Origin of the sequence: Pseudorhodoplanes sp. (assembly GCF_050250235.1) — a bacterium.
Classification (GTDB): domain Bacteria; phylum Pseudomonadota; class Alphaproteobacteria; order Rhizobiales; family Xanthobacteraceae; genus Pseudorhodoplanes.
Genome location: NZ_JBFWPA010000007.1, coordinates 1 through 107411 on the forward strand (window position 1 = coordinate 1; position 107411 = coordinate 107411).

At 63.7% G+C, this 107411-nt stretch carries 127 protein-coding genes, 1 tRNA gene and 1 pseudogene (1 of these 129 running past the window's edge); 37 read left to right on the forward strand and 92 right to left on the reverse strand.

Translation table 11 applies throughout. The features are described from left to right. Window positions 1-1503 (forward strand): serine hydrolase (locus AB7F49_RS05025; protein ID WP_428520731.1); only part of this gene is annotated, 1503 nt, incomplete at its 5' end. A gap of 45 nt (window positions 1504-1548) precedes the next feature. Here the strand turns inward: AB7F49_RS05025 and AB7F49_RS05030 are convergent. From AB7F49_RS05030 to AB7F49_RS05040, 3 genes are all read right to left on the reverse strand, one after another. Next, a complete protein-coding gene (locus tag AB7F49_RS05030; RefSeq protein ID WP_428520732.1) occupies window positions 1549-2247 on the reverse strand; it encodes a DnaJ domain-containing protein in 699 nt (232 codons plus the stop codon). Between the two features lie 17 nt (window positions 2248-2264). Then, on the reverse strand, window positions 2265-2996 hold the full coding sequence (locus tag AB7F49_RS05035; RefSeq protein WP_428520733.1) for a VWA domain-containing protein: 732 nt from the start codon (window positions 2994-2996) through the stop codon (window positions 2265-2267). 129 nt (window positions 2997-3125) lie between these two features. Further along, on the reverse strand, window positions 3126-4037 hold the full coding sequence (locus AB7F49_RS05040) for a LysR family transcriptional regulator (RefSeq protein ID WP_428520734.1): 912 nt from the start codon (window positions 4035-4037) through the stop codon (window positions 3126-3128). 133 nt (window positions 4038-4170) lie between these two features. On the opposite strand from AB7F49_RS05040, the gene AB7F49_RS05045 reads away from it, so the two are divergent. Genes AB7F49_RS05045 through AB7F49_RS05055 form a run of 3 tightly spaced genes read left to right on the forward strand, consistent with a single transcriptional unit; the run spans window position 4171 to window position 6602 of the window. Further along, entirely contained in the window at window positions 4171-5157 is a 987-nt protein-coding gene (locus tag AB7F49_RS05045) for a Bug family tripartite tricarboxylate transporter substrate binding protein (RefSeq protein ID WP_428520735.1), read from the forward strand. A 6-nt stretch (window positions 5158-5163) separates the two neighbouring features. Next, the gene (locus tag AB7F49_RS05050; protein ID WP_428520736.1) at window positions 5164-5646 is read left to right on the forward strand and encodes an MOSC domain-containing protein; all 483 of its coding nucleotides are present in this window, start codon (window positions 5164-5166) and stop codon (window positions 5644-5646) included. An 11-nt stretch (window positions 5647-5657) separates the two neighbouring features. Continuing rightward, window positions 5658-6602 (forward strand): PDR/VanB family oxidoreductase, encoded by a 945-nt coding sequence (locus AB7F49_RS05055; RefSeq protein WP_428520737.1) that lies wholly within the window; start codon window positions 5658-5660, stop codon window positions 6600-6602. Between the two features lie 19 nt (window positions 6603-6621). On the opposite strand, the gene AB7F49_RS05060 is transcribed toward AB7F49_RS05055, so the two are convergent. Then, on the reverse strand, window positions 6622-7542 hold the full coding sequence (locus AB7F49_RS05060) for a division plane positioning ATPase MipZ (protein ID WP_428520738.1): 921 nt from the start codon (window positions 7540-7542) through the stop codon (window positions 6622-6624). 164 nt (window positions 7543-7706) lie between these two features. On the opposite strand from AB7F49_RS05060, the gene panC reads away from it, so the two are divergent. Further along, complete coding sequence (gene panC / locus AB7F49_RS05065; RefSeq protein WP_428520739.1) at window positions 7707-8567, forward strand: pantoate--beta-alanine ligase; 861 nt, start codon at window positions 7707-7709, stop codon at window positions 8565-8567. A 29-nt stretch (window positions 8568-8596) separates the two neighbouring features. Here panC and AB7F49_RS05070 read toward each other — a convergent pair whose 3' ends face one another. The 6 genes from AB7F49_RS05070 to AB7F49_RS05095 form a co-directional block, all read right to left on the reverse strand. Next, window positions 8597-9391 (reverse strand): FecR family protein, encoded by a 795-nt coding sequence (locus tag AB7F49_RS05070; RefSeq protein WP_428520740.1) that lies wholly within the window; start codon window positions 9389-9391, stop codon window positions 8597-8599. 203 nt (window positions 9392-9594) lie between these two features. Further along, window positions 9595-10533 carry a dioxygenase gene (locus AB7F49_RS05075; protein WP_428520741.1) on the reverse strand — a complete coding sequence of 313 codons (939 nt, stop codon included), beginning with the start codon at window positions 10531-10533 and terminating at the stop codon, window positions 9595-9597. 57 nt (window positions 10534-10590) lie between these two features. Continuing rightward, window positions 10591-11028 carry a DUF1489 family protein gene (locus tag AB7F49_RS05080; protein WP_428520742.1) on the reverse strand — a complete coding sequence of 146 codons (438 nt, stop codon included), beginning with the start codon at window positions 11026-11028 and terminating at the stop codon, window positions 10591-10593. Between the two features lie 61 nt (window positions 11029-11089). Further along, window positions 11090-13045 (reverse strand): acetyl/propionyl/methylcrotonyl-CoA carboxylase subunit alpha, encoded by a 1956-nt coding sequence (locus AB7F49_RS05085; RefSeq protein WP_428520743.1) that lies wholly within the window; start codon window positions 13043-13045, stop codon window positions 11090-11092. Window positions 13046-13114: 69 nt separating this feature from the next. Then, the gene (locus tag AB7F49_RS05090; RefSeq protein WP_428520744.1) at window positions 13115-14077 is read right to left on the reverse strand and encodes a hypothetical protein; all 963 of its coding nucleotides are present in this window, start codon (window positions 14075-14077) and stop codon (window positions 13115-13117) included. A gap of 106 nt (window positions 14078-14183) precedes the next feature. Next, complete coding sequence (locus AB7F49_RS05095; protein ID WP_428520745.1) at window positions 14184-14519, reverse strand: GYD domain-containing protein; 336 nt, start codon at window positions 14517-14519, stop codon at window positions 14184-14186. 85 nt (window positions 14520-14604) lie between these two features. Between AB7F49_RS05095 and AB7F49_RS05100 the strand changes: the two genes are divergently transcribed. Further along, on the forward strand, window positions 14605-14823 hold the full coding sequence (locus AB7F49_RS05100) for a hypothetical protein (RefSeq protein WP_428520746.1): 219 nt from the start codon (window positions 14605-14607) through the stop codon (window positions 14821-14823). Window positions 14824-14831: 8 nt separating this feature from the next. Here AB7F49_RS05100 and AB7F49_RS05105 read toward each other — a convergent pair whose 3' ends face one another. Together AB7F49_RS05105 and AB7F49_RS05110 are read right to left on the reverse strand one after the other, a co-directional pair. Then, window positions 14832-15011 carry a hypothetical protein gene (locus AB7F49_RS05105; RefSeq protein WP_428520855.1) on the reverse strand — a complete coding sequence of 60 codons (180 nt, stop codon included), beginning with the start codon at window positions 15009-15011 and terminating at the stop codon, window positions 14832-14834. Window positions 15012-15305: 294 nt separating this feature from the next. After that, window positions 15306-15623 carry a YMGG-like glycine zipper-containing protein gene (locus tag AB7F49_RS05110; protein WP_428520747.1) on the reverse strand — a complete coding sequence of 106 codons (318 nt, stop codon included), beginning with the start codon at window positions 15621-15623 and terminating at the stop codon, window positions 15306-15308. Between the two features lie 114 nt (window positions 15624-15737). Here AB7F49_RS05110 and AB7F49_RS05115 point away from each other — a divergent pair, with 114 nt between their 5' ends. Together AB7F49_RS05115 and AB7F49_RS05120 are read left to right on the forward strand one after the other, a co-directional pair. Beyond that, entirely contained in the window at window positions 15738-16787 is a 1050-nt protein-coding gene (locus AB7F49_RS05115) for a YeeE/YedE thiosulfate transporter family protein (RefSeq protein ID WP_428520748.1), read from the forward strand. Window positions 16788-16794: 7 nt separating this feature from the next. Further along, complete coding sequence (locus AB7F49_RS05120; protein ID WP_428520749.1) at window positions 16795-17532, forward strand: MBL fold metallo-hydrolase; 738 nt, start codon at window positions 16795-16797, stop codon at window positions 17530-17532. Between the two features lie 4 nt (window positions 17533-17536). Here the strand turns inward: AB7F49_RS05120 and AB7F49_RS05125 are convergent, their stop codons facing one another. The 3 genes from AB7F49_RS05125 to AB7F49_RS05135 form a co-directional block, all read right to left on the reverse strand. Next, window positions 17537-18238: an SDR family NAD(P)-dependent oxidoreductase gene (locus AB7F49_RS05125; RefSeq protein ID WP_428520750.1), complete on the reverse strand. Its 702-nt coding sequence runs from the start codon at window positions 18236-18238 to the stop codon at window positions 17537-17539. A 106-nt stretch (window positions 18239-18344) separates the two neighbouring features. Next, a complete protein-coding gene (locus AB7F49_RS05130; protein WP_428520751.1) occupies window positions 18345-18581 on the reverse strand; it encodes a hypothetical protein in 237 nt (78 codons plus the stop codon). Window positions 18582-18642: 61 nt separating this feature from the next. Continuing rightward, the gene (locus AB7F49_RS05135; RefSeq protein ID WP_428520752.1) at window positions 18643-20250 is read right to left on the reverse strand and encodes a carboxyl transferase domain-containing protein; all 1608 of its coding nucleotides are present in this window, start codon (window positions 20248-20250) and stop codon (window positions 18643-18645) included. 238 nt (window positions 20251-20488) lie between these two features. Here AB7F49_RS05135 and AB7F49_RS05140 point away from each other — a divergent pair, with 238 nt between their 5' ends. Further along, window positions 20489-21175: a DUF1236 domain-containing protein gene (locus AB7F49_RS05140; protein WP_428520753.1), complete on the forward strand. Its 687-nt coding sequence runs from the start codon at window positions 20489-20491 to the stop codon at window positions 21173-21175. 209 nt (window positions 21176-21384) lie between these two features. Here AB7F49_RS05140 and AB7F49_RS05145 read toward each other — a convergent pair whose 3' ends face one another. The 4 genes from AB7F49_RS05145 to AB7F49_RS05160 form a co-directional block, all read right to left on the reverse strand. Further along, on the reverse strand, window positions 21385-22140 hold the full coding sequence (locus tag AB7F49_RS05145; RefSeq protein ID WP_428520754.1) for an endonuclease/exonuclease/phosphatase family protein: 756 nt from the start codon (window positions 22138-22140) through the stop codon (window positions 21385-21387). Further along, window positions 22137-24254: a VTT domain-containing protein gene (locus tag AB7F49_RS05150; protein ID WP_428520755.1), complete on the reverse strand. Its 2118-nt coding sequence runs from the start codon at window positions 24252-24254 to the stop codon at window positions 22137-22139. Before AB7F49_RS05150 ends, AB7F49_RS05145 begins: the two co-directional genes overlap by 4 nt. A gap of 64 nt (window positions 24255-24318) precedes the next feature. Then, window positions 24319-24972, reverse strand: a complete 654-nt coding sequence (locus AB7F49_RS05155; RefSeq protein WP_428520756.1) for a glutathione S-transferase family protein — start codon at window positions 24970-24972, stop codon at window positions 24319-24321. Between the two features lie 99 nt (window positions 24973-25071). Further along, a complete protein-coding gene (locus tag AB7F49_RS05160) occupies window positions 25072-25479 on the reverse strand; it encodes a rhodanese-like domain-containing protein (protein WP_428520757.1) in 408 nt (135 codons plus the stop codon). 394 nt (window positions 25480-25873) lie between these two features. On the opposite strand from AB7F49_RS05160, the gene AB7F49_RS05165 reads away from it, so the two are divergent. Next, window positions 25874-26557, forward strand: a complete 684-nt coding sequence (locus AB7F49_RS05165; RefSeq protein ID WP_428520758.1) for a DUF599 domain-containing protein — start codon at window positions 25874-25876, stop codon at window positions 26555-26557. Here AB7F49_RS05165 and AB7F49_RS05170 read toward each other — a convergent pair whose 3' ends face one another. From AB7F49_RS05170 to AB7F49_RS05215, 10 genes are all read right to left on the reverse strand, one after another. Further along, entirely contained in the window at window positions 26558-26737 is a 180-nt protein-coding gene (locus AB7F49_RS05170; RefSeq protein ID WP_428520759.1) for a hypothetical protein, read from the reverse strand. A gap of 100 nt (window positions 26738-26837) precedes the next feature. Next, the gene (locus AB7F49_RS05175; RefSeq protein ID WP_428520760.1) at window positions 26838-27641 is read right to left on the reverse strand and encodes a YdcF family protein; all 804 of its coding nucleotides are present in this window, start codon (window positions 27639-27641) and stop codon (window positions 26838-26840) included. 36 nt (window positions 27642-27677) lie between these two features. After that, window positions 27678-28370, reverse strand: coding sequence for a ribonuclease activity regulator RraA (locus tag AB7F49_RS05180; protein WP_428520761.1), 693 nt, complete (start codon window positions 28368-28370; stop codon window positions 27678-27680). A gap of 20 nt (window positions 28371-28390) precedes the next feature. Further along, window positions 28391-28954, reverse strand: a complete 564-nt coding sequence (locus AB7F49_RS05185) for a VUT family protein (protein ID WP_428520762.1) — start codon at window positions 28952-28954, stop codon at window positions 28391-28393. Then, entirely contained in the window at window positions 28951-29667 is a 717-nt protein-coding gene (gene queC / locus AB7F49_RS05190; protein ID WP_428520763.1) for a 7-cyano-7-deazaguanine synthase QueC, read from the reverse strand. Before queC ends, AB7F49_RS05185 begins: the two co-directional genes overlap by 4 nt. Beyond that, on the reverse strand, window positions 29658-30476 hold the full coding sequence (locus AB7F49_RS05195; protein ID WP_428520764.1) for an aldo/keto reductase: 819 nt from the start codon (window positions 30474-30476) through the stop codon (window positions 29658-29660). The genes queC and AB7F49_RS05195 overlap by 10 nt, the downstream gene beginning before the upstream one ends. Before the next feature lie 6 nt (window positions 30477-30482). Then, complete coding sequence (locus AB7F49_RS05200) at window positions 30483-31307, reverse strand: aldo/keto reductase (protein ID WP_428520765.1); 825 nt, start codon at window positions 31305-31307, stop codon at window positions 30483-30485. Window positions 31308-31483: 176 nt separating this feature from the next. Further along, window positions 31484-31831: a helix-turn-helix domain-containing protein gene (locus AB7F49_RS05205; RefSeq protein WP_428520766.1), complete on the reverse strand. Its 348-nt coding sequence runs from the start codon at window positions 31829-31831 to the stop codon at window positions 31484-31486. Between the two features lie 290 nt (window positions 31832-32121). After that, the gene (locus AB7F49_RS05210) at window positions 32122-33294 is read right to left on the reverse strand and encodes an isovaleryl-CoA dehydrogenase (protein ID WP_428520767.1); all 1173 of its coding nucleotides are present in this window, start codon (window positions 33292-33294) and stop codon (window positions 32122-32124) included. A 23-nt stretch (window positions 33295-33317) separates the two neighbouring features. Next, on the reverse strand, window positions 33318-33785 hold the full coding sequence (locus AB7F49_RS05215; RefSeq protein WP_428520768.1) for a PaaI family thioesterase: 468 nt from the start codon (window positions 33783-33785) through the stop codon (window positions 33318-33320). A 72-nt stretch (window positions 33786-33857) separates the two neighbouring features. On the opposite strand from AB7F49_RS05215, the gene AB7F49_RS05220 reads away from it, so the two are divergent. Next, window positions 33858-34445: a TetR/AcrR family transcriptional regulator gene (locus AB7F49_RS05220; RefSeq protein WP_428520769.1), complete on the forward strand. Its 588-nt coding sequence runs from the start codon at window positions 33858-33860 to the stop codon at window positions 34443-34445. Here the strand turns inward: AB7F49_RS05220 and mgtE are convergent, their stop codons facing one another. Beyond that, window positions 34446-35873 carry a magnesium transporter gene (gene mgtE / locus AB7F49_RS05225; protein WP_428520770.1) on the reverse strand — a complete coding sequence of 476 codons (1428 nt, stop codon included), beginning with the start codon at window positions 35871-35873 and terminating at the stop codon, window positions 34446-34448. Between the two features lie 207 nt (window positions 35874-36080). Between mgtE and AB7F49_RS05230 the strand changes: the two genes are divergently transcribed. After that, a complete protein-coding gene (locus tag AB7F49_RS05230; RefSeq protein ID WP_428520771.1) occupies window positions 36081-37169 on the forward strand; it encodes a hypothetical protein in 1089 nt (362 codons plus the stop codon). Window positions 37170-37336: 167 nt separating this feature from the next. Here the strand turns inward: AB7F49_RS05230 and AB7F49_RS05235 are convergent. Then, a tRNA-Leu gene (locus AB7F49_RS05235) sits at window positions 37337-37421 on the reverse strand. A gap of 136 nt (window positions 37422-37557) precedes the next feature. Next, entirely contained in the window at window positions 37558-37800 is a 243-nt protein-coding gene (locus AB7F49_RS05240) for a FliM/FliN family flagellar motor switch protein (protein WP_428520772.1), read from the reverse strand. 72 nt (window positions 37801-37872) lie between these two features. Between AB7F49_RS05240 and lipB the strand changes: the two genes are divergently transcribed. After that, window positions 37873-38622 (forward strand): lipoyl(octanoyl) transferase LipB, encoded by a 750-nt coding sequence (gene lipB, locus AB7F49_RS05245; RefSeq protein ID WP_428520773.1) that lies wholly within the window; start codon window positions 37873-37875, stop codon window positions 38620-38622. Here lipB and AB7F49_RS05250 read toward each other — a convergent pair. The 6 genes from AB7F49_RS05250 to AB7F49_RS05275 form a co-directional block, all read right to left on the reverse strand. Continuing rightward, window positions 38566-38868 (reverse strand): acylphosphatase, encoded by a 303-nt coding sequence (locus tag AB7F49_RS05250; RefSeq protein WP_428520774.1) that lies wholly within the window; start codon window positions 38866-38868, stop codon window positions 38566-38568. The genes lipB and AB7F49_RS05250 overlap by 57 nt on opposite strands. Further along, on the reverse strand, window positions 38865-39293 hold the full coding sequence (locus AB7F49_RS05255; RefSeq protein ID WP_428520775.1) for a gamma-glutamylcyclotransferase family protein: 429 nt from the start codon (window positions 39291-39293) through the stop codon (window positions 38865-38867). Before AB7F49_RS05255 ends, AB7F49_RS05250 begins: the two co-directional genes overlap by 4 nt. Before the next feature lie 2 nt (window positions 39294-39295). Further along, window positions 39296-39820, reverse strand: coding sequence for a hypothetical protein (locus tag AB7F49_RS05260; RefSeq protein WP_428520776.1), 525 nt, complete (start codon window positions 39818-39820; stop codon window positions 39296-39298). A gap of 61 nt (window positions 39821-39881) precedes the next feature. Further along, entirely contained in the window at window positions 39882-40142 is a 261-nt protein-coding gene (locus AB7F49_RS05265; protein ID WP_428520777.1) for a hypothetical protein, read from the reverse strand. Window positions 40143-40196: 54 nt separating this feature from the next. Further along, a complete protein-coding gene (locus AB7F49_RS05270; RefSeq protein ID WP_428520778.1) occupies window positions 40197-42203 on the reverse strand; it encodes an acetyl-CoA carboxylase biotin carboxylase subunit in 2007 nt (668 codons plus the stop codon). A gap of 50 nt (window positions 42204-42253) precedes the next feature. Continuing rightward, window positions 42254-43558 carry an MgtC/SapB family protein gene (locus AB7F49_RS05275; RefSeq protein WP_428520779.1) on the reverse strand — a complete coding sequence of 435 codons (1305 nt, stop codon included), beginning with the start codon at window positions 43556-43558 and terminating at the stop codon, window positions 42254-42256. A gap of 225 nt (window positions 43559-43783) precedes the next feature. Between AB7F49_RS05275 and AB7F49_RS05280 the strand changes: the two genes are divergently transcribed. Both AB7F49_RS05280 and AB7F49_RS05285 read left to right on the forward strand, forming a co-directional pair. Continuing rightward, a complete protein-coding gene (locus tag AB7F49_RS05280; RefSeq protein WP_428520780.1) occupies window positions 43784-44443 on the forward strand; it encodes a peroxiredoxin in 660 nt (219 codons plus the stop codon). 39 nt (window positions 44444-44482) lie between these two features. Further along, window positions 44483-45118, forward strand: a complete 636-nt coding sequence (locus tag AB7F49_RS05285) for an alpha/beta hydrolase (RefSeq protein ID WP_428520781.1) — start codon at window positions 44483-44485, stop codon at window positions 45116-45118. Here the strand turns inward: AB7F49_RS05285 and AB7F49_RS05290 are convergent. Next, a complete protein-coding gene (locus AB7F49_RS05290; RefSeq protein ID WP_428520782.1) occupies window positions 45109-45510 on the reverse strand; it encodes a DUF2177 family protein in 402 nt (133 codons plus the stop codon). The two genes, AB7F49_RS05285 and AB7F49_RS05290, sit on opposite strands and share 10 nt — an antisense overlap. Before the next feature lie 138 nt (window positions 45511-45648). On the opposite strand from AB7F49_RS05290, the gene AB7F49_RS05295 reads away from it, so the two are divergent. The 4 genes from AB7F49_RS05295 (at window position 45649) to AB7F49_RS05310 (ending at window position 48820) form a co-directional block, all read left to right on the forward strand. After that, the gene (locus AB7F49_RS05295) at window positions 45649-46050 is read left to right on the forward strand and encodes a PaaI family thioesterase (protein ID WP_428520783.1); all 402 of its coding nucleotides are present in this window, start codon (window positions 45649-45651) and stop codon (window positions 46048-46050) included. Window positions 46051-46062: 12 nt separating this feature from the next. Further along, window positions 46063-47517, forward strand: a complete 1455-nt coding sequence (locus tag AB7F49_RS05300) for a cryptochrome/photolyase family protein (protein ID WP_428520784.1) — start codon at window positions 46063-46065, stop codon at window positions 47515-47517. Between the two features lie 205 nt (window positions 47518-47722). Further along, window positions 47723-48115: a hypothetical protein gene (locus tag AB7F49_RS05305; protein ID WP_428520785.1), complete on the forward strand. Its 393-nt coding sequence runs from the start codon at window positions 47723-47725 to the stop codon at window positions 48113-48115. A gap of 81 nt (window positions 48116-48196) precedes the next feature. Further along, window positions 48197-48820 (forward strand): TetR family transcriptional regulator C-terminal domain-containing protein, encoded by a 624-nt coding sequence (locus AB7F49_RS05310; protein ID WP_428520786.1) that lies wholly within the window; start codon window positions 48197-48199, stop codon window positions 48818-48820. 171 nt (window positions 48821-48991) lie between these two features. On the opposite strand, the gene AB7F49_RS05315 is transcribed toward AB7F49_RS05310, so the two are convergent. Both AB7F49_RS05315 and AB7F49_RS05320 read right to left on the reverse strand, forming a co-directional pair. Next, entirely contained in the window at window positions 48992-49879 is an 888-nt protein-coding gene (locus tag AB7F49_RS05315) for a DMT family transporter (protein WP_428520787.1), read from the reverse strand. A gap of 166 nt (window positions 49880-50045) precedes the next feature. After that, on the reverse strand, window positions 50046-50249 hold the full coding sequence (locus tag AB7F49_RS05320; RefSeq protein ID WP_428520788.1) for a cold-shock protein: 204 nt from the start codon (window positions 50247-50249) through the stop codon (window positions 50046-50048). A 226-nt stretch (window positions 50250-50475) separates the two neighbouring features. Between AB7F49_RS05320 and AB7F49_RS05325 the strand changes: the two genes are divergently transcribed. Continuing rightward, on the forward strand, window positions 50476-51603 hold the full coding sequence (locus tag AB7F49_RS05325) for an S-(hydroxymethyl)glutathione dehydrogenase/class III alcohol dehydrogenase (RefSeq protein ID WP_428520856.1): 1128 nt from the start codon (window positions 50476-50478) through the stop codon (window positions 51601-51603). A 66-nt stretch (window positions 51604-51669) separates the two neighbouring features. Here the strand turns inward: AB7F49_RS05325 and AB7F49_RS05330 are convergent, their stop codons facing one another. Both AB7F49_RS05330 and AB7F49_RS05335 read right to left on the reverse strand, forming a co-directional pair. Further along, the gene (locus tag AB7F49_RS05330; RefSeq protein WP_428520789.1) at window positions 51670-53160 is read right to left on the reverse strand and encodes a methyl-accepting chemotaxis protein; all 1491 of its coding nucleotides are present in this window, start codon (window positions 53158-53160) and stop codon (window positions 51670-51672) included. Continuing rightward, the gene (locus AB7F49_RS05335; RefSeq protein WP_428520790.1) at window positions 53157-53501 is read right to left on the reverse strand and encodes a hypothetical protein; all 345 of its coding nucleotides are present in this window, start codon (window positions 53499-53501) and stop codon (window positions 53157-53159) included. Before AB7F49_RS05335 ends, AB7F49_RS05330 begins: the two co-directional genes overlap by 4 nt. A 199-nt stretch (window positions 53502-53700) precedes the next feature. On the opposite strand from AB7F49_RS05335, the gene AB7F49_RS05340 reads away from it, so the two are divergent. After that, window positions 53701-54390, forward strand: coding sequence for a CBS domain-containing protein (locus tag AB7F49_RS05340; protein WP_428520791.1), 690 nt, complete (start codon window positions 53701-53703; stop codon window positions 54388-54390). Between the two features lie 137 nt (window positions 54391-54527). Further along, complete coding sequence (locus AB7F49_RS05345; RefSeq protein ID WP_428520792.1) at window positions 54528-54971, forward strand: hypothetical protein; 444 nt, start codon at window positions 54528-54530, stop codon at window positions 54969-54971. Between the two features lie 62 nt (window positions 54972-55033). Here AB7F49_RS05345 and AB7F49_RS05350 read toward each other — a convergent pair whose 3' ends face one another. Beyond that, window positions 55034-55426 carry a carboxymuconolactone decarboxylase family protein gene (locus AB7F49_RS05350; RefSeq protein ID WP_428520793.1) on the reverse strand — a complete coding sequence of 131 codons (393 nt, stop codon included), beginning with the start codon at window positions 55424-55426 and terminating at the stop codon, window positions 55034-55036. A 290-nt stretch (window positions 55427-55716) separates the two neighbouring features. On the opposite strand from AB7F49_RS05350, the gene AB7F49_RS05355 reads away from it, so the two are divergent. Beyond that, on the forward strand, window positions 55717-56481 hold the full coding sequence (locus AB7F49_RS05355) for a cell wall hydrolase (protein WP_428520794.1): 765 nt from the start codon (window positions 55717-55719) through the stop codon (window positions 56479-56481). Between the two features lie 4 nt (window positions 56482-56485). On the opposite strand, the gene AB7F49_RS05360 is transcribed toward AB7F49_RS05355, so the two are convergent. The 4 genes from AB7F49_RS05360 to AB7F49_RS05375 all read right to left on the reverse strand — a co-directional run bounded on the left by AB7F49_RS05360 (window position 56486) and on the right by AB7F49_RS05375 (window position 60297). Beyond that, the gene (locus AB7F49_RS05360) at window positions 56486-57460 is read right to left on the reverse strand and encodes an MBL fold metallo-hydrolase (RefSeq protein WP_428520795.1); all 975 of its coding nucleotides are present in this window, start codon (window positions 57458-57460) and stop codon (window positions 56486-56488) included. Window positions 57461-57469: 9 nt separating this feature from the next. Next, window positions 57470-58456: a tripartite tricarboxylate transporter substrate binding protein gene (locus AB7F49_RS05365; protein ID WP_428520796.1), complete on the reverse strand. Its 987-nt coding sequence runs from the start codon at window positions 58454-58456 to the stop codon at window positions 57470-57472. A gap of 103 nt (window positions 58457-58559) precedes the next feature. Continuing rightward, the gene (locus AB7F49_RS05370; protein ID WP_428520797.1) at window positions 58560-59072 is read right to left on the reverse strand and encodes a GlcG/HbpS family heme-binding protein; all 513 of its coding nucleotides are present in this window, start codon (window positions 59070-59072) and stop codon (window positions 58560-58562) included. A gap of 181 nt (window positions 59073-59253) precedes the next feature. Beyond that, window positions 59254-60297: a cyclase family protein gene (locus AB7F49_RS05375; protein WP_428520798.1), complete on the reverse strand. Its 1044-nt coding sequence runs from the start codon at window positions 60295-60297 to the stop codon at window positions 59254-59256. A gap of 140 nt (window positions 60298-60437) precedes the next feature. On the opposite strand from AB7F49_RS05375, the gene AB7F49_RS05380 reads away from it, so the two are divergent. Next, the gene (locus tag AB7F49_RS05380) at window positions 60438-60830 is read left to right on the forward strand and encodes a hypothetical protein (protein WP_428520799.1); all 393 of its coding nucleotides are present in this window, start codon (window positions 60438-60440) and stop codon (window positions 60828-60830) included. Here AB7F49_RS05380 and AB7F49_RS05385 read toward each other — a convergent pair whose 3' ends face one another. Further along, entirely contained in the window at window positions 60831-61220 is a 390-nt protein-coding gene (locus AB7F49_RS05385; protein ID WP_428520800.1) for an FKBP-type peptidyl-prolyl cis-trans isomerase, read from the reverse strand. It abuts the gene before it with no gap. A gap of 403 nt (window positions 61221-61623) precedes the next feature. On the opposite strand from AB7F49_RS05385, the gene AB7F49_RS05390 reads away from it, so the two are divergent. The 4 genes from AB7F49_RS05390 to AB7F49_RS05405 all read left to right on the forward strand — a co-directional run bounded on the left by AB7F49_RS05390 (window position 61624) and on the right by AB7F49_RS05405 (window position 64176). Further along, window positions 61624-62643: a L,D-transpeptidase family protein gene (locus AB7F49_RS05390; RefSeq protein WP_428520801.1), complete on the forward strand. Its 1020-nt coding sequence runs from the start codon at window positions 61624-61626 to the stop codon at window positions 62641-62643. Between the two features lie 93 nt (window positions 62644-62736). Next, on the forward strand, window positions 62737-63465 hold the full coding sequence (locus AB7F49_RS05395; protein ID WP_428520802.1) for a methyltransferase: 729 nt from the start codon (window positions 62737-62739) through the stop codon (window positions 63463-63465). A gap of 73 nt (window positions 63466-63538) precedes the next feature. Further along, window positions 63539-63781 (forward strand): FitA-like ribbon-helix-helix domain-containing protein, encoded by a 243-nt coding sequence (locus AB7F49_RS05400; RefSeq protein ID WP_428520803.1) that lies wholly within the window; start codon window positions 63539-63541, stop codon window positions 63779-63781. Beyond that, the gene (locus AB7F49_RS05405; RefSeq protein ID WP_428520804.1) at window positions 63778-64176 is read left to right on the forward strand and encodes a type II toxin-antitoxin system VapC family toxin; all 399 of its coding nucleotides are present in this window, start codon (window positions 63778-63780) and stop codon (window positions 64174-64176) included. Before AB7F49_RS05400 ends, AB7F49_RS05405 begins: the two co-directional genes overlap by 4 nt. Before the next feature lie 33 nt (window positions 64177-64209). Here AB7F49_RS05405 and AB7F49_RS05410 read toward each other — a convergent pair whose 3' ends face one another. From AB7F49_RS05410 to AB7F49_RS05445, 8 genes are all read right to left on the reverse strand, one after another. Next, on the reverse strand, window positions 64210-64674 hold the full coding sequence (locus tag AB7F49_RS05410; protein WP_428520805.1) for an FKBP-type peptidyl-prolyl cis-trans isomerase: 465 nt from the start codon (window positions 64672-64674) through the stop codon (window positions 64210-64212). A 110-nt stretch (window positions 64675-64784) separates the two neighbouring features. Then, window positions 64785-65039, reverse strand: coding sequence for a hypothetical protein (locus tag AB7F49_RS05415; RefSeq protein WP_428520806.1), 255 nt, complete (start codon window positions 65037-65039; stop codon window positions 64785-64787). A gap of 113 nt (window positions 65040-65152) precedes the next feature. Beyond that, window positions 65153-65572 (reverse strand): hypothetical protein, encoded by a 420-nt coding sequence (locus AB7F49_RS05420; protein ID WP_428520807.1) that lies wholly within the window; start codon window positions 65570-65572, stop codon window positions 65153-65155. Between the two features lie 48 nt (window positions 65573-65620). Beyond that, a complete protein-coding gene (locus tag AB7F49_RS05425) occupies window positions 65621-66259 on the reverse strand; it encodes a DUF2442 domain-containing protein (protein WP_428520808.1) in 639 nt (212 codons plus the stop codon). After that, on the reverse strand, window positions 66234-66485 hold the full coding sequence (locus tag AB7F49_RS05430; protein WP_428520809.1) for a DUF4160 domain-containing protein: 252 nt from the start codon (window positions 66483-66485) through the stop codon (window positions 66234-66236). Before AB7F49_RS05430 ends, AB7F49_RS05425 begins: the two co-directional genes overlap by 26 nt. 10 nt (window positions 66486-66495) lie before the next feature. After that, the gene (locus tag AB7F49_RS05435; protein WP_428520810.1) at window positions 66496-68022 is read right to left on the reverse strand and encodes an acyl-CoA carboxylase subunit beta; all 1527 of its coding nucleotides are present in this window, start codon (window positions 68020-68022) and stop codon (window positions 66496-66498) included. A 200-nt stretch (window positions 68023-68222) separates the two neighbouring features. Next, window positions 68223-69239: a hypothetical protein gene (locus tag AB7F49_RS05440; RefSeq protein WP_428520811.1), complete on the reverse strand. Its 1017-nt coding sequence runs from the start codon at window positions 69237-69239 to the stop codon at window positions 68223-68225. Window positions 69240-69244: 5 nt separating this feature from the next. After that, on the reverse strand, window positions 69245-70720 hold the full coding sequence (locus AB7F49_RS05445; protein WP_428520812.1) for a caspase family protein: 1476 nt from the start codon (window positions 70718-70720) through the stop codon (window positions 69245-69247). Window positions 70721-70883: 163 nt separating this feature from the next. Between AB7F49_RS05445 and AB7F49_RS05450 the strand changes: the two genes are divergently transcribed. Both AB7F49_RS05450 and AB7F49_RS05455 read left to right on the forward strand, forming a co-directional pair. Continuing rightward, complete coding sequence (locus AB7F49_RS05450; protein WP_428520813.1) at window positions 70884-71402, forward strand: Dps family protein; 519 nt, start codon at window positions 70884-70886, stop codon at window positions 71400-71402. A 72-nt stretch (window positions 71403-71474) separates the two neighbouring features. Next, window positions 71475-72194 (forward strand): class I SAM-dependent methyltransferase, encoded by a 720-nt coding sequence (locus tag AB7F49_RS05455; RefSeq protein ID WP_428520814.1) that lies wholly within the window; start codon window positions 71475-71477, stop codon window positions 72192-72194. 9 nt (window positions 72195-72203) lie between these two features. Here AB7F49_RS05455 and AB7F49_RS05460 read toward each other — a convergent pair whose 3' ends face one another. Then, a complete protein-coding gene (locus tag AB7F49_RS05460) occupies window positions 72204-72977 on the reverse strand; it encodes an ATP12 family chaperone protein (RefSeq protein ID WP_428520815.1) in 774 nt (257 codons plus the stop codon). 18 nt (window positions 72978-72995) lie between these two features. Beyond that, window positions 72996-73673 (reverse strand): HAD-IA family hydrolase, encoded by a 678-nt coding sequence (locus tag AB7F49_RS05465; protein ID WP_428520857.1) that lies wholly within the window; start codon window positions 73671-73673, stop codon window positions 72996-72998. Window positions 73674-74102: 429 nt separating this feature from the next. Here AB7F49_RS05465 and AB7F49_RS05470 point away from each other — a divergent pair, with 429 nt between their 5' ends. Together AB7F49_RS05470 and AB7F49_RS05475 are read left to right on the forward strand one after the other, a co-directional pair. Then, entirely contained in the window at window positions 74103-75905 is a 1803-nt protein-coding gene (locus tag AB7F49_RS05470; protein WP_428520816.1) for an FAD-dependent oxidoreductase, read from the forward strand. Then, window positions 75878-77719 carry a 2-oxoacid:acceptor oxidoreductase subunit alpha gene (locus AB7F49_RS05475; RefSeq protein WP_428520817.1) on the forward strand — a complete coding sequence of 614 codons (1842 nt, stop codon included), beginning with the start codon at window positions 75878-75880 and terminating at the stop codon, window positions 77717-77719. Before AB7F49_RS05470 ends, AB7F49_RS05475 begins: the two co-directional genes overlap by 28 nt. Here the strand turns inward: AB7F49_RS05475 and AB7F49_RS05480 are convergent. Both AB7F49_RS05480 and AB7F49_RS05485 read right to left on the reverse strand, forming a co-directional pair. Next, window positions 77714-78010: a type II toxin-antitoxin system RelE/ParE family toxin gene (locus AB7F49_RS05480; RefSeq protein WP_428520818.1), complete on the reverse strand. Its 297-nt coding sequence runs from the start codon at window positions 78008-78010 to the stop codon at window positions 77714-77716. The two genes, AB7F49_RS05475 and AB7F49_RS05480, sit on opposite strands and share 6 nt — an antisense overlap. Next, window positions 78007-78231, reverse strand: a complete 225-nt coding sequence (locus tag AB7F49_RS05485; RefSeq protein ID WP_428520819.1) for a hypothetical protein — start codon at window positions 78229-78231, stop codon at window positions 78007-78009. Before AB7F49_RS05485 ends, AB7F49_RS05480 begins: the two co-directional genes overlap by 4 nt. Window positions 78232-78284: 53 nt before the next feature. Here AB7F49_RS05485 and AB7F49_RS05490 point away from each other — a divergent pair, with 53 nt between their 5' ends. Further along, window positions 78285-79340 (forward strand): 2-oxoacid:ferredoxin oxidoreductase subunit beta, encoded by a 1056-nt coding sequence (locus tag AB7F49_RS05490; RefSeq protein ID WP_428520820.1) that lies wholly within the window; start codon window positions 78285-78287, stop codon window positions 79338-79340. Window positions 79341-79436: 96 nt separating this feature from the next. Beyond that, window positions 79437-80402, forward strand: coding sequence for an aldo/keto reductase (locus AB7F49_RS05495; protein ID WP_428520821.1), 966 nt, complete (start codon window positions 79437-79439; stop codon window positions 80400-80402). Between the two features lie 25 nt (window positions 80403-80427). On the opposite strand, the gene AB7F49_RS05500 is transcribed toward AB7F49_RS05495, so the two are convergent. The 3 genes from AB7F49_RS05500 to AB7F49_RS05510 all read right to left on the reverse strand — a co-directional run bounded on the left by AB7F49_RS05500 (window position 80428) and on the right by AB7F49_RS05510 (window position 83852). After that, complete coding sequence (locus tag AB7F49_RS05500; protein ID WP_428520822.1) at window positions 80428-80640, reverse strand: hypothetical protein; 213 nt, start codon at window positions 80638-80640, stop codon at window positions 80428-80430. A 405-nt stretch (window positions 80641-81045) separates the two neighbouring features. After that, entirely contained in the window at window positions 81046-82251 is a 1206-nt protein-coding gene (locus AB7F49_RS05505; RefSeq protein ID WP_428520823.1) for an RluA family pseudouridine synthase, read from the reverse strand. A gap of 56 nt (window positions 82252-82307) precedes the next feature. Further along, window positions 82308-83852: a lipase/acyltransferase domain-containing protein gene (locus tag AB7F49_RS05510; protein WP_428520824.1), complete on the reverse strand. Its 1545-nt coding sequence runs from the start codon at window positions 83850-83852 to the stop codon at window positions 82308-82310. A gap of 243 nt (window positions 83853-84095) precedes the next feature. Here AB7F49_RS05510 and AB7F49_RS05515 point away from each other — a divergent pair, with 243 nt between their 5' ends. After that, the gene (locus AB7F49_RS05515; protein WP_428520825.1) at window positions 84096-84965 is read left to right on the forward strand and encodes an alpha/beta hydrolase; all 870 of its coding nucleotides are present in this window, start codon (window positions 84096-84098) and stop codon (window positions 84963-84965) included. A 6-nt stretch (window positions 84966-84971) separates the two neighbouring features. Here the strand turns inward: AB7F49_RS05515 and AB7F49_RS05520 are convergent, their stop codons facing one another. Further along, window positions 84972-85931: a helix-turn-helix domain-containing protein gene (locus AB7F49_RS05520; RefSeq protein ID WP_428520826.1), complete on the reverse strand. Its 960-nt coding sequence runs from the start codon at window positions 85929-85931 to the stop codon at window positions 84972-84974. Between the two features lie 71 nt (window positions 85932-86002). Between AB7F49_RS05520 and AB7F49_RS05525 the strand changes: the two genes are divergently transcribed. Further along, window positions 86003-87184, forward strand: coding sequence for a carbon-nitrogen hydrolase family protein (locus tag AB7F49_RS05525; RefSeq protein WP_428520827.1), 1182 nt, complete (start codon window positions 86003-86005; stop codon window positions 87182-87184). 9 nt (window positions 87185-87193) lie between these two features. Here AB7F49_RS05525 and AB7F49_RS05530 read toward each other — a convergent pair whose 3' ends face one another. The 5 genes from AB7F49_RS05530 to AB7F49_RS05550 form a co-directional block, all read right to left on the reverse strand. Continuing rightward, window positions 87194-88129 (reverse strand): SGNH/GDSL hydrolase family protein, encoded by a 936-nt coding sequence (locus AB7F49_RS05530; protein ID WP_428520828.1) that lies wholly within the window; start codon window positions 88127-88129, stop codon window positions 87194-87196. A 198-nt stretch (window positions 88130-88327) separates the two neighbouring features. Continuing rightward, window positions 88328-89854 carry a tyrosinase family protein gene (locus AB7F49_RS05535; protein ID WP_428520829.1) on the reverse strand — a complete coding sequence of 509 codons (1527 nt, stop codon included), beginning with the start codon at window positions 89852-89854 and terminating at the stop codon, window positions 88328-88330. A gap of 125 nt (window positions 89855-89979) precedes the next feature. Next, complete coding sequence (locus AB7F49_RS05540; RefSeq protein ID WP_428520830.1) at window positions 89980-90339, reverse strand: hypothetical protein; 360 nt, start codon at window positions 90337-90339, stop codon at window positions 89980-89982. Window positions 90340-90344: 5 nt separating this feature from the next. After that, window positions 90345-91679: a replication-associated recombination protein A gene (locus AB7F49_RS05545; RefSeq protein ID WP_428520831.1), complete on the reverse strand. Its 1335-nt coding sequence runs from the start codon at window positions 91677-91679 to the stop codon at window positions 90345-90347. 7 nt (window positions 91680-91686) lie between these two features. Then, on the reverse strand, window positions 91687-93096 hold the full coding sequence (locus tag AB7F49_RS05550; RefSeq protein ID WP_428520832.1) for a DegQ family serine endoprotease: 1410 nt from the start codon (window positions 93094-93096) through the stop codon (window positions 91687-91689). Between the two features lie 178 nt (window positions 93097-93274). On the opposite strand from AB7F49_RS05550, the gene AB7F49_RS05555 reads away from it, so the two are divergent. Next, window positions 93275-94852 carry a spermidine synthase gene (locus AB7F49_RS05555; RefSeq protein ID WP_428520833.1) on the forward strand — a complete coding sequence of 526 codons (1578 nt, stop codon included), beginning with the start codon at window positions 93275-93277 and terminating at the stop codon, window positions 94850-94852. Between the two features lie 100 nt (window positions 94853-94952). Here the strand turns inward: AB7F49_RS05555 and AB7F49_RS05560 are convergent, their stop codons facing one another. The 22 genes and pseudogenes from AB7F49_RS05560 to rpsC all read right to left on the reverse strand — a co-directional run. Further along, entirely contained in the window at window positions 94953-96152 is a 1200-nt protein-coding gene (locus AB7F49_RS05560) for a TMEM43 family protein (RefSeq protein ID WP_428520834.1), read from the reverse strand. A 40-nt stretch (window positions 96153-96192) separates the two neighbouring features. Beyond that, the gene (locus AB7F49_RS05565) at window positions 96193-96813 is read right to left on the reverse strand and encodes an ankyrin repeat domain-containing protein (RefSeq protein ID WP_428520858.1); all 621 of its coding nucleotides are present in this window, start codon (window positions 96811-96813) and stop codon (window positions 96193-96195) included. Between the two features lie 128 nt (window positions 96814-96941). Further along, window positions 96942-97367: a 50S ribosomal protein L17 gene (rplQ, locus tag AB7F49_RS05570; RefSeq protein ID WP_428520835.1), complete on the reverse strand. Its 426-nt coding sequence runs from the start codon at window positions 97365-97367 to the stop codon at window positions 96942-96944. A gap of 126 nt (window positions 97368-97493) precedes the next feature. Then, complete coding sequence (locus AB7F49_RS05575) at window positions 97494-98525, reverse strand: DNA-directed RNA polymerase subunit alpha (RefSeq protein WP_428520859.1); 1032 nt, start codon at window positions 98523-98525, stop codon at window positions 97494-97496. A gap of 119 nt (window positions 98526-98644) precedes the next feature. Continuing rightward, complete coding sequence (gene rpsK / locus AB7F49_RS05580; protein ID WP_325704718.1) at window positions 98645-99034, reverse strand: 30S ribosomal protein S11; 390 nt, start codon at window positions 99032-99034, stop codon at window positions 98645-98647. Window positions 99035-99105: 71 nt separating this feature from the next. Then, window positions 99106-99474 carry a 30S ribosomal protein S13 gene (rpsM, locus tag AB7F49_RS05585; protein WP_428520836.1) on the reverse strand — a complete coding sequence of 123 codons (369 nt, stop codon included), beginning with the start codon at window positions 99472-99474 and terminating at the stop codon, window positions 99106-99108. Between the two features lie 184 nt (window positions 99475-99658). Next, window positions 99659-100576: an adenylate kinase gene (locus tag AB7F49_RS05590; protein WP_428520837.1), complete on the reverse strand. Its 918-nt coding sequence runs from the start codon at window positions 100574-100576 to the stop codon at window positions 99659-99661. Continuing rightward, complete coding sequence (secY, locus tag AB7F49_RS05595; protein ID WP_428520838.1) at window positions 100573-101904, reverse strand: preprotein translocase subunit SecY; 1332 nt, start codon at window positions 101902-101904, stop codon at window positions 100573-100575. The genes AB7F49_RS05590 and secY overlap by 4 nt, the downstream gene beginning before the upstream one ends. A 215-nt stretch (window positions 101905-102119) precedes the next feature. Beyond that, window positions 102120-102599 (reverse strand): annotated as a pseudogene (rplO, locus tag AB7F49_RS05600) (50S ribosomal protein L15); the annotation flags it as partial. 3 nt (window positions 102600-102602) lie between these two features. Further along, entirely contained in the window at window positions 102603-102797 is a 195-nt protein-coding gene (gene rpmD / locus AB7F49_RS05605; protein WP_428520839.1) for a 50S ribosomal protein L30, read from the reverse strand. Between the two features lie 30 nt (window positions 102798-102827). Continuing rightward, entirely contained in the window at window positions 102828-103391 is a 564-nt protein-coding gene (rpsE, locus tag AB7F49_RS05610; RefSeq protein ID WP_428520840.1) for a 30S ribosomal protein S5, read from the reverse strand. A gap of 12 nt (window positions 103392-103403) precedes the next feature. After that, window positions 103404-103763, reverse strand: a complete 360-nt coding sequence (gene rplR / locus AB7F49_RS05615; RefSeq protein ID WP_428520841.1) for a 50S ribosomal protein L18 — start codon at window positions 103761-103763, stop codon at window positions 103404-103406. 19 nt (window positions 103764-103782) lie between these two features. Then, a complete protein-coding gene (gene rplF, locus AB7F49_RS05620; RefSeq protein ID WP_428520842.1) occupies window positions 103783-104316 on the reverse strand; it encodes a 50S ribosomal protein L6 in 534 nt (177 codons plus the stop codon). Beyond that, window positions 104316-104708 (reverse strand): 30S ribosomal protein S8, encoded by a 393-nt coding sequence (gene rpsH / locus AB7F49_RS05625; RefSeq protein WP_428520843.1) that lies wholly within the window; start codon window positions 104706-104708, stop codon window positions 104316-104318. The genes rplF and rpsH overlap by 1 nt, the downstream gene beginning before the upstream one ends. A 13-nt stretch (window positions 104709-104721) precedes the next feature. Further along, window positions 104722-105027: a 30S ribosomal protein S14 gene (gene rpsN, locus AB7F49_RS05630; protein WP_428520844.1), complete on the reverse strand. Its 306-nt coding sequence runs from the start codon at window positions 105025-105027 to the stop codon at window positions 104722-104724. A gap of 40 nt (window positions 105028-105067) precedes the next feature. After that, window positions 105068-105667: a 50S ribosomal protein L5 gene (rplE, locus tag AB7F49_RS05635; RefSeq protein WP_428520860.1), complete on the reverse strand. Its 600-nt coding sequence runs from the start codon at window positions 105665-105667 to the stop codon at window positions 105068-105070. Between the two features lie 7 nt (window positions 105668-105674). Then, complete coding sequence (gene rplX, locus AB7F49_RS05640; protein WP_428520845.1) at window positions 105675-105992, reverse strand: 50S ribosomal protein L24; 318 nt, start codon at window positions 105990-105992, stop codon at window positions 105675-105677. Continuing rightward, complete coding sequence (gene rplN / locus AB7F49_RS05645; protein ID WP_325611702.1) at window positions 105992-106360, reverse strand: 50S ribosomal protein L14; 369 nt, start codon at window positions 106358-106360, stop codon at window positions 105992-105994. The genes rplX and rplN overlap by 1 nt, the downstream gene beginning before the upstream one ends. A gap of 42 nt (window positions 106361-106402) precedes the next feature. Next, the gene (gene rpsQ / locus AB7F49_RS05650) at window positions 106403-106654 is read right to left on the reverse strand and encodes a 30S ribosomal protein S17 (protein WP_428520846.1); all 252 of its coding nucleotides are present in this window, start codon (window positions 106652-106654) and stop codon (window positions 106403-106405) included. 10 nt (window positions 106655-106664) lie between these two features. Continuing rightward, window positions 106665-106865, reverse strand: a complete 201-nt coding sequence (gene rpmC, locus AB7F49_RS05655; protein ID WP_428520847.1) for a 50S ribosomal protein L29 — start codon at window positions 106863-106865, stop codon at window positions 106665-106667. Next, window positions 106862-107275, reverse strand: coding sequence for a 50S ribosomal protein L16 (gene rplP / locus AB7F49_RS05660; protein WP_428520848.1), 414 nt, complete (start codon window positions 107273-107275; stop codon window positions 106862-106864). The genes rpmC and rplP overlap by 4 nt, the downstream gene beginning before the upstream one ends. A 12-nt stretch (window positions 107276-107287) precedes the next feature. Beyond that, window positions 107288-107411, reverse strand: partial view of a 30S ribosomal protein S3 gene (rpsC, locus tag AB7F49_RS05665; protein WP_428520849.1) — the 3' portion only. The gene runs 581 nt beyond the window's last position; only the last 124 of its 705 coding nucleotides appear in the window; its start codon lies beyond the right edge, outside the window; its stop codon occupies window positions 107288-107290.

Genomic DNA, 107411 nt, shown 5'->3' on the forward strand with positions numbered 1-107411 from the left:
GGCGACGTGCTGCATTCTACCCACGCCGATGCGATCCGCTACCCCGCGTCGCTGACCAAGATCATGACTCTCTATCTGTTGTTCGAGCGGCTCGAAGCCGGGCGTGTCAAGCTTGACACCCAGATGGAGGTCTCCTCCTTCGCCGCCAGCCAGGCTCCGACCAAGCTAGGGCTCAAACCCGGCCAGACGCTCATGGTCGAGGACGCGATCAAGGCGCTGGTGACCAAATCTGCCAATGATGCTGCGGTCGTGATCGCGGAACATCTCGCCGGTTCCCAGGAGGAATTCGCCAGGCAGATGACGCGCAAGGCGCGGGCGCTGCGGATGTCTCGAACGGTGTACAGGAATGCGAACGGCCTGCCCGATTCCGCGCAGGTCACCACCGCTCGCGACCAGGCCCTGCTCGGCCTTGCGATCCAGGACCGCTTCCCGCGCTACTATCGCTATTTCGCGACCAGAAGCTTCGCCTATCGCGGCGTCCGCATGTCGAACCACAACCGCCTGCTCGGGCGGGTCACGGGCGTGAACGGGATCAAGACCGGTTACACACGGGCCTCCGGCTTCAATCTTGTCAGCGCGGTTGAGCGCGGTGATCGAAGGATCGTTGCCGTCGTGCTGGGCGGCACCTCGGCCGGCGCCCGCGACGCGCGCATGCGCAACCTGATCGAGCAGAAATTCTCACTTGCCTCGGTCAAGCGTACCGCGCCGAAAATTGTCGAAATCGCCGAAGCGGCTCCGTTGCCGCTCCCGAAGCCGGACCGGCCCGCACGGATCGCTTCCGCGGCCCCGACCGCTGCGGTCAAGGCAGAGCCGGTTCAAAAGCCGGAAACCCGGGCGGCCGATGCAGCGCCCGTGCCGGTCGAGATCGAGCGACCGGTGCCGGGCTCGACCGACCCGATCAAGCCGCTGCTGGTCAAGACATTCACCGTCAAGGCCGGCCTCACCAAGACTGTCGCTGCGATGTCAATGCTGGCGCCCGAGCCGATCGCGAACCGCAACGCCCTTGCCACCACCGGATCGGCCCCGAAACCGGAGTCGAAACCGGAAACGCAGCGCCGCTCCACCGCCGAAAGCCTTCCACCTCCGCCGCCCGGCGCCCGTCCCGGCGTACTCGGCGTGCTGACCGCCAAGGATGTCGCGCAGCTACCCGCGCAACGAACGGTCACGGCGTCGATCGCACCGGTCGTGCCGCAGGCCCCCGCTCCAAAGCAGGTAAATCCGGTTCCCGCCGGGGAACGCATCGCCGAAAGCAAGCCGCGCAGCGGTTGGGTGATCCAGGTCGGCGCCTTCGAGGATCGCGGCGAAGCCCGCGAAAAGCTCACGGCAGTGAAAAGCAGGGCCGGCGATCTGTTGAAGGGCGCGCTGCCCTACACGGAAGTCTTTGAGAAAGGCGACAAGCGCTTCTTCCGCGCCCGCTTCACCGGGTTGAAGGAAAGCGCCGCCGAGCAGGCCTGCAAGGAATTGCAGCGGAACCGAATTGCATGTTTCGCGACCAGGAACTGATCGGCAGATCGGGACCGAAGCGTTGGTGTTGGTTGTGTGGGGTGACTAGCGATGGCGTTTGAGAAGAAGATCCTTGGCCTGATTGACCCGCGCCGCGAGATACGTCGAGCCCCCCTGATCGGGATGGAGTTTCTTCATCAGCGTCCGATGCGCACGCCCGATCTCGGCGGCGCTCGCTCCCGGCTCAACGCCAAGGATCTGATAAGCCTCCTCTTCCGTCATTTTTCCGCTGTTGACGTCACCCGCCCCCGCTGCCGTACCCGCATCCGCGTGTTCACGCCAGGCGGGCTCCCGGCGGTCAAGATACGCCATCAGTAAGGCGCGGCTTTCCTCGTCGATCTCGGGCAATAGCGACATCAGCGCCGGCACATCGAGCGCGTCGAGCGTCACGCCCTCCATGCGCCCTTTGAGAATGCGACCGCGCATTGCGCCGGTGTCGTGGTCGAGTTCCATCTCCACGAAATCCGAACGGACCTGCGAGGTCTGGCCGGTGCTCTTGCTCATGCGCTTGCCGATGCTTGCCATGCCGGGCACCCATCCGAGCAGCGACAACCCCGCAAAGCCGAGCGGCACCGCCAGTCCGATCTGGCCGCGGGCGGTCAGGAAGGCCGCACCGGCAAGCGCCGCGATGCCACCGCTCTTGCGCAGCACCTGCGCCGTCACTTTGGGGTCGATGCGGGCAAAGCCGTACATCGCCCATACCGCGACGAGCAGCACCACGACGCCGAGAAGAATGGGACCCATGATTCAGCTTGTCCGGATCAGCTCATCTGGCGCAACAACTTCTGCGCGCCGCCGCTTCGTTGCGCGGAAAGATTGGTAAGCGCCTTCATGCCGCCCGCGGCATAGGCCGCGGCCGCCCGCAACAATTCCGCCAGTTCCTGCGCCGCGCCGGGGGCAAACCGGGCATAGGCGCCGCGGCTGAGCCGTGCCATCTCGCGATAGGCATTTTCAGCCACCGGGTCGCCGCCCTCCTGAAACATGAAAGCGCGCACCCCGAGCAGCCCGAGCTCACCTGCCGCGGCGCACACGTCGTCGATCGGCTCTTCCATGGCATCGCCGACATACACCAGCGCCTGCACCGGCCGCTTTTCCGATTCCTTGCGCACGTGCCGCAGCACCTTGCCGATCTGGGTGTGACCACCGCGGCAATCGATCTTCTCCATCAGGGCGCCCAGCCTTTCCGGCTGTGCAACCCAGTCCGACGACCGACATTCCGCCAGCCCGCGGAAATAGACGAGTTGCACGTCAAGGCCGCCGACCGCGCCTGCTTCCTGAAACATCTGCGCCTGCAACTGACATGCGGCGTCCCAGGTCGGCTGCCGGCTCATGGTGGCGTCGAGTGCAAAAACCAGCCGCCCGCGCTGGCCGCTGGTGACGGCCGGGCCCATCTCGCGTACCCGGGCGAGAAAAACCTCAATTTCGGCGCGCGACGCAACCGGCTTCCCGGTATCCGTCTTCGCGACCTTGCTGTCGGGGCGATCCTTGCTCATCCGGCCTCTGATGGTCAGCGACGTCCGCGATTCCTTCGTTCCTTATATAGGGTGGATCGGCCGCGTTGCGCGCAACTTCGCCGCGTCACGCGGGCGCGCGCCCGCCCCTTGCTTAACGAAAATCGAGGCTCAGACCGCGATTTCCTGCCGTTCCAGCAGCGCGATTTCATCAGCCGCCACGCGGGCGAAGGCGTCGAGCGCGGGCGGCAGCGCCCGCTCCGCCCGGACATAGGCGCCGAGCTGGTTGCTGATGGCCGGCCTGAGCGGAACATGCCGCAGCGCGCCCTCGCCAACCTCTTTCTCGATCCCGAAGCGATTGAGGAACCCGATGCCGAGCCCACGCAGCGCCAGCCCCTTCATCAGGTCGAGCGAGCCGGTTTCCAGCACCACGGTGACATGCTTCTGGCGACCGGCGAGCGCCACCACGTCGGCATAGATTGACAATTCGCGGTTCGGCATCACCAGCGGAAAGCGCGCACATTCCGCGAAGGTAACCTGCGACCGGCCCGATAATGGGTGGGTCGCGGGCATGACGGCACCGAGCGGAAAGGCGCCGACCGCGTATTGCCTGATCGCCGGATTCTTCTGACGTAGGAAAGCCAGTGCGAGATCGGCGTCTCCGCTTGCGACCAGCCGCGCGCATTCGACCGAATCCGCAATCCGGACATTGACGCTCACCGCCGGATAAAGCTCGGTCATGCGCTGCAACACGTTTGGCAGGAAGGACGGCGTCAGCGCCGCGACCGAAGCGACGTCGAGCGTGCCGGTCCTCAGCCCCTTCAGAGCCGCAAGCTCGCCCTCGAGCCGCTGCACGTCCTGCAGCAGGGCCATGACGTGGCGCGCGAGGATTTCGCCTACCGGTGTAAGTCGCAGGCCCTGCGGCAGCCTCTCGAACAGCGGCATGCCTAGCTCCGCTTCCAGCTGCAAGAGCTGCCGGTTCAGCGCAGACGACGAAATATTCAGCCGCCGCGATGCCTCGCGGATCGAGCCGCAGCGTCGGATCATGTCGAAGCCGGTCAGGGCGCGCGCGTGAATGCGCATCGGTGCCTCGAGTCTCCCATTCTGCTGCAATTATTGCACAGGCCTGCGCAATAATTTGCGCTATTTCGGACACCTGAAAGCCGCCTAATCTGCCTGCGCCGGATCGAATTTGCGCCCCTTTCAGGAGTCCGCCATGCGCCTGACCCCACTCAGCATTTCGTTCCCGTTCGCGTTGTTCACGCTGATCTTTGCGACCGCCGCCCCGGCCCAGACCGGACCGAACGGCTATCCTTCCCGGCCGATCAAGATGGTGGTGCCCGCGGCGCAGGGCAGCCTCACCGACCCGGTCGCCCGCGTGGTCGCGGAAGCCATGAAGCGGCGCACCGGCCAGGCCTGGATCGTGGAAAACCGTCCGGGCGCCGGCGGCGTGATCGGCTCGGATGCGGTGGCGCGCAGCGAACCGGACGGCTATTCGCTGCTGTTCACCGCCAATAACTTCCTGATCTCGCCGGCCATGTACAAGAACGTACCCTACAAGGTGCGCGAGTCCTTTGTGCCGATCGCCATGATCGCGCGGGCCGACAATCTGCTGGTGACGAATGCCGGCGCGGGCTATCGCACGCTGGCCGACCTCGTGGCGGCGGCGAAGAAGTCATCTGGCGGGATCGACTACACCTCTCCGCTGATCGGCTCGGCCGCGCATCTGACCGTCGAATTGTTCAAGCGCGAAGCCAGCATCCCGCTCAATCACGTGCCCTACAAGGATTCCGCACAGGGCATGAACGACACGCTGGCCGGCCGCATCCCTGTCAACATCATGGGAAAGTCCACGGCGATGCAATATATCAACGAAAAGAAGCTTGTGCCGCTGGCCTATACCGGCTCCAAGCGCGCCCCCGAACTGCCCGACGTGCCGACCTTCGCGGAAGCGGGCTATCCCGGCGTTCATCTTGGGCTGTGGTTCGCCCTGTTCGGCCCGGCCAAAATGCCCCAGGCCGAGGTTGCGTATCTGAGCCAGCAGATTGCCGATGAGCTGAAGTCGCCGGAAGTGATCAAGGGCTTCACCGCGCTCGGCGTGGAACCGCTCGACGGCAGCGCGCAAACGCTCGCGATCGCGGTCGAGAAGGAGGAGCCGATCTACCGCAAGGTCGTGACCGACGCCGGTATCAGCGCGAACTGAACATAGATGAGCTGGCGCGGCGAGCTTCTGCACATTCATGTCGCTCCGGCGGCGTCGTACGAAATGGAGGAATGCGATTTCGCGACGCTGGTCGCCGGACGCGGTATCGAGGGCGACCGCTACTATCTCGGTACAGGCACCTATTCCGACCTGCCGGCGATGCGTGAAATCACGCTGATCGAGATGGAAGTGCTGGACGCGCTGGCGCGCAACGATCCACCCCTGCAGGAGGGCCCGATCCGCCTCGATCCGGCCGAGCACCGACGCAACCTCACGGTCCGTGGCGTGCCCCTTGGGCATCTTGTCGGCACCCGCTTCCGGATCGGCGAGGCCATTCTGCGTGGAGCGCGGATCAACTTCCCGTGCAAATACCTGGAGCAGTTGCTCGGCCAGCCGGTTTACCAGCCCCTCTACAATCGCGGTGGCCTGAACTGCGCCATCGAAACCGGCGGCGTGATCCGCACGGGCGACGCCATCGCACCGCTGTGAACGTGCGTTAGATGGGCGCGCGCATCATCATGAAAATGGTCGCAACCGAAGCGCTCGACCTCGCGGGCGACGTCCGGCGCCTCGTGCTGCGCCATCCCCGTCGTGCCGTCCTGCCTCGGCCCGAAGCCGGCGCGCATGTGGACATTCGACTGCCGGACGGGCGTGTCCGACATTACTCGCTCTGCGGCGACCCGGACGATTGTTCGCAATATGTCATAGCAGTGAAGCGCGAGAACGAAGGCCGTGGCGGTTCACGCTGGATCCACGAAAACATCGTGACAGGGTCCGACGTACATGTCTCCGCCCCGCGCAACCATTTCGCGCTGGCCAAAACCGCCCATCGTCACATTCTGATCGCCGGTGGGATCGGGATCACGCCCATGCTTGCCATGGCCCACCATTTGCAGCGCCGCCACACCCCCTTCATGCTGCATTATTGCGCAAAACGGGCTTACAGGGCACCGCTTCTCGCCGATGTGGTCGCCTTGTGTCGCACCGACATGCGCGGCTGGTTCTCCGGCGATCCCGGCGGCGTGCGCTTCGACGCAACCGCGGTGCTCGCGGATGTATCGCCGGAAACTCACATCTATTGCTGCGGTCCGACGCGCCTGGTCGACGCCGTCCGTGCCGCCGCGGCGCATCTGCCTCCTTCACGGCTCCATGTCGAAACCTTCGTACCAGCCGTGCAGGGTCCGACTCGGCCCTTCGACATCGTGATCGCCTCGACCGGCCAGACCTTTCATGTGCCGGCGGAGCATTCGGCGCTGTCGGTCTTGCACGACAATGGCTTCCGGATCGCGTCATCCTGCAAGCTCGGGGTCTGCGGATCCTGCGAATGCCGTTATCGGTCGGGCGTCGTGATCCATCGCGATGTGGTACTCGACCCGGATCGGAGAACCGACACGCTGCTGCTGTGTGTTTCGCGCGGCGAAGACCGGCTGGTACTGGATCTCTGACCCGCGGCGGGAGCGATGCTCAGTCGAACAGATCCTGCACTTCAAGCGGCTTGTGTGCGGAATTGAACCATTCCGCACGCGCGGCGGCGCGGCGACGGCCCTTCTCGTCGACCGGCAGCATCAGCGCCCGCAAGAGCCTCTGCACCTCCTCGCGGGCGGTCACGTGGGACATGTTCGGGCGCGTGCCGAGCGTGGTCTCGTCGATGTCGTCCAAGGCGGTCAGTCCGCGGGGGAAAAACTCGCGATACACGACGCGCTCGGAAAAGCCGTCGGTGGCACGGAACCCGAGCTGCAGGCCGAGCGCCTGAAGCCCCTCGGACAACAGGCGCTTGTTGCGTGAGCCGAGGGTCGACAGGCGGTTACGCACCACAATCCAGTCCGCCGCCTCCTGGTCGACCTTGCGGCGCTGCCTGCGTGCATCGCGCACCATCTCCGAGTAGTGGCTGGTGCCGGTCAGTGAATAGGTCTGCGGATCGACGGTGCCGAGCACGTCGAAATCCACAAAACTGTCGTTCAGCGGCGTGATAAGGGTATCCGCCATGGCATGCGCGAGCCGCATCAGGTAACAGTCAGAGCCGGGCGTATCGATCACGACGAAATCGTAGGTATGCTCGACCGAACCGATGGTCTCGGCAAACGCCGTGAACTCGATGTTCTCGTTCTCGTCGTTGCGCAGCCCCTCGGCGCGAGCGACGCAAAAATGCAACGGAACTTCCAGCGGCAACTTCTCGCGCCGCGCCCAAAGCTTCCGGTTCTGAACGTAATGCGTCAGGCTCTTCTGTCGCGAATCCAAATCAATGGTCGCAACCTTCTGCCCCGCCTTCAACAGCGCGATCGCAACGTGGATGGCGGTCGTAGACTTCCCCGACCCGCCCTTTTCGTTTCCGACGACGACGACGTGCGCTGACTTGCGAGGCCCAATATTCGCCTGGACCAACATGACGCAACTATCCCTGCCGCCGCTATCCTCTTTTTTGCATTGCTTCCGGTCAAGCGCTCGTTGCAGCTGGACGCGTTCATCATTAATCCGTGGCCGCCCGGCAACGGCGCTTTGCCGGACAGTTAACCGCTTGGATAATGTCGCTGCGGCAAACGGGAGGGTTCATGGTCCAAAAGCCTCAGATCGTCAGAACGCTTGCGCCGCTTCGCAAGGCAATCGCCAAGCTGCGCGAGAAGCACGAACGAATCGCACTCGTCCCCACCATGGGCGCACTGCATGACGGACATTTTTCGCTGGTCCGGCAGGCGAGGAAGGCCGCCGGCGCGGTGGTGGTCTCGATTTTCGTCAATCCAGCTCAATTCGCTCCGACCGAGGATTTCGCTTCCTATCCGCGCGATCTTCACCGCGACGTGACCGCCCTGTCCAAGCTTGGAGTCGATCTGATCTGGGCGCCGAACGACGCGGTGATGTATCCGGAAGGGTTCTCGACCGCGATTTCCCCCGGCGGCCCGGCCAAGGCCGGGCTCGAGGACGCCTTCCGCCCGCATTTTTTCGGCGGCGTGACCACCGTCGTCGCCAAGCTGTTCCTTCAGGTCGCACCGGATGCCGCGATGTTCGGGCAGAAGGACTATCAGCAGCTGAAGGTGGTGACGCGGATGGCGAGGGACCTCGATATCCCCGTCACGGTGACCGGCTGCCCGACCCTGCGGGAAAAGGACGGGCTCGCTCTCTCCTCGCGCAATGTCTACCTGTCACCCGCCGAGCGCCGGACTGCGCCGATACTGTACCGCGTGCTGAAGAACAGCGCCGCCCGGATCAAGGCGGGCGAAGATGTTGCAACCGTGATGGCCGACGGACGGGCTGCGGTCGAGGATGCAGGTTTCTCGGTCGATTATCTGGAAGCGCGACATGCCGACACGCTGGCGCCGGTCAAGGCTGCCGGCGACGGACCGATCCGCCTCCTGGTGGCAGCGCGCCTTGGCAAGACCCGGCTGATCGACAATCTCGGGATACAGAGGACGTAGCGAACGGCGGTGCTTCTTCGCCCCTCCGACTACCGCCGCGGGAAGCCCGGGATCTGCGGCAGGCCCGGAATTTGCGGAAGCTGCGGCGCGCCCGGCAGGCGCGGATCGAGATTGCGCGGATCCAGCAGACGGCGGTTGATGATATCGCGGCCGAGAGTCTTGAAGTTGAAGACATTGCGCACGACGTTGCGATCCCGCAGCAATTGCTGCGGCGAGATCGTCAGCGCGTTTGCCACCACGCGCTGCGCCACCACCTGGATGGCGTAGCCGGTTGCCGCCTGTGTGAGTTCCGCGAGCCGCTGGCCCTGGCGGTTGAAAATCTCGATACGGCCCACCGCGCCGTTCTCATCCTCGTACAGCTTGACGTTGGTGACGCCGCCCGGTCCCACCTCCACCACGCCAGTGGTTCCGCGTACACCGACGATCGCGGTCGGCGTCGTAATCCGCATCTCACCGGTCTTTGCGACCTGCTCGGCAACAAACCCGACGGTTCCGCGCGCGACGGTGACTACAGCATTGCCGCGCACGCCCTTGCGGTAGACAAACTCGTCAACCGTGATCGACGCATTGGCCGCGAGGCTGAACGTTGTCTCGTCGTCGAAGGTGACGCCGAGGGCACCGTTCGCGTTGGTCGAAAGCCGGTCGCCCTTGCGGACGTCATCGCCCTTTCTCAGCCCCGCGGCGGTCGCTCCGCCACGGGCGACATTGGCTGCCGGCGTTACCGTCGCGACGCTGCCGACAATGCCGCCTGCCGGCTTCGGCGGCGGCTTGCCGATCGGCGTTGGAAACGGATTGCCGGCACCGGTCTGAGCAAGCGCGGGCACCGGCGCCGCGACAAGCGCGGTGCAAAGCCCAAATGTTGCGATGGATCGAGTTCGGATCACGATAGCGAGGGATTGCGCGCGAGGGCGCCGGATGGGCGCGCTTGCTACCGAAGCCAGGGAAAGGCGGCAACCGCCAAACCTCACGCTCAACCATTTGTGACAGCAATGGCCGTGGAAGCGGTATCCCCCGGCCGCCGGCAGTGTCACTTCGCCATCGCAGGCGACAGCGTCTCCTTCACCGCCTTGCCCGAGATCGGCGGCCGCGGAAGCCTGGCCTCTCCCGGCTCCATCGCAAACGTATAGTCGAGCGAATACCACGGCCCCTTTACATCCGGCGCCGGCGGCACTTCATGCTCGTGGCGCACGTAATTGCCGATCAACGCCCTGGTCACCCCGAACTGCACGTCGGTATCAAGCAGCGGATCGTCATTGACGTAAATCTGCGAGATCAGCGTCTTGAAGCCCGGCTTGTAGATCAGGAAATGGATATGCGCAGGGCGGTAATTATGCGGTCGCTTGACCGCCCGGATGAAGTCGCCGACCGGTCCGTCCACGGGGATCGGGTAGCCTGCCGGAAGGATGCTGCGGAACCAGAACTTGCCATTCGAATCGGTGCGGAACTGACCGCGCAGATTCATGTCCGCCTGGTTCGGATCCTGGTTCTCGTAAAGCCCTTCGGTCGAGGACTGCCACACATCGACAACCGCGTCGGCGATTGGCGCGCCATGGACGTCAACCGCGGTGCCTTCGACGAAACAGGCGGGCCCTGGCGTCGGCGAACGTACGATCGAACCGCCATTTTCGGTCTTCGGCGAATCCAGACGCCAGAATGGTCCGAGCATCGACGCCGAGGTTTCGGTCTGCCCCTTGTTGCCGTTATTGAGCAGGCAGACCAGCGCGGATACGCCGAGCGAGCCGGCCATCAGCACCACCTCGTTATGTGACGGATCGGACTTCTGTCCAAGCCGCACGATGAAGTTGCAGGCCTGATGGAACTCCTCCTCGCTCAGCCTCGCTTCACGGATGAAGCCGTGGAGATGCTTGATCATCAGGGTGACGAGTTCGCGCAGCCGCGGGTCCGGCGTCTTTTCCATCGCCTTGAGCACAGCAACTGTGACTTCATTCTGGTCGCCGATGATCATGGCGGTCGTCCTCCACGCGAATTTCGCAAGGATTATACCAGTTCCGCGTCGGAAACCTCAAAGCAATCCGAGTTCGCTCAGTTCGCGTCGCAGAGGTTCCGGCATGGCCGCCGCCCCGCGGGCAGCCCGGTCGAGATCACCCGGCGCATCGGCCTCGGGCAGATAGCGCCAGCCCTGAAATGCCCGGTATGGGCGCGGGGTGACCAGCCGGATCTTGCCATCGAGCACAATCCGGCAGCGTCCGATCCCGTCCTTGTCCACGAATGGGCGCAGATCGACGATCCGTTCGCGGCACATGACCTGCCCCTTGATCACCCAGTAGAGCGAGCCGCCATCGCGCAGTTCGTCGCCGCGCTTGGGTACCATCCGGGTGGTGTGGATGTGCTCCGGCTTCTGCCCACGCCGCTTCTTTTCCTTGAGTCGGGCCCCCACCCACGATTTCAGATCGTCGACGCTATCACAGCCCACGCACAATTTGATCAGATGAAGTGGCATGCCCTTCCATAGGGGTTGCGGACGGCAACCGTCAAAGGCACAAGCCTGCGCCCTCCACAGGTCAGTCCTGCGCTGGCGAAATCGTCAAGAGAAAGATGCCCTCGGCAACCTGCGCACCCGGTTCGGCAGCGATTTCGGTCACGATTCCGCCGCGCGGGGCCACCAGCGCGTGCTCCATCTTCATTGCCTCGATGATGGCCAGCCGTTGGCCTTTTGCGACCACATCGCCGTTGGCGACCAGGACTGCCAGCAATTTGCCATGCATCGGCGCGCGCATCCTCCCGTCATCCGCGGCATGAGCGGCGTCCTCGGTTTCAAAATCAGCGAGTGCAACACGTGTCTGGCGCCCGCCCCGCAACACATAGACCGAATCCGCCGCCTCAATCAGCAGGCAGGTTGAATCCGGCGCCGCGCCCCGCACGGTCACAAGCCCTGTGCCGCTTGAGAAATCGATCCACGCCTCCTGTGGCTCACCGTCGACGACGATTGGCCGCGCCGTGGTCCGCACCCCGGAAAGCTGGAAGCCGTCAGCGACATCCCATGGCGAGGCAGGCGTCTGCGGATCGGCAACAGCCGGCAGGGGCCGCGATTTCCAGATCAGATGCGCGGCACCGCGCGCGGCCGCCGGCGCATCAATACCGGTGACATCCAGCCCGAGTTCCTCCTTGTGTCGCGCGATATAGCCGGTGTCGAATTCGCCCTTGCGAAAGTCCAAAGAACGAGCGAGCGCTGCGAGGAAGGCGAGATTGGTGCGCGGCCCCGCCACCACGGTGCGCTCGAGCGCATCGGCGAGCCGGTCGAGGGCGGCCTCGCGGCTGTCGGCATGTGCGATCACCTTGGCGATCATCGGATCGTAAAAAGGCGATATCTCGCCGCCCTGTTCCACCCCGCTGTCGACACGGATCCCCTCGCCTTCCGCAAACGACAAGGCGACGAGCCTGCCGGTCGAGGGCAGGAATCCACGCGCAGGGTCTTCGGCATAGAGCCGCGCTTCCACCGCATGGCCGCGCAGCGGAATTTCCGCCTGGCTCGTTACCGGCAGACGTTCTCCCGCAGCGACGCGCAATTGCCACTCGACGAGATCGAACCCGGTCACGGCCTCGGTCACCGGGTGTTCGACCTGGAGCCGCGTATTCATTTCCATGAACCAGAAGCCGTCGCGCTTCAGGCCGTTGGTCGTATCGACAATGAATTCGACCGTGCCGGCGCCTACATAGCCGACCGCTTTCGCCGCGGCGATCGCTGCGGCACCCATCCGGCCGCGCAGATCGTCGGTCATCCCGGGCGCCGGCGCCTCCTCGATCACCTTCTGATGGCGCCGCTGCAGCGAACAATCGCGCTCGTGAAGCTGCACCGCATTGCCGCGCTTGTCGGCAAAGACCTGAATTTCGATGTGCCGCGGCGCAGTGATGTATTTCTCGATCAGCACGCGTTCGTCGCCAAAGGAGGACGCGGCCTCGCGCCGCGCCGCTTCGATCGCGGCATCGAAATCGGCGTGGCGTTCAACCAGCCGCATCCCCTTTCCGCCGCCGCCTGCTACCGCCTTGATCAGCACCGGATAGCCGATCTCGTAGGCCTTGCGCTTGAGGAAGGTCGGATCCTGCTGGTCGCCGTGATAGCCCGGCACGATCGGGACACCGGCCTCCTGCATCAGTGCCTTGGCGCGATCCTTCAATCCCATGGCACGGATCGCGGAAGGTGGTGGCCCGACGAACACCACACCGGCCTGCGCACAGGCTTCCGCGAAATCGGCGTTCTCGGACAGGAAGCCATAGCCGGGATGGAGGCAGGCGGCGCCGCTCTCCTTGGCGACCGCGAGCAGCTTGTCGATCGACAGATAGCTGTCGCGTGCGGGCGACGGACCGATCAGATGGGCCTCGTCGCAGAGCCGCACATGCGGCGCATCCACATCCGCCTCCGAATAGACGGCGATCGTACGCAATCCGATCCGCCGCGCGGTGCGTGCGATCCGGCAGGCAATCTCGCCGCGATTGGCGATCAGCACCGATGCAAACATGAATCACCCGCGCGCGTCATGGCGCGGAGGATGCCTGCGCCGGCGCAGCAAAGGAAGGCCCGCCCGCGATTATTGGGGCTGCGTGCCGGTGGACTGCGCGGACCCAACCGGCTGCGGGAACGGATCGGCGGTTGCCTCAGCCTGCGGCGGCGGTTCGCGCCGGGGCGCCTGCGCTTTCTGGGCCGGGCGCCGCGGGGGCGGTGGCGGCGAAGCCTGCTGCGGCCGGACCTCAGGACGTGTGGGCGCGTCGACGCCATTCTGGCCCGGACGGCCCGGTTCGTTCGACATGATGCTGATCGGCGGAATCGACGCCGACGAGGGGAAGGTGATGTTTACCGGGGATTGCGTCGGCGCCACCGGCGATGGATTTGCCGATGCATGTGACGCAAGAGCGGGTGCACTCGGGGCCGAGGGTTTTTCGCTCCACGCTGCGGCGAAACGGGCGACGCGCGCGTCATAGGCGCCTTCGTTCATGTTGGCAGCGATCCGGTCATGACGTTGCAGCAGACGAAAGGAATCGCATGCCGAGGCCGTGCAGCCATCGCGGGCAACCAGCACCTGCGCGGCAAGCCCGAAAGCATCCGCCTCGATACTGCGAACGATTGGCATGCGGAGGCTGTCATAGGAGGGATCGCCACGCTCCGCGAGCGCAGCAATCTCGCGCAGCAGATCAAGCCGAGCACCGACGTAATTGAGCGCCGCTGCGACCTGTTCAGGGCCCGCGAACAACGCCCGCTCGCAAGCTTCATGAACGACGCTGCCGCCGGCGGCGTCGAGGCAGGCAAGGTTCGAATTTGGCGCAAGCGCTTGCGCCGCGAGCGCCGACAGACGCGCTTCAATGGCGCGGCGCTGTTCGGCTTTTGCGTGGAAGTCGAGCCACTCGACGACCAGCAAGCCGATCCCGGCCACCCCCGCAACGGCAGCCACCAAGACCAGCATCTGCCGGGAGCCCGTGCGCAATGCCGCGATGATCGCGAACAGGGTGAGGAGTGCGGCCGCGGCCGCAGTGGCCCATAGCGGAAAAGAGTTCATTTCAGGTCATGCTGTTGAGGTTCGGCATGTCCGCCGCATCTGTCTTTAAATTGGACGCCCTAAAATCGGCCAAAGCAAGACACTTTGAGGCCCGGAAGTTCCTGCCTCATGCACCACCTGGAGAGCGATAGGACGGCGTCAGGTCGCTCGCCGCAGCGAAAGCGCCCTTGGCCTCTACCGAGGTCATTGCCAGTGTTGTCTTGAGCCCGGTAATGCCTCCGCCGCTCGCCGTAGCCAGCAGCACCGCGGCCATTTGCGTTTCGCCGGGCGCGTCGGCGATCACCAGAAAATCGTACTCACCGAAGGTCAGATAATATCCGATCAACTTGCCGCCAACCTTCGCAAGCAATCGCGCGACCGCATCCGCACGGTCCTCGGGGCTGACGACCATGCCTTTGACAGCCTCACGCGTGTACCGGCCCTGCGTTATGAAAATCGGCATTTCGGACTCCAATTGCCGCGCTCAAGCCGGGAACCTTTTTCCGTCAGGCACGTTCTTTACGGCATCTCGCCCATGGAGAATCCGTATGCGACTGATCATCGGAATGGTGCTCGGCGCGCTGCTGCTCATCGCCGGCGCTTATTATCACGACAGCATGCACACTTCGACGGTCGCCTCTGGACCCGACGCCACTCAGAATCGCCCCATGGTGAACTGGGAAGTCGTTGAATCCAATTGGAATAGCTTCAAAATTCGAATCCAGGAGGGCTGGGCCGACCTGCGCGCGCGGATCGGGCGCGCCTGACCGAACGCTCAGCGATGACGATCGAGCTGGCTTTCCCTGGCGACGCGCTCGAAAGCTTCCTCGGTATTCTTGATGCGGTATTGGTGTTCGTCGCCTTCGGGCGGCAACAGCTTCACGATCTTGAACGTTCCGTCAGCGGAAGCACGATTCAGCGGCCCGGCAATATAGCGAACCGTTTGACCGATCATGTACTTGTGGGACTTCAGCACGCTCGAACTCCATCTGCGCGACAGGTTCGCCCTACCTGCGCCAGGGCCGGCTCCGCAGCCCTGAATTTTCATTGACCAGAGCATTATATCACCCTCTCCGCCAGCAGGGAGAAAATTCGGCAATTCCGGGGCGCCGCTTTTTACCTTTTCTGTCATATAGTTAGCGCGGATCGCCAGTGGGCGCCTCAAGATAGTTTGCCGCAATGCGCACAAAATCAAGGCCCCGGTTCAGGGGCCCTGACATTCCTCGTCAATCCCTCCCAACGTCCGCGACTATCGACGGATTTCCTCGCATATGGTGGTACCGGCCGCGTTGGTCGTACAGTTTCGCTGACGAACCATCGGCCCGCGCTCCTCGACGATCACGCGGTCTTCGACGCGCGAACGATTGGTGTCGCCCGCGCCTGCACCGACGGTGCCGCCGACACCGGCACCAATCGCTGCACCGACGGGGCCCCCAACCACCGCACCGACTCCTGCGCCAATGGCCGCACCGGTCGCTGCACCCGCAGCAGCATCCTGGGCGTGGCCGTTGGCCGGCACTGCAAACAGCGCCGCGCTCGCGGCGGCTGCAAACAACATTCTGCGCATCTTCCTTCTCCTTTCAGATTCTTCCGGGCCCAACGCAGACCATGAGCCGCCCGTTCCTCCCTCTTCGCGGCGCTGCGTTTCGCAGCTAAGTTCAGCCTTCCGCTCGGAGCTTCCATGATCGCGCTTATCGTGTCCTGCATCCTCGCCGCCATCCTCGGCTTTGCCGCTCACCGCGCAAGCATATGCACCGTGCGTGCGGTGGCCGAACTGACGCATTCAGGCACCGGCTACATGATCGTGAGTATCGTGAAGTCCGCGCTCTGGGTTTTTGCCATCACAATTCCGGTCTTTCTCCTGGTTCCGCACACGACCGCGAGCATCAACGGTTGGCAGCTCACGACAACCGCGCTGTTCGGCGGGCTGCTGTTCGGTATCGGAGCCGGCGTAAACGGCGCCTGCGCCTATGCGACGATGGCGCGGATGGTTGACGGCGAAGTCGGCATGCTGCTGACGGTTGCCGGCTTCGCGCTCGGCGTGATCCTGTTCGTTGTGCTGCTTGGAGCGGGCATCGCATCCCGTCCGGTACCCGCGCCGAGTCTGGTTCCGGATACCATGCAGGTCGCTCCCTATGTCGGCGCATTGCTGCTGCTGCTGGTGCTGATCGAGATGACACGGCTCTGGCGCTCCCACCCGCCCGGTACGACCATACGCGAGCTCATATTCGCCCCGGCCTATCGCCTCTCGACCGCGGCGTTGCTGATGGGGCTTGCGGCCGGCACGATCTTCCTGCTGTTCGGATCGCCGGGATACACCACGACGTTTCAGCAAGTGGTCGAAGGGCATATCGGAACCCGGCCGATGCCGACCTACGGTCGCTGGGTGGTCCTCGGCTCGGTGCTGGTCGGCATGTTTGCTTCCACCTGGCAGCGCAAGAGTTTCAGAATCGACTGGAAGCCCCGGCTCTCATGGTTCCGCAACATTTTCGGCGGCATTCTCATGGGAATCGGCACGGCTCTCCTGCCGGGCGGCAACGATGCGCTGATCCTGTATGGCATACCGGGTTTGTCGCCGCACGCACTGCCAGCCTACGCGGCGCTGCTTCTGGGCATTTTCGTCGCGCTTCTCACCATGCGCGCGCTATTCAGCGTGGAGATGCGCGTCGCATGCCGTAACGACATGTATATCGCCGATGCCAGCGCCGACCTGATATGGCGCGAGAAGTAACGAGGCCGTGACCGTGCAGGTACAATTCGCCGGGTGCGGTGACGCATTCGGGTCCGGGGGACGCTTCAACACCTGCATCCATGTCAGGTCCGGAGAACGGCGCTTCCTGCTCGATTGCGGCGCAAGTTCGCTGGTGGCGCTGAAGAAGCCCGAAATCGACTGCGGCGCGATCGATGCGATCTTGCTCACCCATTTCCACGCCGACCATTTCGGCGGAATCCCATTCTTCATTCTGGATCAGCAGCTCAACATCAAGCGCACGCGCCCCCTCCTCATCGCTGGACCGCCGGGCTTGCACGACTGGTATGTGCGCGCCATGGCGCTGGCGTTTCCGGGAGAACGGACGCTGCCGTTCGCGCTTGAATTGCGGGAGGTCGAGATCGGCGCAGTTCAGGAATTGGCCGGCATGCAGGTCACGCCTTTCCACGTGAAGCACGACGACCGCGCTGGCCCCTGCCTCGCCTACCGGATCACATCCGGCGGCAAGACCTTGTGCTATTCCGGCGACACTGAATGGACCGATGCGCTGATCGACGCGGCGCGCGGCGCCGATCTCTTCATCTGCGAATGCTATATGTACGAGAAGCTCCGCAAGTCGCACATGACGCTAACGGTGTTGCGGCAGCACCTGCCGGCCATCGGCGCGAAGCGCGTGATCCTCACGCATTTGGGCGAGGATATGCTGGCGCATCTTTCCGAGGTCGAACTGGAATCCGCGATGGACGGCATGGTGGTGGAGGTGTAGCGGCTCAGAAATTCTCCACCCAGGGCCGCAATTCCACCTCGGTCGACCAAGCGCTGCGCGGCTGGCGCAACACGTCGAGATAGCTCTGTGCAATCGCGTCCGGATCGAGCAGCGAGTCCGGCCTGTCGGCCGGGACCGGCCGCCGGTCGGAGCGGATGCCGCCATCGATCACGAAATGCGCGACATGAATGCCCTGCGGCTGCAATTCACGCGCGAGACTCTGCGACAGGCCGCGCAGCGCGAACTTCGCCATCGCGAAAGGCGCGGACTTCGCGTAGCCCTTCACGCTCGCGGATGCGCCAGTAAAGAAGATGGCGCCATGCCGGTTCGGAAGCATGCGCTTCGCCGCCTGTTGAGCCACCAGGAATGCGCCGAATGCCGTGACAGCAACCGCTTTCTCGACATCCCCCGGCGCGAGTTCGATGAACGGCCCGCGGGTGCGGAAGCTTGCATTGTAGATGGCAACATCCGGCGCGCCGACGGCGGCCTCGACCTCGGCGAACAGTCTTTCGACCTGATCCGGCTGCGACGCATCGCAGGCGAAGGGTTTCGCGCCGGTTTCGGCGACGAGAGCAGCAAGATCGTCGGTCGAGCGCGATGCGAGCGCAACTTTGAGGCCGGCTTTCGACAGTTGACGCGCCAACGAGGCGCTTAGCCCCGATCCGGCGCCGACGATCAGGGCAGTCTTGTAAGCCGGCGCGGACATGGTCTTCTCCCGCAGGGTCAGATCGGACCGCGCAGAATGATGGTTGAACGGCTTGCCCGCAAGTCGTCAGCCACCGTGCGGATGCTCGTTGGCCGGATCGGCCCCTTCAGGCTCCGTGGCTCTGCTCGCTGCCGCGGTGATGCAGCGCCTTGGCGAGCGCGGAGCGGTCGAGATGGGTGCCGTCGTCCCCTTCAACCAGCAAGGCAACCCGGCCGGTGGCCTTCAGGTGCTGCGCGAAGCTCATGGCTTCGTCCATGCTGCCGCATTCCTTGAAAAGATGGCGGCCCTTGTCGAGCGGGCTGAGCGTTTCGGAACCGGCGGGACCGGAATAGACACGATACATGAGGGCGTTCCTTCCTGTTGTCGCCGAACTTGGACAATGACAAGGAGCCCGAACAGTTCCCTCACATCCTGAACACTCCAAACCGCGTCTCCTCCACCGGCGCATTCAACGCCGCTGAAAGCGCAAGCGAGAGCACCCGCCGGGTCTCGCCAGGCAAAATGATGCCATCGTCCCAGAGTCGCGCCGTGGCGTAATACGGGCTCCCTTCCCGCTCATATTGCTCGCGGACCGGTTGCTTGAATTCCTCCTCCTCAACCTCGCTCCACTGGCCGCCGCCCGCCTCGATATTCTCGCGCCGCACGGTCGCCAGCACCGAAGCGGCCTGCTCGCCGCCCATCACCGAGATGCGCGCATTCGGCCAGGTGAACAGAAAGCGCGGGCTGTAAGCGCGGCCGCACATCCCGTAATTGCCGGCACCGAACGAGCCGCCGACGATCAGCGTAATCTTGGGCACCCGCGCACAGGCAACTGCGGTCACCATCTTGGCGCCTTCCTTTGCGATCCCGCCGGCCTCGTAGTCACGGCCCACCATGAAGCCGACGATGTTCTGCAGGAACAGCAGCGGAATGCGGCGCTGGCAGCATAGCTCGATGAAATGCGCGGCCTTCAGCGCGCTCTCCGAATAGAGAATGCCGTTGTTGCCGATGATCCCGACCGGCATCCCCGACAGATGCGCGAAGCCGGTGACCAGCGTCGTCCCGTAGAGCTTCTTGAATTCGTCGAATTCCGATCCGTCGACGAGGCGAGCGATGATCTCGCGGACGTCATATTGCTTCTTCAGGTCGGTCGGAACCAGCCCTTCAAGTTCGGCCGCGTCATGCAGCGGTTCGCGCGAGGCGATCAGCGGAATGTCGACACGCTTCGCCGTATTGAGATTGGCGGCGATCCGGCGCGCCAGCGCCAGCGCATGTTCGTCGTTGGCGGCCAGATGATCGGCGACACCGGATTTGCGGGTATGAACATCGGCGCCGCCCAGGTCCTCCGCCGACACCACCTCCCCGGTGGCGGCCTTCACCAGCGGCGGGCCGCCCAGGAAAATCGTCCCCTGGTTCTTGACGATCACCGACTCGTCCGACATCGCCGGAACATAGGCGCCGCCCGCGGTGCAGGAGCCCATCACCACTGCAATCTGTGGAATGCCGGCGGCCGACATGGTGGCCTGGTTGAAGAAAATCCGGCCGAAATGATCGCGGTCCGGGAACACATCGGTCTGGTTCGGCAGATTGGCGCCGCCGGAATCGACCAGATAGATGCAGGGCAGCCGGTTCTCGCGCGCGATGTCCTGCGCGCGGATATGTTTCTTCACGGTGAGGGGGTAATAGGTGCCGCCCTTGATGGTGGCGTCGTTGCAAACGATCATGCATTCGCGCCCCGACACGCGGCCGATGCCGGTGATGAGGCCGGCGGCGTGGATGTCGCCGTCGTACATTCCGTAGGCTGCAAGCGGCGACAATTCCAAGAACGGCGAGCCCTGATCGATCAGGCGCATGACTCGCTCGCGCGGGAGAAGCTTCCCACGCGCAACATGTCGGTCACGCGACTTCTGATTTCCGCCGAGCGCCGCGGCAGAGCGGGCAGCCTTCAACTCATCGGCCAGAATCTGCCACTGCGCGGCATTGGCGCGGAACTCGCGCGAACGGGCGTCGATCAACGATTCAATGCGCGCCACATCGCCCTCCCCGATTCGCGAAGCCATGGAACTATGCCGTGACGCGCCTCGATTGGCCATAAGCATCCGCGATGAAACAAAGCGTTTGCAGACTTGATGACGCGTCATGCCGGCGATCGCTACGGAACCGGAACGTCGCCGCACGCGATGCGTTCACGGCAGGACGACCGAGCAGGGATGAATCTCCTGGCCGGAGCACGGGGCTTCACGAAAGAGAAACACAGAGAGGAGTCTACCCATGAAGTCTCGATTGTTGATCGGCATTTCCGCGGCCGCATTGATTGCGGGCGTCGGTCTTGCGTCCGCGCAGGACAAGGGCGGTCCTTCGAGCGGACCTGCTGCCGCACCGCAAACAACGTCGCCGGCTCAGCAATCCGCCCCGCCATCGTCGCAGCCTGGCGGCAGCGGCATGAAGGGCGGCAGCGAAATGCAACAGCGTCAGGAAGCGCCGCCAGTCCGGGCGCAGCAGGATAAGAAGGGCGGTGAACAGAAGAACCAGCGCGCGCAGGAACGCGGCGAGCAGAAGGAGCAGCGTGCTCAGGAGCGGCGTGAGCAGCGTCAGGATCGCGCGCAGGACAAATCCTCGCCGAAGGACGATCCCAACGCCGCCGACACCAAGTCGGACCGCAAGGGCGCCACCACCGGACAGGGCGCCGCGGGTTCCGGCTCGGCCTCGCTGAATACCGAGCAGCGCACCAAGATCAAGAACACCATCACGAAGACCAATGTGAAGCGCGAGACCAACGTGAACTTCAACATCTCGGTCGGTACCGTGGTCCCGCGTACGGTGACCCTGCATGCCCTGCCGCCGACGGTGATCGAAGTCTATCCGCAGTGGCGCGGCTATCGCTTCGTGCTGGTCGAGGACGAGATCATCATCATCGAGCCGGGCAGCTACCGCATCGTGGCGGTGATCGACGCCTAGACCGGCTTGTTGGGATCCAGGACGCCGGGGCGGAGGCTTCCGCCCCGGCGGCGGATCGATTGCGACTCCCCAAATGCGCGCGAGCTGAAGTCACAATTCGTTAATACTTGCTTGCGATAGTCGCTAAAGTTTCGATGCGCAGCGGGACGGATGTACTCCCGGCGTCGCGCGTTGGATGGGAAGCCCGGCCAGCGGCCGGGTTTTCTGTTTCAGGGTACGGCAATCGGCGGGGAGATGATGTTATCGGTCGCGGCCCGGCCCTCGTGCTCCCCCTCCAGCATGACGTCCCCGATACAGGGCAGATGATCGGATATCCGGCGGGCTTCCCCGTCGGTCCAGGTCTGAACCAGGACACCGCGCGGGCGGCAGTAAATCCTGTCGAACCGCAAGATCGGACAACCTGACGGGAAGGTACGATGCCGCGAGCGATCCGGCAGGACGCGCGCAAGAATCCGTCGCACCGAGCCCGGCCAGAACCAGTCGTTGAAATCACCGAGCAGCACGAAGGGCGTGCGATTGCCGATCATCTCGAGCAGCACGCGCGCCTGGCTTTTCCGTTCGCGAATGCTCAACCCAAGATGCGTGGCCGCCACATGCAACGCACCTTGCGGCGTCTCGATGCAGGCGCGGATCGCGCGCCGCGGTTCGAACGCGCCATAGGAAATGTCCCGGGTCTCGCTGTCGCGCAGCGGCCAACGGCTCATCAGCATCTGGCCGTACGCGCCATCCGCGGTGATAATGGACTTCGCCCCGATCCCGTAATGGCCGAGCGACTCCTGTAGCAGGACGAATGGATCGAGGCCGGCCTGTCGTCGCGAATCCACCTCCTGCAGCGCAACGATGTCGGGATCGGCTCGCAGGATCAGGGCGACCACCTTCTGCAGGTCGAAACGCGGGTTGCGGCCGAGCGCGCCGTGGATATTCCAGGTCATGACGCGAATGGCGCGCCGCCGCTCCGCACTCAACGGGCGTTTCCATATTTCGACATTGCGGCCTGAATGCCGAACACCATCACAATCCAGACCGTGATCAGGATCGCAACCGTGAAGATTTCCCGTGGGCTCGGCGCGGTGAACAGCCGCATGATTTCGCTCCCGAGTAGCGACATGACCACAAGCCCTGGCAACAATCCGAGCACGGTTCCGACCAGGTAATGCCAGAGCCGGATGCCGCTCGCGCCGGCCACCAGATTGACCAGCGTAAAGGGCGCGACGGGCACCAGCCGTATCGCGACGACCGCGATCAGTCCCTGTCTGGCGATCTTGTTGCGGATGGCATTCAACCGCGTCCCGAGAATCTGCGACAGTCCCTCGCGGCCCACGACCGCACCGATGCCGTAGGTCACCAGCGCGCTCGCCAGCGCGCCCACGAACGCATAGCAGAACCCGAGCCAAGGGCCGAAGCTCGCAGCCGTTGCGGCAATGAGAATCGTCACTGGAAACGCGACCAGGCCGCCCGCCAGGAACACCAGCAGGACGGCGATCGGCGCCAACGAAGACTGCGCAATGTCGCTGATCAGGCGCTGAAGGGTCGTCGCTTCGGCCAGTTCGGACAGCGGCGTGAATTGCCAGGCAAGCGTCAGCGCGAGCAGGATTGCGCCCGCCACCACAAACTTGGCCCGCGCGCCAGAGCCGGCACTGCAAAGCCAGCCCCCGGCAGTCCCGATCAGTGACCGCAGCGTGATCGGGCGCGGCGGATCAGCGAGGGTCTCGATATAGGCCCTGTCCGCCGCATCGGGCTCGCCGTCCTCGATCGGTCGCAGCGCATGTCCGTTGCGCGACAGTTTATCGGCAACGGCCGTGATTGATCCGGTTTCGTGGATGTTTCGCGCCGCCTCCGCGGCGTTCGCACCGCAATGCTCGCCCAGCAGGCCATTGCGTAATCTTGCGATAGCGGCGCGCTGACGGTCGTTTCCAGCGACGAACACGAGATCACATTCAGTGTCCGCGCCCATCGAGCGATTGTTGAGATTGGCGGAGCCGATGCGCAGGACCCGGTCGTCGATCGCCATGACCTTCGAATGCACCATGATGTCGACTGCTCTCTTGCCATCCCGAAGCTGCGGATAGACCAGCCGCACCCGATCGAAGACCCCGGCATCCTCCAGGATGCGGCGAAAGCGGATACGGCCATTGCGCATGGTATGGTTTTCGATCCACGATTCCGGGGTATTGGGCGCGACCAGCACCGCTTCGAGGTCCGGGCATTCGCGCATCCGCCGGGCGAGGCGCTGCGCGATGGCCTCCGCAGTCATGAACTGGTTTTCGATGTAGATCGTCCGCTCGGCTGAATCGATCATGTCGAAAAACAACCGCTCGACCTCGCGGATTTCCTCGGGACCGTCACCCCGGGGCTCGGTGCGCGCGATCCCGACATCGATCTCGGTGAAATCGGCGGCAACACGGTCCGGCCAGCAATCGGAGATGGCGGGCGGAATTTCCGGCTCTGCGCAGCGTGCGCGCCGCCATCGCTCGCGCACGAGATCGCCCAGCGCGCGTGCAGCCTCCCCGTCGACCAGGGCCTGTACGTCGTGAAAGGGCCGGTAGCTATTCCCGGAGGGATCGTGTCGCCACCGGTTCTCGAGGTCATGTCCCGGAATATCCCATCGACGGATGGTAAGATCGAGACCGCCGCAATAGGCAACCGCATCATCCACCACCACGATCTTCTGGTGCTGCGAGCAGCCGAGCGGCAGGTGGTCGTCGAGGCAGAACCGGATCTGATCCGGCGTTTTCCAGTTCAGCGACAAGGCCGGAAAGATTTCGCGCTCAAGCGCGTAGAGGACCGAGAAGTCCCACAATAGCAGATGGATCGTCAGTTCCGGACGACGGGCGGCAAGCGCCGAGAGAAATTCGGCGAGGGTTTCGGGGAAGCCGTCATCGGCGGTTCCCGTCGGCCCCACCAACCGCATGCGGCTGTCGATATCCCAGCCAGCGATGTAAACACAATGCCGCGCGCGGAGCAGACTTTCGCGCAGAGCACCGAAATAGGCGCCCCCGTCAATCAGCACGGCGGCGCGGCCGGCACGCTCCACGCGCCAGACATTTCTGTTCGTGCGGAGCAGGCCAGCAGCGGACATCGGACCGTTCACGTTGGTAACGAATACGAAAACGCAACGCGGCCACAACGGTTCCGCCGGAACCTCAGTCGAGTTCGTTGCCGGGCATGATCCAAGGCTCGGCGACGCCGTCGCGGCGCCATTCCTCCCAGGCGGACAGCGCCATCATCGCCGCCATATAGGCTTCGCTCGCCGCGCCGACCCCGATCGCGTAGCTCGAAAAGCGCGAGACTACCGGCGCATACATCGCATCGGCGGCGCTGAACCGTCCGAACAGGAACGGACCGCCCTGCCCGAACCGCTCGCGGCAGCCGGTCCAGATGTCATCGATCCTGCGCACATCGGCGACGACGTCCGCCGTGAGGTCGCGCGGCTTCCCAACGCGGCGCATGTTCATCGGACAATGCTTGCGCAACGCCGCGAACCCCGCATGCATCTCCGCCGAGACCGCACGCGCATGCGCACGCGCCTTCGGATCGGCCGGCCAGAGCTGCGCCGCCGGAAAGCGGTCGGCGAGATGATCGAGGATCGCAAGCGATTCCCATATCGTGGAGTCGCCGTCGATCAGGACAGGGACCTTCCCCGTCGGCGAATATCTCAGGACGCGTTCGCGGCTGCCCTGCTCGTAGAGTGGGATCACCTCCTCGTCGAACTCGAGCCCGATCTGGCGCATCGCAATCCAGGGCCGCAGCGACCAGGACGAATAATTCTTGTTGCCTAGAACGAGTTTGAGAGTCATGCGGATCCCCCTCCCGCTTCCATGTCGACGCCGCGTCCCAGGCGCAAGCGAATAAAAATGATCGCGTCGATCAGGCGCCGAAATGGAAGAACGGGATTGTCACGGTTTCGCGGCGGGCTCTTCAACCGGGCCGCCGGCCTTCTTCCAGGCTCCGAAACCGCCCCTGATATGCGCCACCGGCTTCAGTCCCATGCTCTGTGCGGTGTGCGCAGCGAGCGCTGAACGCATGCCGCCGGCACAGAAGAACACATACTTGCGGTCCTGCGCAAAAGCCGGCTTGTGGTACGGGCTCTCCGGATCGATCCAGAATTCAAGCATGCCGCGCGGACAATGAAACGCGCCGGGCACGCGGCCGTCGCGCTGCAATTCTCGAATGTCGCGGATGTCCACGAGCACGACATCGTCGCGGCCATGCAGCCCGATCGCCTGCTGAACGGTAAGATTCTCAATCTGCTTTTCGGCCGCCTCGACCAAGGACCGAACGCTCGTCGTGATGGACTGGGACATGCCGCTGCTATTGCTCCTTCGAACTTTCTGGACTGGCCAATGCGGCCCGAGGCAAACAAAAGCGGCGCGGACAATGCCGCGCCGCACAGGCTGTAGCGCGATCGGGTTTACATTGCAGCGTAAACCGCAACCAGCACAACGACAACGAGAGCACCAATCGTCCACAGCACCGTGGACAACATCGACTCCTGGGGTTGCTGGGTATGATCTTGTGCCATGGGCATCTCCTCATTTGCTTTGGAGCGCCCCGCAAAAACGCCGGGCGCCACGCGCACAGCAGTACGACTTTAGTCTAATGTATCGTGCTCGCTGCCGACACAATTAGAGGTTGCAATTGCGTCCCTGCGACAATTGATGACGATGGCGACTCTCAAGGCCAGTTCCCAACCCAGCCATGCCCCTGTTCACCCTTCCAGATCTGTTCGCACTAGGATTTTTCCTGATTTGCTGGCTCGGCTACGCGGTCGTACTGGAATGGACACCGCATGGGCGTGCCAGCCTGAATGCCCGCATGGACGGCTATCGCGATGGCTGGATGCAGGAGATGCTCCGGCGTGACATGCGCATGGTCGATGCCCAGATCATGGCGTCGCTACAGAACGGCACCGCTTTCTTTGCCTCGACCTCCCTGATCGCGGTCGGAGGGACCCTGACCATTTTGCGTTCAACCGATGACCTGATCACCATTGTATCCACGCTCCCATTCGGCGAGCCAACGACCCGCATGATGTGGGAGATCAAGACCATCGGGCTTGCCGTGATCTTCGTCTATGCCTTCTTCAAATTCGCGTGGTCCTACCGGCTCTACAACTACGTTGCGATCATGATCGGCGCGATGCCGGCATCCTCCGATCGCGACGCCCCGTCGGCAAAGCGTCACGCGCTTCGCACCGGAAAAATCTGCGAGTCGGCCGGCCGGCATTTCAACCGCGGGCAGCGCGCATTTTTCTTTGCGCTCGGCTATCTTGGATGGTTCGTCTCGCCCTGGCTGCTGTTCGCGACCACGACGGCGATCGTCGTCGTCATCTGGAGCCGGCAATTCGTGTCCGATGCCAGCGCCGCGATGACCGCGGAATGATCAGTCAAGCGCAATCGCGATCCAGGCACACGACACGAGCATCACCGCAAGCGCCGTTGCGATGTTCAGAAGCCACATCTCCTCGCGCTGCCGCCGCGCCTCTCCGTCCTCAAAGTCCTCGGCGATATCCGGTACCTTCGCTATTCCCTCGACCGGTATGACCCTCGTCTCGATCCGCATCACATGAGCCCTCCGCTCCGACGGATGCCCATCATGCGACCAAATGTTTTCGATTTGGTAACCGTAACAGCCGGTTAAGCACGGCATCGTTTGCGAGGGTTCAACTTCCGCCCGGGACAGGTCCCGGGAACAATTCGTCGGTCCGCCCGGTCAGCCGGTAGAACACCAGCCCGGCCCATTCATGCATCGCCGCATCGGTGCGTGCGAGACCGGCTGCAAGGGAGCCGAACGGTCTGGTCAGGTCCGCGGCGCCGCGGGTGCGGAAATCGACCGGGTGGGCCTCGACCGGAAATCCTGCCTTCCTGAAGACGCCGACCGAACGCGGCATGTGGTGGGCCGAGGTGACCAGAAGCCAGCGTTGCCCCGGCTTCGGATCCACCAGCGCGGCGGTGAAGGTCGCGTTTTCCATGGTATTGCGGGCGCGGCCTTCGAGCAGGATGCGCTGGCGCGGAATGCCGAAGCTTTCTAGCAGACCGATGGCGTAATCCGCCTCGCTCGCCCCACCAAACAGCCGCCCGCTGCCACCGCTGAACACGATGCGTGCTGACGGGTATTGGCGTGCAAGCTTCGCCACCGCGGTCATGCGCTCGGCCGCCTCGTTCAATGCGATCTCGTTGCGGGCGGCCGAGACGTCCGGCGATACCGCGCCGCCAAGCACCACGATGCCGTGCGGTTCCCCGCCCATCGGGTCCCATTTCGGAAAGCGCTGCTCGAGCGGCAGCATCAGCGCGTTGCCTACCGGTGCGATTCCGATCACCGCGAGCAACAGCACGGCACCGATCGCGAGCCCCTGCCCGAAGCGGCGAAAGCGGGTGCGCATCAGAAGGATGCCGATGAGCGCGAGTGCGATCAGCAGATTGGACGGCAATGCGAAGAAGCCAAGGACCTTGGACAGGCCGAACATGCTGCTCTCTCGTCGGCCGACGCCGTCAGGCTGCCGCTACTTTTTGTTGCGCTCCGCCTCGTAGCGCTTCCGGGTCTCGTCGTTCATCGGATAGAGCCCGGGAAGTTTCGCGCCCTTCTCCACCTCGCGCACGACCCAGCCTTCATATTCTTCGTGCTCAAGGCCTTCCCTTGCGATTGGCTCGACCAGTGCTTGCGGGATCACGACAGCGCCGTCTTCATCGGCGACGATGATGTCATTGGGAAAGATCGCACAGCCGCCGCAGGCGATGGGCTCGTTCCAGCCGACGAATGTCAGCCCGTTCACCGATGCGGGTGCCGCAATTCCGGAGCACCAGATCGGCAGCCCGGTTTTCAGGATGCCGGCCTTGTCGCGCATCACACCATCGGTGATCAGCGCCTGCGCGCCGCGCTTCACCATCCGCATGCAAAGAATGTCGCCGAAAACGCCAGCATTCCGAACGCCCATGGCATCGGCAATCGCGATGCAGCCTTCCGGCATGTCTTCGATCGCGGCACGGGTCGAGATCGGCTTGCCCCAGCTTTCCGGTGTCGCGAGATCCTCGCGAACGGGAACGAAGCGCAGCGTGAAGGCCGGGCCGACGACGCGATTGCCGCCGGGGACGAGCGGCATCGGTCCGGTCATCCAGCTGTGACGGATGCCGCGTTTGAGCAGCATCGTCGTAATGGTTCCGGTCGTAACCTTGCGCAGATCGTCCAGCGCGCCCATCGATCATCCCCCGATTGCGGTCAGGCCGCACCAAGATTCAAATCCTCGTCGCGACGGCGCAGATACAGGATGAACGGAACCGACAGGAGCACCATCCAGGCCTTGCCGACGACCTGTCCTGCAAGGAATTCCAGCGAGCCGAATGCGAGCCACAGAAACACGACGGAATCCACCACCAGACCGACGAAGCTCGACACAATCACCGCGGTCACGAATCGCCGCTCCTGCAATGGCGTGTAGACAGCGAGGTCGGCAAATTCGGAAATGAGATAGGCGGTCGCCGATGCCATCACGAGCGCGAGCGGTGCAATCAGGCCGGAAATGCCCGCGCCGATCAGAATGGCGGCGACCGCCGCGCCAAGACCAAGTCGCCGCTGAACCAGATCGCGCAACACCAGCGCAATCCCGACCATCAGAACGCCCGAAGGCGCCATCAGACCCGGCGCCACCGGAACAAGGCAAGGTCCGTGGGGCGTGCAGACGCTGCCGACATTGGTGATCATCCAGTTGGCCACCGGAATGGTCAGGCAGAACAGGAGGAAGAATACCGAGCCCTCAATCCAGCGCCGTGTTTCGTTCGTCATGGCCGTCGATATTCCTGTTCCCATTTTTCGTAGCCCGCCGACCGCAGACGGCATGCCGGACATTCGCCGCAGCCATGGCCCCAGTCGTGACGCCGCGATCGGTCGCCGAGATAGCAGCTATGACTCAGTTCGATAACCGCATCCAGCAGCGCGGCTCCGCCGAGTTCCTGCGCCAGCGCAAAAGTTGCCGCCTTGTCGATCCACATCAGCGGTGTATGCACCACGAATCGGCGGTCCATGCCAAGGGTCAGTGCGACCTGCATGGCCTTGAGAGTGTCGTCGCGACAATCTGGATAGCCGGAATAGTCGGTCTCGCACATGCCCGCGACCAGGTGCTTCGCCCCTCGCCTGTAGGCGAGTGCCGCGGCAAATGTGAGAAAGATGAGGTTGCGCCCCGGCACAAAGGTGGTGGGCAAGCCATCTGCGGCCATCGCGATCCCGACGTCGCGCGTGAGCGCAGTCTCGGACATCCGTCCCAGAACCGAGAGGTCCAAGACATGGTCGTCGCCCAGCCGCGCAGCCCATGTCGGATCGAGCGCGCGCAGGCGCTCGCGGATCGCGGGCCGCACGCTAAGCTCCACCGCGTGGCGCTGGCCGTAACCAAATCCTACGGTTTCCACTGACGCGAAGCGCTGCAATGCCCAGGCCAGGCAGACGGTGGAATCCTGGCCGCCGGAAAACAGAACCAGCGCCGTTTCCGTGTCTAGTCCCATCGCGGCGACCAGGCCCAGTCCACGAGGCGGCCGCCGGGCCGGGCCAGCCGCGCGATCTCCTGCATCTGCGCTTCGGTCAATGCGAAGTCGAAGATCGCGATATTCTCGGCGAGCCGTTCGAGCCGGCTGGTGCGCGGTATCGCCCCAACACCCTGCTGGATCAGCCAGCGCAGCGAAACCTGCGCGCCGGTCTTGCCATGCGCGTTGCCGATCCGCGTCAGCACGGAGTCGCTCTTCGTGCTTCCTTTCGCGATTGGAGAATAGGCAACCGCCGCCATGCCATGTGCCCGGCATGCCGCAAGCAGCTTGGCTTGATCGAGATAAGGATGATACTCGAACTGATTGCAGACGAGGCGATCACCGGAAAGCCGGCTTGCTTCCTCGATCAGCGCAACCGTGTAATTCGACACGCCGATATTGCGCACGAGGCCGTCGCGCTTGACGCCGACCAGAGCGTCGATGGTCTCGGCAAGCGGTATTCCCTTGTTCGGCCAATGCAGCAGCAGCAGGTCGAGCTCTCCGAGCCGCAGCGCCGCGATCGAATCGCGCACCGAGCGCGCAAGCAGCTTGGGCGCCAGGTTGTCGGGCGATACCTTGGTGACGACGAACAACTCCTCGCGCTTGAGGCCGGACGCGCGGATCCCGTCACCGACTTCGCGCTCATTGCCGTACATCTGCGCGGTGTCGAAATGCCGGTAGCCCAGCCCGATTGCCTGCTCGACAATCCGGGAGCACTCGCGCCCGGTCAACTGCCAAGTCCCGAGCCCGAGAATCGGGAGATGCGCGCCCTTGGCGTCGAGATATTGCATCCGATATCAGCTGTCCCATTTCGGCGATTGCGGCGGCTTGACGATCCGGCCTTCCGGCTCAGCAAGCCTGCGAATATCCGTCATCTCGGAATCGGCCAGCATGAAACCGAATATGTCGAGATTGGCCTTGAGTTTTTCGGGCGTGGCCGTGCGCGGAATGGGGACCACCCCCTCCTGCACGAGAAAACGCAAGGCAATCTGCGCCTCGGTCTTGCCGTGGGTCTTGGCGATGCGCTCCAGAACCGCATTCCCGGGGATGCGTCCTCGGCCGAGCGGGCAATAGCCGGTAACCGAGATGCCACGGCCCTTGCAATAAGCGAGGATGGTGCGATGGTCGACGAAGGGATGCGTCTCGATCTGGTTGTTGACGATCGGCTCGTCGGCCAGCGCCTCGGCCTCTTCCAGCAGGGAAATGGTGAAGTTGGCGACACCAATATGGCGGGTTTGGCCACTGCGCTTGGCCTTGCACAACGCCGGGATATAGACCGGCGGCGGAATGTCGGGATTCGGCCAGTGAATCAGCAGCAGGTCCACATGCGGCAGGCCGAGCCGCTTCAGGCTGCCCTCGACCGAGGCCTCGAAATCGCCTGGAGCGAGGTCGCTGTGCGGGACCTTGGTAGTCAGGAAAATCTCATCGCGGGAGACGCCCGACTTACGGATCCCCTCCCCGACTTCAGCCTCGTTGCCATAGAAAACAGCGGTGTCGAGATGCCGGTATCCCATTTTCAGGGCCGCATTTACCGCCTCGACGCACACATCACCCTTAAGCGTCATGGTCCCGAGCCCGATGGCCGGAATCCGCGCACCCTTGACTTCGACAATTGGAACCATGCCGCACGCCCCCTGCATCAATCGCGCGGGAGAATGCCGTGCCGGAGCGCCCCTGCCAAGCGTGGCGCGGACCACCCGGGATAAGTCCTTCCGGCCGAGCACGGTCGCGACGGATCGCGCCGATGGAGTGGTCCGAGGCCGATCAGTAGGCCCGGTCCGGGATTGACAAAGATTCGCTAGTGCTTCTTTGCGAGCAGTTCAAAGGCGACACTGGGCGCGCCCTCGATCATGCGCAGAAGCGCTCGCGCAGGGCCGCGGGGCGAGCGCTTGCCCTGCTCCCAGTTTCGCACCGTCTCCACCGGCACCCCGATGCGGGCGGCAAACTCGGCCTGGGTCATTCGGGCCGCGGAGCGAATGGCGCGGGCATAGGCCGCATCGCCTCCCGCCGGGGCTGGCGAAGCAGGGGTTACGAATTGCGGAAAGTGACTCCGGTCAGACACCGTACGTTCGCTGCCGTCGGGCAGAACTTCCACGATGCGGCCGTCGGCCTTGAGACGCAGTCTCAGATCGGGCTTTCGATTCATACGCCGATGATCGTCGCAATCGTTCAATGAACTGTTAACGCTGCGCCATCGGCCGACGGTCCGAATTCGTCATGCGCGCGAGTCTTCGGCACTCGCATCCTTCGATCACGACCGCAGAGACATCGCACCCGATGTTTTCCGGTCGCAAAGCACGCGGCGTTCCGAATGGCACAGGACATCGACTTTCTGAACTTTGTGAAATGCCACGCCCGGTGTCGATCCGACCACGACGATCTTCATTGGACTCGAGCGATTGTCGCGGGTGCCGAATGGATCGGTCGTGACTTTGATTACCTGGTCTTCTCGAATATTTCACGCCCGATCAGCATGCGCCGGATCTCGCTGGTCCCCGCTCCGATTTCGTAGAGCTTGGCATCGCGCAACAGCCGGCCGGCCGGAAATTCGTTGATATAGCCGTTGCCCCCGAGTGCCTGGATTGACTCAAGCGCCATCTGGGTAGCGCGCTCGGATGCAAACAGGATCGCGCCTGCCGCATCCTCGCGCGTGGTGCGGCCCTCGTCGCAGGCCTTCGCCACAGCATACACGTAAGCCTTGGCCGCATTCATGCCGACATACATGTCGGCGATCTTGGCCTGCATGAGCTGGAAGCGGCCGATCGACTGGCCGAACTGCTTGCGGTCGTGGATATAGGGAATGACCAGATCGATTGCGGCCTGCATCAGCCCGAGCGGTCCCGCGGCGAGCACGACGCGTTCGTAATCGAGGCCCGACATCAGGATGTTGACGCCGTTGCCGACGGCGCCGAGCACATTCTCTTCCGGCACCTCGCAGTCCTGAAACACGATCTCGCCGGTATCGGAGCCGCGCATGCCGAGCTTGTCGAGCTTCTGGGCGGTAGAGAAGCCCTTGAACTTCTTCTCAACGAGGAACGCGGTGATCCCGCGTTGCCCGGCCGTGGCGTCGGTCTTGGCATAGACCACGATGGTGTCGGCCAGCGGACCATTGGTGATCCACATCTTGGAGCCGTTGAGGATGTACTTGCTGCCCTTCTTGTCCGCGCGAGTGCGCATCGACACCACATCCGATCCCGAGCCCGGTTCCGACATGGCGAGAGCACCCACATGTGCGCCGGAGATGAGTTTCGGCAGGTAGCGCTTCTTCTGGTCGGCACTGCCATTCCTGCGGATTTGGTTCACGCACAGGTTGGAGTGCGCCCCGTAGGAGAGTCCGATCGAGCCCGAGGCGCGCGAAATTTCCTCCATCGCCACGCAATGCTCGAGATAGCCGAGCCCCGACCCGCCCCATTTTTCCTCAACCGTGATGCCGAGCAACCCAAGGTCGCCGAGTTTCGGCCACAGATCGCGCGGAAATTCGTTCTTGCGGTCGATCTCCTCGGCACGCGGCGCAATCTTCTGTTGCGAGAAGCGGCGCACGCTGTCGCGCAGCATGTCGACATCCTCGCCGAGGCCGAAATCGAATCCGGTCCAGGTATTCGAGATCATGGCGCATCCTCCTGCGCGAAATATCAACCGCCCGCTTCTGCCGGCGCGTCGGACGTGTTCTCCAGACAGATCATGGTCGCGAGCATGCGCGCGATCAACTTTGATTGCGCACCGCTCTCCGCGTCCACATCGACCTCGACGATCGTCAGGGTCCGGCCCGCGCGCAGCACCCTGCCCTTGGCAACAAAGCGATCGCCGATCGCGGGCGACATCAGATTGATTTTCAATTCGACCGTCAGCGGCGCCGAGCCTTCCGGCATCAGCGAATAGGCAGAGAAGCCCGCTGCGGTATCGGCCAGCGCCGTGGTCACGCCGCCATGCAGAAACCCTCGCTGCTGGCAGAGGTCCGGCCGTGCCCTGAGCGCCACGGCGCAGGCACCGGGCGACAGGGATGCGATCTCGCCGCCGATCAATGTCATGAAGGCCTGCCGCGCAAAGCTCTCGCGCACGCGGGCTTCCCAGTGCTTGTTGCGGGGCTTGAACGCGCTCATCCCGGTCACCTCGCTTGACCCATACGGACCCGTATGTTTCAATACGGTACCGTATGGATGGAGTCAAGTCTGGTGAGCCGCACCAAAATCGCCGTGGCGAAGGCCAGCCCGCGCGCGGGCCCGCTGGATGCAGCAGCCTGGGTCGCAACCGCGCTCGATGCGCTTGCGACCCACGGAATTGACGCGGTGCGGGTCGAACCGCTGGCCAAGGCACTCGCCGTGACCAAGGGAAGCTTCTACTGGCACTTTGCCGATCGTCGCGCCCTGATCGACTCGATGCTTTCGCACTGGGCCAGCGGCCGCATTTCTGCAATCCGCCAGCAGGCGCCGCCTGACGGCGATCCCGCGCTCGCGCTCCGCCGGCTGGCCGATCTCTACACGCGGAGAGGCAATGCCCGCGGACTTGCGATCGAGCTTGCGATCCGGGCGATGGCACGCAACGATGAAGCAGCGGCTTCCGCGGTGCGGTCGGTAGATTCCGAGCGCTTGCGGCTTGTCGCTGTGTTGTTCGAGCGGCTCGGCTGGCCGAAGCGCGAAGCCGCCGCCCGCGCCGTCATGGTCTATTCGTTTCTGTTCGGGCAGAGCCTGCTCGATCCAATGTCGGTTCGGGCTGCCGATACCGCGCTCGCGCTCGATGTATTGCTGGCGGCGCCCCGATAGCTATCCAAGCCCGAACCAGATTGTCGCAATTCCGAGAAACGCGAAGAAGCCGACCACGTCGGTGATCGTCGTTACAAACGGACCGGACGACACCGCCGGGTCTACGCCGAGCTTCGTCAGCAGGATCGGGATCACGATGCCACCCAGCGCGGCCGCCGCCAGCACGGTGAGCATCGCGAGGCCCATCACCAGAAACAGATCGGTGATGCTGAACCAGGCCGCCGCCACCGCACCCATGATGATGGCAAACCCGATGCCGTTCATGATGCCGACCAGCAGCTCGCGGCGCACCACGCGCCATGCATTGGCGTCCGACAATTCGCGCGTCGCCAGCGCGCGCACCGCAACCGTCATCGTCTGGGTTCCGGCATTGCCGCCCATCGAGGCAACGATCGGCATCAGCACCGCAAGCGCCACCATCTTCTCGATCGAGGACGAGAATTGTCCGATCACCCAGGCGGCCAGCAGCGCGCAGCCGAGATTGGCAAGAAGCCACGGAAAGCGCGCCTTGACGATATCCCAGACCGAATCGGACAGCTCTTCATAGGCGCTGACGCCGCCGAGCGCCTTGATGTCCTCCTCGGCTTCCTGCTCGATCACGTCGACAATGTCGTCGAAGGTGATCACGCCGACCAGCCGGTCGTCCTCATCGACCACCGGAGCGGCAACGAGGTTGTAGCGCTCGAATTGCCGGGCCACCTCCTCCTGATCGTCGGTCGCCCGCACCCTGCGGCGGTCCTCGTCCATCAGCTCGATAACCGGAACCGGGCGCTTTGTGCGGAGCAAACGGTCCAAAGCCACGGCGCCGAGGAACTTGCCCACCGCATCGGTGATATAGAGCTCGTAGAAGCGATCCGGCAGATCGACGGTTTCGCGCATATAGTCGATCGCCTGCCCGACATTCCAGTCGGGCGGCACGGCGATGAATTCGGTCTGCATCCGCCGACCGGCGGATTCTTGCGGGTAGAGCAGACTGCGTTCCAGCGCGATCCGCTCACCGGCGGGCAGCTGGCTCAGAATCTCAACCTGTTCCTGTCGGTCGAGGTCTTCCAGGATGTAGACGGCGTCGTCGGAATCGAGCTCGCGCACGCCCTCCGCGACGGTTTCGGGCTTCAGTTCCTCGAGAATTTCACCGCGGACCGTGTCATCGACCTCGGTCAGTGCCGAAAAGTCGAAATCCTTGCCCATCAACTCGATCAGTTGCGGCCGCAGATCCGCATCAAGCGCCTCGATCAGGTCGCCGGTATCGGCCTCGTGCAATTCGCCGACGACGTTGCGCAGCACCGCACTGTCGTGATGGCGGATCGCATCCGTGACGCGTTCGAGATAGTCGGCCCGAATCGCGCCGCTTTCATCGCGGAAGTCGTCATCGGTCGCGCGCGTGTCGGCATGATCCCGTTCCCTCGCCTGCGCGTCCCGCTCGACCATATCGTGCCTGCAACGTCACGCGCCCTGGCGCGGTCGCGCAGCTTGTATGCGCCGCCGCGGTCAGTGACAACAGCAGGCTTGCGGAACCGTTACCGAACCGGATGCATTTCTTTGAAGGAAACGCGCAATCCGTTTACCTTCAACCTTAGTCGAAACTCAATTCAAAGCGGAGACAATCGGCCGACAAGCAATACGCGGATGCGGCCGATGCCCGACAGCGAACACGTTCAATCCATCCTGGCGCGCGACGCCATCACGGTGGACGATGTATTGGCGCTGCGCCGGCGCGTATTCATGAAGGGCGTCGTCACCGAGGCCGATGCGGAACTGGCCTTCATGCTGAACGATCGGCTGCGCGGCAAGGCCGAAGCCGCATGGTCCGGCTTTTTCATTGAAGCGCTGACCGACTACGTCGTCAGCCAGGCGCAGCCCTCCGGTTATGTCTCCGAGGACAATGCCGCTTGGCTGATGCACCGGATCGCGCGCTCGGGGCATGTCGACACCGACTGCGAGCTGGAACTGCTGATCAAGGTGCTCGAACGCGCGCAGAAAAGCCCGGTCGCCCTCGTGCGCTTTGCGCTCGAGCAGGTGAAGATCGGGGTCGTTACCGGCGCAGGTCCGGTCGGCGCCCGGCGAAAATGCAATGTCGGCACGGTGGAAGATCACGAGACCGAGTTGGTCCGGCGCATCCTGTATGCGTTCGGCGGCGACGGCAACATCGCGGTCACCCTGCCGGAAGCTGAGGTCCTGTTCGACATCAACGACGAAACCGAGCATTCGCTCAACGATCCCTCCTGGTCCGACCTGTTTGTGAAGGCGCTGGCGAATTTCCTGATGGCGGGATCAGGGTATCAGGTGCCCACCCGGCAGGAAGCATTGCGGCGCGAAGCCTGGCTCAACGCGCCGCCCGCCGGTGTGGCGGACTTCATGGGACGGATGGTCTCTGGCGGACTGGAAGCGGTCTGGGACGCCTACCAGGAGCCGGCCGGTGATGCTGCATCCGCGGATCGCTGGTCCAGGGCGCGCGCAAGCGACGACGAAATCCTGTGGGCCGCCAACCGCATCGGCCGCGGCGGCCACCTGCACGAGAACGAGATGGTGCTGATCAATTTCCTCAAGAGCCGCGATGCGCACCTGCATCCGCGGCTTGTTCCGGTGCTGGATCGGGTGGCGAGCGCAAACCCGGTCCATCCGGTGCAGACATCCGGTCCCGCTCAGACAGAGCATCGATTCCCGGATCATACGGTCAAGAGCGCTGGAACGCCCACGGTGTTGCCGGCCGGCACCTCAGGCTAGGTGCTCGCGCCCGCTGCTGCGTTTCCGAGATCTTCACAAAGACAATTCCCCCTGGCTTGGGTGTCCAGGCCAAGAAGCGATTGCGGCGCAAACATCCGAGAGCGCGAATCTGTCGTGCAATAGCGCCGGGCGAGAGCCATCGTCCTCGCCTGTTAGCCGAGCCAGATTGGTGCGGCCGAGAGGACTCGAACCTCCACGGTGTTACCCGCTGCCACCTCAAGGCAGTGCGTCTACCAATTCCGCCACGGCCGCGTTTTGGGCAAGGCGCCGGTTCACCCGGCGTGAGGTCGGGCAGCATGTAACAAATCGATATCCGAGCGACAAGAGCCGCAATAGCCTTCGCAAACGCCACGAGACGCCGCCGAAACCGGCTCCGGACCCGGCCTTTTCACCGCATATCGGGCGATTTCGGCAGCAGCCGCTTGACCTCGACCGCAATCCGGTTCCCGCTGACCACCACGTTGCCCTCGGCAACCGGCAGATTATTGGCGAGAATCCTGACGTCGTCGTCCTCCGATGCATCAAGCTCGATGATGGCGCCGCGGCCGAGCCGGAGCACCTGATGAACCGGCATGAGGCAGGTGCCGAGAACAACCGAAATATCGAGCGAGACCTTGTCGAGGGTGGGCACGTGGCTATGTCCTTCCGGGGCCGACCGGGACGCCGGATCGGTCCTGACACGTCACCATGCTATGGTGAATCGATGGTTAACGCGCGCAGTCCCCTCGCAAACGGCCTCGCGGCCCGCCCCGGCAGTCCGCCCGCGGAATGGCGGGTAGAACGCGGATTACTGACCTATGACGCGGCTTTGACCGTAATGGACGCGCGGGTCGCAGACATCGCGGCCGGCCGTGCCAGCGAACTGGTCTGGCTGGTCGAACACCCGCCGCTCTACACCGCCGGAACGAGCGCTGGCGGCGCGGACCTGCTGGATGTCCGTTTCCCGGTTCATCAGACCGGCCGTGGCGGCCAGATGACCTACCACGGTCCCGGGCAGCGCGTTGTCTATCTCATGCTCGACCTCAAGCGACGCCGTCAGGACGTACGGGCCTATGTCGCAACGCTGGAGGAATGGATCATCCGGGCCCTGCTGCATTTTAATGTCATCGGCGAGCGTCGTGACGACCGTGTCGGGGTCTGGGTGCGCCGGCCGGACAAGGGTCCTGGACACGAGGACAAAATCGCCGCCATCGGGATTCGTCTGAAAAGCTGGGTGTCGCTGCACGGCCTCGCCATCAATGTGGAACCGGACCTGTCGCATTTTTCCGGGATCGTGCCGTGCGGGGTGCGCGAGCAGCGCTATGGCGTAACGAGCCTGGTGGATCTCGGCCTGCCGATGGCGATGGCCGATCTCGACGCCGCGCTGAAGACGGAATTCGAGCCGCTATTCGGCGCGCTACACGGTGGCGATCACGCTGAAACGCTCCGTGCCGCGGCGCAAATCGAGATCTGACACGACCGCGTCGTGCTCCTCGATGTCAGTCACCACAGCGCTCGGCGGGCCCTTCCGGCACGCGCCGATCATGTCCGAGACGCCCGCGCCGGTTCCCGCAAAAACTGCCTCCACGCTCCCGTCGTTTCGGTTGCGCACCCAGCCTTCGATGCCGCGAGCGCGCGCAACATGCCGTGTCCAGTCGCGATAACCGACACCCTGCACGCGGCCATGCACGATCACACGCCGGATGACGCGCTCGCTCATCCCCTCCTCCCCGGCGACCAGCGCGCCAGGCCGGCGATGTAATCGTCCGGCAATCCGCAGCCGCGCGCGGCCTCGATCACCAGCGCCATGTAACCCGGGCGCGGACGCCCTTCCCGCTTGTCGTTGCCGAGATAGACCAGCGCCTGCACAATCGTCGTTCCCTTCCGAAGAGGGAGCATGGCTTTCCGATAGAGGCCGCCCGCTACATTCTCATAAGCGTCAAGTGCAGCGAGATCGCGCGGACCGATGCGCCACAGGATTCCGTGCACGTCCGCACCGGCCTCCGGAACCACCGTCGCATAGCCATTCGCCATGATCGCGAAGCGATGGTCGAGCAGAACCGCCAAACCTGTTTCGCTGGCAGTGGGGCAGCGCTGCCGCATCGGCCCGCGGCTCATGTTCGAGCCATAGGCAAAATACAGCATCCCTACTCGGTCGCGTGCAATTCGGACGGTTGCATAGCCGCCCAGGCCGAATACCAGATCATGAGCAGGAGCGGCGCCAGCGCAAACAGCGACAGCACCGCGATCGTGGAATCCTGCGGATTGGCCGCCGGCCCGGTCACGACATTGAGCAGAAACACCAACGGATAGAGCAGGACGCCGATCGACGCCGGCAGCCACGGCCCGGCAAGACTGGGGTTGGCTTCGCCGGCCTGCAACTGCAGGATCACGAAAAGCAGCACGATTGCGATCAGTGCGATCAGCGCCACCGCGGTCACGCCCAGCACGCTACGTTCGGCATTGCGCAGCCGTTTCGCCGTCAGCACGTACCACAACCACAGCAGCACCAGCTGAGTCACGATGAATGGCCAAAGCCCGAAGCCTGTCGTGATCGCAGGCGCACTGAGAATGTTCGAGAGAATGGCACCAAAAAGGAGGCCGGCCAGCGCAAGCGCATAGGGCCCCTGCTCCAGATCGCCGGATGGTGTGAGCGATTCGCGAACATTCATGCGCTCATGCTCGCATGCTTGCGCGCGAACGCCAATGCAGGAGCAACAGACCGCACGAGCGCTATTTCGGGATCACCTTATCGACAGCACGGGTCCCACCCTTGTCGATCATCTCCTCGAAGTCCTCCGGACTCAAATCCTCGACATCTTCGTCATGGATCGGATGTTGCGGATTGTCGCCGTCGGGCGCCGGGCTGATGCCGGCATGAGCCACATCGCCGGCAACCTCCGGAAGCGAGTCCGGGCGGTCGGGGCGCGGATCGCGCCGGCGCAGTTGATCCGGCATGTCGTGTTGGAGCCCGGGTTTCGAGCGTTTCGTCATGATCGCCTCCGCGTCGGTTACGGAGAAACGGCAAACGGGCCGCGGAAGTTCCCCCTATGCAAACTCCATGATGACCGCGTCGACGGCAAGAGAGTCACCCTTTTTCGCGTATATCTTCTTGACGGTTCCGTCGCGCTCGGCGCGCAGCACGTTTTCCATCTTCATGGCCTCGACCACCGCGAGCGTCTCGCCGACCTTCACCTCCTGCCCCTCTGCGACTGCGACGGAGACGACCAGGCCCGGCATCGGACACAACAGCGACTTGCCGGTATCGGCGGCCTTCTTCACCGGCATCAGGCGGGCATAGGCGGCTTCGCTCGCGGTATAGACGAAAGCGCGCGCCTGTGCCCCGCGAAACGCCAGATCGAAACCATTCGGCACCGCACTGATCTGCACCGTCACCGGCTTGCCGTCGACCAGGCCGGACCATACCGGCTCACCCGGCTTCCAGTCCGATTGCAGCATGTGCGTGTGCGCCTGGCCATTCTGGAACGCCACCTCGATGGCACCGTTGGCGCGCGTCACTTCGACCTTGTATTCGGTCTGGTTCAGCCACACCGCGCGCTGGCGTTCGCGGATCACGAGGCGATGGCGCATCTGTCCGGAAATCTGGCGCTTGCGCTCCCCAAGGACATGGTCGACCGCAGTCGCAACCGCCGCAAGCACGTGCGCCACCTCGCCTTCCGGCGGCACGCCGTGAAAGCCGTCCGGAAATTCCTCGGCGATGAAGCCGGTCGACAGATTGCCCGACCGCCAGCGCGGATGCGCCATGAGCGCCGAGAGGAACGGGATGTTGTGGCGGATGCCACCGACATAGAATGCGTCGAGCGCATCGGCCTGCGCATCGATCGCCGAGGCGCGATCCGGCCCGTGAGTCACGAGCTTGGCGATCATGGGATCGTAGAAAATCGAGATTTCCCCGCCCTCGTAGACGCCGGTGTCGTTGCGAACGGTAATACCGTCCTTCTGCGATTCAGCGGGCGGACGGTAGCGCACCAGCCGCCCGGTCGACGGCAGGAAGCCGCGATACGGATCTTCGGCATAGACGCGGCTCTCCACCGCCCAGCCGGTGAGTTTCACGTCGCTCTGCTTGATCGAAAGGACTTCTCCCGCGGCGACGCGGATCATCTGCTCAACGAGATCGATTCCGGTGATGAGTTCTGTCACCGGATGCTCGACTTGCAGCCGCGTATTCATTTCGAGAAAGAAGAAGGAGCGATCCTGGCCCGCGACGAATTCCACCGTGCCGGCCGAGTCGTATCCCACGGCCTTCGCCAGTGCGACTGCCTGCTCGCCCATCTTCTTTCGGGTTGCCTCATCGAGCAAAGGCGATGGCGCTTCCTCGATGACCTTCTGGTTGCGGCGCTGGATCGAGCATTCGCGCTCGCCGAGATAGACAATGTTGCCGTGCTTGTCACCAAGCAGTTGAATTTCGATGTGGCGCGGATCGACGATGAATTTCTCGATGAACATGCGGTCGTCGCCGAACGATGACTTGGCTTCGGATTTCGAGCGCGCGAAGCCCTCTGCGACTTCGGATTCGGACCACGCGATCCGCATCCCCTTGCCGCCACCGCCGGCGGAGGCCTTGATCATGACCGGATAGCCGATCTGGTTGGCGATCTTCACCGCCTCCGTCTCGTCGGCGATCTCACCGAGGTAACCCGGAACGGTCGACACCTTGGCGGCCGCGGCCGCCTTCTTTGACTCGATCTTGTCGCCCATTGCGGCAATGGCCGTGGGGTTCGGCCCGATAAAGACGATGCCGTTTGCCTCCAGGGCCTTGGGGAAGGCCTCGCGCTCGGTCAGGAAGCCGTAGCCCGGATGCACGGCCTCGGCGCCGGTCGCCTTGCAGGCGGCAATGACCTTCTCGATCTGCAGATAGCTTTCGGCGGCCGGCGGAGGTCCGATGTGAACCGCTTCATCCGCCATCTCAACATGCAGGGCATCGCGGTCGGCGTCGGAATAGACGGCGACCGTGGAAATGCCCATTCGGCGCGCGGTCTTGATGATCCGGCAGGCAATCTCGCCACGATTGGCGATCAGGATACGCTTGAACATGCGACCAAAGCCCCCTCTTGCGGGGACTTTTCGGCGCTGCAGCAAAAATGTCAATTCAGATTGATCGGGAACGTCAGCGCCGCGAGCCAATAGGCAGCCGCCCCTGCCACCAGGCAAAGGAACGCCATGGCGGCGATCTCAAGGGCGAAGGCCCCTCGCCCGGCCACGATCCCAATCCCGGTTTTGCTGACATTGTTCGACACAACTGCGGCGAGAATGGCGAGCGCGGCCTCATGAAGGGACAGGGGCTGCGGCGTCAGGCGCGACATGGAGACCGTGACCGCATCGACGTCGGCAACCCCCAGCGCAAGCGCGCCGGCGATAGCGCCGGCCGCACCCAGATTCTCGCCAAGCGCTCGCCCCAGCAGAACGATCACCGCCAGCAGGACCGCAAAGCCCAGCACGGACCAGAAGCCGAACGGGTTCTTGAATTCGACCGTCTGCGCCTCCCCGGCATCGCTCCTACGCCAATAGGCCGCGACCAGCGCATAGCCTACGGCGACCACGATTGCAGCGGCGAGGGCCGGCCCGATCAGCCACAGCAGTTCCGGTTTCAGCGCCGCAACGATCGCAATCACCCGCGAGAAGGAGACTGCGGTCGCCAGCGCGACCCCAGCCGCCAAGAGACGCGGCGTTCCCTCGCCCGCCGCGGCGCGGCGCGCATTCGAGGCGGTGACGGCGGTCGACGAAACGAGCCCGCCGGCCGCAGCGGCCAGCAGGATGCCATGCTGCGAGCCCAGAACCTTGACTGCCACGTAGCCGGCAAACGACACCCCCGCGAGGACGATCGCGATCAGCCAGATTTCGCGCGGATTGACACCGCCGAACGGGCCTATCGGCTCGTCGGGGACGATCGGCAGTGCAATGAAGGTCATGGCGAGCAGAACAAGTGCGCTGCGGATTTCGCGCTCTTCGATCTTGGTCAGCCATTGATGCAGCGGTTCTCGAGCCGCGAGCACGCAGACCGTCGCGACCGCAGCCGCGCCGGCAGCGCGCATGTCGCCGATCATGGCATAGACCGAGAGCGCGAAGGTGAGCATGCCAGCAATCGCGGTGGTCGCCGAGTATTTGTCATCGGCGCGATTCTCGTCGCGGCACATCATGGTGAAGGTGACAGCAAAGGCTGCGAAGGCGATTCCGATAACCAGGCCGCCCGTTAAGGTCAGCGGCTTGCCCGCGGCCTCTGCAAGCACCCCCGTGGTCCCGCCCAGAAGTCCGATGATGGTGAAGGTGCGCACGCCCGCTGTGCGGCTTCCTGGCTTCTCCTCGCGCGTGCGCCAGCCGCGCTCGATCCCGATCAGGAGACCAATGCCGAGCGCCACAGCAAAATGCGAGAGCAGATCCTCGATATCCATGCGTTACTCGGCTCCCGCCAAACTGCGCGGGCAGAGGAAATTTGCCGCAACCGGCCGGACATGGGGAAAAATCGTCTCTCCACGCTGCGGAAAGCAGAACATGCGGACCTTAATTTTTTCCGCCGCGCCTTTATATACCCGGCAGCGCCGTTCGGCGCTCGCTCATTCATCGAGCCCAGCCAATGCCGCGTCCCGCCTCGAGGCGCGACCCCATGGAGGAGCAACATGGCTCTCGCGATCAACGACACCGCACCCGACTTCGAAGCCGAAACCACACAGGGGAAAATTCGCTTTCATGACTGGATCGGCGATTCCTGGGCGGTGCTGTTCTCACACCCGAAGGATTTCACGCCGGTCTGCACCACCGAACTCGGCTATATGGCCCGCATCAAACCGGAATTCGACAAGCGTGGTGTCAAGATCATCGGGCTCTCCGTCGACCCGGTCGACCGTCATGCCGACTGGGCCAAGGATATCAAGGAGACGCAGGGGTTCGAGCCGAATTATCCGATGATCGCCGATACCGACTTCAACGTGTCGAAACTCTACGGCATGCTTCCCGCCGCCATTTCCGGCGATCCCACGAAACGCACCGCGGCCGACAACCAGACCGTCCGCAATGTGTTCGTGATCGGACCCGACAAGAAGGTCAAGCTGATCCTAGTCTATCCGATGACCACCGGACGCAACTTCGATGAGGTGCTGCGGGTGATCGATTCCCTGCAACTCACCGCCAAGCACAAGGTCGCCACGCCCGCGCAGTGGAAGCAGGGCGAGGATGTGATCATCGCGGGCTCGGTGTCCGACGATGACGCGAAGAAGACCTATCCGCAGGGCTGGAAGGCGCCGAAGCCCTATATCCGGATCGTGCCGCAACCGAAATAGCGGACTTCGCATCGCGCTACGCTCATGCAATCATGACGCGTGGCACAGGCACCCGATCTCGGCTTCATGCACCGCTTTGTTCCGGCGGCGGAGGCTTCGCGTCCGCCGCTTCTTTTGCTGCATGGCACCGGCGCCGACGAGAACGATCTGCTCCCGCTCGGCAAGATGCTTTCACCGGGCTCGGCGCTGCTCTCGCCGCGCGGCAAGGTTCTCGAAGACGGCAGATTGCGGTTCTTCCGCCGAAATGACGACGGGGCGTGGGACATCGACGATTTCAATGCGCGCGTTTCGGAGCTTGCCGAATTCGTGCTGCGCGCGCGTCAGGCCTACAAGCTCGCCCCGCCGATCCTGCTCGGCTTTTCGAACGGCGCCAATATCGGCTGGGGTTTGATGCGGTACGATCCGTCGCTGATCGCAGGCGCCCTGCTGATGCGGGCATCGCTGCCATTCGATCCGCGCCCTTTCCCCGATCTGAGCGGCGTTCCGGTGCTGCTCCTTTCCGGCAGGGACGATCCTCTGGTGCCCGCCGACCGGCCGCCTTATTTTGCGGCATTGCTCGGTGAAGCCGGCGCGGACGTGACGCTGGAATTGCTGCCGGCGGGACACGCATTGACACAGCAGGACCTGGTTTTCGCGCATGCCTGGCTGGAGCGCTTCAGCGTTCCTCAGGCCTGACGCTGGATTGCGTTGGCGATCAGCAGCCCCAAGGTTGCGGAGGTCGCAGTCGCGAACGTCCCCCAGGCGATGTCGACCAGGGTCGCGGGCCAGGTCCAGCCTTTCAGCAGCGCCAGTGCCGTCAGGTCGAAGGTGGCGTAGCAGAACAGCCCGAACAGCGCGCCATAGAGCAGCGTGTGCTGCCAGTCCGAACCCGCGGCATAGCTGACGAAAATCACCATTCCGACCGGATAAAGCAGATAGAAAATCGCGGCCGGCACGATGTTGACGTCACCCAGCGCCGGGCCGACCTGGGCCTTGAAGAAGTCCTTGGCCAGCACCCCGAGGAACAGGAAGTCGAGCGGCACCATGACGATCAGCGTCGCGAGATAGAGAATGATGGCGCGTTTCATGGCGATCCCCGTGTCGTGGCGATCGTGAGATACGCACGACTGGACCGGTGGGTTTCACCACACCGATCAGCACTTTGATCGCTTTTCACCGGCACCCGGTTATGGCAAGCGATCCGACCGCGTTCACACGGGACCGCCATGCGCCAGGACCAGCAGCCGCCGTTCGCCCAGCTACTCGATATCAGGATCATCCGCACCGAGCCCGACCGGATCGAGGCCGAACTCCCGGTGCGGCCGGAGCTCGGGAACCGCAACGGCAACATGCATGGTGGCGCCGTCATGGCCCTTGCCGATGACCTGGGAGGCGCGGCCACCATCATCAATCTGCCCGAGGGGGCCACCACCGCCACGATTGAAAGCAAGACGAATTTCTTTGCCGCCATCAATGTCGGCGACACCGCGCGCGCCGAGTGCATTGCATTGCACAAGGGCCGCACCACCATGGTCTGGCAGACCCGCATCACCCGCGCCAGCGACGGCAGGCTCGCGGCCATCGTGACCCAGACCCAGCTGGTGATTGCCGGCAAGTTCGGCAAATAGTCGGCGCCTCTGATGCCGGACGATCGGCGATCCTCGGCCCCATTCTCCGCAATCGTCTGGTTTCGCGACGATCTGCGGCTGGGCGACCACCCCGCACTGACAGCGGCTGCCAGAGCCGGCACCCTCACCTGCCTCTATCTGCTGGACCAGGACAGCGCCGGGCTGCGCGCGCATGGCGGCGCATCGCGCTGGTGGCTCGCGCAGTCGCTGCGGGCGCTCGACGCAAATTTGCGCAAGCTGGGCCAGCGGCTCGTGCTGCGGCGCGGCAAGGCGGCGGATGTCATACCTTCGCTCGCACATGAATGCGGAGCGACGCATGTCTACTGGAACCGCCGCTACGACCGCGCCGGCATCGCCGCGGACGAGGCGGTGATCGCCGCGCTGAAAGCGCGAGGTGTGACCGGCGGCACCTTCCCCGGCAGTCTGCTGGTCGAGCCCGGCAAGCTCCTGAACAAGGACGGCGGACCGTTGCGTGTGTTCACGCCATTCTGGAAGCGGGTGCTGTCGCTCGGCGATCCGCGCAGACCGCTGCCGGCACCGAAACGCCTGCCACCGCCCCTCGATATTGCATCGAGTCATCTCGAGGACTGGCATCTCGAACCCACCATGCCCGACTGGGCCGGAGGCCTGCGCGCTACCTGGACGCCCGGCGAAGCCGCAGCGCGCCAGCGGCTGGCCGATTTCCTCGACACCATCCGCGGGTATGCGGACGAGCGCGACCGCCCGGACAGGCCGTCGACCTCGCGTCTCTCCCCTCACCTGCGTTTCGGCGAGGTCAGCGCGGGCGAAGTCTTTCACGCCGCGCGCTTCGCTGCGGAGAAAGGCGACGCGCCGTCGCGCGACATCGAGAAATACTTGAGCGAACTCGGCTGGCGCGAATTCTCCTATCACCTTCTGCATCACTTTCCCGATCTCGCGACGAAGAACCTGCAGCCGCGTTTCGATGCGTTTCCATGGCGCAGCGACGACGCCGCGCTGAAGGCGTGGCAGCGCGGACAGACCGGCTATCCGATCGTCGATGCCGGCATGCGCGAACTCTGGCACACCGGCTGGATGCACAATCGCGTGCGCATGGTGGTGGCGTCATTCCTGATCAAGCATCTGCTGATCGACTGGCGACTCGGCGAGCAATGGTTCTGGGATACGCTGGTCGATGCCGATCCGGCCAACAACACCGCCAGCTGGCAATGGGTCGCGGGCTCCGGCGCCGATGCCGCGCCCTATTTCCGCATCTTCAATCCAATATTGCAGGGCGAAAGATTCGATCCGAACGGTGACTATGTGCGGCAATGGGTGCCAGAGATTGCCGCCCTGCCAGACCGCTTCATCCACAAGCCGTGGATGGCGACGCCCCTCGAACTGGCCGAGGCCAAGGTCACGCTCGGCAAGACCTATCCCGCACCGATGGTCGACCATGACTTGGCGCGCAAGCGCGCGCTCGCCGCATTCGACAGGATCAAGGGTTAGCTCGGCGACGACCGCAGTCTCCGCCCTGGAGGCCTGATTACTGACCGCCGTCACCGGCCCAGAACCGGGTTGCCACCGACGACGAAAGTTCCCAAGGAAGCTGCTTTGGCCAGCCGCAGTCGGCGTGCGGCAAGTTGACCTCGTTGACAGCTAGACCATTCAGTCTAGACTGATTGGTCTAGAGAGCAGAAACGGAGGAAACATTATGCGTATCGCCAAGGATCAAGTTGACAAAAAACTGGAATTGCCCGGCGCGGTCATTCGCCAGCGCACCGACTTCGGAGATGTCACGGGATACGGAAAGATCAGCGGCGAGTACTTCACCCTCGCCGCTGGTGTGGATACAACTCCGCTGTTTCAGGGATTGCACGGCAATGCCTGCAATTGCCCTCATTGGGGTTTCGTGCTGGAAGGACAGATCACCACCACCGACGCATCGGGCAACAAGGAAACAGTGACAGCGAACGACCTGTTCTATTGGCCGCCCGGACACAACGTGAAAGTCGATGCTGACGCGGAGATCGTGATGTTCAGTCCGCAGCACGAACATACCCGGGTAATCAATCACATGATCGATAAGGTGAACGGCTACGCCTGACGAAGCCGAGTTACCCACCCCCACTGTCGCGGCGCCCGGCCAGGCTATGGTCCGGTCCGCCGCGATTGCGCGTTCGTGCCAATGCTGAGCCCGCTGATCCTGATGCATTCCACCAAGCAACGATTGATCGATGCGGGCCTGCGCATGCTACTGGAGCAGGGCTACAACAGCCTTGGTATTCAGGCGCTGCTCGACGCAACCGATACGCCCAAGGGATCCTTTTATCATCACTTCAGGGATAAGGAGGACTTTGCTCTTCAGGTGATCGACGCCTACATGACCACCGTGCATGCAGGCCTCGATGCGTGCCTGCTCGACCGCACGCGACCTCCGCTTGCGCGCATCCGCCGTTTCTTCGAGTTGACACAGGAAAAATATAAACAGGAGGGCTATCTCGGCTGCCTCCTGGGCGGGCTCGGACAGGAATTGTCGGGAGTGAGCGAGGCGTTCCGCCGCAAGATCGACTGGTGCCTGTCATCCATCGCCGGGCAGATGGCGAATTGCCTGCGCGAGGCGCAGGTGAAGGGTGATGTACCGGCGGCGTGCGACGTTCAGGAGATGGCAGACCTGTTGGTGAATTGCTGGGAGGGCGCGGCTTTGCGTAGCCGCCTGCGGCGCGATCCCGCATCGCTCACGGCAATGCTCGATTTCTATATTGAGTCCATCGCGTTCGGGACCCGACCTCAGAGCATTGCTCCTGCCTGACGTGCTGGCTGTGAGAACCCACTTCATCGTTGCAGCGACTTCGTGAAGCGGATTTTCGAAGCAAGAGTTGGCAGACTGCCCGAACCACTTTGGGGAATCAATCCATGTCCCCCCGTGGTTCTCCGGGCGTAGCGGAACAATACCAAGTACGCCCTGCCCTGCCTGCTCTTCTCAGGTTCGCACCGCGCCCCTGTAATTCACCAAGAACACCCCGGCTGCGCACAGCACCATGCCGGCGATGGCGAGCGCGTTGAGCGTCTCGCCGAACATCAGCCAGGCAATCACTGCCGTCGTCGCCGGCACGAGATAGAACAAGCTTGCGACCCGCGATGCCGGAATGCGCCGGATCAGCCAATACATGAGCGCGATCGTCAGAACCGAGAGCACGATCACCGACCATCCGAGTGCCACGATGAATTGCGGCGTCCAGTCGATGGCGCGCGTTTCGAATGCGTATGCGCCGACCGCGAACAGCAGCGTCGCGCCGGCAAATTGCACAAGATTGCCGGAGCGCCAGTCGATCGCGCCGCAATAGCGCTTCTGGTAGAGCGTGCCGAGCGTGATGCCCAGCAGCGAGATCACGCTCGCGAGCCATCCGAGCAGGCCGCCGGACATGACGACGTTGCGATCATTGAGCACCAGCAGCACGCCGATCAGCCCGAGCGCGAACCCGCCCCATTGCAGCGCCGTCACCCGCTCGCCGAGGAACCGGCCGGCAAGCGTCGCGGTCAGGATCGGCTGCAGCCCCGGGATCAGCGCCGAGATTCCGGCGGGCACCCCCTGCGAAAGCGCGACGAACACGCCACCCAGATAGAGCACCTGCAACAGCACCCCCGCAACGAGGCTGTGCCACGCATCGAGGGGCGACGGCAACCGCACCCGCATGACCGCAACGACAGCCGCCAGCACCAGCATCGTCAGCCCCATGCGGGCGAACAGGAATGTGAGCGGCCCCGCATAAGGCATGCCGAACTTGGCCGCGATGAAGCCCGTGCTCCACAGGAACACGAAGGTCAGCGGCGCTGCGCGAATGGAGAGCGCGGTAAAGGAAGGTTTCACGATGGTGATTCCGGCGACCGCTCTCTATGCCATCGACCCGGCCCTGCACAAATTGCAGCTGGGAACAGGTCGACCGCCCGCAACTCGGTTCTGGCGGCGGCTGAGCGCGTCGAAAAAAAACCCCGCCGAAGCGGGGCACACTCAGGTTTGCAGCAACGCGCGAGCGTTACTTCATCTTGAGGTTTCCGGCGGATTCTTTGCCGCGGTCGGACACGATCTCGTATTCGACCTTCGCGCCTTCAGGGACAGAACTGAGACCGGCGCGCTCGACGGCCGAGATGTGCAGAAAGACATCCTTTCCGCCGCCGTCCGGTTGAATGAATCCATATCCCTTGGTCGCGTTGAACCATTTAACAGTGCCTGTAGCCACTTAACGTCTCCGGTGCCGTTTCGATAGAGACTCCCTTTGTAAAGCAGTTCTCGATGGAGGGATATGCCGCACGGCAAAGAAAAAACGCGATCCAAGGGGGCCCATCCGCCTGTCGGGAGGGCCCTGAAACAGCCCCCGGCATTGCGCGAAATGCCGCATCCGGTACATGAGTGGCAGGAACTGGGAGACCGCGGGCCGTTCCGCGGCACACAAGGAGGCCGAAACGATGGATGTGCGTGCGGCGGTGGCGGTCGAGGCGGGCAAGCCGCTCGAGATCATGACGGTACAGCTCGAAGGCCCGAAAGCGGGCGAAGTCCTGATCGAAATCAAGGCTACCGGCATCTGCCACACCGACGATTTTACGCTCTCCGGTGACGACCCGGAAGGCATCTTCCCATCTATCCTCGGCCATGAGGGCGCAGGCATCGTGGTCGATGTCGGAGCCGGTGTGACCAGCGTCCGCAAGGGGGATCATGTGATCCCCCTCTACACACCGGAATGCCGGCAATGCCCGTCCTGCCTGTCGCGCAAGACCAATCTCTGCACCGCAATTCGCGCGACGCAGGGCAAGGGCCTGATGCCGGACGGCACCTCGCGCTTCTCGCTCGGCGGCAAGCCGCTCTATCACTATATGGGCTGCTCGACCTTCGCGAATTTCACCGTGCTGCCGGAGATCGCGGTCGCCAAGGTGCGCGAGGACGCGCCGTTCGACAAGATCTGCTACATCGGCTGCGGCGTCACCACCGGCATCGGCGCGGTATTCAATACCGCCAAGGTCGAGATCGGGTCCAAGGCGATCGTGTTCGGCCTCGGCGGCATCGGCCTCAACGTGATCCAGGGTCTGAAGCTCGCGGGCGCCGACATGATCATCGGCGTCGACATCAACAATGACCGCAAGGCCTGGGGCGAGCGATTCGGCATGACGCACTTCGTCAATCCGAAGGAGGTCGGAAAAGACCTTGTCGCCCATCTCGTGGACATGACGAAGCAAGGCGCCGATCAGATCGGCGGCGCGGATTACACCTTCGACTGCACCGGCAATGTCACGGTGATGCGCCAGGCACTGGAAGCCTGCCATCGCGGCTGGGGCGTCTCGGTCATCATCGGCGTGGCGCCGGCCGGCGCCGAAATCTCGACGCGGCCGTTCCAGCTCGTCACCGGCCGGGTGTGGAAGGGCTCCGCCTTTGGCGGCGCGAGAGGCCGCACCGATGTGCCGAAAATCGTCGACTGGTACATGGACAAAAAGATTCAGATCGACCCGATGATCACCCACCTTCTCCGCCTCGAAGACATCAACAAGGGCTTCGACATGATGCACAAGGGCGAAAGCATCCGCAGCGTCGTGGTGTATTAGCCCGGCGGCCGGCCGCGCCAGGCCTGTGCGCTCGCAGCCGTCAGCCGATGGCTGGCGTGCACTCGCCTATGCAGCCGATCTTGGCCGCGGCATTTCCAGAAGCTGAATCTGGCGGGTGAACGCCCTGACGCGGTCGCGGATCGTGCCGGCCTGACGCGTGACCTCTCCCGCGGCCTCGCTGAATTCCGCAATGGCCTGCACGCTTTGCGACATGGCCGTTTCAATCTCCGAGACCGCTTCGGCGAGATGCGAAACGCCGATCGTTGCGGACGTGACGTTGCCGGCGATCTCCCGGGTGGCAATCGCCTGCTGTTGCACGGCACTTGCGATCCGGGTGTGCGAAGAATCGAGTTCGCCGATGGTCCGACCGATCGACTGGATCGCGGCCACGGAACGGTCGGTGGTCTGCTGCATGGCGCCGATGCGCCGTGCGATCTCCTGTGTCGCGGCCGCGGTCTGGCCGGCCAGCGCCTTGACCTCTTGGGCAACCACGGCGAATCCGCGTCCCGCGTCTCCGGCGCGCGCCGCTTCGATCGTCGCATTGAGAGCCAGCAGATTGGTCTGGCTGGCGATCGCGCTGATCAATTCCGTGACCTTGCCGATCTCGAAGGCGACCACCGCAAGTTCGTCGATCGTCATATTGGCCCGGCTGGCCTCCCCGACCGCTGTCCTGGCGAGGTGAAGCGACTGGGTCGCGTTGCCTTCCACTTCGGTGATGGTCACCGCGAGTTCGTCGCCGGCCTGCGCCGCCAGCCTGACCCGGGCGGAGGTCTCCCCGGCCGTGAGGATTGCCGACGATGTCTGCGCATTGGACCGTGCCGATGCAGCACCGAGTGTATGGGCGTTGGCATGCAGAACCGCCGCCGCGTCGTGCAGAATGCCGACGGCACCGGACATTTCCTGCTCGAATACCTGCAGGACGCGTTCGATCGACTGCGCGCGTTCGCTGGTGGCCGACAATTCGCGGCTGCGTTCATCGAGCACCGCGCCGAGCTTCGCGGCAGAATGTTCCGCAGCCTCGCGCTCGGTCTGCGCCTGCCGGAACGCGGTCCGGATGGTCCAGCCGATGCCGGCCAGCATCACGGTTTCAACCACGACCACGAAGGCGTGCAGCGCGACGCGCCCGTAATCGGTGCCGCCCGGATAGATGGCGGCCGGAAGCACCTCGTTGAACCCGAGATGTTGCACAGCGATCAATCCCGCCGCCAACAGCAGGATCCGCAAGTCGCAGAAGCCCGACAACATTGCCAGTACGGCGAAATAGTAGAAATGGGTCTCGACCTGCCACGGATGTCCCTGCATCAGGAAAACCAGCAGCGAGGTCTGGGCGATCAGGACGATCGCAAGAGCGGCGGCGACCACGATGACTGGCCGCCCGAACTGGATCAGCACGATCGGAGCGGCTGCCAGTGCCAGCGAGAATGCCGTCGTTGCAGCGACGTCGTATCCGCGCAGCCAGGCCAATATCGCCAGAATCGGCACATGGACGAGGGTCAGCACCGAAAGCGCGATCGCCACCACGCGCTGCAGACTTTCCAGACTGTTGATCGCCATCATTGAACGGCATCCGCGCGCGGCAGGCAGGCCGCGATGACGCGAGGATCGAGAGTCATCCATGCGCCTCGCGCAGCGATCCGGTCGGAAAATTCCGCGTCGCCCGCCTCCGCAACGACAATGAACGGCAGCGCCCCGAAGCGCACGATGCGCGCTCCGGCGTCCGCAACCCGCTGCATGGCGCCCGCCGCGTCGACCCATGGCGCAAACAACACCGCGACCACACGGCTGCCTTCACTGCCGCGCGCACTCAGCGAGGTCCCGACAGGCAGCACCAGACTTGCGGCCAGCAACAGAGCAATCATCGCCCCATCGAGCCAGCGGCCATTCGCGGCCAATTTCATGTCCCTTGCATCCAATTCCCGAGGACATGACGTAATTTCAAGACGTTTCCGTTGAATTAACGATGCATTGCAGCAACCGGCGACGAATCCGCGACGCATTTCGCCGCGGCCGCCAAGTCCGAGGCACTTGATCCGCGTCAACGCCGGCGTCGGAACGCAGCGCCAATCTCCCTCGCCTGAAGATCGAGGAGGGAGCGCCATGAACGCCAGCGATATCATGACCGTCCGCGTCGTCACCATCGCGCCGGACGCGACGGTGCAGCAGGCCGCGAAGCTGATGCTCGAACGCGAGGTCAGCGCCCTGCCCGTGGTCGACGGCAGCAACCGGTTGATCGGGATCATCTCCGAGGGCGATCTGGTGCGTCGCGCGGAGACTGGAACCGAACGCAAGCCGTCCTGGTGGCTCAGCTTCGTCTCCGGCGCCGACCAGCTCGCTCACGATTTCGTCAAGGCGCATGGAACCAAGGTATCGGACGTGATGACCACAGATGTGGTGGTTGCCAGGCCCGATTCTCCGCTGCGCGAGGTCGCGGGGCTGCTGGAAAGCCATCGCATCAAGCGCGTGCCGGTGGTCGAAGAAGGCCTGGTCATCGGCGTGGTGAGCCGCGCCAACCTGCTGCAGGCGCTCGCAAGCGCAAGGCCACGCGCGGCGGCGCCGCAGCCCTCCGATTCCGACCTGCGCGACACCATTGTCGACCGCTTGTCGGCACAGCCCTGGTCGCATCCGTCCATCGTCAATCCGATCGTAACCGACGGCATGGTCGATCTCTGGGGCATGGTGCTGTCGCCGACCGAACGTAACGCGGTCCGGGTGCTGGTCGAGGAAACCCCGGGCGTGCGCGGCGTGAACGATCATCTCGCGGTACGGCGGATTCCGAGCGGCGTCTGAGACGCCGGCAGCCATTTTCGCGGCCGGCTGCCCCATGCTTAACCAATTGAAAACCGGATTTCGACAAAGTCCTGCCTGACTGAGGCCCTTCCCGGCCTCCAGTAGTGTCTTGCGTCTGGATGACATTCGGGGTGGGCATGCGGCGGCTGGGGGTAGCTGTTGCGATCGTGGTTGTTTCGACCGTCTCGGCCCTTGCCGATCTGCGCATCACGCGCGATCACGGCGGCGAGGTCGAGAAGTACAAGGCGAAATACCGGCAGATCGCGGAGCGTGGCGAGCGCGTCATCATCGACGGCATCTGCAATTCGGCCTGCACGCTGGTCATCGGCATTGTTCCGCGCAACAAGATTTGCGTGACGCCACGGGCAAGCCTCGGCTTCCATCAGGCCTATACGGTGGTGGACTGGCCGATCCGAAAGAAGGTCGCCCACGCGGCCGGCACCCGCGAACTGCTGTCGTATTATTCCGAACCGGTGCTGGACTGGATCGAGCGCAAGGGCGGCCTCACGCCGCAAATGAAGGTCGTCAGGAACGGCCCCGACCTGTGGGCCATGCTGCTGCCCTGCCCGGAGGAATGGTAGCGGCGCAGGCCGGTTCCAAACTCGACATCTGCCCGCCCGGCTTCGGGTCCGGTCGTCTGGGTCTATGTCTCGAACATCCTGTCGATCGGCACCCGATAGCCATTCGCGAGGCGGTTGGTTTCGTTGGCCATGCCGGTGACCGCCATGACCTCTCCGAACATCGCGTCCGTCATGCCGGCCTTGCGGGCGGCCGCCGTGTGGCTTGCAATGCAATAGGCGCAGCCATTGGTAACGCTGACCGCGAGATAGATCATCTCCTTGGTGAGCGGGTCGAGCGCGCCCGGTGCCATCACCTCCTTGACGCTCTCCCAGGTGCGTCTGAGCAGCACCGGATCGCGCGCCAGATATTTCCAGAAATTGTTGACGTCGGGCACGTTGCGCGACGCCTTGATGTCGTCGAACACGGCGCGGACTTCGTCGGAGGCGGCTTCATAATGGATCGGAGGTGATGACATGAGATCCCGGTGTGGTGCTGGCGGCCGCAGCCGCATGGTTAACGACTGTGCGTCAAACTGACTCAGCCGGACAAGAGCCGGCACAGCAAACGGACCGAAAATAGGGGCTTTTCCGCGCGCCGCCCACCGCAACGTCCTCACGGCGCTGTGAAAAACAATGGTGTCTGTTAACCATTTGCCCTTCGCCTGCCACATTTTCCAAGCGAACTGACCATCATGCGACGGGGGTCCTGCGTTTTTGGCGTCGCATTTGATTATCGATTTGTGCGGCGAGACATTTGGGGGGACTTATGCGGGGCAGCTTCGCATCGCTCTACCTTGCATGCGCAACCATCGCAGCAATCGCTATCGGCACACCGGCAAACGCGTATCGCGCACCCGTCGAGGAGACCAGAGTCGCGCTCGGCGACCCGATCAATCGCAGCCGTGACATCGCCTACGAGACCGATCTCTATTGCCTGACGCTCGCGGTCTATTTCGAAGGCGGCTCGACCGGCGAAACCGAGGAAGGCCAGCGCCACATCGCGAATGTCGTAGCCGCGCGCGCCCGCGCCAACCGGCAGATCTGGGGCGGCGACAAGATCTGCGACGTGGTATTCTACAAGCGCTCGAAGGTGTGTCAGTTCTCGTTCGCCTGCCTGCCGGTCAAGAGGCGCACGGCGATCAAAGGCAACGCCTGGCGCTATTCCAAACAAATCGCGCGCGACGAGCTCGAAGGCCGCAGCGGCCTCGAGGACCGGCTGTTGCGCTACTACATGAATGCGTCACTGACCCCGCCCAAGAATGCCTGCCGGTTCCGCAAGGAATTCGTACCGGTGGTGCAGGCCGGACGCCACGAATTCTTCCGCGAGGCGAGCCGCGCCGAACGCCGCGCGCTCGAGAAGGCCGAGCATGAAGAATGCAAGAAATACGAAGCCTCACTGAAAAAGAAGAAACACGCCAAGAGCAGGAAGGGCGCAAAGGACGTCAAGACCGCAAAGGGCCCGAAGAACAACGTCGCCGGCGCGGCCGCAAAGAAGCAACCGCCGAAGAAGGTCAACGTGGCCAAACGTTAGACGCTCAGAACGAATAGCGCTTGCCGACGGCGGTCGGTGCCAGCACCCGATCGCCGAAGGCATTGGCCAGCGCAGTCATCGCCCGCCAGCCGGTGCAATGGCCGGCCGCGATCGTGTTCAGCCCGAACTGTTTCAAGTCAGCGACCGTTTGCGGGATCACCGCTTCGTTGGCACCCGAAAGATGCAGCCCGCCCAAGATCGCGCAAAGCGGCACGCCTGGAAAGCTTGCGCGCGCGTGGTGCAGGACATTGACGATGCCGGCATGAGAGCAGGCTGACAACACGACCAGTCCCTTGCCCTTCACATGAATGCCGAGCCAGCGCTCGTCGAGCAGCAGTTCGTCGGGCTCCCAGCCCTGCCCGTCCGCGGTACGGCGAACTTGGCCCGGATAGCCACGTTCATATGCAGTCACGCGCGGTATCTCGCCGCTGACATGGACCATGCCGTCGAGCAGACCATGCGGCTCGCGGCTGGTCGCGACCTTCGCGCCAAAGGCGGTGAGATCGTCGACGCTCGGAACATCCTCCATCTGCCGGAAGCCGCCATTCGGCATTGTCACAGCACGGGTGCGGAACATGTCCGGATGCGCATCGAACACGACCGCCTTGCCGCCGTTGCGGCTGCGGATCATGGTCAGCGCCAGCAGCATGGCGCCGGCATGGTCCCAATGGCCATGCGACAGCATGATCGCCTCTACCGGACCCAGAGCGGCGGCGAGGCGCGTAACGTTGCGCTCGAACGCGTATTCCTCCGGGCCTGAATCGAACAGCATGGACCGCCGAACGCCACCGCGCTCAACGTTGATCAGGCATGACAGGCCGTGCGCAGCGCAGCACAGGCACTTTCCGCCCATCATGCGCACGCCGCGCCGCATCAGACCTGCGCCCTCGCTCTCGACATGCGCCGGCGTCGACGACAGCATGTCGGTGGCGTTGTCGACGAGGACCTGAATCTCCAGTGAATCCACCTCGCCGATCATCGCATCCCCTTACCAGCCCATCAGCGCCTTGGTGCTGACCTCGTTGTCCTTCAGGAATTTCTTGTACTCGTCGCCCTTGATCACACGCGGCTCGAGCGACAATTGCCTCGCCTTCTTCTGATGCTCAGCCGAAGTCAGCGTCTTTTCCAGAGCCGCGTTCAGCATGTCCTGCACGGTCTTCGGCAGACCGGCGGGCGCGGCGATCCCGCGCGACACCGACCAGACCTGATTGAAGCCCAGTTCCTTGAAGGTCGGCACATCCGGCAGGAATGGCGAACGTTCCGGCGCCATCACGCCAAGGATTCGGATGGTGCCCGCGCGCGCTTCTTCCGCGACCTCCGAAATGTTGGCACCGAGTACCTGGATATGTCCGCCGAGCGCACCGGTCTTGGCGTCCGCGGTCGACTTGTGGTGCACGGTGATCAGCTTGATCCCGTTTTCTTTCTGCATCGAGAGGATGGCGAGGTGATCGTCCGAGCCGGCACCGAACGCCGATATGCTGATGGTCTCGGGCGTCTTCTTTGCCGCCTCGACGATGTCTTTCACCGATTTGAACGGCGAGTCCGCCTTCACCGCCCAGACATTGTAGTCGAGCACATGGTTCATCAGCGGCGTGAAGCTGTCGAGCGTTTCCGAACGATTGTATTGCCGGTCGAGATAGCCGGCATACATCGATGGCACATTGAGATAGCCGATGGTGTAGCCGTCGGGCGCAGCCTTTGCCAGCGCGCCCCAGCCGACCCAGCCGCCGCCGCCCGCGCGGTTCTCCACCGTCACCGGCTTGCCGAGCACCGCTTCCAGATCCTTGGCCAGCATGCGCGCGGTGATGTCGGTGCCGCCACCGGCGCCATACGGCACGATCAGCGTGATATTGCGTTCGGGATATTGCGCGGTCGCGGGCGACGCGACAGCGAAAACAAGCAAGGCAAGCGCGGCTGCGATCGCGCGCAACGGTCGTGCAGAGAAGCAACGTGCAGACATGCAAAGCGCTGACATGACCTTTCCTCCCCTCGCCGACTTTCTGGCGGCGTTGACAGGAAGACTGCGCCCGCGCGCGAAATCCGGCAAGGTGCGACGCGCCGCAAACCGGCGCGTTCGATCAGAAATCGAGCTTGTCCTGCACCGCAGCGATGCCGGCCTTGGCACACGCATCATCAGCGTCGCCGCCCGGCGCACCCGACACCCCGACCGCGCCGACCGTGACGCCGGCCGCCTCAACCCGCACGCCGCCGCCGAGGATCACGGCACCCGGCAGATCGCGCAGGCCGGCCTGCGGCATGCCGGGCTGGCTGATGCCGATGAGGTCGGTGGTGTTGGTGCGGAAGCTGACCGCGGTCCAGCCCTTGCCGGCCGCCGTTGCGGGCGTGTGTGGACCCGCGAAGCGGTCGCGGATCATCACCTGGGTCTGGCCGAAGCGATCGACCACCGCGACCGCAACCTGAAAGCCGCGCTTGCGGCAATCCTCCAGGGTCGCGCGGGCGAGATCGAGAGCGATTTCGGGACTGAGACTCTTGTAGGTGACGAGCGATTCCTGCCCGCTGGCGGGCCGGCAGGAAAGCAGCGACACGCAGACGACGACCGGCGCAAGAATGCTAAGGCTAGCCCGAACCATGACATTTGCTCCCTGAACGTTGCGACGGACGGAACCGTCGCGCTTTATCGAAACGCCGCGCAGGCTTTCGGCGGCATTGTGATGCCGCCGACACCTTCATGCAATTGAATATGATTGTGCGGCCCGCCGCTTGATGCGGATCAAGCGGCGGATGGAAAGGCACCGCTGCCGGCGCGCCGTGCTATTGCCCCGGCACGCCGATCGACACCGGACGCACCGGCGAGCCGGACCCGCCCTTCGAGCGCAGCGGCAGGATGATGGTGCAGGACAGCCAGACCCTGTCCCTGGCCAGCTCGCCGAGATTGGCATTCTGGATGTTGTGGATTCCCGCAACCACGAGATTGTGGTGATGGATGGCGAAGGGCAGTGCTGGCGGCGTCCCGGGCGCGGGCGCGGCCTTCCCCATCAACATGCCGTCCGGCACCGGATCGGTGAACGGATTGTCGAGCGCCACCAGCACGACCTGCTTGCCCTCGATGTATTTCGCCGCGTCGTAGGCGAGCCCCGGACCCTTGGTGTAATAGCTCTTGGCATTGTCCGGATCGATCCAGCCATCACCCCAGCCGGTATAGATGTAGAGCACATCGCCCGGCATCAGGCCGCGCTTGTCGAGCCCCTGCGCCTTCAGCATCGCCTCGATATCGGCAGCCGTGACCACCGCCCCGGGCTCCAGGGCCTTGCCCTTGCCGAGATGGGTCTTGGCGTCGAGCAGGATCGCGGTGGTGATGATCGGCGGCACCTTCTCGATGCCGAGCTTCTGCAATGGCGCGTCCGGCGTCGGCTTCACCTGCTGCTGGGTATGGCCGCCGTAATACGCGGCCTTCCCGGACGGAAATTCGCTCTTGCCGTCCCAGGGCTCCGGCAGAACGGCGAAATGCCCGAGCGCATCCATCTGCGTTCCTTGCGCGCCCGCCTCACCGCTTACCGCTTCCTCGCCGTTGAAGGCATGGCGGGTGCCCGGGATGCCGACGGTCGGCCGGTATTTGTCGACCAGCGGCGTGCCGAACGGCGATTGCGGCATGGTGTTGGAGCGGATGTGCGAAACCTCGTAGGATTTCGCCTTCGGATCGGCGAGCAGCGGCGCGCAGCGCGCCCAGGTCGCGGGGCCGAGATTGTTCGCCATGCCGATCTCGTCTCCAGCCGGCCAGCGCGATTGCGCCGAGAGCGGAGCCGCACCGTAGAGAATTGCCGTCCCGGCAAGAAGGGTCAGACCGATCCGTCGCATCGCGTTGTGCTCCCTTGTTGCAGCCCGACCGATTGGACAACACGGCCAAAGGCTCGGCAAGCGGCAAGCGAAGCGGGGAACTTCGCCGGCAGCGTCGCCGTTGCCTGAGCGCACGACCGCAGACCGCAAGGGAGCGCGTTATGGAACGAACCCGAGACCAGACCACCGATCGAACGGAAGAGCGGATTTCGCGGACGGAAATTCAGCCCGACCCTCAATTGCAGCTGTCCGAGGGTCGTGCCAGCGTCCTGCAGATCGTTCTGGTGGCGTTTGCCTGCCTGCTGATCGTTGGCATGATGATCTACGGGCTGAACCAGCCGACATCCGAGGGCGACGCGACCGCCTCGGCACCGCCGGCACAAGGCACCACCGCGACCGCACCGACGGCCGAACCGGCGCCGCCGACGGACGCCAATGCCGGCAGCGAAAATCCGGCCGCCCCGGACGCCGCCGCGCCCCAGCAGCAACCGGCCAGGGAGCCGGTGCCGCAACAGGTCAAGCCCGGCGTCGTCCCGGACGATTCCGCACGATAGCTATTTCACGCCGAGCAATTCGACGTCGAAGATCAGCGTCGCGTTCGGCGGGATAAGTCCGTTGCCGACGCCCTGCGCGCCATAGCCGAGCGCCGGCGGGATGATCAGCGTACGTTTTCCGCCGACCTTCATCGAAGCGACGCCTTCGTCCCAGCCCTTGATCACCCGCCCCGCGCCGACCGGGAATTCGAACGGCGAGCCGCGATCGACCGACGAGTCGAATTTCTTGCCCTTTTTGCCGTTGTCGTTGAGGTAGCCGGTATAATGCACTACGGCGGTCTGGCCCTGCTTCGGCGAAGCGCCGGTGCCGGCCTGGGTGTCGATCATCTGAAGCCCGGACGAGGTGGTGACCGGCTTGCCGGACTGGGCGGAGGCGTCTTCCGTGGTCATGGTCAGGAATCCTGTGGACACGATGCTTGATGTTGCAATGGCGGCGCAGGCAGCCATCAGGTGACGTCGTGATAAAGCGCGCATCGGTCGTTTCTCCATGATCAATCCGCGGGCGTCGAGCCGAGTCTCCCGGCCGGGTGGCTTGTAGCCCGTGCCGTGCCAGGTTCAATGCCGACCCAGGCGCATGCTGGTCCGGTCGCCCTGGCCGCAGGATGTGTAGGGCAATATGTGTAAAGATTGTGTCGGCGGCTCATGATGCGGATTGCGCCACCTGCCGCAGGACATCTCCTCGCTCGCTGACCTGAGACCACGGCAACGCCGCGACCACGTTGCGCGGGAACGATCGAGCGGCGCCACGGCTTGTTTCATGTCTGCAACACAAGCGATGGACCGGGACTGACGGATGATGACCCTGCGGCTGACAACAATGTGGCCCGCGCTGGCGATCCTGGCGCTGATCGGCGGACCGGCCCCCGCAGCCTCGCTTGATCCGAGCCAGATCGAGAAGGCGAGCCTGAAGGATGGAGATGCCTCTGGGGATACGGTCAGTCCGGCAGTGGTGCGGCTGCAGATCCTGCTGGACCGCGCCCGATTCTCGCCGGGCATCATCGACGGACGGATGGGCGAGAATGTCCGCAAGGCCGTGACCGCCTATGCGCGCGCCCGCGACCTCAGCGGCGGCCACATGCCACCAGACCTGTCGGCCGCCGCACTGCAGCAATTGTCCGCGGCCGCGGAAAAGCCGGCGCTGCGGCAGTACAAGCTGACCGAGAGCGACGTCGCAGGACCCTTCGCCGAGCGCATTCCGGCGCAGATGGAGGACATGAAGGACCTGCGGGCGCTGTCCTATACAGGCGTGACCGAGAAGCTCGCCGAGCAATTCCACATGAGCGAGGAATTGCTGACGTCTCTCAACCCCGACAAGGATTTTTCGGTCGGCACCACCATTGTCGTTCCCGATGTGCAGCGGGACGAGTCGCTGGCGGCGGTGAGGCGCATCGAGGTGAACAAAGGGACACAGACGCTGAAGGCATTTGGCGCGTCGGACGAACTGCTCGCGGTCTATCCGGTCACCGTCGGCAGCGAAGAGACGCCGGCCCCGAGCGGCGAACTGGAGGTCACCGGCGTCGCGAAGGATCCGACCTATCGCTACAACCCCGATTACGCGTTCGAGGGGGTGGAGGCGCGCGAACCCTTCACCATCCAGCCCGGGCCGAACAATCCGGTCGGGCTGGTGTGGATCGCCTTGTCGAAGGAAGGCTACGGCATCCACGGCACGCCGGACCCGGCCACCATCAGCAAGTCGCAGTCGCATGGCTGCATCCGGCTGACCAACTGGGATGCGCTTGAACTGGCCGGCGCCGTGGAGAAAGGCGTCACCGTCCGCTTCCTGGAGGGCAAGGGCGCCGACGCACGCGAGTGAGCGGAGGGCGGACGCGCCGAACTGCCTCGATATCGTGACTGGCGCCGCCCGTCTTCGTGATCCATCGTCGCCGGCAACACGGGAACCACCCAAATGCGCGCGGCCTGTCTGACGCTCTGGCTGATGATCGTGGCGGCCCCGCCCGCGCTGGCGCAGGATGCGACCCGCTATCTCGCCCCGCCCGGCGCGCCTGCCGATGCGTTCCCGAATCCGGGCCGGCCGGTCGCGGACATCATCAGCCCGATCTTCGATACCGAAGCGAACCGCGATGCCGCGAAGGAGACCGAACAGGTGTTCGCGCTGATGAAGCTGAAACCCGGCATGAGCGTCGCCGATATCGGCGCGGGTTCCGGCTATTACGTGATGCGGCTGTCGAAGCTGCTCGGGCCAGGCGGCAAGGTGTTCGCCACCGACATCACGCCCAACTATCTCAGCGCGTTGAACGCGCGCATCCTGAAAGCGAAGCTTGCCAATGTGGTGATCGCGCGCGGCGAGCCGCACGACCCGCGGCTGCCGCCGAATTCGATCGACGCCGCGCTGCTCATCCACATGTATCACGAGATCGCACAGCCCTTCGCGTTCCTGCACAATCTCGGCGCCGCGATGAAGCCGGGCGGGCTTGTCGGCATTCTCGATCCGGACCGGCCGACGCAATTCCATGGCACGCCGCCCGGACTGATGCGCTGCGAACTCGCCGCACTCGGCTATCGCGAGGTGTCGTTCACGGCGCTGTCCGGCAGGCTCGGCAATCTCGGGGTGTTCGAGGCACCGGGCGCCGAGGTGCGGACGAGGCCTGCCGATGTGAAAGCGTGTGCGCGGTAGGACAAGTTGACTTCGGCCCTGAGCGACCCGATATTGATATCAGATTGATATCATCCATTGGAGGTCCGCTGCGATGGTCGATATTCTGGTGCGAAATGTGGATCAAGCGACCGCCGACCGCCTGAAGGAAAAAGCCAAAGCCGAGGGCAAGTCGGTGAGCGAGATTGCGCGCGAGGCGCTGGCGGCGGCTGCAAGGCCGAGCAAGGAAGAGGCCTGGGCGGAAATCGACCGCATCCGGGCAAAGATCGGAAAGGTATCGGGCGACTCGACCGCCGATATCCGTGAATGGCGTGACAACGACGAGCGTTACCGTTGACGCTTGTTGTCGACGCCAGCGTTGTTGCAAAATGGGTGCTTGCCGAAGACGGCTCGGATCGCGCCAATGCGCTACGCGATGAGCCTGGCCTGATCGCGCCGTCGCTGCTCGCCTCAGAAGTCGGCAATGCTCTCTGGAAAGCCTTGCGACGTGGCGATATCGCGCGCGATGACGCAGTTGCGGCACTTCGGTCTGTTCTCGGCCCCTTCGACGAACTCGTTCCGAGCGAGGCCCTGCACACGCGCGCGCTTGAACTCGCCATCGACCTGCGGCATCCCATCTACGATTGCTTCTATCTTGCGCTGGCCGAACGCGAGGCCGCCGCGCTTGTGACAGCCGATACACGGCTCTTGGCGGTGGCGGCTAAAGCCAAGATGAAAGCGCGGCGGCTTTAGGCGTGTCGCATTGCGCTTCGGTGCGCGCTTCCCTCACTTCACCGCGATCAGCTCGACATCGAAGATCAGCGTCGCGTTCGGCGGGATGTCGGGGGGCGCCCCGCGTTCGCCATAGCCGAGCCCGGGCGGGATGATCAGCGTTCGCCTGCCGCCGGTCCTCATGGTGAGGACGCCCTCGTCCCAGCCGCGGATCACGTCGCCCTGCCCGACCCGGAATTCGAACGGCTTGCCCTTGTCGACCGAGGAATCGAACTTCTTAGCCCTGGCGCCGTCGACATAGAGCCAGCCGGTGTAATGCACCACCGCGATCTGCCCGCGCCGCGGCGCGCGGCCCTTGCCGGGCTCGGTGTCGGCATATTGCAGGCCGGACGGCGTGGTGGTGGCCATCGGCGGCACCGGCGGCCCGGCGGGCGTGGTCGGCGTGGTGCCGGCGCAGGCGGCGAGCGCGAGCAGCGAGGCGGCAAAGGCGAACGGCAGAACGCGGAACAGGGGTCGCATGGCGTGGCCTTGCCTTTTTGCAGGAGCGGCTATCGTAGCTCGCATGGAGCGAAAGCGAAATGCGGGATTCTTCCGTGCGCGACCCCGGATTGCGCTGCGCTCCATCCGGGCTACGCACGCTGCTTGTAGGCCGCAGGCGTCACATTGGTCATGTTGAAGAAGATCTGCACCGTGACCATGTCGGTCCAGTCTTTGACGCTCTGGCCGTCCTGCACCATCTCGGTGATCTGCTGGTGGGCATTCTTGTCCTGGAAGCCGACCTTGTAGCCGTCCGGCATGGCGACGAGCAGGTTCTCGTTCTTCAGCTGCGCATGCGCGGGGAAGGAGAAGAGGAGAGCGGCGAGGAGGCTGGGGATGACGCGCATGGGGATTCGATCCGACGAATGAACAATCGCGTGATAAAAGGCGCAAAGTGTAATCAGGACCGGCCTCGACTGAAAACCGGACACAGCCGTTCGCGCGCGCCGGAGAAACGATTTCATAAGTAAACCGCGACATCGTGATACTCAGCCTTGCAATGCGGGCACTTTTCCGGACGACCAGCGCTATTCGAACTTGTCGTGTGAAAAATAAATCCGTCCTTCTGGACACATACAGGGCAGATTGGATGGCCGGTCGGCTTACCATCTGCATTCTTTAGATACTTGAGTCCGCCTTCTTCAACTGTATCTCCAAGAACTGAAAGCAGATTCTCTAAGTGTGCAATCTCGGTCTGTCTTTCGGACAGCTCTTGCCTCGCATCTGAAAGAGTGAGCTTGAGATCAGCGAGTTTTTCCGTTAGTTCAGCAATTTTCAATTTGAACTCAGCCGCATCAAACGACTTTTCGAGGCCTCTCATTTCTTTGACAAGATTGAGAGCCTGCGCCGCGGTTGCGAGCGCCAAAGCAAAGTCTACCATACCGCCCCCATTTCGCGGTCTCAACCGCTATGCTGGCGTCGCAATCAACTAGCGAAGCCACGCTAAGATCGCAGCAACAGCTGCAATAGTCGAACTTATTGAGGTCACAGCCGCCAAAATCTTTACTGCTAAAAAGTGCCGCGCAATTAGCTTATCGATTTTCCGCAATTCGAGATCAGCCGCTTCACTCGCTTGCGCATCTCGATATTCATCGTCGGCAATAATCGCCTTAATTGAAGACATGATACTTTCCATGTCCTCTACCTTCGCTGATTTAGGGAAATCAATATCCCTTTCCAGCGCAAACTCAGCGCCCGATAGCGACAAATGGCGCGAAGCATGCGCTGCCGCAGGGTGGTAGCCTGCAAGCTCGCCAGCTTGCGATCCAAAACCTACCAACCCTCCATTGTCGGAAGGCCTATCTGGGCTAGCAGGAGCTATCGAAGTTTCTTTCGCTGAACTTCCAGCCAACATGCCCGAAATACTCAAGTCTTCATCCAAATCCGGCCAATGAATCCCCATTGGCATTATTTCAAAATTCTTGCGCTGTTCCGAAGTGGCCGTTTGCAGTCGAGGATACCAGTGGAGTGGAGTCGCGATACGTCGACCGTCGCGAAGCGTGACAATGATGTCAGCCGCGTCGAATTCAACGTTGGAGGCTCTAAGATCTCCTATTTCGATTTCCAAAGTAGTCATCCCACTCCTTTAGGAGACTTTCTTCCTGGCTGATCAGTTCTTCAGAGATAGTCGTTAATTCTCGGTTCGGAAAGCCGGTGTTCACGGCAAGCACCAGCGGACTGAGCCAGAATTTCGCTTCATGTTCGGCTTTCACCACATGCACGTGAGGCGGTTCGTTGCCCTCATTGGAATAGAAGAAGGCCCGGTAACCATCCCACTTGTGAATGGTTGGCACCGGAGCCCCCTCACACCGGCAGATTATCGTGCTTCCGTGCCGGCATCTCGACCTTCTTGGTCCGCAGCATCGCCAGCGCGCGGGCGATGCGCTTGCGTGTCGAGTGCGGCATGATCACGTCGTCGATATAGCCGCGCTCGGCGGCGACGAACGGCGACAGGAAGCGCTCCTCGTATTCCTTGGTGCGCGCGGCGATGGTGTCGGCGTCGCCGCCGCGGAAGATGATCTCCACCGCGCCCTTCGCCCCCATCACCGCGATCTGCGCAGTCGGCCAGGCATAGTTGAGGTCGGCGCCGACATGCTTGGACGCCATCACGTCATAGGCGCCGCCGAACGCCTTGCGGGTGATCACGGTGACGAGCGGCACCGTCGCCTGCGAATAGGCGAAGAGAAGCTTGGCGCCATGCTTGATCAGCCCGCCATATTCCTGCGCGGTGCCCGGCAGGAAGCCCGGCACGTCGACGAAGGTGACGATCGGGATTTCGAACGCATCGCAGAAGCGCACAAAGCGCGCGGCCTTGCGTGACGCGTCGCTGTCCAGCACGCCCGCGAGCACCATCGGCTGATTGGCGACAAAGCCGACGCTGCGCCCGGCGATGCGGCCGAAGCCGGTGACGATGTTCTTCGCAAACGTGGCTGAGATTTCGAAGAAGTCGCCCTCGTCCACGACCTTCAGGATCAACTCCTTCATGTCGTAGGGCTTGTTCGGATTGTCGGGGATCAGGGTGTCGAGGGAATTGTCAATGCGATCGGCGTCGTCGAGCGAGGGCCATTCCGGCACGCCGGCCGTGCAGTTCGACGGCAGGAAGTCGATCAGCCGGCGCATCTGCAGCAGGCATTCGACATCGTTCTCGAACGCGCCGTCGGCGACCGAGGACTTGGTCGCATGCACCGAGGCGCCGCCGAGTTCTTCCGCCGTCACCACCTCGTTGGTCACGGTCTTCACCACGTCGGGGCCGGTCACGAACATGTAGCTCGTGTCCTTCACCATGAAGATGAAGTCGGTCATCGCCGGCGAATAGACGTCGCCCCCGGCGCACGGGCCCATGATGACCGAGATTTGCGGGATCACGCCCGAGGCGATCACGTTGCGCTTGAACACTTCGCCATAGCCGCCGAGCGCCGCCACCCCCTCCTGGATGCGGGCGCCGCCGGCATCGAACAGGCCGATGATCGGCGCGCGCGCCTTCAGCGCCATGTCCTGCACCTTGACGATCTTCTGGGCGTGGGTCTCCGACAAGGAGCCGCCGAACACGGTGAAGTCCTTGGAGAACAGGAACACGGTGCGGCCGTTCACGGTGCCCCAGCCGGTGACCACGCCGTCGCCGGGGATCTTCGACTTTTCCATGCCGAATTCGTTGGAGCGGTGCTCCACGAACATGTCGAATTCCTCGAACGAACCCTTGTCGAGCAGGAGTTCGATCCGCTCGCGCGCGGTGAGTTTGCCGCGCTTGTGCTGCGCCTCGATGCGGGTCTGGCCGCCGCCGAGCTTGGCGTCCTTGCGGCGGAGGTCTAGCGCGTCAATGATGTCTTTCAAGGTTGTCCCCGTGCCTGGAAACCGGCGTTTGACGCTAGCATGGGCCGGGAACGGGCGTCACTGACTCCCCTCCCCCCGCGAGCGAAGCGAGTGGTGGGGAGGGGTCGGGGGTGGGGGGTGCCTGAAAAACGCAAAAGCCCCCCACCCCGATCTCCTTCGCTAATCGCTCAGTCGATCGACCCTCCCCACCGCGGAGCCTGTCATCGGGCGGCGCTTCGCGCCGACCCGTCGGCGGCGGGGGGAGGGTTAAGAGCCTGCCTGTTGAACGACCGAAGCGCCATCGCAATGGCGATCAGGATCACGCCCGCCAGCAGCACCGAAAACGCATTGGCGCCGAGGATCGCGAACCATTGCGTATAGAAATGGATGCCGCCGAACACTGCGGCGACATTGACCACCCAGCGCCGCCCGGCCCGCACGCCCCATACCCCGACCGCGATCAGCGCGATCGCCCACAGAATCGAGAACACCCAGTCCGGGATCACCGCGCCGCGGGCGGTGAAGTTCGGGCCGCCGGTGACGTCGTTCTGGGTCCACCAGCGAAAGAGCCGCAGCCGGTCGCCCCACAGCGAGCCGATCCAGAAGCCGAAATTGACGAGGACAATGGCCATCCGCGCGGCCGTCAGCGCGATCCGTTCGTAATCGGCGCGCACCCGCAGCGAGATCAGGTAGAGCGCGAGCGCCAGCAGGGAGAAGATCACGATGGTGAGCGTCGGCTCCTGGATCGACAGCGAATACACCGCGTGGACGTAGCCGGTCCGCGCGCCGAGGCAGCCGGCGAGCGACACCACGGCCAGCGCCGCCATCAGGCTGGAGCGCGCCAGAATCGCGGTGCCGGTGAAGATTGCGGTGACGAACAGGGCCGCCCGCAGCGAGCCATCGTCGTAAATGAGCAGGCCGCCTGCCCCGGTCAGCGCGCCGATGATGATCAGCGTCTGCGAGAGCAGGCTCGTCACCTCGCCGCGCAGGCCGAGCAGCGCGAGCCCGAGAACGAACACGCAGGCACCGATGATGGCGGCCGCCCCCGCGGTGAACTGGAACGCGGTGAGCAGGATCGCGACCGCGCCGGCACTTGCGGCGATCACGCCGAAGCCGGTCAGGATGTTGAGCCCGAGATGGCCGGTCTCCTGCGCGGCCAGCGCCTTGAGCCGCTCGGCCTCGGCAGCCGTGAGCTTGCCGTCCTCGACCAGCTTCGACAGATCGAGCGTGATTTTCATAGACGCTATCTCAGAGCCGCCCGCAACTCACCGATGCGCTGATCATAGACGCGGGCGATGCAGGTCGTATCGCTGCAGGCATTGCGGCCCTTGATCCAGACCCGCTGACCCTGCGCGACCCCAGGCCGGGCCCGCGTCCGCTTGTAGAGCGCATCGAGATCGCGGTCGCGCTGGGCGAGCGCAGGATCGTTGCAGATCGCCTGCTCGACGCGCGTCAGCCTGCCCTCGCAAGGGAAGCTCGGTTGCACCGGCGCGCCGACCGTCCGCTGCGGCGGTGGCGCGAAAGTCGCAACCTGCTGCGGCCCGCCGCCGGAAAGAGCCTGCAACTGCGCCAGGCGCTGGTCATAGGCCTGCGCGATGCAGGGTGCGAGACTGCCGCAGGCATTTCGCCGTCTGATCCAGTCGCGCTGCTGGTCGCGGAGCGCGATGCGCTCGCCATGCGGCAGGGTGTCGGCCAGACGGTAGTACGATTCCGACAGGATGCGGTCCCGCGTGGCCAATCCGGCATCGGCGCAGATCGCCTGCTCCACCGGCTTGGTATCGGCCTGGCAATCGAAGCTCGGCGTCACCGGGGCAGCCTGTTGCGGCGGCAAACGCGGCGCAACCGGTTCGGGCCGGGGCGCCACCGCGAATTGAGGTTGCGGCTGCGCGCTTGCGACGGGTCCGCCGGAACGCGGCGGCGAAAAGTAGAACAGCGGTCCCGACAATTCATCGTAATAGGCGGGACGCTGCTCGTGATTGATCGTGGCAGCCAGCGCCTCGACATCCTCGCGGACCTCACGGGCGAGGTCGGTGATGGGCTTGCCCTCGACCGCAATCTTGCGCAGCAAGGTCCGGGTATAAACCGAGGTCGGTTCGCGGTCGTTGTCATCGAGGCGGTCGGCCGCGGTCTGGCCGAAGCCGGCCGAGAACAGGATGAAGAAGCCGCCCTGCCCCTTGGCCGGCCTTCGCTGTGGTTCGACCAGTCCGCCGCGCCGCCCGACCGAGCGGGTACCGCTTCTGGCATATGGGTTGTCGCGGCAGGCATCGACGATGGCGATCTGGACATTGGAGCCGGTGGCGCGGACCCGCTCGATCAGCCCCATCAGGGCGAAGGCTTCGTGCTTCAAGCCCTCCTTGTCGACGCGGTCGGGCCGCGGAGCGTCCACCGGCAGCAGGTAATTCTCGCCGTCCAGCGCGACGCCGTGGCCCGAATAATGGATCACTGCCACGTCGCCCGGCCCGAGCTTGCGGGTAAATTCCGAAATCCCGCTGTTGAATGCGGCGCGATCCGGATCGATCAGGAGATCGACCGCGAACCCGGTCTTCTCCAGCGCGGCCTTCATCGCGTGGGCATCACCCACGGCCTTCTGCAGTTTCGAGACGTTGCGGTAGTCGTCGGCCCCAATCACCAGCGCACGCCTCGTCTGCGCCGCCGTCTGCGAGGCATGCAGCCCCGACAGGACGAACGCCAGAGCCAGCAGCAGCATCCTCACCGTCATGAATTCACTCCAGACAGGAACAGCTTAGCACAAATTGCTCCCAGCCGGGATAATCTGCCGAAAAGCGGATTGGATCAATTTCCAGAGACCGCAGCCGTGACTATGTAACGAACTGTCAACTTCCCTGACTATGTATGGCTGCGACCTTCCCCGGAGACCTCCCATGAGCGCCGAAAAGACCAGAGCCCGCCTTGCCACCCCGACCGATCTCGGCGGCAACGCCACCAAGGACATCAGCGGCGCGCTCAACGCGCTGCTCGCCGACACCTTCGCACTCTACCTGAAGACGAAGAACTTCCACTGGCATGTGAGCGGGCCCAATTTTCGCGACTTCCATCTGATGTTCGACGAGCACGGCGATCAGCTGTTCGCGATGACCGACGAGATCGCCGAACGGGTCCGCAAGATCGGCGGCACGACGTTGCGCTCGATCGGCGATATCGCGCGCCATCAGCGGATCGCAGACAACGATGCGCCTTTCGTCGATGCCCAGGACATGCTGGCCGAACTGCGCGAGGATAACCAGACCGCCATCAAGGCGATGCGGCAGGTCCATGAAATCTGCGACGAGCATGGCGACGTCGCGACTGCGAGCCTTCTGGAAAACTACATCGACCAGGCCGAGAAGCGGGTGTGGTTTCTTTACGAAGCCGGCCGCGCCGCGACCGCGACCGGACAATAGAGGGTTGAACGGGCACGCCCTTTATGCAAATTGTGGTTGTGAGTTCCACACGGTATTTCGATCACAACCATCATGACCGATCCTGTAGCGTTGCGTAGCGAGAGCCGGGGCGTAAATCCGTCGACCCGTCAATTCTTCATTGATCGCGTCTATGAAGGAGCGGACCCGTTTGAGTCGTTTGCGAAGTCGGAAACGGCCACCAAGACTTTGACGGATCCGCTGCCGGAAGGCTGGGGCTCGAGCCATCCTTATTTCAAGCAATATATCGACGAGCTTCGACCGAAACTGATCGTCGAGGTCGGGACCTGGCTCGGCGGGAGCGCAGTTCACATGGGACGGCTGCTGCGGGCGGCCGGCCTGAACGACAGTTGCATCATCTGCATCGATACCTGGCTCGGCAGTTCCGAGCACTTCCTGGAGGAAACGGGGCGCCGAACGCTCAAGCTCGCCAACGGCCGCGCAACCTTCTATGACGACTTCATGCGCAATGTGGTCCAGCATGGCCTGCAAGACCTCATCGTGCCGTTCTCGATCACGAGCGTCGCCGCCGTCGAGGTGCTGCGCGAAATCAAGTGCATTCCCGATCTGATCTATCTCGACGGCGACCATACGGAGCGCGGCTTCCGCGCCGACCTCGATCTCTACTGGGACCTGCTGCGGCCGGGCGGCGTCCTGATCGGCGATGATTTCGATTGGCAGGAAATCCATACAAACGTCATCAATTTCGCATACCTGACGAAGGTCGAATTCACCGCCTTTTCGAACAAATTCGTGATGCGCAAGCCGGCGTGACCGGCTCCCTTAGCGCACCCACTCAAGCACGTCCGTCGCCGCTTTCATCTCGGCTTTGTGATGTGCGCGCCGCTCCATGGCAAGCGTATCGCGCCCCCATTGCTCCATCTGCCAGTCCTCGTCGACATGCGCGGCCTTCCAGGCATCCTCCGCACCGATGGCGCCGTGGGCGAGCGCGAGTGCGAGCAACGCAGAACCGGTCAGCGTCATGATCGAATGCACCGCTCCGAGCCGCCAGATATTCTCAGGTATCGCCTGCGCCGCCGCGGCAATCGCCTCCTTCGGTTGGGCGGCAAATACCACGCCTTCCACCATGACGAAGCGCGCACCAAGCGTGTCGGCCGCCCAGCGCACGACCGGATCCCAGGCCTTCGCTTGACGCTCGGTCAGCCCTTCCGGACCGTCGGCGCGGTAAAACAGCAGGTCAGAACCGAGATATTTTACGATGTCGTCACGGACCTCCGCGGGCTTCTCGGCGACCCCGTCGATGATCGAATTGGCGAGCCGGGTCAGCGGCATCTTCGCCGGGTCGATAACATCCATCTGTGCCTGCCATTCGTCGGCGATCGCCTGGGCAAGGGCGCGGGAAGGAGCCGCGAGAAGATGCCGCGCCGGCGTTCGCACCGTTTTGCCGTCAAGCACGATCACGAAGCTGTTGTCGTCCTCAACGACCGCGGCGGTTTCGTAGAACCGCTTGCGCCGGTTCGGGCGGACGCTGCGCCGGGCCAGCTCCATCGGGTCGAGCGGTTCGCCCTTGAAGATTTCCTCGAAAATATCGCGCATCTGAATGTCCACTCACCGTCAGGCGGTTGACCGTGTAAGCAGCAAAGATTCGACGCGGCGACCGAGTTCCGCGAAATTCGAGACGATTTCCGACGCACCACTCCGCGCCAGCAAGTGATGCGGGTGATAGCCCCATTTCACGCCGATCGCATGCACACCGGCGGCACGTGCCATCTCCATGTCGAAGGTGGTGTCGCCGATCATGATCGTGTCTCGCGGCTCAGCCCCCGTCTCGCGCATCGCTTCCAGGATCATGCCGGGATGTGGCTTGGACGGAGCATCGTCCGCAGTCTTTATGGTCCCGAAATGCGATATCAGATCGTGATGGCTCAGGATCGCCCGGACGCCCCGCTGCGACTTGCCGGTGGCGATCCCAAGCACCGTATCCGCGCGCCCCGCCAATGCGAGAATCGCATCGCGTGCGCCGGGATAGAGCGGCTCCTGATGATCGACGGAATGCCGCAATTCGAAAAACGCCTCCTTGTAGCGCTCGATCATGCCATCGATCGGAAAGTGTGCCGCTCCCTCGCCGAGATTGCCGAACGCTTCGCGGAGCGACAGCCCGACGATCGACAGCACGCGTTCGCGCGGCGGGCAGACGATCTCGTGTGCGTCATAGGCCCGCTGCATCGCCGCGCAGATCATGTGCTGACTGTCGACCAGCGTTCCGTCGCAGTCAAAGAGGATGAGTTTCAGCGTTCAACTCCGCGTCACCTGGACGAGAATGCGCGCGTGGCGCCGCGCAGGCCGCCTCGGCAATGCATCGGAACCATTCCACTTTGGTATGACCCCGCCTTGTGCATTGCACAAGCCCCTGGCTCCGGGCTTTGGGCTCTGCCCACGAAGGGCCCAAAAACAGGCTGAAACCGGCGGGCCTTTTCGGGAGATGAAAGGGCAGCCATGCTTGCGGCGCCGCAACGCGAAAATCAACCATCCAGCCGGATTCCTGGCCTGCGACGGTCCATCTGTGGCTTTTCGCAACTGGACTGACTAAAATCTACCTTGGAGTCGGAGGAAACAAACCGGCCCAACGAGGAGAGAAATGCCAGCCTGCCGCGTTCGGCTCGCCGGTCCCACTTCCGCAGGAGGAGCCGAACGGCTCCGGGACGCGCGCGAGAGGAGTCGATGAAACCAACCGACATCGGCGATCCCGATTACTTCCACAAGGTCGTGGACTGCCAATGGGCATGCCCGGCGCATACACCCGTTCCCGAATATATCCGGCTGATCGCGCAGGGCCGGTATTCGGACGCCTACATGATCAACTGGAAGTCCAACGTGTTTCCGGGAATCCTCGGGCGCACTTGCGACCGTCCCTGCGAGCCGGCCTGCCGCCGCGGCCGCGTCGAGGAGCAACCGGTCGCGATCTGCCGGCTGAAGCGCGTCGCCGCCGACTACAAGGACGATGTCACCGCCCGCATGCCGAAGAAGGTGCGCGTGAAGAACGGCAAGCGCATCGCGCTGGTCGGCGGCGGTCCGGCCTCGCTCACGGTGGCGCGCGATCTGGCCCCGCTCGGCTATGACTGCATCATCTTCGACGGCGATCCGCAAGCCGGCGGCATGATGCGCACCCAGATCCCGAAATTCCGGTTGCCGGATTCCGTCATCGACGAGGAATGCGGCTACATTCTCGATCTCGGCGTGGAATTCCGCGGCGGGCAGCGCATCTCCTCGATGAAAGCGCTGCTCAACGAAAATTACGACGCGATCTTCGTCGGTTCCGGCGCGCCGCGCGGCCGCGACCTCGATGTCCCCGGCCGCAAGGAAGCCGCCAAGAACATCCATATCGGCATCGACTGGCTGTCTTCGATCGCGTTCGGCCATGTCGACAGGATCGGCAAGCGCGTGATCGTGCTCGGCGGCGGCAACACCGCGATGGATTGCTGCCGGTCGGCGCGCCGCCTCGGCGGCGAGAGCGTGCAGGTGGTGGTGCGCTCGGGCTTCGACGAGATGAAGGCGTCTCCCTGGGAGAAGGAAGACGCCATGCACGAGGATATCCCGATCCACAATTTCCTGGTGCCGAAGGAATTCACACACGAGAACGGCAAGCTGACCGGCCTCACCTTCGAGAAGGTGAAAGCGGAATACGACGCCAAGGGCCGCCGCAATCTGGTGCCGTCCGGCGAGCCGGACCAGCATTTCCCCTGCGACGACGTCCTGGTCGCGGTCGGACAGGAGAACGCCTATCCCTGGATCGAGCGCGACATCGGCATCGAATTCAACAAATGGGACATGCCGGTGGTGGACGAGCGGACTTTCGTCTCCACGCATCCGCTGGTGTTCTTCGGCGGCGATGCCGCGTTCGGTCCAAAGAACATCATCTGGGCGGTCGCGCACGGCCACGACGCCGCTTTGTCGATCCACCGGATGCTGTCGGGTGAGGACATCACAGAGCGCCCCCTGCCGCATGTCGAGGTGTCCAGCCAGAAGATGGGCATCCACGAATGGTCCTATGACAACGACATCACGCTCGACCAGCGCTACCGGGTGCCGCTGCGTGACAAGCAGATTGCGCTGCGCGACATCAAGGCCGAGGTCGAGCTTGGCTACGACGTCAAGCTGGCCTTGGGCGAGGCGCATCGCTGCCTGAATTGCGACGTGCAGACGGTGTTCGCCGCGTCGCTGTGCATCGAGTGCGACGCCTGCGTCGACATCTGTCCGATGGATTGCATCACCTTCACGCCGAACGGCGAGGAAGCCGAGTTGCGGCAGCGGCTGGAGGCGCCGGCGATCAACCTCACGCAGGATCTCTACGTGCAGGACGGGCTGAAGACCGGCCGGGTGATGGTGAAGGACGAGGACGTCTGCCTGCATTGCGGGCTGTGCGCCGAACGCTGCCCGACCGGCGCCTGGGACATGCAGAAATATCTGATCGAAATGGCACACGCGGGTGATCGAGGATGTCAGGCGGCGCGCTCAGCAGCGTAAATGATTTCGTTATCCGCTTTGCCAATGTGAACGGCTCCGGCTCGGCAAGCGCGAACGAGATGTTCGCGCGTGCGGTGATGCGAATGGGAGTACCGGTGTCGCCGCGCAACATTTTCCCGTCCAATATTCAGGGCTTGCCGACCTGGTACGAGGTGCGGGTGACCGAGGACGGGCATCTCGGCGCCCGCGGCGGCGTCGATTTCATGGTCGCGATGAATCCGCAGACCTTCGACAAGGACGTGGCGATGATCGAGCCCGGAGGATATCTCCTCTACGACTCGACCAAGCCCCTGCCCCAGTCGAAATTCCGCGAAGACATCAACGTCATCGGGGTGCCGCTGACCGCGATCTGCAACAGGGAATATAGCGACCCGCGCCAGCGCCAGCTGTTCAAGAACATCATCTATCTCGGCGTGCTGTCCGCGCTGCTCGACATGGACGTCAAGACGATCGAGACGCTGATCGGGGAACAATACAAGGGCAAGGACAAGCTGATCGGTCCGAACGTGCATGCGCTGCATCTCGGCCGCGACTGGGCGATGACGAACCTGCAATGCCCGATCGGCCTGCGGGTCCGCAAGTCCGACAAGATCGGAGATCGCATCTTCATCGAAGGCAACGCGGCCGCAGCGCTGGGCGCGGTCTATGGCGGCGCCACGGTCTGCGCCTGGTATCCGATCACGCCGTCATCGTCGCTCGCCGACGCCTTCACCCGGCATTGCGCGAAGCTGCGCGTCGACAAGGACACCGGAGAGGCCAAATACGCCATCATCCAGGCCGAGGACGAGCTTGCCTCGATCGGCATGGTGATCGGCGCTGCCTGGAACGGTGCACGCGCCTTCACAGCCACCTCGGGCCCCGGCATCTCGCTGATGCAGGAATTCATCGGGCTCGCCTATTTCGCGGAAATTCCTTCCGTCATCTTCAACGTGCAGCGCGCCGGCCCCTCGACCGGCATGCCGACCCGAACCCAGCAATGCGACCTGATCTCCTGCGCCTATGCCTCGCACGGCGACACCAAGCACGTGATGCTGTTTCCGGAAGACCCGCACGAGGCCTTCCAGTTCGGCGCCGCCGCCTTCGATCTCGCCGACCGGCTGCAGACACCGATCTTCGTCATGCTCGACCTCGACATCGGCATGAACCACCGCCTGTGCGCGCCGCTGACATGGGACGACGCTCACCAGTATGATCGTGGAAAGGTGATGACGCATGCCGAGCTCGAGGCCGGCACCGAATTCGGGCGCTATCTCGACGTGCACGGCGACGGCATTCCATTCCGCACCTATCCCGGCACGCATCCGACCAGAGGTTCGTTCTTCACCCGCGGCACGTCTCGCGACCGCTATGCCAAATACACCGAGGAAGGCGGGCCCTATGTCGACAACATGCAGCGGCTGCTGCGCAAGTTCGACACCGCCAAGGACCTTGTACCCCGCCCGCTGATCGCCAATGCGGGAAAGGCCACGAAATACGGCGTGATCTATTTCGGTTCGACCTCTCCCGCCATGGACGAAGCGATCGGGCTGCTGGACGCGCGAGGGCTGCAACTCGACCGCATGCGCCTGCGCGGCTTCCCGTTCCATTCGAGCGTCAACAGCTTCGTCGCCGACCACGATTTCGTCTATGTGGTCGAGCAGAACCGTGACGCGCAGCTGCGCTCGCTGATCGTCAACGAATGCGGCATCGACCCGGTGCGGCTGATTCCGATCCTGCATTATGACGGGACGCCGATCACCGCGCGCTTCATCGCCGGCGCGATCGGGGATCATCTCGACCGGATGAAAGTCAAGCCGATGCGGGTGGCGTCATGACTTGGGCGAATGCTGGCCCGGACGGAGTTGCCTGACGTGATAGATGGCGAGAATGACGATTTCGTCCTCGGTCACGCGATGGACGATGACATAGGGCAGCCCACGGAGGCTGAGTTCGCGTGTGCCGGCGCGGGTGCCATGACGGCCGATAGACGGAAAAACCGTCAGCAATTCGCACGCAGCGCGGATGCGCTGGCCGACCTTCAGGGAAGCGGATGGGTCATCGCGGGAAATGTATTCAGCAATCGACGTGAAGTGACGGATGGCGGGCGCCGTGAAGCGCAGCCTCACCCGAACTTCTTCCACATCGCCTCGACTTCCTCGTCGGTCGCGAATTCGCCGCGATCGGCCTGGGCAATCGATAGTTCGAGGTCCGCGAGTTGCTCCGGAGTGAGCACGTATTCGCGAGAATCGGTTTCAGCGATGTCGAGCAAAAGTGCGCCGATCATGTCCTGCCGGTCCGCCGGCAAGGCCTTGACCGCAGCAATGCCTTTCTCGAGAAGCTTCGTCATACGGCTCGCACCATTGGTTCCCAGCCCGGCTCCGCTCTGAAAGTATAAGCCCGATGACCTACATCGCCAAACCGAAATTCCATCACCCGGCTTTGCCGAAGAACGAACTGGGCTACACCCATCGCGACTATGAAGGGACGATCTCGACGCTGTGCGCGGGCTGCGGCCACGACTCGATCACGGGCGCGATCATCGAGGCCTGTTTCGAGCTCTCCATCGAGCCGCACAAGGTCGCGAAGATTTCCGGCATCGGCTGCTCGTCGAAGACGCCGACCTATTTCCTCGGCAATTCGCACGGCTTCAATTCGGTGCACGGCCGCATGCCGTCGGTGCTGACCGGCGCCAATCTCGCCAACCGCGACCTCATCTATCTCGGCGTCTCGGGCGACGGCGATTCCGCCTCGATCGGGCTCGGACAGTTCGCCCACGTGATGCGGCGCGGCGTCAACATGGTCTATATCGTCGAGAATAACGGCGTGTACGGGCTGACCAAGGGCCAGTTCTCGGCCACCGCAGATCGCGGTTCGAAGTCGAAGCGCGGCGTCATCAACACCGACAATTCGATCGATCTTGCCGCCATGGCGCTGCAGCTCGGCGCCACCTTCGTCGCCCGCTCCTTCTCGGGCGACAAGAAGCAGCTGGTGCCGATCATCAAGGCCGCGATCGAGCACAAGGGCGCGGCGTTTCTCGATGTGATCTCGCCCTGCGTCGCCTTCAACAACCATGCCGGCTCGACCAAGAGCTTCGATTATGTACGCGAACACAACGAAGCGGTGAACCGGCTCGACGTTCTGGCTGGCCGCGCGCCGATCGCGGTCGACTATGCGGAAGGCACGGTCCAGCTTGTGGAGCAGCATGACGGCACGACGCTGGCGCTGCGCAAGCTCGGCGCCGACTACGACATTCACGACCGTTACGCCGCAATGAACTTCCTGCAGAAGCATGCGGCGAAAGGCCAGATCGTCACCGGCGTGCTTTACATTGCCGACGATCCGCAGGACCTGCACGCTTCGCTGAAGACGGTGTCGCAGCCGCTCAATGCCCTGAGCGAGAAAGAGCTCTGCCCGGGTTCGGCCGCGCTCGACCGGATGAACGCCAGCCTGCGCTGACGCCGCCTCGGCGCATGGCGACCATGCCCTGAACAGCAGGGCCTTGCCACGGCATGGCCGCGCAACGCATGGTCCCCCGCCATTCAGGAGACCATCATGACACGGCGTAATCTCGGCCGCTCGGATCTGTCCATCGCCCCGATCGTGTTCGGCGGCAACGTATTCGGCTGGGGCGCCGACGAGAAGGCCTCGTTCACGCTGCTCGATGCCTTCGTCGATGCCGGATTCAACGCCATCGACACCGCGGATGTCTATTCGCACTGGGTCGCGGGCAACAAGGGCGGCGAATCCGAAACCATCATCGGCAAGTGGATGAAGTCGCGCGGGCGGCGCGACGACGTGCTGATCTTCACCAAGGTCGGCGGCGACATGGGTTCCGGCGCGTCGCTCAAGGCGGACTATGTGCTGCGGGCGGCCGAGGATTCGCTGCGGCGCCTGCAGACCGACCATATCGACCTGTACCAGACGCATTTCGATGATCTCGCCACCGCGCCGGACGAAACGCTTGCGGCCTACGCAAAGCTGGTGTCACAGGGCAAGGTCCGGGTGCTGGGTGCGTCCAATGTCAGCCCCGACCGGTTGCGGGCATCGCTGGAAGCGAGCCGCAAGCTCGGTGTTCCGCGCTACGAGACGCTGCAGCCGCTGTACAATCTCTATGACCGCGCGGGCTACGAGCGCGATTACGAGGCGATCTGCGTCGAGAACCAGATCGGCGTCATCCCCTATTACGCGCTGGCGCGCGGCTTCCTGTCGGGGAAATATCGCTCGGTGCAGGACCAGTCGAAGAGCAAGACGCGGGGCGAGGGCATGGCGAAGTATCTCAACGCCCGTGGCCTGCGCATCCTCGATGCGCTCGACGCGGTTGCGGCTCGCCACGCGGCGAGCCCCGCGCAGATTGCGCTGGCCTGGATGCTGGCGCGACCCAGCATCACCGCGCCGATCGTCAGCGCGACCAGCCTGCCGCAGCTTGCCGAACTGCTGAAGGCACCGGATGTAAAACTCGACCCGGAGGAGAGAGCCGCGCTCGACGATGCGAGCGCGGAGGATGCGCCGGCTCAATAGACGTCCGGCCGGGAGCTACCCGCGCCTAGCGATTGACGCAGCTCTGGGTGAAGCTTCCGATCTGGCCGGGTCCGACTCCCTGTGCGGTGCCGGACGCGATGCATTTCGAGGCGCGATCCTGAAAGGTCTGGCCGGCCGGACGTCCTGGAGCGATCGCGGGCGCGCCGCCTGGACCGGAAATGCCGGGAACGGTGGTGGCTGGCGACCCCGGATTCGCCATCCGGGGCGCGGTCGGCATCGGTCGGACGCTCCCGAGCGGTGTCAACGGGGACTGATAGGTCGGTATGGTGGAAACGGTGGACGAACCGCGGCGAACCGCGCGGCGCGGACCGGCCTTCGGCCTGGCTGCCGTATCCGGCCGGGCCTGCGGCGGCTGCGCCTTTCTGGGGCGCTTGGCGGGTCGACGTTCCGAGCCGTCCGGCGTCATGATTGAGAACGGAAATCCGGCGCTGCTCTGCGCAAGAACCGGAGTCGAAGCGGAAGTTCCCAGAAAAATCAGCGCCAGAGCCGCAACGTTAAAGCGATTTCGCATATCGCTCACCCAATTTCCGAGGAGGCTTGAGCGCCTCGTACCATCACATATGGGAACGAACGGTTGCGGTTTCAGGTCCCTGCTTGCCGCAATTCAAGACTGCAGCGTCGCTCACTCCGGCGCGTCCTCGATCGGATCGTACCGGGTGGCGTCGAGCCCAATGAGATTGAAGCTTTGCTGCATGTGTGGCGGCAGCGGCGCAGTGACGTCGATCATTCCACCGCGCGGATGCGGCACCGCGATCCGCCGCGCCAGCAGATGCAGGCGGTTCTGCATGCCGCCCGGCAATTGCCAGTTTTCGATGTCGAAATATTTCGGATCGCCGACGATCGGATGACCGATATGGGCGAGTTGCACCCGCAACTGATGGGTCCGCCCGGTGACCGGCTTGAGCGACAGCCATGCGAGACGGGTCGCCGCAGTCTCCACCACCGCGTAATAGGTTACGGCATGGCTCGCGCCCTCCTCGCCGTGCTTCGCTACCCGCATGACGGAATCGTCCTGCCGTTCTTCCTTGGCGAGATAGGTCGAGATGCGGCCCTGCTTCGGCTTGGGGACACCAGGCACCAGCGCCCAGTAAATCTTGCGGGCCGAACGCGAGCGGAACGTCTTGGCGAGCGAGGCCGCCGCAAAGCGCGACTTCGCCACCAGCAGGCAGCCCGCGGTATCCTTGTCGAGACGGTGCACCAGCCGCGGGCGCTGGCCATCCTTGGTCCTGATGACGCCCAGCATGCCGTCGAGATGGCGCGTGGTGCCGGAGCCCCCCTGCACCGCGAGGCCGAACGGCTTGTTCAGCACCATCACGTCGTCGTCGTCATACAGCGTGATGGACTGCAAGAAGGCACGGGTTTCGGCGTCCTTGCCAGTCTCCTCGCCGCGCGGCTTTTCCGGGTCAAGACGCAGCGGCGGAATACGGACGTGCTGTCCGGCTTCCAGACGGTCTTTGGGCTCGACGCGCTTGCCGTTCACCCGCAACTGACCCTTTCGGATGACGCGCTGGATGTGGCTGAACGAGAGCCCCGGAAAGCGTGCCTCCAGAAACCGGTCGACCCGCATGCCGCCTTCGTCGGGCGTGACGGTCACGGTCTGCACCGCTGCGCTCAGCGGCGCCGCCACCTTCGGTGTCGAAGTCTTCGGTGCAGCAAGCCTTGTTCCAGCAGGCCCGGGCGCGGCATCCGCGGCGGCGGTCCGGGACCCACCGGTCGGCTTCGAACGTGCGGTCTGCCTTGTGGCGGGCGGGCGCGCCGTCTTGTCCGGACGGCCCCGATCAGGCCGGCGCGGCTGCCGTGACGATGACTTCCTGGCGCGCTGTCTCATGGCGGCGCCATAGCACATTCCGCGCCGAAAACGCGAACCTGCGGCGGCACAGGACGCTAGCGGGCCAGGACCGGCACCGCCTCCTCCACCACGCGCGACTTGTCCCCCGAAAGCGCAACCACGGCCTTCAGCAGGTAGGTTCCAGGCTTCGCGCCCGCGGCGAATGTGCCGACGAAGGATTGTTCGAACGGGTTGGAGGGGTCCGAAGCAGCGGGATCGGCCTTGAGCGGGATCACCACTTCGCGGCCATCAGGCATCCGGCGCGTGAGCCGTATCGAGGTCGCACCGATGCCGGTTCGGTCGCCAAGCCGCAGATGGACATGCACCTTGCAGATGTCGCCCGTGCGGTAGATCGGCTCATCAGGGGTCACCGCAACGCCGATCAACTCCGTCATCGTGCCGTCCGCCGCTGGCATCCTGCCGCGCTCCCGGACCCGCACGGTCGCGACCGCTTCCGGCACGCCCTTGGTCAACGCAACCTGAAGGAATTCCTGAATCTGCGGATCGCTCAGGATGCGCTGATGATCGGCAAAGCTCGTCGGATGCAATGGCACGCGTTCGATCACTGCACTATTGCGGATCACCGTGCCATCGCCCGCCCAGGTGTTCTCCACCTCCAGCAAGGACACGCCGTCGGCGATCCGGAAACCGGCGCGCTCCGGCGTGCGCTGATCGACGCCGACCAGAAGAACGTCCTCGACACCCTTGGGCATCGCCGTGACGGCCAGTGCCTCCAGTTTCTGAATGCGAACGAACGTCCGCCGCAGGTCCGGCATGGTTGCTGGATCGACGCCGTCCCAGCGCAGACGACTCCACCAATCCGCGCTGGATGGGTCGAATACCGCGCCTTCGCCATTGTCGCAGCAGGCACGGTAACGCGGCATCAGCTCGAAGATCGACGGGAAGGACAACATGGTCCTGCGGAACCCATCGAGTCCGCCCATGGCGAGATTGAGCGGTCCCCACCCTTTTTCCACAGTCTGGAAGACCTTCACGGAGCCGTGGAACGGCGCGCCGGCGCTGAACAGCCGCGCCACGCGATCGCCGCCGTTTCCTTCAATCACGTAGGCGCGCGCCACCAGCGCTCCCATCGAATGCGCGAGAATGTCGACCTTTCCCTCCGGCGCCTTCTCCTGAACGAAGGCTTCGAGCGCCTTGGCATTGTCGAACACCGAGCGGCGCCAGTCATAGGCAAAAACGAAAAGGTTCCGATCCTCCCGGTAGCCGATCTTCTGAAGATGCCGGATGATCGGCGCGTAGACATCCTGCTTGTAGATGCCGAGATAGACGATCTCGCGGACCACACCGCATGGACGGACCGGGTCCGTGGCATCTGCGCGATGCGCGAGCCGGATCGACGGAAACCGCCGCAACGCACCCAGCGTACCCCATACGACTTCGGTTTTGCCGGGATCTTTCGCATCGGGCCGGCACAGCCGCGAGCCGAGCAGGCCCGGTACCAGCACGAGCGGGCGCTCCGGCTTGACATCGGCCGTGCGAGTCTGGGCGGCCGGGTGGCCCGGCGTCACCAGCATTGCAGCCAGCGCGACCAGAGCAGCGCCCGCGTACCACAAGCAGGCGACGCGCGACCTTGAATGCAATTCGACTCTCCCGGCTCGCGTTCGAGCCCCCGCAAATCCTAGCAAAAAAAGCAAGAACGTCACCGGCCCGTCCGTCCCAGTTTCGTGATCGTCGGTATTGGTCGCTGCCGCTGGCCTGACCGTTCAAAGCATCGTGCCGGCCATCGCATTGCCGCACGGATTGTGCGATGCATCGCTCCGCGCCAATGAACTGCCGCGACGTTTGTGCACCGCACCGACGCGACGGCCGACAACAGGTTCCGCATGCTTCCATCCGACATTTCCCAGCAGATCGCAGCCATCGGCCGCGTGATCGATCCGGTGAAGACCGCGGCGGTGTTCGCGCCCCTGCACGACACCGAGCCGTTTGCCGGCATCCAAGTGACGCGGGACATTCCGTACGGACCGGCCGAGCGCAACCTGCTCGACGTGTTCGTCGCCGATGGCGCGAGCGGATTGCGACCGGTACTCATTTTCGTGCATGGCGGCGGGTTTACCGGGGGCAACAAATCGACGCCGGGATCGCCCTTCTACGACAACGTGCCGCTTTGGGCAGCGCGTAACGGCCTGGTCGGCGTCAACATGACCTACCGCCTCGCGCCGCAGCATCCATGGCCGGCGGGTCCGGAAGATGTCGGCGCGGCGTTGCACTGGGTCGCCGACAACATCTCAAAGCATGGCGGCGACCCGTCAAAAATCGTGCTGTTCGGGCATTCGGCCGGCGCCACCCACGCCGGGACCTACGCAGCGATGCCACAATTCCACGGTCCGAAGGGCATCGGGATTGCCGGACTGGTCCTGACCTCCGGCATCTATGATCTGACCGACTTCCCGGTGAATGACGGCTACCGCTCCTATTTCGGCAACGATGCCTCGCGCTATGCCGCGCGCTCGCCGATCGGTGGTTTGCGCACGCTGACGATCCCCTCGATGGTGGTTTATGCCGAACTCGATCCGCCGCCCTTTATCCCGCAATGCGAGAAGCTCGTGGCTGCGATGGCGGAGGCGCCGGGCGGAAAACCGAGGGCGCTGGTGCTGCCCAAGCACAGCCATCTTTCGCTCGGCTATGCGGTCGGGACCAGCGACACCACGCTCACAGGGCCGATCCTCGATTTCGTCAAGGCGCTGGAATAGCGCCGTTCAGTGATCGGCCCGAAAACGCCTCGGCGTCATGCCGTAGGCGTTGAGGAAACTCCGGCTGAAATGGGCGGCATCGTTGAAGCCGCAGGCGAACGCGACGTCGGTGATCGACCTGTGCCGCAACCGCGGGTCGGCGAGTTCGTCGCGCGCGGCGATCAGCCGTCGCGACCAGATGCTGCGTTCGATCGTTCGTCCATTCCTTGCAAACAGCCGTGACAGGCTGCGTGGAGAAAGTCCGACATGCGCCGCCACCGCGGCCGGGGTCAGGCCGGGATCGGAGAAACTCCGCCCGATGAAGTCGAGTGCCGCCTCATAGCGTGACGGCGCGGCCGCCATATCGCGATGGTCACTTGCAGGCCTGGTGCACGCCGAGCGAAGCAGCTCGACAAGTGCGCGCTCGGTCGCGGATTCTTCGGCTGCGGATATCTCGTCCGATCCCTCGAGTACGGCGAGCGCCAGATGGCGCAGGAGATGCGCCGGCCCGCAGGCGAGTCGCAGCGTCGGGCCGGTATTCGCCATCGGGGCGACGCCCATCAGCGACCGCGGAATTTTCAGAACGATCTGGCGAAATGCCTCGGGAAACTCGAAGAAATAGGTCTCGCAGGCCGACACCACGGCACCCTCCGCAGCGCCCAGCAATTCGATCTGCGACCGCTGACCGACGTGACATCGCCCGTCGACATTGACCACAAAGATACAATCGTTGCTCGGCGCCTGCGCGATCTTGGCGCGGGTGCGCGTCACGCGCTGCGCCGAGGCGCTGACTTCGGTGATCCCCACCCGGGCCATGCGACGATGCCGGATGCTGCCGGAAAAGCTGCGACGCGCGGGTGCGTCGCATTCGAGGGGAACGAAGGTCTGCGCGACGACATCGGCCCAATAGGAAAAGCGATCCGCGACCGGAAGCTGATCCGTCGAAGCGCGAACCATTGCCGCACCAGGGGTTGCCGATAGCCGCATTTGAGCGTGTCCCGCTCGATCAAGTTCGCATGACCGCCTGGTGCAAGACCAGATTTCGCCCGGACGGCAGGATGATCACGCAAGACCGGCACCAGCGCAAGGGGATCACGATGGCCATCGGCAGAAAGCCCGTACTCGGCGGACGCGAAAGCGTGAAAGTCGCGATCGTTCAGAAACCCCCGCGTTTCCTCGACAAGGAGGCCTCACTGGCGCGCGCCGAGGCCCACATCGCGGAAGCCGCCGCCGGCGGCGCCGAACTCGTGGTGTTTCCGGAGGTCTGGCTCGCCGGCTATCCGTACTGGACCGAGGGCTGGGATTCGCCGCTGCAAAGCTGGGCCGGCGGGCGCATCGCATTCCGCGAGGCCGCGGTTCTCGCCCCGAGTGAGGACACCGAGCGGCTCGGCGCCGCCGCCGCAAAGGCAGGCGTGCATGTGGTGATGGGCTGCAACGAGATCGACCCGAGGCCGGAAGTCAGCACGATCTATAACTGCCTGTTGTTCTTCGACCGGCAGGGCCGCCTGATGGGGCGCCATCGCAAGACCATGCCGACCTTTACCGAGCGGCTGTTCTGGGGACAGGGGGACGCCTCGGATCTGCGCGTGTTCGAGACCGACATCGGTCGAATCGGCGGACTGATTTGCGGCGAGCACCTGATGACCTTGGTGCGCGCCGCCATGATCGGGCTCGGAGAGGAAATCCACATCGCGGTGTTTCCCGGCGCCTTCGCCCTGCATACCGGACCCGAGCTGGAGGAATGGGATTCCGACCACACCTCGTTCTGGGGCCATGCCTCGGTGCGCGCACACGCGCTCGAAGCCGGCGCTTTCGTGCTCTCCGCCTGTGGTCAGATCGACGATGCCGACATCCCCGATGACTTTCCCTACAAGGGCAAGATGAATATCCGCTACGCGCGTGGCGGCTCCTCGATCATCGCCCCGCTCGGCATTGCGCTCGCCGGCCCGGTCGAAGGCCCGCAGATTCTGTACGGCGAATTGCAGGCCTGGATGATCAAGGCCTGGAAAGCGATCATCGACACCACTGGGCATTACGCGCGGCCGGACCTCGTGCGGCTGATGGTCAGCGACCATGCGCCGAGCCGCGACGCGACCATCTCCTTCCGTTCCGCGCTCGAATCCGCAAGGCCCCGGACACTAACCGAAGCAGCGGAGCGACACGGCGTCGAACCGGCACGGGTAGAGGCCCTTGTGGACGCCACGCTGAGCGAGAGGGCCACGACCGCGCGGCCCGCCTGACCTGCGTGATCACGGGGTCTGCGCGATTTCCCTGATCTTCGACTGGAAGCGCGCGGCGATCTTGCGGCTGCCCTTCGCCGAGGGGTGAATTTCGTCCCACCAGAATTCCGGGTCCGGACCCTGATTCACGTTGTTCGTGCCGATGGTGCCAAGCAGCCGGATGAAATGAGCTTTCGGTTCGTTCGCCTGACGAAGCAGGTCGGAAACATAATCGAAATAGAGGTCCAGCATCCGGTTCACGATGGCGCGCCACAGGGTCGGGCCCGGAATCCTGCAATAGATTTCAAGCGGCGCACCGATATATTGCCCGTTGCTTTGCGGGTTTGGATAGTCGTAGCTGTGAAATACCGCATGCGCACCCATGCCGACGACGGAGCGCATGTTGGACAGCAGCATCGAGCCGCAGAATGCCAGCAGGCGTTCGAATTTCTCCGTGATGATGTAGTCCTCGACCGGCCTGTTGGGAGCGAAAGGCTTCACATAGTTCTGGATGTCGCCGAGAATCTCGTTGCCGCTGCCGCTGATCAGGACGATTTTCGGTCGCTCCTTCCGCAGGCTCTCGAACAGTCCCATCGGCGACCGATCGCTGTAATATTGGCCCTCCTGTGAGGCATAGTCCGACCAGCTGTCACCCGCCTTCGCAAGGCTGAGCACGGCATAGGTCCGCCCGAGGATCTCGATCGTGTCGGTCGGCAGGGGATGTTCGAACCAGGAATCGCCTTCCGCGAGAATGCGGGGGCCCTTGTATCCGGGGTCCCCGAGCTTTTGCAGATAGCGCTGCCGTTTGGCGGGTCTTTTGATGTCAAACAGGCCGCTCGCGGGAGCGACGACGTCTGCCGCGGTCAGGTTCATCACATCGCGAGGCGCGCCGCGACGGACAATCACCCAGCGTCCCTGCGGTCCAAGGCGATAGTCGAGCGTCGCCGCGAAGGTTGCCGGCGACACCGTTTCTCGCGGTCTGCGGGGCACGGCGGCCGGGCTTGTCGTGACCGGTTTCCTGCCGGCTTTCCTGGATGCGGTTGCCTTCGATTTGGTTTTCTTGGCTGCAGTTTTCTTGGCTGCAGTTTTCTTGGCTGCAGTCTTTTTGACTGCCGTTCTCTTGGCCATCGCCTTCCCCCAAAGTGAGGCCGACCACCAACCGGCCTACCGAATGACGAATGATATGTTTCCAATCACCACCGGCGCGCTGCCTGGCGGAAGATACTCGGTCACCGTCGATATCTGCACCGAACCAAGCTCGGCAATGCGATCGCGCAACCGTTCCGATACGTCGACTTCGAGAACATCGAGTTCGATCGTGTTCGCATGCGACGGAACGTGATTGAAGGAGGCGATGTAGTTGTTGCTCGTGTCGATATCCGAAATGGACGGATTTTTCTCATTGAGGAAAAAATTGATTTGGAAATTGTGAGGCGGAATCTGAATCTTCTCCAGCCTCAGGACTACGCTTGCGCCGATCCGTGCGCCACCGCCGGCTGCGGTGTCGGCCGTGAAATTCTGCAACTCCTTCGAGCGGTCGCGATTGAGAAATTCCTTGAGGGCGCCCTGTGCCGGTGTCGACAGCGTGACCGCGCTGGTCCGGGACGTCTCCGGCGTCACGCGCAAGGGACCGAGACTGATGATCTGCTTGGGAGGCTCGAACGAGAGACCGCCGGCCTGAACCACCGCCCCGTCGAGCGAAAGCACGGAGGGCGCCGGAACAGATGAAGCGACCGCGCCCGGGGCGCCAATATTGTCGTAGGTATAGGCGAGCCGGACACCGTCCGCGTCGGCGACTGTTTCAGTGTCGAGCAGATCGCGGACTCGATACGCATAGACGCGCTTGTTGTCGAAACGGAAGGTAAAAGTCGTGTTGAGCCACGGGCCGGATTCCGCGCGCCAGCTGGAATTGCTTCCCCGGATGTTCCGCTTCCAGAGCTCCATCATGCGATCGACATTGGCGTGATGCGAATAAAAGCAGGGGTCACGGGCAGCCCGGTTGAGATCGGCCATGTCGCCGCCGACATAATTGTGCATGCCGGAATGACCGCCGGACTCCGGAAGGCCCGCCGAACGCCGATTGCCCCCCGGAGCGTCGGCGCCGAAGAAGCTCTGCGGCGTCCCCAAGAAATTGCCGCGGCCGAAGGCCGCGAACACCTGATAGTTGCTCCGTTCGCCGGCGGGACCGAGCCCACGGTCGGCGTTGTTGATCGGACGGCCCGGAATGCGTCTGGCGGTGTGATTGAGGGGACCGGTCCGGAAGACCGGCGGGAATGCATTGCTTGCAAACCAGTCCCAATAGGGAATGGCGACCGAATCCTGCTTCGACACTTCGCGCAATATTCTCTCGTAGGTTACGAGATAGGCGCGATGCCACGGCACGAACGCCCAGTTGAAATGAACTTCCCTGGCGCCCGCGCCACTGCAGAACTGGTCGTGGAAGTTTCGAAGCTGCTCCCAGAGCAGACGATGGTTCTCCTGAAGCGCTTTCAGCGCCGCGACATATCGGGCGAGATCGGGATCGTGGCTCCCATCCGGGCGCACCAGTCGGTGAATGGCGCGGCGAACCCGCGTGGATTGTCCGGACGCAGTCCGGCCAAGAACAAGTGGTGCCGCACCCAGCGTGAACAGGACCGACCCGCCGACGATGGTAAATCGCCGCCTGCTTAACCCGGCAGATTGGCCTGACATTGCCAGCTCCAGCACGCACGGCTGAATGGGCGAAGCGTGACATCGCCTCAGAATTGCAATTATAGATTGCAGCGCAACGATTGGCAACCCGCCTCAGGAGCGCGGCGATGTTTCCGCACGGAAATCTACCGGCAGCGCTGCATCTCGCCTGCGGCGGTCCGGTCCCAGGTGACGTTCAGCTTGCTGCCCTTCAGTTGCAGGCCGATCGGCATGGTCCGTGAGCGTCCCTGCCCAAAGCAACTTGCCTCCAGATAAAGTCCGTTGGCAATGCGATAGGACTTCTTGATCGTGCAGGAGGCCTGAAACCATTCGACCGAACGATCGGTGATGACCAGCGCTGTCGTCCGTGCGGTCTGGCCAAAGCCCCTGCAGCCGGCGGGATCGATGGACCAGCGGCCCATGAACAGCGGATCGGTGGCCAGCGCGCCGCCGCCGCAGAGCCAGAGCGTCAAACCGCAAAGAACCGCACCGCCAAGAATTCTCACGACGCCTATTCCCCGCTCCTGTCCTTCCTGATCTTCGCCCAGTAATCCAGCCGTTTGCGGATCTCGCGCTCGAATCCGCGCTCTGGCGGATCGTAGAAGGTCTGGCGCGGCAGCGCGTCGGGAAAATAGTTCTGGCCGGAAAAGGCATCCGCGGTGTCATGGTCATAGGCATAGCCGCGGCCGTAACCCTCCTCCTTCATCAGCCGCGTTGGGGCGTTGAGGATGTGCTTTGGCGGCAGCAGCGAGCCGTGCTGTTTCGCCGCCCGCATCGCCGCACCATAGGCCCTGTAGGCCGCGTTCGATTTCGGCGCCGTTGCGACATAGACTACGGCCTGTGCGATTGCGAGTTCTCCCTCCGGCGAGCCCAGAAAATCATAGGCGTCCTTCGCGGCATTGCAGATCACCAGCGCCTGCGGATCGGCGAGCCCGATATCCTCCACCGCCATGCGGACAACGCGACGTGCGATGTAGAGCGGATCCTCGCCGGCATCGAACATGCGCGCGAGATAATAGAGCGATGCGTCGGGATCGGAGCCGCGAACCGACTTGTGCAGGGCCGAGATCAGATTGTAATGGCCGTCCTGGCTCTTGTCGTAGATCGGGGCGCGCCGCTGCACGACGTCCTGCAGCGCCGCCTCGTCAAATATCTCGCCCGGCCGCGCCGCCCGCCAGACTTCTTCCGCGAGTGTGAGCGACGCGCGTCCGTCGCCGTCGGCCATGCGGTTGAGCGAGGCCCGCGCATGGTCGTCGAGCGGCAGCGGCTTCCCTTCGATCGCCTCGGCGCGCGCGAGCAGCTTGCCGACCGCGTCGGCATCCAGCGAACGGAAGACCAGCACGCGGGCGCGCGAGAGCAGCGGCGCGTTCAGTTCGAAGGACGGGTTCTCCGTGGTGGCGCCGACCAGGACGATGGTGCCATCCTCCACCACCGGCAGAAACGAGTCCTGCTGGGCGCGGTTGAAGCGGTGAATCTCGTCGACGAAGAGAAGCGTGCCCTGCCCGGTCTCGCGCCGGGCGCGCGCCTGTTCGAACACCTTTTTCAGGTCGGCGACGCCGGTGAAGATCGCGGAAATCTGTTCGAATTGCAGGTCGGTTTCCTGTGCCAGCAGCCGCGCGACCGTGGTCTTGCCGGTGCCCGGAGGACCCCAGAAAATCAGCGAGCCGAGAGATCGCGTCGTGAGCATGCGCGTCAGCACGCCGTCGGGACCGAGCAATTGGTCCTGGCCGACGACATCGCTCAGCTCTTGCGGACGCAGCCTGTCAGCGAGCGGACGCGGGGTGGTCCTGTCGAGTCCCGCCGCAGTGAAGAGGTTGGGACCGCCCGGCTTCGCGCGCGGGGTCATGGAAGATTCATCCCGGGAATCGCGCCGTGACCTGACGCCCGGCGCGCAAAATCGTGATTTCCCAGAGCCGCGCCGGATCGCGGGTGATCCGTTCCAACTCCTTGCTGCTGGCAACGCGCTTGTCGTTGATGGCAACCACCACGTCACCCTTCCGGAAGCCCAGCCGTTGCGCAATCGACCCTCGCCCGATATCGAGGACCACCACGCCTTCGGCGGACGGATCGAGACGCATTTCTTCGGCGAGCGCCGGTGACAGATTGCCAACCTTGGCGCCGGACAGCGGCGAGCGCGACTTGATCACGACCTCCTCGCGCGGAAGCTCGGGAGCACTTTGCAGCGCGACCACGATCGAGGTCTCGCGTCCGTTGCGCAGCAGACCCACCTGTGCCTGGCCGCCAAGCGGCCTCGTGCCAAAGCGGTAGTCGAAGCCGTTCTGGTCTTCGACGACCTGGCCATCGATCGAAACGATGACATCGCCGATCTTGAGTCCCGCCCGCGCGGCGGGCGAACTTGCGCTGATGCCCGCGACCAGTGCACCCGACGCCCGCTTGAGACCGAGGCCTTCGGCGATCTCCGGCGTGACATTCTGCAGCTTCGCACCGAGCCACGGGCGTTTCACGGCGCTGCCGCCGCCAAGCGCGGAGGCAACCACCACCTTCACCATTTCCGCCGGGATCGCAAAGCCGATACCCTGCGAGCCGCCCGAGCGCGAGAAGATCGCGGTGTTGATGCCGACGAGCTTGCCTGTCAGATCGACGAGCGCGCCACCGGAATTGCCGGGGTTGATTGCGGCATCGGTCTGGATGAAGAACTGATAGTCGGTGATGCCGATCTGAGTGCGCGCAAGCGCCGACACGATCCCGTGCGTGACCGTCTGCCCGACCCCGAACGGGTTGCCAATCGCCAGCACCACATCCCCGACCTCGAGTTCGTCGGAATTGCCGAACTCGATCGCGGGGAAGCGCTCCTTCGGCTCCTTGATTCTCAGGACCGCGAGATCGGTACGGGCATCCTTCAGGACGATCTCGGCCTCGAACTCGCGCTTGTCGGCGAGCGACACCTTTACCTCCGTCGCACCCTCCACCACGTGGTTGTTGGTGATGATGAGCCCGCCGGGATCGACGATCACGCCGGATCCGAGCGAGCGCTGCATCTGCTCGCGCGGGATGTTGCCCGGCGCACCAAAAAACCGGCGGAACATCGGGTCGTCGAACAGCGGGTTGCGCACCTCGACGGTCCGGGCGGCGTAGACGTTGACCACCGGGGGCGCTGCCCGCCTGACGACGGGCGCGAAGGACAGTTTCAGTTCCGCAGCCGAGCGGGGAACCTTGCGGTCCTGCGCCTGCGCGGGTGGCAACAGTGCAAGCGCGCTCAGCGCCAGGGTCGCGAACAGGGTAAGCGTGCGGCATCCGGTCATGCGAATTCCCAGAGATTGTGCTGTTACGTATAGGCCGATCGTCGCGGCAATTGAAGCGTTTCCCGTACACATGCCATTCATCGGCCATGACCAATAATCCAATGACACCAAAAGCTTGTACCGGGTTGCGGGGATCGCCGGCAATCCGGCCGGGGCAAGACTGCAGCAGGAGACATTTGTGACCGATCAGGCAGGTAAGGCCGCGACCTCCGTCGCGCTCATCGTCTATCTTGCGGCCTTTGTGGTCGGCACCATCGTCATGAGCTTCGAGATGCTGGGCTCGCGCTACCTGAACCCCTATTTCGGCAGCGGCATCTACACCTGGGCGGCCCTGATCTCGACCGTGCTGGCGGCCTTGTGCGTCGGCTATTTCCTCGGCGGCTGGCTCGCCGACCGCGCGCCGTCGATGACGGTGCTCGGCATGACGGTCATCATCGGCTCCGTCTATATCCTGCTGGTCCCGGTTTTCGCCGAGCGGATGCTGGAAATGCTCCTCAACGGCATCGACGATGTCCGCACGGGAAGCCTCGTGGCGTCGATGGCGATCCTGTTCTTCCCGGTGACCTTTCTCGGCATGTTTTCTCCGTTTGGCATCCGGCTTCTCCTTCGCAACCCCGCCCATTCCGGACGCGTCTCCGGCACGGTCTATGGCATCAACACTCTGGGCAGCATCGTCGGCACGCTTGGCACGACGTTCTATCTGATCCCGCTTATGGGCTCGCGCGCGATCACGATCACGGCCGGCATAGCCGGCATCGTGTCCGGCCTCGCGCTGATCGCCGCGAACCGGCTGGCACGGGCCGTTCCGGCCGCACTGCTCGCGGGCTTGCTGGCCTCAGGCTCGGTCGCGCTCGCGCCCGGTTCCGCGGCGGGCGAGGACCTGGTCGACATGAAGGTGCGCGAGCAATTGCTCACCCGCAAGGACGGCCAGATCGACCATGTGGAAACCACGTATAACGACATATTCGTCTTCAAGGAGAAATCCGAGTTGCACATGGCGTTCCAGCTCAAGGGCTGGGACTATACCCAATCCACCATCAATCTGACGGACGCCGACGACCTGCCGCTTCCTGTCGCGCGGCAGATGACCATGGCGGTCGCCTATCCGGCCGAGTTGAAGCGAATCCTGATGATCGGGCTCGGCGGCGGCACAATCTCGACCTATCTCGGCCGCCATATCCCGGACGTGACCATCGATACGGTCGAGATCGACCCCGGCGTCATCACCGCCGCGAAGAAATATTTCGGCATCCGCGAAAGCGAGCGCGTGCGCTATCTCGACGGCGATGGCCGCGTTTTCCTCAACCGCAACAAGCAGCCCTTCGACCTGATCCTGTGCGACGCTTTCCACGGCGGCTACATTCCGTTCCACCTCCTGACCAAGGAATTCTTCCGCCTGGTGAAGCGCAACCTGACACCGGACGGTGCGGTCGCGGTCAACATCCATGACGGCACCAAGCTTTATGTCTCCACGATCATGACGATGCGCTCGGAATTTCCGTCGGTGCATCTGTACCCGACCGGAGAAGGCGAAGTGATCGCGGTCGGTACGCTGAAACCGCGTGACCGTGAAACCGTGGTCAGGCGTGCCAATGAATTGCAGGTCAGGTTCAAGTTCCGCTTTTCCCTGCCCGGGCTGATCGCAAAGCCGCTGGAGACGCTGGATACGTCGCAAGGCGTGATGCTGACCGACGATTTCGCACCCGCCGATCTCTACAATGCGCTGCGGACAGGCCGTCAGAAGAAGAAGCAGTAGATTCAACGGCCCCTGCCTGCGGCGAAATTTGATGACTGCGGCTTGGCAGGTATGTGCGCAGATGGGTAGTCGGATCGCCCATAAACGCTCGGCGCGATGATCATTGCCGGACCGGTCCCGGTCCTGGAGCACCCGCCGGAGCCATTGCCTTTCGCGCAGCGATCAGCCGAAGCACCCCGTAGGCCAGCGCGGCGCCGCCGGCCGCCACCCCCAGCGAGATCAGCGGCCGGTAGAACAGCCAGGCGATCGCGATGGTCAGCGGGGCGATAATGGCGGTGAGCGCCAGCGCGGCGGCGAAGGTGGTCGCCTGCATCAGATTGCCGACGAACGGCAGCACATCTGCGAGCGCAACCAGGATTCTGGTCGAGAACACGAAGCCGATGAACACCAGCATCGTGAACACGGCCCGCAGAATCCAGGTGAGCACGCGGTTCTCGTCCTGCGCGGCCTTGAACATGTCGGCGGCGGACTGGCTGCCGGTATGTGCGAGCAGGATGACGTCGCCCGCCTTGGTCGGGTAGCCCGTCAGTTCGGTGCCGGTCTGCCGCGCCACCACGCTCCCGATCCCGACCGGCACGATCCTGTAGCCGACCCGGTAATCGCCGATCCGCGGCGAGCCCGGATCGTCCGACAGATAGATCTGGCCGACCTGGATGTCGGCCGGCCGGTTCAACTTTTCCTGCACGGCGCCGGCGATCGACGGCTCGACCTCGAGCCGGGTGTCGGTGTTGAAGCGCCGGATGGCGGCCTCGCCGAGCCGGAACGCGCCGAGCGTCGCGTCGCGCGAGATCACATCGCGGTCGCGGATGGTCATCGGCGGATTTTCGTGCAGCCCCGGCTCCTTGAACTTGGAGGAGTCGATCGGCCGACCCGACCATTCGCGCTTGTAGGTGTAGGTCGTGACCGTTTCCTCGCTACCGCCGGCATTCTTGCGGGTCTCGCTCTTGCTGTCTTCTTTCCACTGATACATTGCGACGTCGCGGATCAGGCGTATGGCATCGGCGGTTAACCCGAAATCGGGATCGGAAAGCTTCGTCGAGGCCTTCATCTCGCCGGTGACATGGACAAGGAGCCCCTGGTTGGCGAGGCTGACGGGCGACGCCGCTACGTCGACGACGACGGAAGCGCCTTCGGTCAGGGAGCGCGCGGTCTGCACCGCCCGTCCCTCGTTCCAGAACAGCGCAATGCAGGCGCCGATGACAAGAAGCGGTCCAAGCACCAAGCCGATCAGCGACCCGGCGATCTTGTCGCCCCAGGAGCGTCTCGTGACTTCGGTATAGGTATCGACCGGATCGGACACAATTGCCTCTTCGGCGCTTCACCGCGCCGTTCCGTTTCCGCTAACGCGCCTCGCGCCTTTCGAGAAGCCGCACCATCTGCGCGAAGCCACGGCGCCGCGCATGATCGAGCGGCGTTACGCCCTCGCGATCCGCAATCGAAGGATTCGCGCCCGCTTCCAGAAGGAGCCGCACGATCTCGATATGGGCCGGACCGCCGTCGCCAAGGATGACGGCTTCGAGCAGCGCGGTCCAGCCGAGCCGGTTGACATGGTCGATGTCGATCGCCGTGCCGAGCAGCAGCCTGACATTCTCGACATGACCGTAATGGCACGCCGGGATCAGCGCGGTGCCGCCGTAGCGGTTGAGGCTCTTCAGGTCGGCGCCAGCGACCAGCGTCAGCCTCAGAATCTCGGTGCGGCCGTGGGCGCCGGCATAGAGATACGGACTGTCCTGGATGTCGTCCTTTGCGTTGACGTCGGCACCGGCCGTGATCAGAGCCTTCGCGGTCTCGGTGTGATTGCCATGCGTTGCGAGCAGGAGCGGCGTCCGGCCGGCGGCGTCCCGAATATCGACTTTCTCTCCTGCGGCCAGCGAGCGCCCGACGGAAGCGACGTCACCACGCGCTGCAGCCTCGAGCAGCGCACGCGCAGGACCGCCTTCGGCATGGACCCTCGACACCATCGCGGACCCGACAAACAGGGCGATCCCGACTGCGATGATCAGGAACCGGACCGATAAAAAAAGAGCGGCACAAGCGGCCGCTCTTTCGGTAATCTTCCTGGAAACCGCGGTCACGATTCCGACCGCGATCACGCCGAGGCATTCTCCTCGACCACCTTCGCCTGCACCGGTCCGGAATCCAGACCCTTGGCGTCCTCGTCGCGATCGACGAACTCGATCACCGCGACCGGCGCGGAATCGCCGTATCGGAATCCGGCCTTGATGATGCGGGTATAGCCGCCGTTGCGATCCTTGTAACGTGGGCCCATCACGTCGAACAGCTTCTTGACCATGTCGACGTCGCGCATCTGCGCGACTGCCTGGCGGCGCGCATGCAGGTCGCCGCGCTTGCCGAGCGTGATCAGCTTCTCGACAATCGGACGCAGGTCCTTCGCCTTCGGCAGCGTGGTAATGATCTGCTCGTGCTTGATCAGCGCCGCGCACATGTTCGCGAACATCGCCTTGCGGTGCTCGGCGGTGCGATTGAGCTTGCGGTGTGCATTACCGTGACGCATGGGCTTGTTTCCTTATCTTCTCCGCGTCGCGACAATCCGCCGGACGTTGTGCTCAGGTGGGCTTCCTGCGTTCGCCCAAAATGAAGCCGCTGCCGAAACGAGCCGGCAGCGGCTGTCAACTCGAACTCAGTAATGGTCCTCGAAACGCTTGGCGAGGTCGTCGATATTCTCCGGCGGCCAGCCCGGCACTTCCATGCCGAGATGCAAACCCATCTGCGCCAGCACTTCCTTGATCTCGTTGAGCGACTTGCGGCCAAAATTCGGGGTACGGAGCATCTCGGCTTCGGTCTTCTGAACGAGGTCGCCGATATAGACGATGTTGTCGTTCTTCAGGCAGTTCGCCGAACGCACCGACAGTTCGAGTTCGTCGACCTTCTTGAGGAAGGCCGGGTTGAAGGCGAGGTCCGGGATCGACTCCGCGACCACTTCCTTGCGCGGCTCCTCGAAATTCACGAACACATTGAGCTGGTCCTGCAGGATGCGCGCCGCATAGGCGAGCGAGTCCTCAGGGCTAACCGCGCCGTTGGTCTCGATCTGCAAGGTCAGCTTGTCGTAGTCGAGAATCTGGCCTTCGCGGGTATTCTCGACCTTGTAGGAAACCTTCTTCACCGGCGAATAGAGGCTGTCGACCGGGATCAGGCCAATCGGCGCATCCTCGGGACGGTTGCGCTCGGAGGTGATGTAACCCTTGCCGGTATTGACGGTAAACTCCATGCGGATTTCCGCGCCCTCGTCGAGTGTGCAGAGGACCAGGTCCGGATTGAGGATCACGATGTCGCCGACTGTGGAGATGTCGCCCGCGGTGACGACGCCGGGACCCGACTTCTTCACCACCATGCGCTTAGGACCTTCGCCCTGCATCTTGATGGCAATGTCCTTGATGTTGAGGACGATGTCGGTGACGTCCTCGCGCACGCCGGGAATCGACGAAAACTCATGCAGCACGCCGTCGATATGGACCGATTGCACGGCCGCGCCCTGCAGCGAGGACAACAAGATGCGCCGAAGCGCGTTGCCGAGCGTCAGTCCGAAGCCGCGCTCGAGCGGCTCGGCCACCAGTGTCGCCTCGCGGCGAGGGTCGGCCCCCGCCGATACCTGCAGCTTGTTCGGCCTGATCAGTTCCTGCCAATTCTTCTGGATCGTCACGTTTGCACCCATCGCCTTGACCGGCTCGGTCTTGCCCTGCGGATCCCGGGTGGTTTCAAACGAACCGGCCCCGTGAGACGTGTCGGCGACGGAGGACGTGCCATCCGGCCGCCGGGTCAGAATGTCGCTGCTCATACCCTGCGCCGCTTCCTCGGCCGACAGCCGTTATGCGGAATGGGCGTCACGTCGCGGATCGAAGTGATGGTGAAGCCCGCCGCCTGCAGCGCACGCAGCGCGCTCTCGCGACCCGAACCAGGACCCGACACCTCGACCTCCAGCGTCCGCATGCCATGCTCGGCCGCCTTCTTGGCGGCGTCTTCGCTTGCCACCTGCGCGGCATAGGGCGTCGACTTGCGCGAACCCTTGAACCCCATGGTCCCCGCCGTCGACCACGCAATGGTGTTGCCTTGCGCGTCGGTTATGGTGATCATGGTGTTGTTGAAGCTGGCGTTCACATGCGCGACGCCGGACACGATATTCTTGCGTTCCCGGCGGCGGACGCGCGTTACTTCTTTTGCCATTCTCAATCCTTTCGCAGCGCCCCCCGAAACCCGCGAATACGCGTCGCGGCCGGGAGCGACCGATCCGAAAACTACTTCTTCTTGCCGGCAATCGCCTTCGCAGGACCCTTTCGGGTGCGGGCGTTGGTATGCGTACGCTGGCCGCGAACCGGGAGGCCCTTGCGGTGACGCAGACCCCGGTAACAGCCGAGATCCATGAGGCGCTTGATGTTCATGGCCGTCTCACGGCGGAGGTCGCCCTCAACCGTGTATTCGCGGTCGATCATTTCGCGGATCTGCAGGACCTCGGCGTCGGTCAGCTGCGACACACGCCGTTCATACGGGATGTGTAGCTGCTGCATGATGTGATCGGCGGCCTGCTCGCCGATTCCATGGATATACTGAAGCGCGACGACGACGCGCTTGTTGGTCGGAATGTTGACGCCTGCAATACGGGCCACGATCTCGCTCCATGTGCCGGTAGCCTGTCAGGGCTGCCGATCAACCTCTACATTCTGTCCGTGCTTCTGATCCGTGTCGTTCGGAGGGGACCGCAAAGGACTAGCACGACACCCTGCCCCCGCCTCTCTTGGGGCCCGGCATCGTGCGTACGTTCTCCCACTGAATAACGCGCTATGTACGAATTCACCGGCGCTTCGTCAACCTCCGGCCGCGCGCGGAACGGGCTTTTGCAGCCCTGTTCCGGCCTGAATTCCTGCCTTTGACAGCCTTGTGACGCGTGCCGGCCGACTTGCCGCTCTTGGCCGCCTTCGCCTTGGAACCGGCCTTCCGACTCCGTCCCTTGACCGCCTTTTTCGCCTTGGAAGCGCCACCCCTGGATACCGTTTTGGTCGCGCTCTTGGAACCCTTGGAAGGCGTCCGGGCGGCGGTTCTGCGCGACGGCGGCTTGCGGCCGGCTGCGCGACGGCCCGGCGCGCCCCTGGCCGTCCGCTTGCGCGACGGCGCCCTCTTGCGCGGAGCCGGTGCCGCGAGCAGTTCCCCGATCGCCGCGGTGACCTCGTCAATCGCGGACATCCCGTTGGTCGCCCGGTGCAGCCCCTTCTTGCGGTAATAGTGGGACAAGGGCGCGGTCTGGGCGTGATACGCGTCGAGCCGCTTTTTCAGTGATTCGGCGTTGTCGTCGGCGCGCACCGGCTCGCCGCGGGCCTGCATCTCGGCAACACGCTTTTCTATTCGCTGCAGCAGCGCCTGGTCATCGACCTCAAGCTCGATCACCGCATCGAGCTTCAGGCCCTTTTTTGCCAGCAGCTTCTCCAGCGCCTCGGCCTGCGCCACGGTGCGTGGAAAGCCGTCCAGGATAAACCCGTCCTTTGCGTCCGGCTGCTCGATCCGCTCCTCGATGATGCCGACCACCACCTCGTCCGGCACGAGTTCACCGCGTGCCATGATGTCCTTCGCCCGCATACCGACGGGCGTTTCGGCCTTGACGGCGGCGCGCAGCATGTCTCCGGTGGAGAGCTGCACGATACCGTGCTTGTCGACCAGCCGCTGCGCCTGTGTGCCCTTGCCCGCTCCCGGCGGTCCGAGCAGGATCAGCCTCATCTTCGTCGCCCCCGCAACTTCGATTTCTTGATCAGGCCTTCATACTGATGCGCCAGCAGGTGACCCTGCACCTGTGCGACCGTGTCCATGGTCACGCTGACCACAATCAGCAGCGAGGTACCGCCGAAATAGAATGGCACCGCAGCATAGGAAATCAGGATTTCCGGAATGATGCAGACGATCGAGAGATAGATCGCGCCGACAACGGTTATGCGCGTGAGTACGTAATCGATGTATTCCGCCGTTCGCTCGCCCGGCCGGATGCCCGGGATGAACCCGCCATGCTTCTTGAGGTTTTCCGCAGTCTCGGTCGGGTTGAACACGATCGCAGTATAGAAGAACGCGAAGAACACGATCAGCGACACGTAGAGGATCAGGAACAGCGGCCGTCCGTGGCTGAGCTGGGTGGTAATGGTGGTGAGCCAGCCCGGTCCGCTGCCGGCGTTGAAATTCGCGATCGTGGTAGGCAACAGCAGCAGCGACGACGCGAAGATCGGCGGGATCACGCCGGAGGTATTGAGCTTCAACGGAAGATGAGAACTCTGACCCTCGAACATCCGATTGCCGACCTGGCGCTTCGGATACTGGATCAGCAGGCGCCGCTGCGCGCGCTCCATGAAAACGATAAAGGCGGTGACCACGAACGCCATCAGGATCACAAGCAGGATCAGCCCAGTCGACAGCGCGCCCTGGCGACCGAGTTCGAGGGTGCCGGCGATCGCCGACGGCAGTTCCGCGACGATGCCCGCCATGATGATGAGCGAAATGCCATTGCCGATGCCGCGCGAGGTGATCTGCTCGCCGAGCCACATCAGGAACATGGTGCCACCAGTCAAGGTGATGACCGTCGAGATGCGGAAGAACCAGCCCGGATCGCTGATCACATTGGCCGCGCCCTCGAGACCGATGGCGATGCCATAGGCCTGCACGGCGGCAAGAAACACGGTCAGGTAGCGGGTATATTGGTTGATCGTCTTGCGACCGGCCTCGCCCTCTTTCTTGAGGGCCTCGAGGGTCGGAGAGACCGTCGTCATCAGCTGAATGATGATCGAGGCGGAAATATACGGCATGATGTTCAGCGCAAAGATCGCCATGCGCTGGATGCCGCCGCCCGCGAACATATTGAACATGCCGAGGATGCCGCCGGCCTGGGTGCGGAAGATCTGCTCCCACTGGGTCGGGTCGATACCCGGCAGCGGAATGTAGGTACCAAGGCGGTAGACCAGCAGCGCGCCAAGCGTGAACCAGATTCGCTTTTTCAGCTCCTCGGCCTTGGCAAGCGCGGAGAAGTTGATGTTGGCCGCAAGTTGTTCCGCTGCTGAAACCATGCTCGCTCCTGAACCCGCGCTAACCCCGATGGCGCCCCGGCGACATCATATGGGGATCACGCGGGCTTTTTGCCCGCGGGCTTGGCCGGCTTTTCGGCCTTGGGGGCCTTCGCTGCGCCGTCGTCGGCCTTCTTCTTGGTCGCCGCCGGCGCGGCCTCGACGATTTTCGGCTTGTCGATGCCGGCTGCAAAGCGCGCGTTCTTGCCGCGTGGCTCCTCAGCGGCCTCCTTGGCGGGAGCCAGTATCTTCACCGAACCCCCGGCCTTTTCCACCGCCGCAACCGCCGATTTCGACGCACGCCACACCGAAAACTCGACCTTGGCCTTGATCTCGCCACCGCCAAGCAGCTTCACGCCGCCGCGGGCGCGGCTGAGGATGCCGGCCTTGACCAGGGTTTCGACATCGACCGGATTGCCGGCATCGAGCACGCCGGCATCGAGCGCAGCCTGAACGCGGCCGAGATTGATCTCGTTCAGGTCGAGCTGAAACGCGGTGTTGCGGAAACCGCGCTTTGGCAGGCGCCGATGCAATGGCATCTGGCCGCCCTCGAAGCCCTTGATGCGCACACCGCTGCGCGCGGTCTGGCCCTTGCCGCCGCGTCCACCGGTCTTTCCCTTGCCGGAGCCGATGCCGCGCCCGACGCGGGTTCGCGCCTTCGACGCGCCGGGCCGACCGGCCAGCTGGTTGAGTTTCATCGCTTACTTTCCTTCCTCGACCACGCGGACGAGATGGGCCACCTTGGCGATCATGCCGCGGGTGGACGGAGTATCCGGTACTTCCTTGGTGCGGCCGATCTTGTTCAGCCCGAGCCCGATCAGCGTCGCGCGCTGAGTGGATTCGCGGCGGATCGGGCTGCCGGTCTGCTCGACCTTGATTGTCTTGTTCGCTGCCATGACACGTTGCCTTCCGGATCGCTGTGCCGATTACTCGGCCGTCGCCTCGACACCCTCTTCGCGGCGCCGGGCCTGCAATGTCGATACCTTCATCGAGCGGCGCGCCGCCACCGAACGCGGCGAATCCTGGTTCTTCAATGCGTCGAAGGTCGCCCGAACCATGTTGTAGGGGTTGGACGAGCCGAGCGACTTCGCCACCACGTCCGCCATGCCGAGCGACTCGAACACCGCGCGCATCGGGCCGCCGGCAATGATGCCGGTACCGGCCGGCGCAGCGCGAAGCTGCACCCTGCCCGCGCCGTGACGCCCGGTCACATCGTGATGCAGCGTACGGCCCTCGCGGAGGGGCACGCGGGTCAGGCTGCGCTTCGCGGCATCCGTCGCCTTGCGAATCGCTTCCGGCACTTCTCGTGCCTTGCCATGACCGAAACCGACCCGGCCTTTCTGGTCGCCGACGACCACGAGCGCCGCGAAGCCGAAGCGCCGACCGCCCTTTACCACCTTGGCGACGCGGTTGATGTGAACGAGCTTGTCGATGAATTCCGACTCTTCCCGCTCACCGCGCTCGCGTTCCCGCCTGGGTTCTCGTGCCATTCTGTCGATCCTCTAGAAGCTCAGTCCGCCTTCACGCGCGGCGTCGGCGAGCGCCTTGATGCGCCCGTGATACATGTAACTTCCGCGGTCGAAGACCACGTTCTTGACGCCTTTCTGAGACGCGCGCTCAGCGACCAGCTTGCCGACTGCCTTCGCCGCCTCGATGTCGGCGCCGGTCTTGCCGGCCTCGCGCTGCGCCTTTTCGAGCGACGACGCGGAAGCAAGCGTCACGCCCTTGGTGTCGTCGATCACCTGCGCGTAGATATGCTTCGACGAGCGGTGCACCGTAAGGCGCATGCGGCCGTTCGCGGCCGCCTTGACGGCTCTGCGCACGCGTGCCTTTCGGCGTTCTGTGGGGGTCTTGTGTGCCATATCGAAGTGACCTTGGTCGTTACTTCTTCTTGCCTTCCTTGCGGAAGATGAACTCGTCAGCGTATCGCACGCCCTTGCCCTTGTAGGGCTCCGGCGGACGGTAGGCGCGGATTTCGGCCGCAACCTGTCCGACCTTTTTCTTGTCGATGCCGGTCACCAGGATCTCGGTCGGCTTAGGCGTCGCAACCGCGATGCCCTCCGGGATCGGATACAGCACGTCGTGGCTGTAACCGAGCGCGAGTTGCAGGTTCTTGCCCTGGACCGCCGCACGATAACCGACGCCGGTGATTTCGAGCTTGCGCTCGAAGCCCTTGGTGACGCCGGTCATGATGTTGTTCAGGTTCGCACGCGTGGTGCCCCACAGCGCGCGCGCCTCCTTCGACTCATCCTTCGGGTCGACCTTGATCTCACCCTTGTCCATGGCGACCGCAACGCGGTCATCGACTGCGAGCGAGAGGGTGCCTTTCGGGCCCTTCACGCTGATGGTCTTGCCCGACACATTGGCGGTGACGCCTGACGGGACAGGGACCGGTTTTTTGCCGACGCGCGACATCAGAACACCGTGCAGAGCAGTTCGCCGCCGACATTGGCGTCGCGGGCGGAATGATCCGCCATGACACCCTTCGGGGTCGAAAGAATGGAAATACCGAGGCCGTTATTGACCCGCGGCAGGTTCTTGACCGCGACATAGACCCGGCGGCCAGGCTTGGATACGCGGGAGATTTCGCGGATCACCGGCGTGCCATCGAAGTATTTCAGCTCGATCTCGAGTTCGTTGCGCCCGTCCTTGTGTTCCGTGGTCGAATAGCCGCGGATGTAGCCCTCGGATTTCAGCACTTCCAGCACGCGCTCGCGAAGCTTGGAAGAAGGCGACGACACCTTCTGCTTATGCCGCTCCTGCGCGTTGCGGATACGGGTGATGAGATCGCCGATCGGGTCGTTCATGGCTTTCCCCTCCTCACCAGCTCGACTTCACAAGGCCGGGGATCAGGCCCTTGTTGCCGAGCTCGCGCAGCGCAATACGCGACAGCTTGTGCTTGCGGTAATAGGCGCGTGGACGGCCCGTAACCTCGCACCGGTTGCGCACGCGCGAGGGCGCGGAATTGCGCGGCAACTCGGCGAGCTTCAGCGATGCCGCGAAACGCTCTTCCAACGGCCTGGTCTTGTCGGTGACGATCGCCTTCAGCCGCTCACGGCGGCCGCCAAACGACTTCGCCATCCGGCGCCGCCGCTTGTTCTTCTCGATCGAACTCTTCTTCGCCATCAAAGTCTCCTGACTATCCGCGTCTGAGGGCTCTCAGCCCTCACTGCCGGAAGGGGAAGTTGAATGCCGCAAGCAGCGCACGCGCCTCTTCGTCGGTGCGTGCCGTCGTGCAGATCGTGATATCCATGCCCCAGACTTCCTGGGCCTTGTCGTAGTCGATTTCCGGGAACACGATGTGTTCCTTGAGGCCAAGCGAATAATTGCCCATGCCGTCGAAGCTCTTCGGATTCAGCCCGCGGAAATCGCGAACGCGTGGCAGCGCGATATTCACCAGCCGGTCGATGAAGTCGTACATACGCGCCTTGCGCAGCGTCACCTTGGTCCCGATCGACTGGCCGTCGCGCAGCTTGAAGGTCGCGATCGACTTGCGCGATTTGGTGATCACCGCCTTCTGGCCTGCAATCAGGCCGAGATCGTTGGCCGCATTGTCGACCTTCTTGCGGTCGTTCACCCCCTCGCCGACGCCCATATTGAGGACGACCTTGGTGATCACCGGCACCTGCATCGGATTCGTGTAGCCGAAATCCTTGGTCAGCTTGGCGCGGATGTCCTTCTCGAACTGCGCCTTCAGACGCGGAACGTAGGCGCCTGCCGACGCACCCCTCTTGGCGCCCTTCTCGGACGTTTCGCCTTTTGGCATCTCGGTTTCAGCCATCGATCTCAACTCCCGAACGCCGCGCGACGCGGATTTTGCGCCCGTCGTTCATCATCTTGAAGCCGACACGGGTCGGCTTGCCGTCCTTCGGATCGGCGATCGCGATATTGGACAGGTGGATGCTCGCCTCTTTCGAGATGATGCCGCCTTCCTGCTGCGGAGTCTGGCGCTGATGGCGCTTGACCATGTTGATGCCGCGCACCAGCGCACGCCCTTCGGTCGGTTGCACCGAAATCACTTCGCCGGTGCGGCCCTTGTCGCGGCCGGCAAGCACGACGACCTTGTCGCCTTTGCGGATTTTCGCCGCCATCACAGCACCTCCGGCGCGAGCGAAATGATCTTCATATGGTTCTTGGCCCGCAATTCGCGCGGAACCGGACCAAAGATACGGGTCCCGACAGGCTCCTGCTGATTGTTGATCAGCACCGCGGCATTGCGGTCGAAGCGGATCACCGAGCCATCCGAGCGCTTGATGTCCTTCGAAATGCGCACGACGACCGCCTTCATGACGTCGCCCTTCTTCACACGGCCGCGCGGGATCGCCTCCTTCACCGATACGACGATGACATCGCCGATGGTCGCGTATTTGCGCTTCGAGCCGCCCAGCACCTTGATGCACATGACGCGGCGCGCGCCGGAATTGTCGGCAACGTCCAGGTTAGTCTGCATCTGAATCATGAGGCACCCAATCCTTCATCGGCCGTCAGCGCGGAGCCGCGCTTACAGCACCTTTTTCTTTTTCTCGCCCTGGATCACCGTCCAGCGCTTCAGCTTCGAGATCGGCTTGTGTTCCTCGATCCAGACCATGTCGCCGACCGAGTATTCGTTGGTCTCGTCATGGGCATGGAACTTGGTCGTGCGCCGCACGGTCTTTTTCAGCACCGGATGCGTAAAACGCCGCTCGACGCTGACGACGACCGTCTTGTCCTGTTTGTTGCTGACCACGAGGCCATGCAGTTGACGCTTCGGCATGATGGGCCCCTTACTTGGCTTTCTTCTGGCGCGCGACCGTCTTCAGGCGCGCGATATCGCGGCGCACCTGGCGCACGCGCGAGGTGTTTTCGAGCTGACCGGTGGCACGCTGGAAGCGCAGATTGAACTGCTCCTTCTTCAGCTTCAGCACCTCGTCGTCGATCTGATCGACGGACATGACCTTGACGTCGGCTGCCTTCATCGTCGTCACTCCGCAATGCGCTGGATGAAGCGCGTCTTGATCGGCAGCTTCGCGGCCGCGAGATGCAAGGCCTCGCGGGCGAGTGCGACCGGCACTCCATCGATCTCGAAAATGATCCGGCCGGGCTTCACGCGGGCAACCCACAGCTCCGGCGTACCCTTGCCCTTTCCCATGCGAACCTCGATCGGCTTCTTCGACACCGGCACGTCCGGGAAAATACGGATCCAGACGCGGCCGGCGCGCTTCATGTGCCGGGTCAGCGCGCGGCGTGCCGCCTCGATCTGGCGCGCGGTGATGCGTTCGGGTTCCATCGCCTTCAGGCCGAACTGACCGAAGTCGAGCGCATTGCCCGACGAGGCGACGCCGTGAATGCGTCCCTTGAAGGCCTTGCGGTATTTGGTTCGCTTGGGTTGCAGCATGACGGTTACTCGTTATCCGGCGGTCATTTCGCGCCGCGGGCGGCCCGCGTCGGCCTCGTTCATCTTCTTGTCCTGCGCCATCGAGTCGTGTTCGAGGATCTCGCCCTTGAAGATCCAGACCTTGACGCCGCAGGTG

What these genes read in the sequence shown, in the direction of transcription:
- AB7F49_RS05280 (WP_428520780.1), top strand. Translation starts at nt 43,784, where the DNA reads ATGGCTCTCGCGATCAACGACACCGCACCCGACTTCGAAGCCGAAACC.
- AB7F49_RS05420 (WP_428520807.1), bottom strand. Translation starts at nt 65,572, where the DNA reads ATGGTAGACTTTGCTTTGGCGCTCGCAACCGCGGCGCAGGCTCTCAAT.
- AB7F49_RS05210 (WP_428520767.1), bottom strand. Translation starts at nt 33,294, where the DNA reads ATGATCTCGAATACCTGGACCGGATTCGATTTCGGCCTCGGCGAGGAT.
- rplP (WP_428520848.1), bottom strand. Translation starts at nt 107,275, where the DNA reads ATGCTGCAACCCAAGCGAACCAAATACCGCAAGGCCTTCAAGGGACGC.
- AB7F49_RS05160 (WP_428520757.1), bottom strand. Translation starts at nt 25,479, where the DNA reads ATGTCCCAGTCCATCACGACGAGCGTTCGGTCCTTGGTCGAGGCGGCC.
- AB7F49_RS05300 (WP_428520784.1), top strand. Translation starts at nt 46,063, where the DNA reads ATGCCGGACGATCGGCGATCCTCGGCCCCATTCTCCGCAATCGTCTGG.
- AB7F49_RS05415 (WP_428520806.1), bottom strand. Translation starts at nt 65,039, where the DNA reads ATGCGCGTCATCCCCAGCCTCCTCGCCGCTCTCCTCTTCTCCTTCCCC.
- lipB (WP_428520773.1), top strand. Translation starts at nt 37,873, where the DNA reads ATGGTTAACGCGCGCAGTCCCCTCGCAAACGGCCTCGCGGCCCGCCCC.
- rpmD (WP_428520839.1), bottom strand. Translation starts at nt 102,797, where the DNA reads ATGGCAGCGAACAAGACAATCAAGGTCGAGCAGACCGGCAGCCCGATC.
- AB7F49_RS05525 (WP_428520827.1), top strand. Translation starts at nt 86,003, where the DNA reads ATGATCACGCAAGACCGGCACCAGCGCAAGGGGATCACGATGGCCATC.
- AB7F49_RS05520 (WP_428520826.1), bottom strand. Translation starts at nt 85,931, where the DNA reads ATGCGGCTATCGGCAACCCCTGGTGCGGCAATGGTTCGCGCTTCGACG.
- AB7F49_RS05515 (WP_428520825.1), top strand. Translation starts at nt 84,096, where the DNA reads ATGCTTCCATCCGACATTTCCCAGCAGATCGCAGCCATCGGCCGCGTG.
- rpsH (WP_428520843.1), bottom strand. Translation starts at nt 104,708, where the DNA reads ATGAACGACCCGATCGGCGATCTCATCACCCGTATCCGCAACGCGCAG.
- rplR (WP_428520841.1), bottom strand. Translation starts at nt 103,763, where the DNA reads ATGGCACACAAGACCCCCACAGAACGCCGAAAGGCACGCGTGCGCAGA.
- AB7F49_RS05395 (WP_428520802.1), top strand. Translation starts at nt 62,737, where the DNA reads ATGCGCGCGGCCTGTCTGACGCTCTGGCTGATGATCGTGGCGGCCCCG.
- panC (WP_428520739.1), top strand. Translation starts at nt 7,707, where the DNA reads ATGGTCCAAAAGCCTCAGATCGTCAGAACGCTTGCGCCGCTTCGCAAG.
- AB7F49_RS05110 (WP_428520747.1), bottom strand. Translation starts at nt 15,623, where the DNA reads ATGCGCAGAATGTTGTTTGCAGCCGCCGCGAGCGCGGCGCTGTTTGCA.
- rplE (WP_428520860.1), bottom strand. Translation starts at nt 105,667, where the DNA reads ATGCCAAAAGGCGAAACGTCCGAGAAGGGCGCCAAGAGGGGTGCGTCG.
- AB7F49_RS05255 (WP_428520775.1), bottom strand. Translation starts at nt 39,293, where the DNA reads ATGCTGTATTTTGCCTATGGCTCGAACATGAGCCGCGGGCCGATGCGG.
- secY (WP_428520838.1), bottom strand. Translation starts at nt 101,904, where the DNA reads ATGGTTTCAGCAGCGGAACAACTTGCGGCCAACATCAACTTCTCCGCG.
- AB7F49_RS05165 (WP_428520758.1), top strand. Translation starts at nt 25,874, where the DNA reads ATGCCCCTGTTCACCCTTCCAGATCTGTTCGCACTAGGATTTTTCCTG.
- AB7F49_RS05325 (WP_428520856.1), top strand. Translation starts at nt 50,476, where the DNA reads ATGGATGTGCGTGCGGCGGTGGCGGTCGAGGCGGGCAAGCCGCTCGAG.
- rpsE (WP_428520840.1), bottom strand. Translation starts at nt 103,391, where the DNA reads ATGGCACGAGAACCCAGGCGGGAACGCGAGCGCGGTGAGCGGGAAGAG.
- AB7F49_RS05260 (WP_428520776.1), bottom strand. Translation starts at nt 39,820, where the DNA reads ATGAATGTTCGCGAATCGCTCACACCATCCGGCGATCTGGAGCAGGGG.
- AB7F49_RS05195 (WP_428520764.1), bottom strand. Translation starts at nt 30,476, where the DNA reads ATGCAATATCTCGACGCCAAGGGCGCGCATCTCCCGATTCTCGGGCTC.
- AB7F49_RS05075 (WP_428520741.1), bottom strand. Translation starts at nt 10,533, where the DNA reads ATGATCATCGGCGACCAGAATGAAGTCACAGTTGCTGTGCTCAAGGCG.
- AB7F49_RS05370 (WP_428520797.1), bottom strand. Translation starts at nt 59,072, where the DNA reads ATGGTTCGGGCTAGCCTTAGCATTCTTGCGCCGGTCGTCGTCTGCGTG.
- AB7F49_RS05440 (WP_428520811.1), bottom strand. Translation starts at nt 69,239, where the DNA reads ATGAAAATCACGCTCGATCTGTCGAAGCTGGTCGAGGACGGCAAGCTC.
- AB7F49_RS05485 (WP_428520819.1), bottom strand. Translation starts at nt 78,231, where the DNA reads ATGACGAAGCTTCTCGAGAAAGGCATTGCTGCGGTCAAGGCCTTGCCG.
- AB7F49_RS05535 (WP_428520829.1), bottom strand. Translation starts at nt 89,854, where the DNA reads ATGTCAGGCCAATCTGCCGGGTTAAGCAGGCGGCGATTTACCATCGTC.
- AB7F49_RS05230 (WP_428520771.1), top strand. Translation starts at nt 36,081, where the DNA reads ATGCCCGACAGCGAACACGTTCAATCCATCCTGGCGCGCGACGCCATC.
- AB7F49_RS05590 (WP_428520837.1), bottom strand. Translation starts at nt 100,576, where the DNA reads ATGAGGCTGATCCTGCTCGGACCGCCGGGAGCGGGCAAGGGCACACAG.
- AB7F49_RS05125 (WP_428520750.1), bottom strand. Translation starts at nt 18,238, where the DNA reads ATGTCCGCGCCGGCTTACAAGACTGCCCTGATCGTCGGCGCCGGATCG.
- AB7F49_RS05400 (WP_428520803.1), top strand. Translation starts at nt 63,539, where the DNA reads ATGGTCGATATTCTGGTGCGAAATGTGGATCAAGCGACCGCCGACCGC.
- AB7F49_RS05335 (WP_428520790.1), bottom strand. Translation starts at nt 53,501, where the DNA reads ATGAAATTGGCCGCGAATGGCCGCTGGCTCGATGGGGCGATGATTGCT.
- AB7F49_RS05505 (WP_428520823.1), bottom strand. Translation starts at nt 82,251, where the DNA reads ATGAGACAGCGCGCCAGGAAGTCATCGTCACGGCAGCCGCGCCGGCCT.
- AB7F49_RS05460 (WP_428520815.1), bottom strand. Translation starts at nt 72,977, where the DNA reads ATGCGCGATATTTTCGAGGAAATCTTCAAGGGCGAACCGCTCGACCCG.
- AB7F49_RS05455 (WP_428520814.1), top strand. Translation starts at nt 71,475, where the DNA reads ATGACCGATCCTGTAGCGTTGCGTAGCGAGAGCCGGGGCGTAAATCCG.
- AB7F49_RS05575 (WP_428520859.1), bottom strand. Translation starts at nt 98,525, where the DNA reads ATGGGTGCAAACGTGACGATCCAGAAGAATTGGCAGGAACTGATCAGG.
- AB7F49_RS05475 (WP_428520817.1), top strand. Translation starts at nt 75,878, where the DNA reads ATGTCAGGCGGCGCGCTCAGCAGCGTAAATGATTTCGTTATCCGCTTT.
- AB7F49_RS05275 (WP_428520779.1), bottom strand. Translation starts at nt 43,558, where the DNA reads ATGGATATCGAGGATCTGCTCTCGCATTTTGCTGTGGCGCTCGGCATT.
- AB7F49_RS05185 (WP_428520762.1), bottom strand. Translation starts at nt 28,954, where the DNA reads ATGACGAACGAAACACGGCGCTGGATTGAGGGCTCGGTATTCTTCCTC.
- AB7F49_RS05350 (WP_428520793.1), bottom strand. Translation starts at nt 55,426, where the DNA reads ATGTCATCACCTCCGATCCATTATGAAGCCGCCTCCGACGAAGTCCGC.
- AB7F49_RS05115 (WP_428520748.1), top strand. Translation starts at nt 15,738, where the DNA reads ATGATCGCGCTTATCGTGTCCTGCATCCTCGCCGCCATCCTCGGCTTT.
- AB7F49_RS05565 (WP_428520858.1), bottom strand. Translation starts at nt 96,813, where the DNA reads ATGGTGTCGAGGGTCCATGCCGAAGGCGGTCCTGCGCGTGCGCTGCTC.
- AB7F49_RS05140 (WP_428520753.1), top strand. Translation starts at nt 20,489, where the DNA reads ATGAAGTCTCGATTGTTGATCGGCATTTCCGCGGCCGCATTGATTGCG.
- AB7F49_RS05170 (WP_428520759.1), bottom strand. Translation starts at nt 26,737, where the DNA reads ATGCGGATCGAGACGAGGGTCATACCGGTCGAGGGAATAGCGAAGGTA.
- rpsQ (WP_428520846.1), bottom strand. Translation starts at nt 106,654, where the DNA reads ATGCCGAAGCGTCAACTGCATGGCCTCGTGGTCAGCAACAAACAGGAC.
- AB7F49_RS05205 (WP_428520766.1), bottom strand. Translation starts at nt 31,831, where the DNA reads ATGAATCGAAAGCCCGATCTGAGACTGCGTCTCAAGGCCGACGGCCGC.
- AB7F49_RS05045 (WP_428520735.1), top strand. Translation starts at nt 4,171, where the DNA reads ATGCGCCTGACCCCACTCAGCATTTCGTTCCCGTTCGCGTTGTTCACG.
- AB7F49_RS05305 (WP_428520785.1), top strand. Translation starts at nt 47,723, where the DNA reads ATGCGTATCGCCAAGGATCAAGTTGACAAAAAACTGGAATTGCCCGGC.
- mgtE (WP_428520770.1), bottom strand. Translation starts at nt 35,873, where the DNA reads ATGGTCGAGCGGGACGCGCAGGCGAGGGAACGGGATCATGCCGACACG.
- queC (WP_428520763.1), bottom strand. Translation starts at nt 29,667, where the DNA reads ATGGGACTAGACACGGAAACGGCGCTGGTTCTGTTTTCCGGCGGCCAG.
- AB7F49_RS05295 (WP_428520783.1), top strand. Translation starts at nt 45,649, where the DNA reads ATGCGCCAGGACCAGCAGCCGCCGTTCGCCCAGCTACTCGATATCAGG.
- AB7F49_RS05130 (WP_428520751.1), bottom strand. Translation starts at nt 18,581, where the DNA reads ATGTATCGTGTCTATTCCGGTCCCGCCGGTTCCGAAACGCTCAGCCCG.
- AB7F49_RS05180 (WP_428520761.1), bottom strand. Translation starts at nt 28,370, where the DNA reads ATGGGCGCGCTGGACGATCTGCGCAAGGTTACGACCGGAACCATTACG.
- AB7F49_RS05030 (WP_428520732.1), bottom strand. Translation starts at nt 2,247, where the DNA reads ATGGGTCCCATTCTTCTCGGCGTCGTGGTGCTGCTCGTCGCGGTATGG.
- AB7F49_RS05095 (WP_428520745.1), bottom strand. Translation starts at nt 14,519, where the DNA reads ATGCCGATTTTCATAACGCAGGGCCGGTACACGCGTGAGGCTGTCAAA.
- AB7F49_RS05265 (WP_428520777.1), bottom strand. Translation starts at nt 40,142, where the DNA reads ATGACGAAACGCTCGAAACCCGGGCTCCAACACGACATGCCGGATCAA.
- AB7F49_RS05490 (WP_428520820.1), top strand. Translation starts at nt 78,285, where the DNA reads ATGACCTACATCGCCAAACCGAAATTCCATCACCCGGCTTTGCCGAAG.
- AB7F49_RS05200 (WP_428520765.1), bottom strand. Translation starts at nt 31,307, where the DNA reads ATGGTTCCAATTGTCGAAGTCAAGGGTGCGCGGATTCCGGCCATCGGG.
- AB7F49_RS05050 (WP_428520736.1), top strand. Translation starts at nt 5,164, where the DNA reads ATGAGCTGGCGCGGCGAGCTTCTGCACATTCATGTCGCTCCGGCGGCG.
- AB7F49_RS05545 (WP_428520831.1), bottom strand. Translation starts at nt 91,679, where the DNA reads ATGACCCCGCGCGCGAAGCCGGGCGGTCCCAACCTCTTCACTGCGGCG.
- AB7F49_RS05155 (WP_428520756.1), bottom strand. Translation starts at nt 24,972, where the DNA reads ATGACTCTCAAACTCGTTCTAGGCAACAAGAATTATTCGTCCTGGTCG.
- AB7F49_RS05340 (WP_428520791.1), top strand. Translation starts at nt 53,701, where the DNA reads ATGAACGCCAGCGATATCATGACCGTCCGCGTCGTCACCATCGCGCCG.
- AB7F49_RS05550 (WP_428520832.1), bottom strand. Translation starts at nt 93,096, where the DNA reads ATGACCGGATGCCGCACGCTTACCCTGTTCGCGACCCTGGCGCTGAGC.
- AB7F49_RS05150 (WP_428520755.1), bottom strand. Translation starts at nt 24,254, where the DNA reads ATGTCCGCTGCTGGCCTGCTCCGCACGAACAGAAATGTCTGGCGCGTG.
- AB7F49_RS05445 (WP_428520812.1), bottom strand. Translation starts at nt 70,720, where the DNA reads ATGACGGTGAGGATGCTGCTGCTGGCTCTGGCGTTCGTCCTGTCGGGG.
- AB7F49_RS05055 (WP_428520737.1), top strand. Translation starts at nt 5,658, where the DNA reads ATGGGCGCGCGCATCATCATGAAAATGGTCGCAACCGAAGCGCTCGAC.
- AB7F49_RS05375 (WP_428520798.1), bottom strand. Translation starts at nt 60,297, where the DNA reads ATGCGACGGATCGGTCTGACCCTTCTTGCCGGGACGGCAATTCTCTAC.
- AB7F49_RS05080 (WP_428520742.1), bottom strand. Translation starts at nt 11,028, where the DNA reads ATGCCACTTCATCTGATCAAATTGTGCGTGGGCTGTGATAGCGTCGAC.
- AB7F49_RS05470 (WP_428520816.1), top strand. Translation starts at nt 74,103, where the DNA reads ATGAAACCAACCGACATCGGCGATCCCGATTACTTCCACAAGGTCGTG.
- rplQ (WP_428520835.1), bottom strand. Translation starts at nt 97,367, where the DNA reads ATGCGTCACGGTAATGCACACCGCAAGCTCAATCGCACCGCCGAGCAC.
- AB7F49_RS05310 (WP_428520786.1), top strand. Translation starts at nt 48,197, where the DNA reads ATGCTGAGCCCGCTGATCCTGATGCATTCCACCAAGCAACGATTGATC.
- rpsK (WP_325704718.1), bottom strand. Translation starts at nt 99,034, where the DNA reads ATGGCAAAAGAAGTAACGCGCGTCCGCCGCCGGGAACGCAAGAATATC.
- AB7F49_RS05330 (WP_428520789.1), bottom strand. Translation starts at nt 53,160, where the DNA reads ATGATGGCGATCAACAGTCTGGAAAGTCTGCAGCGCGTGGTGGCGATC.
- AB7F49_RS05365 (WP_428520796.1), bottom strand. Translation starts at nt 58,456, where the DNA reads ATGTCAGCGCTTTGCATGTCTGCACGTTGCTTCTCTGCACGACCGTTG.
- AB7F49_RS05410 (WP_428520805.1), bottom strand. Translation starts at nt 64,674, where the DNA reads ATGCGACCCCTGTTCCGCGTTCTGCCGTTCGCCTTTGCCGCCTCGCTG.
- AB7F49_RS05035 (WP_428520733.1), bottom strand. Translation starts at nt 2,996, where the DNA reads ATGAGCAAGGATCGCCCCGACAGCAAGGTCGCGAAGACGGATACCGGG.
- AB7F49_RS05105 (WP_428520855.1), bottom strand. Translation starts at nt 15,011, where the DNA reads ATGATCGGTCAAACGGTTCGCTATATTGCCGGGCCGCTGAATCGTGCT.
- rplN (WP_325611702.1), bottom strand. Translation starts at nt 106,360, where the DNA reads ATGATTCAGATGCAGACTAACCTGGACGTTGCCGACAATTCCGGCGCG.
- AB7F49_RS05250 (WP_428520774.1), bottom strand. Translation starts at nt 38,868, where the DNA reads ATGAGCGAGCGCGTCATCCGGCGTGTGATCGTGCATGGCCGCGTGCAG.
- AB7F49_RS05215 (WP_428520768.1), bottom strand. Translation starts at nt 33,785, where the DNA reads ATGAGCGCGTTCAAGCCCCGCAACAAGCACTGGGAAGCCCGCGTGCGC.
- rpsN (WP_428520844.1), bottom strand. Translation starts at nt 105,027, where the DNA reads ATGGCGAAGAAGAGTTCGATCGAGAAGAACAAGCGGCGGCGCCGGATG.
- AB7F49_RS05380 (WP_428520799.1), top strand. Translation starts at nt 60,438, where the DNA reads ATGGAACGAACCCGAGACCAGACCACCGATCGAACGGAAGAGCGGATT.
- AB7F49_RS05085 (WP_428520743.1), bottom strand. Translation starts at nt 13,045, where the DNA reads ATGTTTGCATCGGTGCTGATCGCCAATCGCGGCGAGATTGCCTGCCGG.
- AB7F49_RS05090 (WP_428520744.1), bottom strand. Translation starts at nt 14,077, where the DNA reads ATGAACTCTTTTCCGCTATGGGCCACTGCGGCCGCGGCCGCACTCCTC.
- rplF (WP_428520842.1), bottom strand. Translation starts at nt 104,316, where the DNA reads ATGTCGCGCGTCGGCAAAAAACCGGTCCCTGTCCCGTCAGGCGTCACC.
- AB7F49_RS05270 (WP_428520778.1), bottom strand. Translation starts at nt 42,203, where the DNA reads ATGTTCAAGCGTATCCTGATCGCCAATCGTGGCGAGATTGCCTGCCGG.
- AB7F49_RS05060 (WP_428520738.1), bottom strand. Translation starts at nt 7,542, where the DNA reads ATGTTGGTCCAGGCGAATATTGGGCCTCGCAAGTCAGCGCACGTCGTC.
- AB7F49_RS05500 (WP_428520822.1), bottom strand. Translation starts at nt 80,640, where the DNA reads ATGCCGACCGCGCCCCGGATGGCGAATCCGGGGTCGCCAGCCACCACC.
- AB7F49_RS05495 (WP_428520821.1), top strand. Translation starts at nt 79,437, where the DNA reads ATGACACGGCGTAATCTCGGCCGCTCGGATCTGTCCATCGCCCCGATC.
- AB7F49_RS05100 (WP_428520746.1), top strand. Translation starts at nt 14,605, where the DNA reads ATGCGACTGATCATCGGAATGGTGCTCGGCGCGCTGCTGCTCATCGCC.
- AB7F49_RS05355 (WP_428520794.1), top strand. Translation starts at nt 55,717, where the DNA reads ATGCGGGGCAGCTTCGCATCGCTCTACCTTGCATGCGCAACCATCGCA.
- AB7F49_RS05360 (WP_428520795.1), bottom strand. Translation starts at nt 57,460, where the DNA reads ATGATCGGCGAGGTGGATTCACTGGAGATTCAGGTCCTCGTCGACAAC.
- AB7F49_RS05450 (WP_428520813.1), top strand. Translation starts at nt 70,884, where the DNA reads ATGAGCGCCGAAAAGACCAGAGCCCGCCTTGCCACCCCGACCGATCTC.
- rplX (WP_428520845.1), bottom strand. Translation starts at nt 105,992, where the DNA reads ATGGCGGCGAAAATCCGCAAAGGCGACAAGGTCGTCGTGCTTGCCGGC.
- AB7F49_RS05040 (WP_428520734.1), bottom strand. Translation starts at nt 4,037, where the DNA reads ATGCGCATTCACGCGCGCGCCCTGACCGGCTTCGACATGATCCGACGC.
- AB7F49_RS05385 (WP_428520800.1), bottom strand. Translation starts at nt 61,220, where the DNA reads ATGACCACGGAAGACGCCTCCGCCCAGTCCGGCAAGCCGGTCACCACC.
- AB7F49_RS05390 (WP_428520801.1), top strand. Translation starts at nt 61,624, where the DNA reads ATGATGACCCTGCGGCTGACAACAATGTGGCCCGCGCTGGCGATCCTG.
- AB7F49_RS05345 (WP_428520792.1), top strand. Translation starts at nt 54,528, where the DNA reads ATGCGGCGGCTGGGGGTAGCTGTTGCGATCGTGGTTGTTTCGACCGTC.
- AB7F49_RS05175 (WP_428520760.1), bottom strand. Translation starts at nt 27,641, where the DNA reads ATGTTCGGCCTGTCCAAGGTCCTTGGCTTCTTCGCATTGCCGTCCAAT.
- AB7F49_RS05290 (WP_428520782.1), bottom strand. Translation starts at nt 45,510, where the DNA reads ATGAAACGCGCCATCATTCTCTATCTCGCGACGCTGATCGTCATGGTG.